Origin of the sequence: Kitasatospora sp. NPDC094019, from assembly GCF_044764505.1 — a bacterium.
In the GTDB taxonomy this organism is placed as follows: domain Bacteria; phylum Actinomycetota; class Actinomycetes; order Streptomycetales; family Streptomycetaceae; genus Kitasatospora.
Map to the genome: position 1 here is coordinate 281978 of NZ_JBIWIF010000007.1, position 113110 is coordinate 395087.

Sequence of the window (113110 nt, forward strand, 5' to 3'; positions counted from 1 at the left end):
CCTCGTCGAGGATCAGCACCGGCGGATTGCGCAGGATGGTGCGGGCGAGCGCCAGGCGCTGCTTCTCCCCGCCCGAGAAGCGGTAACCGCGCTCGCCGACCATGGTGTCGTACCCGTCCGGCAGGGCGGCGACGGTGTCGTGGATGCGCGCGGCCCGGGCGGCGACGACGAGTTCCTCGTCGGTGGCATCCGGTTTGGCGAAGCGCAGGTTGTCGGCGACCGAGGCGTGGAAGAGGTAGGTCTCCTGGGAGACCACGCCCACCGCGCGGGCCAGGGTGTCGAAGGACAGCTCGCGGACGTCGACGCCGTCGATGGTGACCCGGCCGCCGGTGACGTCGTAGAGCCGGGGCACCAGGTAGCTGAGCGTGGTCTTGCCGGAGCCGGTCCCGCCGACCACGGCGAGCGATCCGCCCGCCGGGATCCGCAGGCCGATCCCGCCGAGGGTGGGCCGCTCCTGCTCGGGGTCGTAGCGGAAGTCGACGTCCTCGAAGCGGACCTCGCCGCGGATCTCGCCGAGGGTGACGGGGCGCTCGGGCTCGTCGATCTCCACGGTCAGGTCGAGGTACTCGAAGATCCGCTGGAACAGCGCGAGCGAGGTCTGGACGGCGACGCCGGTGGCGAGCAGGCTGATGGTCGGGCGGAACAGGCCCTGCTGCAGCGAGACGAAGGCGACCAGGGTGCCGACCGAGACGATCGGCGCGCCGCCGGCGGCGGCCATGCCGGCCGCCCAGTAGATCACCGCGGGCATGGCGGCCATCACGATCTGGATGGTGTTCATCCGCCAGCGGCCGGCCATCGAGGCGCGGACCTCCAGGTCGGCCAGCCGGTCGGACTGGCCGGTGAACTCACGGGCGAGCGAGTCGGTGCGGCCCATGGTGCGGCCGAGCAGGATGCCACTGACCGACAGCGACTCCTGGACCGCCGAGCTCATCGCGGCGAGCTGCTTCTGGCGCTCCCCGGTGATCTTCTTGCGTTCGTTGCCGACCCGGCGGCTGATCCAGACGAACACCGGCAGGAGCACCAGCGACACCAGGGTGAGCCGCCAGTCCAGCGCCACCATGGCGACCACCGAGGCGACCACGGCGGTGAAGTTGGAGACCAGCGAGGTGGCGGTGGAGGTCACCGTGGACTGCATGCCGCCGATGTCGTTGGCGATCCGGGACTGCACCTCACCGGTACGGGTGCGGGTGAAGAAGGCCAGCGACATCCGCTGGAGGTGGCCGTAGACGGCGGTGCGCAGGTCGTGCATGACCCGCTGGCCGACGGTGGTGGAGATCAGGGTCTGGAGCACGCCGAAGACGCTGTTGACCACCGCGGTGGCGACCATGCCGAGCACCAGGACGGTCAGCAGTCCGGTGCGGCCCTGCGGGATCGCGGTGTCCAGCACGGCGCGGAGCAGGAACGGCGTGGTCACGGAGACCACGGCGGAGGCGGCCACCAGCAGGCCGACGAGGGCGAGGCGGCCCCGGTAGGGGCGGAACAGGGCGAGGATGCGCCGCCACTGGGTCGGCGGTCGCGGATCGTTCTCGGCGTGGGCGGGCGGGGTCCACTGAATGCCTTCTGGGCGCACGGTGGGGCAGCCTCCCTCGGACGGCGGCGCGGGCGCGGCGCCCGGGGGCGCGCGCCGGCGGCGGGTGGGCGGTCGGGCGATCGCCAGCATAACGAGAGAGGCTCATAGTTAGCAAAGCTAATAGTGAGATGGACTCCGCTGTGCTGGTCGAACCCCGACCGCGAGACCCGCCACGAGACCCGCCACGACACCCGCCGCCGCACCGGGGCGATCCCGGGCGGCCCGGGCGGCCCCGGGCTCAGGTGGTGCGGTACGTCCGGGCCGCCTTGGAGGAGACGCCGCCGAGCTTGCCGGACGGCAGCACCCGCGCGATCGCCACCGCCGCCTTGTAGCGCTTGCTCGGCACCGACACCGAACGCCCCCGGGCGAGGTCCCGCATGGCCTCCCCGACCACGCGCTCGGCCGACAGCCAGCCCCAGGACGGGATGTTCCCGGTCCCCATGCCGGCCCGCTCGTGGAACTCGGTGCGGGTGAAGCCCGGACAGAGCGCCATCAGCCGCACCCCGGTCCCGCCGAGGTCCCGCATCACACCCTGGGTGAAGCTCACCACCCACGCCTTGCTCGCGCCGTAGGTGCCGCGCGGCAGGAAGGCCGCCACCGAGGCGACGTTGACGACCGCGCCGCGCCCGCGCTCGCGCATCCCCGGCAGGGCGGCCGTGGTCAGCCGCAACACCGCCTCGATGTGCACCTTCAGCATGTCCAGCTCGTCCTGCAGCGGCACGGTGGCGAAGGCGCCGCGGTTGCCGAAGCCCGCGTTGTTCACCAGCAGGTCCACCGGGCGGGCGTCGTCGGCGAGGCGGGCCTCGACAGCGGCGATGCCCTGGTCCGTGGCCAGGTCGGCGGTGAGCACCTCCACCTCCACGCCGAACGTCCCGCGCAGTTCCGCGGCGGACTCCTCCAGCCGCCCGGTGTCCCGGGCCACCAGGACGAGTCCGTAGCCGCTCCGCGCGAGGCGGCGGGCGAAGGCGGCTCCGATGCCGGCGGTCGCGCCGGTGATCAAGGCAGTGGTCATGCAGCGACCGTACCTACTCCCGGGTACCGGCGACAGCACTGCGCGGTGGCGCGATGCCTCTTCGTGACGATCGTCACGGAGAGTGCCGCACTGGCGCCGGAAGGTTCGTGCTCGTATTGTCGTTCGAGGGGGCATCGCCGGGCCTGGCGATGGAACTTCGATGAGGAGGCACCCGATGCTTGCTCAGACCACCCGAACCATGCGCACGGCTCTCGCCACCCAGGCGGAGATCGACGCACTCGGCATGTTGATCACGGAGGACGAGGCGACCGTCAGCGACGCGCCCACGTACCGTCCGGAAGCCGCCAACCTGCTGCTGCTGGCAGGCGCGCTGCTGCTGTCGCCGAAGCCGCCGAAGGAGAAGACGCGGTAGTCGGAACGGACGCTGCCGGGCGACGCGCGGAGTCCCACCGCGCCACAGCCCTCCGGTCCCGCCGCGGCCACGAGCCCGGCGGCCGGGGCGGCAGGCCGGCGGCCCGGACCCCGGCGGGGCCACCCTGTGAACGCGCCGCGGCCCCGCAACACCGCGAAGCCCCCCTCCAAGGAGAAGCACGCAACCATGCCGACCGCCGATCTCGCACTCCGCGACGAATACGCCGCAGCGGTGGAGCGGCTGGCGGGCCGCACCCTCGACGCCCTCCGGGGCGCCGGGGGCGCGGTCGTGCCCGCGCCGCCCGCCTTCCCCGGCACCGGCCCCGTGCCGCGTCCGGTCCTCGCCGCCGCCCGGGTGCTCGGGCCGGACGTCCTCGCACCGCAGGCACTCGGTGCGAGCGGGCCGGACGAACAGGCCGTCCTGCTGCTGGCGGAGGCCCACCGGGCCTTCCCGCCGTCCGCCTTCCCGGCCCCCTCCCCCACCGCCTCGGCCTCCCCCGCCGGTGCCGCCGACGCCCCCGGCGCCGACACCGCCGCGGACGAGGACCGGGCCGCCGGCGCCGCCCTGGTCACCGCCTGGCGGGACTGGGGCAGCGCCGTCCTGCTCGCCCGCGCGCTCGGGCCGGCCGCCGACGCCCTGCTCCCCGGGGCGGCGGACGGGGGCACCGACCGGGGCACGCCGCGGCCGGCCCACGCCCCGCGTCCGGAGCCGTACGCCTGGCAGGGCTGGTCGGTGCGGATGGCCCAGCTGTCGGCGCTCGCCCTCCCCGGCCTCGACGGGCCCGTCCACGACGCCGCCCGCGAGCACAGCCTCGCCCTGGCCCGCGGCGCCGTCCGCTCCGTCCTGCGCTGCGACCAGCGCGTCGCCGCCCGTCTGACCCGCTGGCTCGCCTGGCTCGCCGCCGACGGGCGGGAACTGCCGCTGGAGGTCGAACCGATGCTGACCCGGATCCGCACCGTCGGCGACGGCAGCGCCCGCACCGCCCTCGAACTCGCCGTCGCGGAGTACCTGCTGACCGGAAGGGCGTCATGACCGAGCATCAGATCCTTTCCGCCGCACAGCAGTTGGGATCCCGGGCGTTGCGCTGGATGCACGGCTGCCACCAGCTCGGCTTCGGCCGGCTGCCCGCCGACGTCACCATCGACCTGGCCGACCCCAACAACGCCTACAAGCCGCTCGCGGAGGCCGCGCTCGCCGCCTCGCTCGTCCTGCGCGACGGCGTCACCGGCCCGCAGGACGCCCGGATCGCTCGGGAACTCCTGGACTTCGGCTGGTCGCAGCTGCGCGAGGGCAACCTCCTCTACGAGCGGCTGCTGCGCTACCCGGTGATGACCGACCCGCTGGAGAGCTACGTGCACTTCGCCCGGGCCGGCTACCGGCACGAGGCGCTGGAGGAGTTGCTGGAATCGCTCGCCCAGGTGCGCGGGATCCAGGCGATCGAGATGATGCCCAACCGGCGGCTCGCCCTCGCCAACGCGCGCCGGGTGATCGGGCTGCGCCACCAGCCCGACGACTGGCCCGCCCTCACCGCCGCGACCTGGCTGGGCGCCACCCCCGAGCCCTGGGCGATCGACTGGCTCACCGGCTACCACATCACCCACACCGTCTTCCACCTCACCGACTGGGGGGCGCGGCCCGAGAGCATGCCCGAGCCGCTGCGCGACTACGTCCGCACCTGGCTGCCGGTCTGGGTCGACACCTGGTTGGAGGTCGGCCAGTGGGATCTGGTCGGCGAACTGCTGGTCGCGGACTCCTGCATCGGGGAGCCGGTCACCGGCGCCCAGGGCTGGGAGGCGCTCGCCGCCGTCCAGCGCGAGGACGGGCTGATCCCCCGGGAGAGCGCGGAACCGGTGTCGGACGACCCCGAGCAGGCGTTCCAGGACCACCAGCACACCGCCGTGGTCGCGGTGGTCGCGGGCACCGTCACGCTCTCCCGCGCGCTCGGCGGCGCGGCGGTACCGGCTTGAGCCCCCGGTGAGCGGCGCGGAACGGGCGAGCGGCACCCGCCCGGCGCCCGGCACCTCCCGTGCGGGAAGCGCCCCGGCAAGCGCCCCGGGAAGCACTCCGGGGGGCAGCTCCGCAGCCGTCCCGGGACCGCCCGGCGACGGAGCCGGCCCCGGGGCGGACCAGCTCGCCGGACTCGTGCGCGCCGCCGGTCCGCACGCCACCGCCGTGACCCTCGCGGTGGCGCGCGGCGAGCGCTCCGCCGTCCACTGCCACGGGCGGACCGCCCGCGACGGCGGCCCGTGCACCCCCGAGACCGGATACGAACTCGGCTCCGTCACCAAGACCTTCACCGCCCTGCTGCTGGCCGAACTGGCCGCGCGCGGCGAGGTCGCCCTCGACGACCCCTTGCGACGGCACCTTCCGGCGGGGCGCCGGGCGCCGGTCGTCCGGCGCGGCGGACCGATCCGGCTGATCCATCTGGCCACCCACACCGCCGGCCTGCCGGGTCAGCCGCCGGGCCTGCTGGCCAGCGCCGTCCCGGCCTGGAACAGCAACCCCTACGCCGCCTACGACGAACAGCGGCTGTGGGCGGCACTGGCCCGAACCACCGTGCGCCGCCCGCCCGGCGAGGTGTACTGGTACTCCAACTACGGTGTGGGACTGCTCGGGTGGCTGCTCGCCGAGGCGGGCGGGGGACCCGACTACGCCGGGCTGCTCACCGAGCGGATCGGCCGCCCGCTCGGCCTGGGGAGCCTCAGCTGCTCCCCCGACGCGCCGCGACTCGCGACCGGCCACCACCTCGGGCGGCCGCTGCCGCCGTGGCGCATCCCCGCCCTCCCGGGCGCGGGTGCCGTGCGGGCCGGGGGCGCCGACCTGCTGCGCTTCCTCCGGGCCCATCTGGAGCCGGACGGCGGGCCGTTGGGCGAGGCCCTGCGGGAGGTACGGCGGCCCCGGCTGCGGCTGCCGCGCTCGGGCGACGGGATCTGCCTGGTCTGGAACCACCGCCGCACCCCGGACGACCGCGACCTGTTCTTCCACTCCGGCGCGACCCGCGGCTTCACGGCGTTCGTCGGCTTCTGCCCGCAGACCGCCACCGCCGTCGCCGCCCTCACCAACACCGGTCCCACCGTGCGGTCCTCGTTCAACCAGACCGCGTACGACAGCTTCAAACGCCTCGCCCGGCCGGACGGGGGCCCCTCGGGAAGCGGCTGACGCCCCCGTCCGGCGCGGGCGAGGCGGTCACTCCCGGTCGGACCGGGCCGCGGTCCCCGCCGCGGTGTCGGCCGCGCCGCCGGCGCCGACCGGGCGCAGGCGGGAGGCCGCGGTGGCGGCGAGCTGGGGCGCGAGCCTCGCCACGTCCCGCGAACCGACCACGGCGATCAGCGAGGGCAGCGCCCAGCGGACCGGCTGCATCCCGCGCAACCACGCCTGGGCGTAGACATGGGCGGAGCGCCGGGCGATCCCGGCGGCCAGGCGGTCCACCGCCGGCTCCAGCGGATAGGTCTTGTTGGCGGGCCACGGCAGCCGGGACCGCATCTGCTTGAGCACGGCGTCCTCGTCGGCCCCGCGCACCATGTCGGTGTCGGTCCAACTCAGGTACCCGACACCCACCTTGACGCCCTGGTGGGCCACCTCGGCCCGGATCGCGTGGGCGAACGCCTCGACGCCCGACTTGCTCGCGCAGTACGCGCTCATCAGCGGCGCCGGGGTCAGCGCCGCCAGCGAGGCGATCTGCAGGAGGTAGCCGCGGCTCTCGGCGAGGACGGGCAGGAAGGCCCGGGCGGTGGCAACGCTGCCGAGCAGGTTGACCTCGATCACCCGGCTGAACGCCCGGTGGTCGCTGTCCAGCAGCGGACCGCCGAGCGCGATCCCGGCGTTGGCGACAACGGTGTCGATCCGGCCGTAGTGCGCCTTGATCCGCTCGGCGAGCCCGGTGAGCGCCTCGACGTCGGTGACGTCGGCCTCCCAGGCGGTGGCGTCCGGGCCGCACTGCGCGGCGACGGCCTTCAGCTCCTCCGGTTCCAGGCCGACCAGCGCGACCTTGGCGCCGCGCCGGGCGAGGTTGCGGGCCAGGGCGGCGCCGACGCCGCGCGCGGCTCCGGTGACGACGGCGACCTGGGCGGAGAGCGGCGGGGTGGCGGTCATGCGACGGCGGTCCTCTCGGGGTCGGCGGTGGCGGCTTCGGGGACGGCGGGGGCGCCGTCGGCGGGAGTGACGGCTTCGGCGGGAGTGACGGCTTCGGCGGTGACGGCTTCGGGGACGGCGGAGGTGGTGGCGGCGGCGGGGGTGGTGACGGGCCTGGCCGGGAGGTGGGCGGTCGCCATCCGGTCGATCTCGGCGGCGACCTCGGCCGGCCGTTCGAGCGGCGCCATGTGACCGACCCCTGGCAGCAGGAGCAGCCCCTGCGGATCGGCGAGCGCCGCCACCATGCGGTGCGCGTGCACCGGCGGGGTGAGCCGGTCCTCGGCGCCGACCACGACGGCCGTCGGCGCGGCGAGGCGGGCCAGCCCGGGGCGGACGTCCAACCGGTCCAGCACCCGCGCCCAGTTGGCGCGGACGCCGGTCGGGCAGGCGTGCGCCATCCGGACGGCCACCTCGGTGCGCTCGGCGGGCGCGTCCGCGCCCATGATGGCGTACTTGAGCCCGGCCCGGCTGACCGGCCCGACCGGCCCGAGCGGCAGCCGGGACCGCAGTACCTGCCGGTGCAGGAAGCGGCGCAGCCCCGGCGGGCGCAGGGCGTCCGGGACGATCCGCACCTCGGTCAGGAGGTCGGACGGCCCGGTGGAGATCAGGACGGCGGCCGCCGTCCGTTCGGCGACCTCGGGGCGGGCGGCGGCCGCCATGATGGTCATGCCGCCCATGCTGTGGCCGGCCAGCACCGCCCGCTCGCCCTCCGGGACCACCCGGGTGAGGACGGCGGCGAGGTCCTCGGCCAGCGCGCGGGTGGAGTAGCGGGCGCGGCTCGACGGGATCTCGCTCCGGCCGTGACCCCGCTGGTCGTAGACCACCACCCGGTAGCGGTCGGCGAGCCGGTGGATCACCGGCGCCCAGAAGTGGGTCGTGCAGGTCCAGCCGTGCGCGAGGAGGACGGTGGGCGCTCCCGGCTGGCCGTGGACCTCGACGTGCAGCCGGGTGCCGTCGGCCGAGCGGACGGCCGACTCCTGGGTGGGAACCGGCTGGAGGCAGTCGGCGGGGATCGGACGGCGGCTCATGCCATGACCTCCTCGGTCGCGGTGCCGGCCACGGGCGGCCCCGACGGTGCGGACGGTGCGGACGACGGGGTCGGCCCGGACGACGAGGTCGGCTCGGACATCGAGGCCGCCCCGGGCGGCGCGGCCCGGTCGTCGCTGCGGAGGATCAGCTCGTACTCGGTGAGGTCCACCTTGCGGGTGGCGCGGCGGAACGAGGTGGTCGAACCGGGCCAGAGCACCGTGTTCTTGCCGCTCTTGTCCAGGTACCAGCTGCGGCAGCCGCCGGTGCTCCAGACGGTGCGGTCCATCCGGTGCTGGAGTTCGAGGTTCCACCGCCGCTGGGCCCGGGCGGTGGGCTGCATCGCGGTGGCGCCGATCTCGTCGAGCCTGGTCAGCGCGTCGATCATGTAGTTGAGCTGGGACTCGATCATCAGGATCATCGAACTGTTGCCGAGCCCGGTGTTGGGACCGATGACGAAGAAGAAGTTGGGGAAGCCGTGCACGGTGGAGCCGCGCAGGGCCTCCATGCCCTCCTTCCACTTCTCGGCGAAGCTCGTGCCGTCGGCTCCGAACACCCGGGAGCCCATCGGCATGTCGGTGACGTGGAAGCCGGTACCGAAGACGATCGCGTCCACCTCGTGCTCGCTGCCGTCGGCGGCGACCAGGGTCGAGCCGCGCACCTCGCGCAGTCCGGCGGGGACCACCTCGGTGTTGGCGGCGGCGAGCGCCGGGTAGTAGGTGTTGCTGAGCAGGATCCGCTTGCACCCGATCCGGTAGTCGGGGGTGAGCCTGGCCCGCAGGGCGGGGTCGGCGACGCCGTCGGCGAGGTGGCGTTCGGCGAGGCGCTGGACCAGCCGGAGCAGTCCGGGCCGCCGGACGAAGGCGTCCACCTGGAGCTCGCGCAGGGCGAACAGGGTGCCCCGGCGGGCCTTGGCGGTGATCGGGAAGCGGTCGTGCAGCCGCTTCTCCAGCCGGGTGATCGCGCGGTCCCGGCGCGGCAGGACCCAGGCCGGAGTGCGCTGGAACACCGTCAGCCTGCCCACCTGCGGCTGGATCGCCGGGATGATCTGGGCGGCGGAGGCCCCGGTGCCGACCATCGCCACGCGCTTGCCGTCGAGCGGGAAGTCGTGGTCCCAGCGGGAGGAGTGGAAGACCTTGCCGGGGAAGGAGTCCAGGCCCGGCAGGTCGGGGATCTGCGGGTCCGCGAGCGGTCCGGCGGCGGCCACGACGGCGTCGGCGGTCCACCGGCCGGCCGTGGTGGTGATCTGCCAGCGGGTCTGCTCGACGTCCCAACGGGCTTCGGTGACTTCGGTGTTGAAGCGCAGGTGGGGGCGGAGACCGAAGACGTCGGCGACCTTCTCCAGGTAGGCGCGGATGTCCGGCTGGCCCGAGAAGCTGCGCGGCCAGTCCGGATTGGGCGCGAAGGAGAAGGAGTAGAGGTGCGAGGGGACGTCGCAGGCGCAACCGGGGTAGCTGTTGTCGCGCCAGGTGCCGCCGACCGAGGCGGCGCGCTCCAGCACGACGAAGTCGGTGATCCCGGCCCGGCGGAGCCGGACGCCGGCGCCGAGGCCGCCGAAGCCGGAGCCGATGACGGCGACCCGGACGTGCGGGACCGCCTCCGGCTCGGCGGCTTCCGACTCGGCCGCTTCCGACTCCACGGCTTCCGACTCGACGGCTTCCGGTTCGACGGCTTCCGTTTCGACGGCTTCCGGCTCCACGGCCCCGGACGCGGTGCGCGACCGGTCCTGGGCGGTCGCGTCGGAGGCTCGGGGGCGGGGGCGCTTGGTGCTGGATGCCATGCGGCGTCCTCCTGAGGGTGGGGGACCGTGGGGCGCACGGCGCCGCTGCTCGGCGCGGCGCGGATCACGCCAACCGTGCCAGCAATCACTGGCACGGTTGGCAGGGTAGTCCTTGTTGACACTTGATGGAAGAAGCCCGACCGGTCCGACCCGGGAAGCACCCGTCCTATGCTGAGCGCCGTGGACAAGGTCGAAGCTGCCCCCGAGGACGGCCAACGCGAGTTCCGGGTGGAGGAACTGGCCGAAGCGGCCGGGATCACCACCCGTACCCTGCGCTTCTACCGCGAGCGGAAGCTGCTCCAGCCGCCCCGCAAGGAGGGACGGATCGCCTGGTACGGGGAATCGCACCTGTCCCGGTTGCGGATGATCGCCGAGCTGCTGGAACGCGGCCACACCCTCGGTGGCATCACCGAACTGATCGGCGCCGGCGAGAGCGGGCGGGACGTCGCCGAACTCATCGGTCTGGAGGCCGCGATCGTCGCGCCCTGGTCCGACGAGACGACGGTCCACCTCGACTGGGACGAGCTGAAGGCGGCCTTCGGCGACCAGCTCACCGACGAGAACACCGCCGAGTCCATCGACCAGGGCTTCATCACGGTCGAGGAGGACGGGATCACCCACGTCAGCCGCCGGCTGATGGACGCCACCACGGCGCTGGTGGCGGAGGGGGTACCGCTGGCGGTGGTACTGGCGGCCAGCCGACGGACCCAGGAACACGTGACGGCGATAGCCGAGATCTTCACCGCCCTGGTACGCGACCACGTGCTCGGCGCACTGTCCGCCGACACCCCGCTGCCGCCCGGCGAGGCCGCCCGGCTGACGGAGCAGATCCTGCGGATCCGCCCGCTCGCCCGTACGGTCACCGACGCCCAGTTCGCCCTGGCCATGGACCGCCGGGTGCACGCCGAGTACGACGCACTGCTGCGGCAGCGGCTGGAGCACCGGGAGGGCGACTGACGGTCGCGGAGGCGTAACGATCCGTGCCACCGGGCAGGGATCAGCCGCCTCGCCGCCTGCCGCCCGAACGGAGTCGCCCGATGCCCGACGCCCCCGCCCACCGCCGTTCGCTCCCCACCCCCGCCCGCCTCGCGCCGAGCCGGCGCGGGCTGTTCGCGCTGGCCGCCGGGCTGGCCGCCGGGGCGGCGCTCACCGCCTGCGGGTCCGACGGACCGGCCGCGGCCGGCGGATCGGACACGACCGGTACGACCGGAGCAGCCGGCACCACAGGGTCGGCCGGTACCGAGGGAACGCCCCGCGTGGTGCGGCACGCGCGCGGTGAGAGCACCGTCCCGCCCCGGGCCGCCCGGGTCGTCGTGCTGGACACCGACGCCCTCGACTCCGCCGTCACCCTGGGCCTCACCCCGGTCGGCGCCACCACCGTCGCCGCCGGCGCGCCGCTCTCCGCCTACCTGCCGGCCGAACGCCTCGCCGGCGTCAGGACCGTCGGGGTCATCGGCTCGCCCCAGCTGGAGGTGATCGCCGGGCTCCACCCCGACCTCGTCCTCGGCAACCAGGTCCGCGACGACAAACGCTACGACGAGCTGTCGAAGATCGCGCCGACGGTGCTGAGCAGGACCACCGGGCCGGCCTGGAAGGAGAACGTCCGGCTGCACGCCGAGGCGCTCGGCCGTCAGGCGGAGGCGGCGGCCGCCGAACAGGCTTACCGGGCGAAGGCCGCCGAGCTGGTGACGGCGCTCGGGGGGCCGGAGCGGGCGGCGGCGCTGAAGGTCGAGATGGCCCGCTTCCTCGCCGGGGCGCCCACCCGCCTGTACCTCAACGACACCTTCGTCGGCTCGATCCTCACCGACCTCGGCGTCGGCCGCCCAGCCAACCAGAACAAGTCCGGCTTCGCGCTGGAGATCAGCCCCGAGCAGGTCGACCAGGCCGCGGCCGACGTCATCTTCTACTCGGTCTACGGCGACCCGGCGAAGTCCGACCAGGACCGGATCCTCGGCGGCACACTGTGGAAGAGCCTCGACGCCGTGCGCAACGGCAAGGTCCACCAGGTCGACGACAATCTCTGGATGCTCGGCATCGGCTACACCGGCGCGGGCCTGATCCTCGACCAGATCCGGCGCGACCTCGTCGGCTGACCCGTGCCCGGCCGACCCGCACCCGGCCGACCCGGTCCCGGCGGGGCGACGGCGGGACGCGGCCCCCGCATCCCGAACTCCGGACCCCGAACCCCGAACCCCAAGAACGTGCCAAGGACGGACCGTCCGAAGCGGAGCCCCCGCGCGCTCCGCGTGAAGAATTCGCGGGACCGGGACGGGAGCCCGGACGCGCGCCGCACCCGGCCGACAGCAGGGGCTAGGCTCTCCGCTCGGCTGCCGCGCGGACCACCACGGCGCGGGGCCGACCGACCCGGGCCGGCGGACGGCCCGCAGCACGGGGGGAACGACCAATCATGAGCGACGGAACAGTGCCCGGCGCCGCCGGTGGCACCGTCAACGGCTCCGGGCCGGGCGGATCGGCCGGCCCGGACGGCTACCGCGTCAATGTCGCGGGTCTGAACAGCGTCGCCGAGCAGCTCGGCCGGACGGCCACCGACATCGCCGAGGCGAAGACGGCGTACGCGGGATCGGTCTGCTACGCGTCCACCGCCTTCGGCGAGTTCGGCGTGGACCGCGCCTGGTCCTCCTTCGACAGCGCCTGGTCGAAGGAGATCGGCGTGACCCAGCGCGCGCTGGAGGAGCTGTCCCAGAAGATGGCCACCACCACGGCGAACTACCGGGACACCGAGCACGCCGTCACCTCCGGCCTGGTTCCCGCCGGCGGCGGCCGGTGAGCAAGGTCAAGGACCTGGAGCACGCGCGGCACAGCATCGAGCAGTTCACGTTCATGCTGCCCAACCTGCACCTGGCGCAGGGCGTCGAGGAGGCACTCGCCGTCCCGGAACCGGTCGGCGACCCGGCGGCGGTCCGCGCTCGCGCACAGGACTACGCGAAGGCGGCGGCCTCCTTCGCCAAGGCCACCACCGACCTGTCCGGGGTCGCGGCCAACCAGCTGCCCGCGGTGTGGACGGGCTCGGTCGCCGAACACGCGACCCAGGCGGTGCACGCGATGTCGGCGGAGACCACGACCTCCAAGGACACCCTCACCCAGGCCGCCGAGGTGCTCGACGCCTGGGCCAACGACCTGGAGTGGGCGAAGTCCACCGACGCCCAGGGCCGCCAGCAGCTGCACGACGCCGGCGAACGCGCCCGGCACGACCCGACCGGCTTCGACCAGGGCGCCCGGGAGACGGCGCTGGCCGGCGTCGACGCCCGGCTGGCCGCCGCCCGCCGGGCCGAGAGCTGCGGCACCGGCACCGCAGGCAAGCTCAACCAGCTCGCCGCCAAGGCGCGCGCGGCGCGCGCCGGTGCCGGATCGATCGACCCGCTGGCGGCGGTGGTGCTGGCCACCGAGAAGAACCCCGGCGCGGGCGAGGACGGCGACTACATCCTCACTCCCAACCAGCTCGACCGGGCGAACCAGGTGCTCGGGGTGATGACCGGCTCCGACCAGGCGGCGTTCCGCGCGCTGCTCTCCGGCGCCAAGTCCCCCGAGGAGTCCGCCTACCTGTGGAAGGCGCTGGCGGCCGGGCACCCGGTGGCGGACATCCAGAGCTTCGACGCCCGGATCCACCCGTACGGCGACGACCCGGCCTGGCTGGCCCAGCACCTCGTACCGGCCACGTCCACCGACGACACCCGGCGCGAGTCCTCCGACAACCTCGACGTCACCTACCAGGGGCAGCCGGTCAGCCTCGACGGCTACGGCGTCTACTCGCAGCGCAACGTCAGCGACTGCGTCGCCGCCTCCACCGTCATCGCCCAGGCCGAGCTGGACCCGCTGCTGATGTTCCGGCTGACCACCGGCGGCACACCCGACACCCCCGGCGCCGACTCGCCGGAGAACTTCGGGCAGCGCCTCCAGGACGCCTACCTCGGCGAGTACCGGGACGGCCAGCGGGCCGACGGCAACAAGAAGGTCTACCCGCAGGTGGACGCCGGACTCGGCGCCACCGCCCAGACCTACCTCGCCGACAAGGACCTCGGCCGGGCGACCGGCGCCGACTACGAGCACGTGGAACTGAAGAGCGACGAGGACCGGCGCAACGCGGTCACCCGGATCGAGAAGTCCGTCGACGAGGGCCTGCCGGTGCCGATCACCGTGCGCAACGAGGACTCCGGCCACCAGATGATGATCATCGGCCGGGACGGCGACAAGCTCCAGATCTACAACCCGTGGGGCTTCACCTCCTGGGTGACGGAGGAGCAGTTCGTCGACAGCCAGCTCGGCGGGCTCACCCCCGGCGATCACCCGCTCGACCGGTCGACCGCCCTGGAGCTGCCGAAATGACCACCGTCCGGTCCGACGCCGAACTGGCGGACCTCGACGTGCCCGCCGCCGTCACCCGCGGCCTGCTGCTGGCCGGCGGGCCGCGCCGGGCCCTGTTCACCGAGGCCGCCATCGCCGCCGCGCACCGCGCCGAGGCGGCGGGCATCGGCCCGTACCCGCTGGGCTTCCTGGCCCAACACGTGCGGACGGGCGGCTTCGCGGCCGCGCTCGCACTGCCCGAGCCGGTGATCGGCGTGGCCGGTACGGCGCTCGTCCGCACCTGGCTGCGGGCCGCGGCCGCGACCGGGGCGGACGTGGGGCGCGAGCACCTGTTCGCACGCTGGCTGGCCGAGGTCGCCGCGCTGCTCGAACTGCGCCGGGACGCGCGGGCGGGAGGTGCGGCATGAGGTACGGCCCGAGGAAGCGCACGACCCGCACCCTCACCGCCGTCGCCCTCGCCCTCGGCGCGGGACTGGCGGGGCTGACCGGCTGCTCGTCGAGCGGCCCCGGCGACGTGGCCCCGGCCGCCCTGCTGGCCCTGCCGCCCGATCTCGACGCGGAGGCGGTGGGTGGTGGCAAGCAGCCCGCGTTCGAACCGAGCGAGGTCCACCTCGCCGTCGGCCGGACGGTCGGCGTGGACGTGCGGGTCGCGCCGCTGCCGCACGGCTGGCGCCTCGTCGACGGGGGCGACACCGCGCCGCTGCGCCGGGAGGCCGACAGCAAGCAGAGCACCTGCGCGCCGAAGAGCGCCGGCTGCGGCCACACCGTCCGCCAGAGCTGGACCGCCACCGGCGCCGGGAGCACCACCCTCACCTGGCGCTATGTCGACCTCGCGACCTGCAAGGAGGCGCAGAACCCGGCCTCCTGCCGGACCCTGGCCAGCAAGGAGGTCCGGGTCACCGTGGGCTGACGGCAGGGCGGCGTGCCCCCGCACGGCCCGGAACGCGGGTGCGGGGAGCGCGACGCGGGGCCTACCATCCGATCATGATCGAAGGTACGGCGGTACGGCTGCGCGCCCTGCGCGCGGAGGACGCGGAACACCAGCTCCGCTGGCGCAACGACCCGGAGGTGGTGCGGCTCGCGGCGGCCGGCGACCCACGCTTCGGCCCGACCACCGCCGAGGCGCTGGCGGACCGCTTCTCCCGGATCCTGCGCCTCGACCCGCGCGAGAGCGGCATCCTCACCGTGGAGGAGAAGGCCGGCGGCCGCCCGATCGGCATGGTCGACTACCGGGGCGTCGACCCGTACGAGGGCGTCGCCGAGCTCGGGATCTTCATCGGCGAGCGGGAGTTCTGGGACCACGGCTACGGCTCGGAGGCGCTCGGCCTGCTGGTGGACCACCTGTTCGGCATGTTCCCGCTGCACCGGCTGGAGCTGGACACCTGGAGCGGCAACACCCGGGCCGCCCGGGCGTTCACCCGGCTCGGCTTCCAGGAGGAGGGGCGCCGCAGGGACGCCGTCCTGCTCGCCGGGACCCGCTACGACCGCCTGCTGTTCGGCCTGCTCCGCCAGGAATGGGAGGCGCGCCGCCGTTCCTCGCCGGACGCCCCCGAAGCCGCCGACGCGACCGCCGCCGTCGGCTAGCCGTCCGCACGGGGTCGCGTCGCCTACCGGCTGGACGGGCCGGGGAGCGCGGGCGCAGAATTCCGCCGTGGTCGATCTGCGCATCCTCGCCCCCGACGACCCGGACGACTGGCCGCTGTGGCGGGACGCCCGGCTGGCCGCGCTCCGCGACGCGCCGCACGCGTTCAAGGTCCGGCTGTCGGACTGGCCGACCGGCGGCGAGCAGGAGTGGCGCACCCGGTTCGCGCGCCGGGACGCCGTGCACCTCGTCGCCGTGGCGGCGGACGGCTGGCCGGTCGGCCTGGCGGGCGGGCTGCCCTCGCCCGGACGGGACGGGGCCGGTGAGGTGCGCTCGCTCTGGGTCGGACCGGAGGCCCGGGGGCGGCGGACCGGGGACCGCCTCCTCGCCGCCGTGGAGGCGTGGGCCCGACGGACCGGCCGGACCTCGCTGCGGCTCGCCGTACTGATGGGCAACACACCCGCCGAGGCGTTGTACCGGCGCAACGGGTTCGTCGGCGTGGACGAGGCCCGGGACGAACGGGCCGCCGAGGAGCGGGTGATGGTCAAACAACTTGCCCCCGTGGCCCGTTGAGCGGCAACCCGCCGCCCGCCCGGCCCGGCCGTCAGCGGCCGTGCCCGGTGCGCGAACCCGGCGGCCCCCGGGGCGACATCTGAGCGGAAGCGTCCGTTTCGCGGTCAACCAGGGGTAAAGTCAGCGAGCATGGCCGAATCGACGGTACCGATCCTTCCCTGCCAGACCCTCGCACCGGTGCTCGACTTCTACACCGCACTGGGCTTCGAAGTGACTGACCATCAGCTCAGTCCCGACCCCTATGCGGTCGTCCAACGCGGCGGAATCCAGCTGCACTTCTTCGGCATGCAGCAGTACGACCCGGACGCCAGCCACAGCACCTGCCTGGTCCGCACCGACGACGTGGACGCGCTGCACGCGGCGTTCCAGGAGGGCCTGCGGTCCGCCTACGGGCGGGTGCCGAGCCAGGGCCTGCCCCGACTGGGGGCGATCGCCGACACCTCGTCCGGCATCCGGGAGTTCCTGATGACCGACCCCGGCGGCAACTGCCTGCGGATCGGCCAGCCGATCCGGGCCGGGCAGCACCACCGGCCCTCCCCCGAGGAGCCGTTCGCGAAGGCGCTGCACCACGCCGCGGTGTTCGCCGACTCCCAGGAGGACCCGGCCGCGGCCGCCCGGGTACTGGACCGGGCCCTGGAATCGCCGGACGGGCCGCCCGCCCCGGTACTGCTGTTCCGCATCCTGGCGCTGCGCGCCGACCTGGCACACCGGCTGGCGGACAGCGCCAGCGCCGAAGCCTTCACCCGGCGGGCGGACTCGACCGCCGAGGCGCTCACCGCGGAGGAGCGGGAGTCCGTCCGGGACGAGCTCAAGCACCTCGCGGATCTTCTGGCCTGAGGCGGACGACTCCGCGCGGAGAACGGCAACCGACCGACGAGCAAGGACGGATGACGGACCGTGATGTCCGCCATCCGTCGACCGGTCCCCGCGTCCCCGCACCGCCGCGCTGCCGCAGCGCCGCATTGCCGCGCGCCGTCGCTCGCCCCCCCCGGAGCGCTCAGGACACCCAGGAACGGGTGCACAGCACCAGCCGGTAGCCGTCCGGATCGGCCACCGTGACACCGTGTTCGTCCCAGTAGGGGTTGTGCGCGGGCACCCGTGTGCCGCCGACGGCCTCCAGGCGCCGGACCAGCGCCCCGTGCACCGGCGCCCCGAGGTAGACGACGAAGAGGTCGTCGACGGTGGGCGCCGGTTCGATCGGCCGCTCGGGGTCGTGGGTCAGCTCGAAGTGCCAACCGCCGCCCGGCGGACCGACCATGAGGAGGTCGTGCTCGCCCGGGACGTGTTCGGTGGTGCGCCACAGGACGGCCAGGCCGAGGCCGTCGACGTAGAAGCGCTCGGCCGCCGCGAGGTCCCGGGAGGGCCTCGCGACGCGGACGTGGACGGTGGAGTCGATCACGACGGGCGAGCCTACCGAGGCGGGTCCGACGGCCCCCGACGGACCCGTCAGAACCGCCGCAGCCTCTCCTCGTCGCCCGTCCGGGGACAGGTGACGCAGGCCCCGGCGGGCTCGATCGCGTAGTAGAGGCAGCAGCCGAGGCGGGTCCGGGTGTGGTGGGCGCGGCCGTCCTCGCCGTTCAGGACGCGGAAGTGCGCGGCACCGAGGAGTGGGTCGGTCTGGCCGGGGAGCACCGCCTCGGCGGCGGCGACGGCGGCGTCCTCCCCGGGCGAACCGGGGCCGCCGGCCGCCCCGGTGGACTCGTCGAGCCGCTTGCCCAGGTACCAGATGGCCGAGGCCAGGTCGTCGGTGACCATGCCCCACAGCGCCCGGGTGCCGCGCCGGGTGGGGGCGGCGAACGCGGCCAGCAGTGGTTCGACGTGGGTGACGACGGCGGCGCGCAGCTCGGCCCGGAGCTCGTCCTCGCCGGGAAGGGCGACCTGGGCGCGCGGGCGCAGCGCGAAGTCACCGGTGGGGGCGTGCATCCACAGGTCCGCGCCGTCGATGGAGGGGACGCGACCGCTCAGCCGCCAGGGTCCGGCGATCAGCACGCAGACCGACCAGAGGTAGTGGTGCAGCAGCCGGGAGGCGGCGACGTGCGGGCGCGGCGCGGTGCCGTGGCCGACGGCGACGGGGGCGATCCGCGCCGCCTCGCCGGCCAGGGCCGCGGCCAGCGCGTCCGGATCGGTCGCCAGGTCGGTCGCGGAGTACCAGCCGAGTTCGCGGTCCGGGGCGGGTTCGTCGTCCGTGAGCAGCCGCACCCGGAGCACCGGGCAGAGGTCGAACAGCAGCCGGTAGTCGGTGTCCAGCGGATTCGCGGGACGTGGCGCGACGGGTACCACGGCGGGCACCACGACGGGCAGGGCGGCAGGCACGACAGCAGGTACGGCGACGGGCACGGCGGCAGGCAGAGGCGGACCCGAGAAGATCATCGGCACTCCCGAGATCGCGTTAGGTGAGGCTCACCTTATAGGCACTCACCGGCCGGTTCGCGCCACCTCGGCCGGTCGCGGCGCCCGACTCGCCCGGTACGTACCAATCCCGGCGCGACTTGACTGGGTTAGGTATACCTAACCTAATATTTCGCCCCGTGCTGACCACCGATCCGCCGACTCCCACGACGCCGGCCCCGAGAGCCAGTCCAGCGGTCCGGCTCCCCCTGACGCTGGTCGCCGGTCTCGGCCTGCTGGCACTGTGCGCCGCGCTGAGCCTCGCGATCGGCTCCCGCACGATCCCGCTGGACACCGTCGTCGAGGCTCTGACGGGCGGTCAACACGGCGGCGACGCTGACGTGGTGACCGGACTACGGGTGCCGCGCACGCTCATCGGCCTCGCCGTCGGGGCCGCGCTCGGTGTCGCCGGGGCGGTGGCCCAGGGCGTCACCCGCAACCCGCTCGCCTCGCCCGTCACCCTCGGCATCAACGCCGGCGCGAGCTTCGCCGTGGTCGCCGCGATCCACACCTTCGAACTGACCCGCCCGGTCGAGTACGTGTGGTTCGCCTTCGCCGGTGCGGCGGTGGCGGCCGTGGCCGCGTACGCGATGTCGCGCAGCGGCGGGGACCTCGACCCGGTCCGGCTCGCGCTCGGCGGCACCGTGCTCACGGTGGTGCTCACCTCGTGGACGTCGGCGCTGATGCTGGCCAGTCACCGCACCCTGGACGAGGCGCGGTTCTGGCTGGCCGGGTCGGTCGCCGGGCGGCACCTTGACACCCTCGTACCGGTGCTGCCGTTCCTGCTGCTCGGCCTGGTCGCCTCCTTCGCCGTCGCGCCCTCGCTGAACGCGCTGGCGCTCGGCGACGAGAGCGCCCAGTCGCTGGGCGTGCCGGTGGCCCGCGTCCGGATGGTCGGCGGCCTGGCCGTCGTGCTGCTCGCCGGGTCCGCCGTGGCCGTGGCCGGCCCGGTCGCGTTCATCGGACTGGCCGCGCCGCACCTGGTCCGGCCGCTCCTCGGCAACGACCACCGGCTGCTGCTGCCCGGCTGCCTGATCGTCGGTCCGGTCCTGCTGCTCACCGCCGACGTGCTCGGCCGGATGGTGGCCCGCCCCTCCGAACTGGAGGTCGGCATCGTGACGGCGTTCCTGGGCGCGCCGCTGCTCGCCGTGCTGGCCCGCAGGGTGGCCCGATGAGCGCCCCGACGAACACCCCGGCGAGCGCCCCGACCTTCGACCGGACCTCCGGCGGAGCTGCCCACCGGGCTGCCGACGGCACCGCCGGGTCCGGTTCGCCCGCCCCGGGCCGGGGCACCTCCGCCGCCCGCCGCCGCACCCGGACCGCCGCCTGGTCGCTCGTCGCCGCCGTCCTGCTCGTCCTGCTCACCGGGGTCGCGCTCGGCACCGGGCAGGTCCGGATGACGGTCTGGGAGGCGCTGAGCGCGCTGGCCGGGTCCGGCGACCCCGGGAACGTGCTGGTGGTCCAGGAGTTCCGCGCCCCGCGAGTGGTCTCCGCGCTGATCGCGGGCGCCGGGCTGGCGGTGGCCGGCTCGATGCTCCAGCGGCTGTTCCGCAACCCGCTCGCCTCGCCCGACACCATCGGCGTCACCGGCGGCGCGTCCTTCGGCGCCGTCCTGATGCTCGCCACCGGAGCCTCGCAGGAGCTCATCCCGCTGGCCGCGCTGGGCGGCGGACTGCTGGCCGCGCTGCTGCTCGGCGGCTTCGCCTGGCGCTCCCGGTTGGCGGTCACCCGGTTGGTCCTGGTCGGACTCGCGGTGCAGCAGGGCCTGGCCGCCGCCGTCAATCTGATGATCGTTCGGTTCCCGGCCGAGCTGGCCTCCTCGGCGATGCAGTGGACCACCGGCTCCCTCTACGGCCGGAACTGGGACGAGGTCTGGATCGGCGGTTCCGCCGTCGCGCTGACCACCGTCGCCGTGGTGCTCGCCCAGCGCCGGGTGGCCGTCCTCGACCTCGGCGACGACTCGGCCGGCGGGCTGGGGCTCGACCCGCGGCGCGACCGGGTACTGCTGCTCCTGCTCACCATCGCCCTGGCCTCCCTCGCCGCGGCGCTCACCGGGCCGGTCGCGTTCGTCGCGCTCGCCGTGCCGCACCTGGTCCGGCTGCTCGCCGGACCGCCCACCCCGGGCACGCTCGGCCTCACCGCGCTCACCGGCTCCCTGCTGCTGCTCGCCTCCGACCTCCTCGTGCTCCATGTGATCCCCGTCCACGGCCTGCCGGTCGGTGCCGTCACCGCCACCCTCGGCGCGCCCTGGCTCCTGGTGCTGATGATCCGCCAGGGCCGGCTTCCCCGGAGGAGCAGCTGATGACCCTCGACATGACCACCACCGCCGACGCGGCGGGTGCCGCCGACGGCGCCGACGCCGCCGGAGCGGGCAACCGCCTCGCCGCCCACGGCCTCGACCTGCGCTACGGCAACCGGACCGTCGTGGACGGGCTGGACCTCGAACTGCCCGGCAACGCCGTCACCGCCATCGTCGGCCCCAACGCCTGCGGCAAGTCCACCCTGCTGCGCGGCCTGGTCCGGCTGCTGGACCCGGCCGCCGGTGGCGTCACCCTGGACGGCTCCGACATCCACCGGATGCCGGCCCGGTCGCTCGCCAAGCGGATGGGCCTGCTGCCCCAGCAGCCCGTCACCCCCGAGGCCGTCACCGTCGAGGCACTGGTCCGGCTGGGCCGGTTCCCGCACCAGCGGATGCTCACGCCGTGGTCCAAGGCCGACCAGGCCGCCGTCGAGGACGCGCTCGCCCGCACCGGCATGGCCGAGCTGCGCGACCAGCACGTGGACCGGCTCTCCGGTGGCCAGCGACAGCGGGCCTGGATCGCGCTGGCGCTGGCCCAGGACACCGACCTGCTGCTGCTCGACGAGCCGACCACCTTCCTCGACCTGCGCCACCAGCTCGACGTCCTCGACCTGGTCTCCGACCTGCACACGCAGGCCGGACGGACGGTGGTCATGGTGCTGCACGACCTCGGCCAGGCCGCCCGGTACGCCGACCACCTGGTCGTGCTCAAGGACGGCCGGCTCGCGGCCGCCGGGGCCCCGGGCGACGTCCTCACCGCCGAGCTGGTGGAGAGCGTCTTCCAGGTGGCCTGCCGGGTCGTGCCCGATCCGGAGACGGGTACGCCGCTGGTCGTGCCCCGGGCCCGGTCGAGACGCGCCGCCCCGGCCGCCCCCACCGCCCCGGCCGCCGCTGAGGACTGAGGCCCCGCCGCCGCACCCCTTCCCCGAGCTCCGGCCCCCCGGCCCGCTCCCCCCTGCCTCCGGCCGTGCCCGCCCACCGCGGGTCGTTCCGGCACCCCGCCCTGCCCCGAAACAGAGACAAGGAACCCCCGTGAACCGCTCCGTCCGCGCCCGTAGACTGCCCACCGCCGTCCTCGCCGTCGCGCTCGCCACCACCCTGCTCGCCGCCTGCGGCAGCAAGGGCGACAGCAAGGGCGACAGCAAGGCCGCCGCCACCGCCGAGTCGGCCGGCGACGCCTCGGCCGCCGCCGGTGCGGCCGCCGTCTTCCCGCGCACCGTCACCCACGCGGCCGGCACCGCCGAGATCAAGACCCGGCCCAAGCGCGTGGTGGTCCTGGACAGCGGCGAGCTGGACGACGTCACCCTGCTCGGCATCACCCCGGTCGGCGCGGTCTCCCCGCACATGAAGACCGAGGGCGGCTTCCCGAACTACCTCAAGGACAAGATCAAGGACGCCAAGGACGTCGGCCCGATGAACGAGCCGAACCTGGAGCTGATCGCCTCCCTGAAGCCCGACCTGATCCTCTCCTCGAAGGTCCGGCACGCCAAGGTCTACGACAAGCTGAACGCGATCGCCCCGACCGTGCTCGCCGAGACCACCGGCTTCCCCTGGAAGGCCAACCTCGCCCTCTACGCGCAGGCCCTCGGCAAGGAGGCGGAGGCCAAGAAGGCCCTCACCGACTACGAGGCCCGCGCCACCCGGCTGGGCGCGGCGATCAAGGCGAAGAACGGCGGCACCATGCCGACCGCCTCGGTGGTCCGCTTCGTGGCCGGCCCGACCCGGCTGTACGCCAAGGCGTCCTACAGCGGTGTGGTGCTGAAGGACGTCGGCCTGACCCGCCCGGCCGCCCAGGACGTGGACCAGAACATCCTGGAGGTCAGCGCCGAGCAGATCGACCAGGCCGACGCCGACCTGGTCTTCGTCACCGTCGCCGACGACCCGTCCAGGACCAAGCAGGGCGAGGTCCAGGACACGCCGGTCTGGAAGGGCCTGAACGCGGTCAAGAACAACCAGGTGTTCAACGTGCCGGACGAGACCTGGATGTCGGGCATCGGCGTCCAGGCCGCTGACGCCATGCTGGGCGACATCGCCAAGGCGGCGGGCGTCGACGCGCCCGAGTAGGCGCCGCAGCGCCCGGACGGAGCGGGCGGCGGGGCGGCGGGGGACGGCTGTGCGAAGCCGCCCCCGGGCCCGCCCCGGCCCGCACCGCTCCGCCCCCCGCGCGCACCCCGGCGCCCCCGGACGCCCACGCGCCGTCACACCCCACCCTCACCCGAGCCCGCAGACGCGCCCGCGCCTGCCCGCCACCCGCCGTACGGAGAGGACCCGCCCTGCCATGCGCCTCTACCTGCTCGCCCTCAACCCGACCGACTCGGTGACCGACGGATTCCTCCCGGCCGCCGCCCGCCTCGGCCTCCGCGTCACCGTCCTCACCGACCACGTCGAGGCCCACCGACGCGCCTACGCCGAACGGGAGTCCGCACCCGAGGTGATCGAGTGCGAGGTCCGGGACTTCCGCGAGGTGATCGGGCTGATCTCCCGGCTCCGGCTCGCCGACAGCACCGGCACGCCGTTCGCCGTCTTCAGCAACAGCGACCACCTGCAGACCCAGGCCGCGCTCGCCGCCGAGTACTTCGGCCTCCCGGCCAAGGACTGGAAGGCCACCCTGCGGGCCAAGAACAAGGGCGAACTCCGCCGCCACCTGACCGCCGCCGGCCTCGACGCCGTCCGCTCGGCCGAACTCGCCCCCGGGCAGGACCCGGCCGCGCTGCTCACGGCGGACCTCCCCTTCCCGGTCGTGCTCAAGCCGCGCGAGGGCGTCGCCAGCGAGGACGTCACGCTCGTCGCCGACGCCGGGGAACTCGTCCGGCGCGCCCGGGAGATCCAGGCCCGGCGCCCCGGCGCCGCCCTCGTCGCCGAGGAGTTCCTGGAAGGACAGCTGTGCACCCTGGAGACGCTGGGCGACGGCCACCGCCGGCACGTCCTCGGCGGGTTCCGGACCAGACTCTCCCCACCGCCGGACTTCATCGAGGAGGTGCTGGAGTTCGTCCCCGCGCACCCGCCGGCCGTGGTCGCGCAGGTGCTCGCCCAACTGGACGCGCTCGGGGTCGGACTCGGCGCCTGCCACACCGAGTTCGTCGTCCGGCCGGACGGCCGGGCCCGGCTCGTCGAGGTCAACTACCGTGCCATCGGCGACCAGTGCGACCTGATGCTCGCCGACATCCTCGACCTCCCGCTGTTCGAGCACATCCTCGCCGCCCACCTCGGCCTCGAACTCCCCGCCGACCTGGGCGAACGCTGCGCCGCGACCCGGCTGCGGGCCCGCAACGAGGTCGTCTGCGCCGACCGGGCCGGGACCCTCACCGCCGCCCCCGGACCGTACGACGAGGACCTCGACGGGGTCCGGCTCGCCTACCGGCCGCTGCGCCCGGTCGGCGAACGGCACGAGCACTACCGCACCAACCGCGACTACCTGGGCGTGATCCGGGCGGTCGGACCCGAGCAGGCCGCCGTCGACACCGCCGTGGCCCGGTTCGTGGCCGCCAACCGCTGGGAGATCACCCCGTGAGCGCCGCCGCCTCCCCCGCCGACCTGCTCACCCTCCGGGTCCTGTCCGCCCTGGTCCGCGAGGACGTCCTCGGCCTGCGCACCCGCGCCAAGGTCGAGCACCGGGCCGACGGCGCCTGGCTCGTCGTCGCCGAGGACGGGATCGCCGTCCCCGTCTCCGCCGAGGGCTTCCAGAGCGAGTACGCCGCCCGGCTGCCGCTCGTCGAGCTGGACGGCCGCCGGATGTCGGAGCTGGACGCGATCCTGACCGCGCTCTCCGCCCGCGCCGAGGACGAGGACCGGCCCGGCTGGTCGGCGTTCGCCGCGGAGTGCCGCCAGACCCGCGCCACCATGGAGCTGCACGAGCGGGTGCGCGACCAGGTGCACACCAAGCTCACCGACCTGTACGGCGCCGACCCGGCCCACTGGACCGGCCCCGCCGCCGCCCTCGGCCACGACACCCTGGCCGCCTTCCTCGACCACCCGGTCTACCCGACGGCCCGCGGCCGCTCCGGCCTCGGCGAGCCCGAACTCCGCTCCTACGCACCGGAGTTCCACCCCGCCTTCGAACTGCGCTGGCTCGCCCTGCCGACCGGCGCGCTCACCCGGCACGGCGACCGACCGCTGCCGCGCTGGTGGCCCACCGCGAGCTGGCTCGGACTCGACCTGCCCGGCGGCGACGCCGCCTGGGACACCCTGCCGGTCCACCCGCTGACCGTCGGCCCGGCCCTGGACGAGGCACTGCGCGCCACCGGTCTGACCGGCCGCGCCGTACTCGCCGAACGGCCCTACCTGACCGTCGTGCCGACCCTCTCGATGCGGACTGTCGCCGTCGCGGAGGACCCGGTCCACCACCTGAAGCTGCCGCTCGCCACCGCCACCCTCGGTCGGCTCAACCGCCGCACCGTCAAGCCCGGCACCCTGGTCGACGGCGCCGCCGGACAGCGACTGGTGGAGGCCGTGCTGGCACGCGAACCCCGGTTCGCCGGGAGGGTCCTGCACGCCGACGAGCAGACCTGGGCGCACGCCGGGCACGAACTGCTGGCGGTACTGCTGCGGCGCTACCCGGAGGGACTGGAGCGGTCCGTGACCGTCCCGCTCGCCGCACTGCTCGCCCCGGCCCCAGCCCCCGCCACGGCCCCGGATTCCGCTCCGCCCGCGCATCCGGACCCGGCCGCGCGGGCCACCGGCGAGCGCCTGGTCGTCGACCGGCTCGCCGACCGGTTCCACGACGGCGACCCGGTCGCCCTCTACGACGCCCTGCTGGAGCTGCTGCTCGACTGGCAGACCGCGCTGTTCGGCCACGGCGTCGCCCTGGAGTCCCACCAGCAGAACACCTCCCTGGTGCTCGACCAGGACGGCGGCCTGCGCCTGCTCTACAAGGACGACGACGGCCCGCGCGTCCACACCGCCCGGATGGCCGCCTCCCTCGGCGAACTCGCCCCCGCGCGGGAGGAGTTCGCCGACGACCGGATCTTCGGCGACGACGACCGGCGGCTGACCGACCTGTTCACCACCATCACCGGCCATCTGTGCACCGGATCGCTCGCCTTCGGCCTCGCCGCCCACGGCCGGGCCGGACTGGACGAACTACTGGCCCTGCTCCGCAAGCGGCTGACCGAGGCCGTCGAACGGACCGGACCGGCCGCCGAACCGCTGCGCGCCGCCCTGCTCGACGCCGAACGGCTCCCGGTCAAGGCGATGGTCACCGCCGGCACCCTGCTCAGCAAGCGGCGCTCGGGCGCCGCCGACATCAACAAGCACTACACCGACGGCCCGAACTACCTGCTGCCGCAACGGCGTCACACGACCGAGCCGGACCCCGCGCCGTGACCGTCGACGCGCTGCCCCGGCCGTCCGAACGCGAGACCCCCGCACCTGCCGGTCTCGACCGGCGCCAGGTGCGCGCCGTCGCCGCCTGCTACTTCGTCGCCTCCTTCGCCGCCCTCGGCCTGCCGCCGTACCTGACCGTGATCCTGCCCGGACTCGGCGACCAGGACGGGCGCTGGGCCGGCGTGCTGTACATCGTGCCGACCGTGTTCAGCGCCCTCGGCGCGCCGATGTGGGGGCGGCTGGCCGACCGGTTCGGCCGCAAGCGACTGCTGCTGCGCGCCCAACTCGGCCTCGCCGTCTCGTTCCTGCTGGCCGGCGCCGCCGAATCGCTGTCCCTGTTCACCCTCGCCCTGGTGCTCCAGGGCTTCCTCGGCGGCACCTTCGCCGCCACCAACGGCTACCTCGCCGCCGCCCTCGACGGCGCCCGGCTGTCCCGGGCCCTCACGCTGATGCAGGGCAGCGCGCGGGCCGCGCTGGTGGCGGCGCCGATCCTGGTCGGCACACTGTCACCGTGGATCGACCCGCACCGGCAGTACCTGCTGATGGCCGCACTGCCGCTCGCCGCGGCGGTGCTGCTCTCCCTGCTGCCGGAGCCGGGCCGGGCCGGGCCGGCGCCCGCGACCGACCCCGGCACCGGCTCCGCCCCCGGCACGCTCTCCGAGCCCGGCCCCGACCCCGCCGGCGCGGCCGCCCCGACGAGCACCTCCGCCGACGGACCGCCGGGCCGCGCCCCCCTGCGCGTCCTCTACGGCCTGGAGTTCGCCTTCGTCTTCGCCACGATCATCTCCTTCCCCTATCTGATAGCCCTGGCCGAGGAACGCCTCCCCGGGGTCTCCCGCACCACCACGGGCGTCCTGTTCGCCCTGCCCCACCTGTGCTACCTGGCGTTCGCGGCCCGCACCCACACCGCCTTCCTGCACCGCCCGCACACCGGCATCGCCCTTGGCTTCGCCCTGGTCGCGCTCGGCCTCGCCGGGCACGCCGCGGCGGACTCGCTCGCGACCTTCGCCGCCGTCCGGCTGCTGCTCGGCGCCGGACTCACCCTCGGACTGGTCTGCCTCTCGGTCCTGGCCGCCGAGGCGTGCCGGGGCCGGGCGCCCGGGCGGCTGTTCGGCTCGCTCGAATTCGTCTCCAAGAGCGGCGCCGTGGCCGCCGGCGCCGTCGCGGCACTGGTCAACAGCCGGTTCGGCGCCACCTCCCCCGTGCTGGTCGGCACCGCCGCCGCACTCCTGGCCGCCGTCGCGGCCACCGCACTCTCCTCCCGATCCCGCCAGCGTTGGAGTCGCTCATGACGCACCAACTGCCCACCGCCGACCATGCCGTGGTCCACACCCTGCTCAACTGCCTGCTCCGCGAGGTGTCCGCTCCCGAACACCAGACCGCCGTCACCGACGGACGACTGCTGATCCGCCTCCCCCGGCGCGGCACCCTGCTCCGGGTGGCCCTGCGCCGCACCTCGCTGCTCGGCGCGCACCGCTTCACCGGGCCGGTCGAGGAGGAACACCCGGGCGGATGGCGTGAGTTGGACTGGTACGAGCTCGCCCGGCAGGTCCAGGGCGAACTGGAGCTGCGCACCGGCACCGTCAACGAGGAGTTCCTCGGCCAGCTCGCCTCCAGCCACACTGCGGTCTCCACCGCCCTGGCCGACCGCCCCGAGCCCGGCCCCAACCGCTATCTGGAGTCCGAGCAGGCCCTGCTGTTCGGGCACCGGTTCCACCCCGCGCCCAAGTCCCGCTCCGCCGAACGCGGCGACTGGCGCGACTACGCTCCCGAGGCCCGCGCCGAATTCCCGCTGCGCCACCTCGCCGTGCGGCAGGAGCTGATCGCCGGATCCTCCACCGACCCGGACGCGACCGACCTCCTCGACGGGCTCGCCACCGTCCCGGACGGCTACCGGCTGCTGCCCGCCCACCCCTGGCAGTACGAACTCGTCGGCGACCACCCGCTGTTGCGCGGAGCGCTGGAGCGCGGCGACGTCGTCGACCTCGGCCCCGGCGGCACCCCGTTCGCGGCCACCGCCTCGGTGCGGACGCTGTACGGCGCGGGCGCGTTCCTCAAGTTCAGCCTCAATGTGCGGATCACCAACTGCCTGCGCAAGAACGCCGCCTACGAGCTGACCGGCGCGGTCACCCTCACCCGGCTGCTCGCCCCGGTGCTGGCCGACCTGGCCGCGCGGTTCCCCGACGCCGCCGTGCTGCGCGAGCCGGCCTTCCGCACCCTCGCCCTGCCCGGGGCCGACGGCCGGCCCGATCGCGCGCTGTACGAGGGCTTCGGCCTGATCGTCCGCGAGGGCCTCGGGGGCGCGCTGCGCCCCGGCGTCACCCCACTGCTGGCCGCCGCCGTCGCCGACGAGTACCCGACCAGTTCGGCGCACATCTCCCGGCTGCTGTCCGACCCGGCCGATCCGGCCCGCGCGCTCGACTGGTGGACGGCCTACCTGCGCCTGCTGCTCCCGCCGGTGCTGGCCGCGTTCTTCGACCACGGCGTGGTGCTCGAACCGCATCTGCAGAACGTCCTGATCGGCGTCGACGCGTCCGGCCGCCCGGCCCAGGTGCTCTTCCGCGACCTGGAGGGGACGAAGCTCGTCCCCGAGCGGCACGCCGAACTGCTCGCCGCGCTCCCGCCCGAGGTGGCCGGGCCGATGGCCTACGACGCCGAGCGGGGCTGGGACCGGGTGGTCTACTGCCTGCTGGTCAACCACGTGGCCGAACTGCTCGCCGCCGTCGCCGACCTCCACCCGGCGGCGGAGGGCGCGCTCTGGGAGGCGGTCCGCCGCGTCCTGGAGGAGTACGCGGCCGAGCACGGCTGCCCGCCCCGGCTGCGCGCGCTGCTCGCCGGCGTGCCGCTGCCCGGCAAGGCGAACCTGCTGACCCGCTGGGAGCGCAAGGCCGACCGCGCGGCCGGGTACGTCCGGCTGGCCTCGCCGCTGGCCCGCTCCGTGCTGGCCGAGGCCGCCCACTCCGGCGCCACCGCACCGCCACCGCCCGCCCCGCACGCGCCGTCCACGCCGTCCACGCCGTCCACGCCGTCCGCGCCGTCCGCGCGGTCCTTCGCCCGGATGCCGAACCCCGTCCAGGCCCCGCCCGTCGCCGCCGGAAGGACCCGATGACCGCCACCGACGCCGTCCGACGCCGGGCTGCGAGCCTGCACGCGGAACAACTCCCGTCCTACATCTACGACCTGGCCTCCCTGCGGACGCACGCCGCCGCCGTCCGGGCCGCCCTGCCGGAGCGGGTCGAGCTGTACTACGCCGCCAAGGCCAACCCCGAGGCCCCGGTGCTGGCCGCGCTGAGCGCGGCCGTGGACGGCTACGAGGTCTCCAGCGGCGGTGAGTTGGCGCATGTCCGGGCCGCCGTCCCGGACGCCCCGCTGGCCTTCGGCGGGCCGGGGAAGACACCCGCCGAGATCGCCGCCGCCGTGGACGCCGGGGTGCACCGCTGGCACGTCGAGAGCGAACAGGAGCTGTACCGGCTCGCCGCCGTGCTGGCCGACCGGCCGGACGCGGCCGTGGACGTGCTGCTGCGGGTGAACCTGCCGGTCGGGGCGGGGGCGCTGGACTCCGTCGCGCTGGCCATGGGCGGGCGCCCGACCCCGTTCGGGCTGGACCCGGACCGGGCCGAGGCGGCGGTCCGCCTGCTCACCGAACCGGTCGGCCCACTGGCCCCGGTCCGACGACGGCTGCGGCTGCGCGGTGTGCACGCCCATCTGGCGAGCGGTCTGGCGGCGTCCGAGCAACTGGCGCTGGCGGAGCGGATCGTCGGCTGGTCCGCCCGGCTGGCCGAGCGGCACGCCTTCGCACTGGACGAGGTCAACGTGGGCGGCGGCATGGCCGTCGACTACGCCGACCCGGACGCCCGGTTCGACTGGGGCGCGTTCGGCGAGGGCCTCGGCAAGCTGCTGGACCGCCACCCCGGCCCGGTCCTGCGGATCGAGCCGGGCCGGGCGCTCACCGCGTACTGCGGCTGGTACGCGACCGAGGTCCTGGACGTGAAGCGCAGCCACGGCGAGGACTTCGCCGTCGTCCGCGGCGGCACGCACCATCTGCGGACCCCGGCCACCCGGGGCCACAGCCAGCCGTTCGACACCCTGCCGGTCGAGGACTGGCCCCATCCGTGGGAGCGGCCCGCCGTGACCACCGGCCGGGCCACCCTGAGCGGCCAGCTCTGTACACCGAAGGACGTACTCGCCCACGCCGCCCCCGCCGCCGGCCGCCTCCGCGCGGGGGACCGGGTGCTCTTCGAGCTGGCCGGGGCGTACGCCTGGAACATCTCGCACCACGAGTTCCTGATGCACCCCCGCCCGGGCTTCCACTATCTGGACGGCCCGGCGCAGGACCGCTGACGGTCGGCGGCCGGCCGGTGACCGGCCGGCCGCCGACCCCCGTCGTCCCGGCCGCGCACGCCGGCTTCGCACGCCGGAACCATACAGACGTGCGAAGGTGGTAGCAGCGAAGGGAGCGCGCACGTGCTGATGGAGAAGGTGGCGGAGATCATCGCCGAGGCGTCGGCCGAGGCGGTGGAACCCCGGTTCCGGGCCCTGGCCTCCGGCGAGGTGATGGAGAAGGCCCCGGGCGAGGTGGTCACCGTCGCCGACCGCGAGGCGGAGAAGATCATCGCGCGGCGGCTGCGCGAACTGCTGCCCGTCCCGGTGGTCGGCGAGGAGGCGGTGGCCGCCGACCCCGAGCTCGCCCGGGCCCTGCACGCCGAACCCGCCGCCTGGCTGGTCGACCCCGTCGACGGCACCGCCAACTTCGTCGCCGGGCACCCCGACTACGCCGTGATGGTCTCCCTGGTGCGCGACGGCCGGACCGTCGCCGCCTGGATCCGGCAGCCGGCCACCGGCACCACCTACACCGCCGAACTCGGCTCCGGCGCCTGGCGCGACGGCCACCGGCTGACCCGCACGCCTGCCGGCACCGATCCGGCCGCCTGGCGCGGCTCGGTGAAGCACCGGTTCCTGGACCAGTCCCGCCGCCGGCTGATCGAGGCCAACGCCCGCGCCTTCGGCGAACTGGTCCCCGGCCGCCACGCCGCCGGCATCGAGTACCCCGAGCTCGCCGAGGGCGACACCGACTTCATCCTCTACTGGCGCACCCTCCCCTGGGACCACGCCCCCGGCTCCCTCCTGGTGACCGAGTCCGGCGGCCGCGCCGCCCGCCTCGACGGCACCCCGTACCGCCCCGAGGCCCCGGGCGGCGAGGACGGCCTGCTCGTCGCCGCCGACCCGGCCACCTGGGAACGGTGCCGGGAGATCCTGTTCGCGCCCTAGAACCACCCCTTGGCCGCCCCCGGGGGAAATCCGGGAGCGCGGCAGGCGGCCCGGCTCCTACACTCGGCGATCATGACTTCACGGCGATCGGCCACGCTGCTCCTCGGCGCCCTCCTCCTGGCCACGGCCTGCACCTCCGCCCCGGACCCCGGCGCCCCGGCCTCCGCGCCGACGGCGGCCGTAACCCCGGCCGACACCCCGGACGAGACGCCGCCCCCGCCGCTCGCGGTGCACACGCTGACGTCGGCGGAGGTGCAGTACGGCTGGTGGAACTGGGCGGCGGGCAGCGAGGCGAACCGCAGCCCGGTGCTCGACCGGGACGGCCGACGGTGCGGCGAGCGCCAGCACGAGGACATCTGGTACCTGGCCGGGACGACCGGCGGCGGCGCGGTCGAGCGGACCTGCGCCGTCCCGGTCGGCCTGCCGGTCCTGTTCCCACTGGTGACCAGGGTCGGCGAGGCCGCCGACTGCGAGGTGTTCATGGACCGGGCCCAGGGCTCCGCCACGCTGGACGGCGTCCCGCTGGCGGCCGAACCGCTGGGCGCGACCCGAATCAAGCTGTACTCCGTCGCCGGAAACGCCTTCGGGCGGACCGTCACCGAATCCGAGAACATCTGGTCGTGCGGCCTGTGGGTGCGGCTGGACCCGCTGGCACCCGGCAGCCACGAGCTCACGCTCCGCGGCAGCGCCGAGAAGCCGGTTATCTCGGTGGAGGTGGACTACCACCTGCGGGCGGCCGTGCCCACCCCCACCGGAGCGGTCTGACCCGGCGGCCGGTCAGCGTGCCGTGCCCCACGCCTCCCGGCCGGCCCGGACCACCTCGCGGAGCAGTCCGGCGACCTCCTCCGCGGTGGTGTGCGGGTTGAGCAGGGTCAGTTTGAGCCGGACCCGGCCGGGGCCCTCACCGGGCAGTTCGGTCCGGCCGACCACGGCCCGGCCGCCGCGCAGCAGTTCGCGCCGCAGTTCGGCGTTGACCCGGTCGAGCGCGGCCGGGTCCGGGCCGGGCTGCTCCGCCGCGGCCGGGCGGTAGCGGAACAGCAGGGCGGTCAGAACGGGTTCGGCGTGCAGCTCCAGCTCCGGTTCGGCCCGGACGGCGGCGGCGGCGGACCTCGCGAGGTCGTGGCAGGCGTCGACGAGCCGGCCGAGCCCGGACCGGCCGAGGGTGCGCAGGGTGACGGCGAGCTTGAAGGCGTCGGACCGCCGGGTGGTGCGCAGCGAGAGGCCCAACAGGCTGGGGTAGCCCGCCTGTTCGTCGTCGGCCGGGTTGAGGTAGGCGGCCCGGCGGGCGAGTGACACATAGGTCTCGGCGTGGCGGACCAGGAAGACGCCGGCGGCGGCGGGCTGCCAGCCGAGCTTGTGCCAGTCCAGGGAGACGGAGTCGGCGCGTTCGATGCCGTCGAGCAGCGGGGCGAGCCGGTCGGAGAGCAGGGCGCCGCCGCCGTACGCGGCGTCGACGTGCAGCCAGGCGTCGTAGCGGGCGGCGAGTTCGGCGACGGCGGGCAGCGGGTCGACGGCGCCGGTGTCGGTGGTGCCGGCGGTGGCGACCACCGCGACCGGGGTGTGTCCGGCCCAACTCGCCTCGGCCAGGGCGCGTTCGAGCGCCGTCGGGTCCATCCTCAGATCGTGGTCGACGTCGATCGGGACGACGGCGCGTTCGCCGAGGCCGAGCAGGGCGGCCGAGCGCTGGACCGAGAAGTGCGCGGCCCGGGAGGCGAAGATCCGGGGCCGGACGCCGACGGAAAGGCCGAGGAGTCCGTCGAGTTCGACGATGCCGTCGAGTTTCTGGTCGCGGGCGAGCATGAGGCCCATGAGGTTGGACTCGGTGCCGCCGGAGGTGACGACACCGGCGGCCCGGGCGGGGTCGAAGCCGACCAGGGCGGCGAGTTCGGCGAGCAGCGCGGTCTCCAGCGCCGTCGCCGCGGGGGCCTGGTCCCAGGAGTCCTGGGACGGGTTGAGGGCACTGACGGCCAGGTCGGCGGCGGCGGCCACGGCGAGCGGCGGGCAGTGCAGATGGGCGGCGCAGTACGGATCGGCGGGGTCGGCGGCACCGTGGGCCAGCAGTTCGGTGAGACGGGCGAGGGCGTCGGGGCCCTCGGGGGCGGCGAGCGCCTCGTCGACCCGGGCGGCGAGGTCGGCTGGGCGGCCGGTCGGCAGCGGGCCGCCGCGCCGGGTGGCGCCGGCCGCCAGCGCGCCGAGGACGGTGGCGAGCAGCGGGCCGAGCGCGGCGGGGCCGCCGACGCCGCCGGAGAGCGCGTCGAGGGATGCGCCGTCGCCCTCGGCCCCGGGCCCCTCCCCCGGGCCGCCGCGGCCTTCACCGCTCGGGCCGACGGGGCGCGGGCCGACACCGCCGGGGCCGACACCGCCGGAGCCGACGCGGCGCGGGCCCGTACCGCCGGAGCCGACGCCGCTCACGCCGACGCCGCCGCGATGGCGTCGGCGAGCCGGTCCAGCACCGCGGACGCCTGCTCGTCCGTGATGGTGAGCGGGGGCAGCAGCCGCAGGACGGCGTCGTGCCGGCCGCCGAGTTCGACGATCAGCCCGCGTGCCAGGCAGGCTTCGCGGACCCGGACGGCGAGCTCGGGCGCGGCCGGCCGGGCCCCGCAGGCGTCCGGCCCGGCGTCCGGGTCGACGAGCTCGACGCCGATCATCAGCCCGCGCCCGCGCACGTCGCCGATCGCGGGGAGCTCGCCGGCCAGCGCGCGCAGCCGGTCGACCATCCGCCCGCCGACCAGCGCCGCCCGTTCGGCAAGCCCGTTCGCGGCGACGTAGCGCAGGGTGGCGGCACCGGCCGCCATGGCCAGCGTGTTGCCGCGGAAGGTGCCGGTGTGGGCGCCGGGCCGCCAGCCGTCGTACTCCTCCCGGTAGACGACGACGGCGAGCGGGAGGCTGCCGCCGATCGCCTTGGAGAGGACCATCGCGTCCGGCAGGATCCCGCTGTGCTCGACCGCCCACATCGCGCCGGTGCGGCCGACGCCGGTCTGCACCTCGTCGACGATCAGCGGGATCCGGCGCTCGGCGGTGATCCGGCGCATGGCGCGCAGCCAGTCGTCCGGCGCGGGGACGACGCCGCCCTCGCCCTGGACGGCCTCCAGGACCATCGCGGCGGGCGGGACGACGCCGCCGGCCGGGTCGTCGAGCAGTCGTTCGACGTACGTGGCGGAGAGTTCGGCCCCCGCCTCCCCGCCGACCCCGAACGGGCAGCGGTAGCCGTAGGGGTAGGGCAGCCGGACGACCTCGCCGCCACCGGGCAGCGGCTCCTTGACGGCGACGTTGCCGGTGAGCGCGAGGGAGCCGGCGGTCATCCCGTGGTAGGCGCCGGTGAAGGCGAGGGCGCCGGAGCGGCCGGTGGCGGTCTGCATCAGCTTGAGCGCGGCCTCGACGGCGTCGGTCCCGGCGGGTCCGCAGAAGTGCACACGCGCCCCGTCGGCGAAGGCGGGCGGCAGGCTCTCGAACAGCGCGGTGGTGAAGTCGTCCTTCTCGGCGGTCGCGAGGTCGAGCAGGTGGAGCGGGGCGCCGCTGTCGAGGGTGCGGCGGATCGCGGCCAGGACCACGGGGTGGTTGTGGCCGAGGGCGAGGGTACCGGCGCCGGAGAGGCAGTCCAGGTAGCGGCGGCCGTCGGCGCCTTCGACGGTCATGCCGCTGGCGCGCACGGGGACGATCGGGAACGAGCGCGCGTAGGTGCGGGCGCCGGACTCGCGCAGACGCTGGCGGCGCAGGACGGCACCGGCCGAGGACACCGTCCCGGCGGCGGGCGCGGGCCCCGGGCCGGGCGCGGGAACGGCGGCGGCACGGGGGACGGTCGGACCGGTGGCGGGCTCAGCGGCGAGCGTCAAGGCGTACTCCCAGAAAATTAGGTGAGCCTAACCTTACTTGTCCGACCTGCCCTGATCCGTCCGGGGGCACCGGAACCACCCTTGCGAGTGACAGCCCGTCCATTCCTCAACGACCGGACCGGCCGGAGGTCACGGCCTCCGACCGAGGCCGGCGCGCTACCCTCGCCGCATGCCACCCTCGCCCCGGAGCGGCTCCACCGCCCCCGCCGACGACGACACCCCGACCGGCCGCGCCGCCGGACTCGCCCGCACCCGGGAGTTCTTCGGCGCCCGCGCCGCCGGCTGGGACGCCAAGTTCCCGGACGACGGCCCGCGCTACGCCGCCGCGATCGCCGAACTCGCGCTGCGCCCCGGCGACTCGGTGCTCGACGCGGGCTGCGGCACCGGCCGCGCGCTGCCGCCGCTGCGCGCCGCGGTCGGCCCCACCGGGCGGGTGCTCGGCGCCGACGTCACGCCCGAGATGCTGGCCGAGGCAGCCGCCCGGCACCCCGGCACAGCCGCCCTGCTGCTGGCGGACTGCGCCCGGCTCCCGCTGCCCGACGCCGCACTGGACGCCGTGTTCGCGGCCGGACTGGTGTCCCACCTGGCCGACCCGGCCCACGCCCTGCGGGAGTTCGCCCGGGTCGGCCGGCCCGGCGCCCGGCTGGCGCTGTTCCACCCCGTGGGCCGCGCCGCGCTCGCCGCCCGCCACGGCCGCCCCCTCACCCCGGACGACCTCCGGGCCGAACCCAACCTCCGCCCCCTGCTCGGTGCCACCGGCTGGCGCCTCGTCGCGTACACGGACACCGACGACCGCTACCTCGCCCTCGCCGAGCGCGCGGAGCACTGACCGGGGCGGGCCGGACCCACCCCGGGCGGGGGCGGGGGTGACCCACGGCCATGATCACCGACGTGCCAGACTCGGGCTCCGTACGCACCCGCACCGGGTGCCCGAGCGAAGGAATCCCGCATGGCACTCTTCGGCAACGCGCACCGGATCGACAACGCCGAGGCCCAGAAGGAGTTCGCCCGGCTGTTCGGCCAGGGCGAGCAGGTCCACGCGGCCTACCAGCTGGTCCGCGACGCCTTCCTGTTCACCGACCGCCGCCTGATCCTGGTCGACAAGCAGGGCATCACCGGCAAGAAGACCGAGTACCACTCGATCCCCTACCGTTCGATCACCCACTTCGCCGTGGAGACCGCGGGCAGCTTCGACCTGGACGCCGAGCTGAAGATCTGGGTCTCGGGCGCCGCGCTGCCGATATCCAAGAACTTCACCAAGGGCGTCGACATCTACGAGGTGCAGGCCCTGCTCACCCAGTTCGTGGCCCGCTGACCCCAGCACCGGAGCCGCCGGAGCCGCCCGTCCAGCGGTAGCACAGCTCGGGCCGGCCGACCGTGCCGTACCGGGGCTCGCGGGCGGCGAGGCCGGTCTCCACCAGGTGCTCCAGGTAGCGGCGGGCGGTGATCCGCGAGACCCCGGCCGCCGCACCGGCGGCGGCCGCCGACAGGCCGTCGCGGTCCGCGCGCAGCACCCCGGCCACGGTGTCCAGCGTCGGAGCGCTCAACCCCTTCGGCAGGGCGGTGCGTTCGGGCACCCGCAGCAGCGCGAGCGCCTGGTCGACCTCGTCCTGCCCGGTGGCCGGCCCGGTCCGGGCGAGGGTGTCCCGGTAGCGGGCGTAGCGCTCCAGGCGGTCGTGCAGCGCGGCGGCCGCGAACGGCTTCAGCAGGTACTGGACGACGCCGGCGGAGACGGCCCGGCGGACCATCGCGAGGTCCCGGGCCGAGGTGACCGCGATGACGTCGGTGGCGTGCCCGGCCGCCCGCAGGGTGCCGCAGAGCTGCAGGCCGTGCCCGTCGGGCAGGTAGAGGTCGAGCAGCAGCAGGTCGACCGGACGCCCGGCGGCCCGGGCCCGCTCCAGGAACCGCAGCGCCTCCGCGCAGCCGTGCACGGTGCCGACGGCCCGGAAGCCCGGCTCGCGCCCCACGTAGAGGGTGTGGGCGGCGGCGGCCACCGGGTCGTCCTCGACCACCAGGACGGAGATCTCCGCCGGTTCGGCGCTCCCGGCCCGTTCGGCGCCCCGGTCCCGGCCGGACCCGCGGCTCACGGGGCCACCGCCAGACGCCCGTGCTCCCCGGCGCCGTCACGCGCCGGGAGGTCGAGCGGCAGCCGGACGGTGAGCACCGCGCCGCGGTCCCGGCCGACCTCGACGGTGCCGCCGTTGCGCCGGGCGGCCTGGGCGACCAGGGCGAGCCCGAGTCCGCGCCCGTGGCCGCGCCCGCTCCCCGCCCCGGCGCCGGCCGCCCCGAAGTCCGTCGCCCCGACCTCGGCCGACCCGCCGCCGTGGCCGCCCGCGTGGGCGTCGCGCTTGGTGCTCCACCCTCGCCGGAACACGTCCTCCACCGCGCCCGGGTCGATCCCGGCCCCGGTGTCGGCGACCCGCAGCAGCAGGTGGTCCCCGTCGATCCGGGCGGTGACACCGACCTCCGGGGGCCCGGGGTGCGTGGCCGCGCCGGTGATCGCGGCGTCCACGGCGTTGTCGATCAGGTTGCCGAGCACGGTGATGAGGTCCCGGGCGCTCAGTCGCGCCGGCAGCACGCCGTCGTCGATCGAACTGTCCGGTGTGAGCGTCAACTCCACCCCCCGCTCGGCGGCCTGGGCGGCCTTGCCCAGCAGCAGGGCGGCCAGCACCGGTTCGCCGACGGCGGCCACCACCCGGTCGGTGAGCCGCTGGGCGAGGGCGAGTTCGGCGGTCGCGAACTCCACCGCCTCGCGGTGACGGCCGAGTTCGATCAGCGAGACGACGGCGTGCAGCCGGTTGGCGGCCTCGTGCGCCTGCGCGCCGAGCGCCTCGGTGAAACCGCGCACGGAGTCCAGTTCACCGCTCAGCGCCTGGAGTTCGGTGTGGTCGCGGAGGGTGAGGACGCGGCCGAGCCCGGTGCCGATGGTGGAGGTGTTGAGCACCACCACCCGCTCGGCGGTCAGATGGACCTCGTCCCGGACCGGCGTGTCCCCGGCGACGGCCGCCAGCAGCGCGTCCGGCAGCCCCAGCCCGTCGACCGGACGGCCCTCCACCGGGCCCGCCAGACCCAGGAGTTCGCGCGCCGCGTCGTTGCAGAGCACCACCCGGTGCTCGCGGTCGAGCAGGACCAGCCCCTCCCGGACGGCGTGCAGGGTGGCCTGGTGGTACTCGTAGAGATGACTGAGCTCGGCCGGCCCCATGCCGTGGGTGTGCCGCCGCAGCCGGGAGTTGGCGAGATAGGTGCCGATCCCGCCGACGGCCAGCGCGGCCCCGGCGACCCCGACCAGCGCGAGCAGCGGACCGCGCAGCTGTGCCGAGATGGACTGCACCGTGATGCCGGCGCTGACCAGGGCCACCACCCGGTGCCGCTCGTCCAGCACCGGGGTGACCACCCGCACCGACGGGCCGAGCGTGCCGGTGTAGGTCTCGCTGCGGGTCTCCCCGGCGAGCGCCCAGTCGATGTGCCCGAGGAAGGGCCGCCCTATCTGCTCGGGCAGCGGGTGGGTCCAGCGGACGCCGGCGGTGTCCATCACGGTGACGAAGGAGACGCCGGTGTCGACCCGCACCCGCTCGGCGTAGGGCTGGAGCACGGCCGTCGGATCGGGCGCGCCGGCCGCCTCGCGGACCGTCGGCGAGTCGGCGACGGCGCGGGCGACGGCGGTGACCTGGCGACGGGCCGCGTCGTCGGCCCGGCCGGCGGTGAACAGGTAGGCGAGCAGCGCCCCGCCCGCGACCACGGCGGCGACGATGACCACCTGGACGACGAAGAGCTGTCCGGCCAGGCTGCGCACCAGTCGGCGCGGCGGGAGAGGGGTACGCACGGACATGCCTGTCAGTGTGCACCACGACCGCGCCGGAGCGGACCGGGGTACGAGCCCGCGGTGACGTGAACTCTATGAACGCAAACGTGACCCGCGTCACGCCCGGACGCCATAGTCGGAGCGGCCCACCACCCGGGCCCCCGGGACCGCGGGCCGGCGCACCCCCCATGGGCGAACCCCTCCACGAGGGCAGGCCCATGAGCGCACGCCCACGAGCACGCACCCGTCGCGGACCCCCCTTGACGGGCGCCTGTTCGTGGGCGCACCCCCACGGCGCACGCGGCGCCGGGCACAGCAGGGCGAAGGAGCCACAGATGTCGATCACCGGAGCAGCGGCGGGCACGGGCGCCAGACCGAAGGACCGCACCCACGTCCTCTATCTCGCCGTGATCGCGGCGGTCGTCGCGGGTGTCGTGGTGGGACTGGCCGCACCGGACTTCGCGGTGGAGCTCAAGCCCGTCGGCACGGGGTTCGTCAACCTCATCAAGATGATGATCAGCCCGGTCATCTTCTGCACCATCGTGCTCGGCATCGGCTCGGTCACCAAGGCCGCCAAGGTCGGCAAGGTCGGCGGCCTCGCGCTCGGCTACTTCCTCGCCATGTCGACCGTAGCCCTCGGCATCGGCCTGCTGGTCGGCAACCTGCTGGAGCCCGGCGGCGGCCTCCACCTCACCGCGGCGCTCGCCAAGTCCGGCCACGCCCAGGCCGCCGCCGGCGGCGCGCAGTCCACCGCCGACTTCCTGCTCGGGATGATCCCGACCACCATGCTCTCCGCCCTCACCGAGGGCAAGGTGCTGCAGACCCTGCTGATCGCCCTGCTGGCCGGCTTCGCCCTGCAGGCGATGGGCCCGGCCGGCGCCCCCGTGCTGCGCGGCGTCGAGCACGTGCAGCGGCTGGTCTTCCGGGTCATGGCGATGATCATGTGGGTGGCACCGATCGGCGCCTTCGGGGCGATGGCCGCCGTGGTCGGCGCCACCGGCACCGCCGCACTGAAGAGCCTCGCTGTCATCATGGTCGGCTTCTACCTGACCTGCGCGCTGTTCGTGGTCGTGGTGCTCGGCACCCTGCTGCGCCTGGTCGCCGGCGTCAACATCTTCACCCTGCTCCGCTACCTCGGCCGCGAGTTCCTGCTGATCCTCTCCACCTCCTCCTCGGAGAGTGCCCTCCCCCGGCTGATCGCCAAGATGGAGCACCTCGGCGTCAGCCGCCCGGTGGTCGGCATCACCGTCCCGACCGGCTACAGCTTCAACCTGGACGGCACCGCGATCTACCTGACCATGGCCTCGATCTTCATCTCGGAGGCGATGGACAAGCCGATGTCGGTGGGCGAGCAGCTGTCGCTACTGGTCTTCATGGTGATCGCCAGCAAGGGCGCGGCCGGCGTCACCGGCGCCGGACTGGCCACCCTCGCGGGCGGGCTCCAGTCGCACAAGCCGGCCCTGGTGGACGGCGTCGGGCTGATCGTCGGCATCGACCGGTTCATGTCCGAGGCCCGGGCGCTGACCAACTTCGCCGGGAACGCCGTCGCCACCGTGCTGATCGGGCAGTGGACCGGGGAGCTCGACCGCGAGCGGGCCCGGCAGGTGCTGGCGGGCGAGGTGCCGTTCGACGAGCGGACGCTGCTGGACGCGGACCCGCACGGCGGGACCCCGGCGGCGGACCCCGCCGCCCCGGTCGGACCGCCCTCGGCCGTCCCCGCCCCGGCTGCGGCCACCCCGGTCCCGGCCGCGGCCGCGGCCACCACCACGACGGCCGCCTGACCGGCGGCCCGTCCCTCCCGCTCCCCTGGTCCGGCGCCCCGCCCAACCCCCCGGAAATGGCGACGGACCAGGGGTCCCACGTGTTCCGGGACCGGCGCACCCGTACGACGACAGGCGCGGAGCACACGTCGCGATCACCGCGCCCGGAGCAGCGCGGCGGGCGAGCGCGAGCACGCCCGCCGGAATCACCTGCCTGGCGCATCCTCCCCGGTCGACAGACGCCCCGCTCGCGCCCGCCCTGCGCCGGTCGACGGTGCGCGCCGGCCGGCGATGGGACGATCCCGCGGGTGACGGACCGGCCCGGACGGACCGGCCCGCGCCCGCTCAGACCTCTTCCGAGCCGCTGAGCGCCCAGCTCAGCCCGGTCGCCGGATCCTCCAGCGCGAGGTGCAGGTGCCGCAGCCGGTCGGCCGGATCGTCCCAGGTGAAGCAGCGCATCCGCGCGACCAGGGCGCGGACCTCCGCCCGGTCCGCCGACTCCGGTCGCTGTGCGCCGGTCATCGCCGTCAGCACCCGCCACAGCGCCAGCCGACCGTGGGCCGCGCCGTGCGCGCGGTCCGCGACGCCCGCCTGCACCAGAGCCGGCCAGGCGAGGGCGAACGGCAGATACCCGCCGACGACCCGCGGCCCGGGCGCGAGCTGCGCGGCGGCCCCCGCCGCCGACCCGCGCACGCAGACCGTCCGGGCCCAGCCGGCCAGCTCCGCCAGCGCCCGGGTGGCCGACTGCCCCGGCAGCCGGACACCGGGTTCGGGGAGTTCCACCCGGGCCAGCCCCTCCCGGCTGGCGGGCAGCGTCAGCAGGGCGCTGCGCGAACCACCGTGGCGCAGGTACTCCCGGACCGGCATGCCGTCGGCCCGCCCCACCGACTCCCAGGGCTCCAGCACCAGCGGCACCCCCTCGGGGTCCGGTTCGGCGCCCCAGGAGAGGTCCTCGCCGAGCAGTACCCGGGTCTGCGCGACCAGCCGCCGCACCGGGGACGGCCCGATCAGCGGGGCCAGCCGCCGCCAGGTGTGCCGGGTGGCCAGCACTTCCCAGAGCGGTCCGGCGTCGTGGTCGGCCACTCCGGCCGCGGTACCGGGGCCACCGTCCGCGTCGAACAGCCGTGCTGCCACCTCGGGCGGCGCGGCGTACGCGATCAGGTGGCCGAGCGCGGCGGTGGCGATGCCGGCCCGGCTCCGGGCGGCCGCGACCGCCCCGCCTCCGTCCGCCAGGTCGAGCGCGACGGCGGCGGCACGGGCCTGCCGGTAGGCGCCCAGCAGTTCGATCCAACGGCCCGCGTCCGCAAGGGAGCGGAGCCGATGCTCCTCGTACGTGATCACGATTTGCAGCGTACGGGGCGAGGCCGGGGCTCAGCTGACTTGCCGTCAGACCGGTGCGTCGGACCCCGCGCGCGCCCCTGGCACATGCCCGGACGCGCGTCCGGCCGGAGGGTCGGACACGCGTCCCGTCGGCGGCTCGGACACGCGTCCGGACGGGGAGCCGGGTGCGCGGCGGCCGCCGGGGCCGGCCTCGGCGGGCGACTCGCGCTCCCGCTCAAGGACACCCCGCAGGCGATCCAGCGCCCGGCGCCGGGTGACCGCCAGGGTGGATCGGTGCACGCCGAGGAGCGTGGCGGCCTCCTCCAGGCTGTACCCGTCGAGGTCGACCAGCAGCACCACCCTCGCCTGCTTCACCGTCAGCCGGCGCAGCAGCCGCACCACCTCCCAGTGCGCCTGCAGCTCGGCCACCCCACCGCCCGAGGGATCGTCACGCCCACCGCTCCCCCCGCCGACCGCCGCGGCACCACCGATCGGGCCGACCTCCTCCGGCAGCCCGTACGGGAGCAGCCGACGACGGTCGCGACGCCACTCGTCGCGCACGACATTGGCCATCGCGGTGAACGCGTAGGCGTAGGGCCGGGGATGGCCGAGGAAGCGGGTGGGATTCCGGGCGATCCGCAGATACACCTCGTGGACCACGTCGCCCGCGCCGGACGGGTCCCCGAGCATGCGCACGGCGGCTCGCTGGAGCCGGGGCAGCAATTCCGTGAACACCCGGTCGAATTCCGCGGCCTCGACCGACGGGCGCGAATGCGGGCCGGGACCCGGGCCCGGATCCGCCCCGCCCCGGCAACCGGCAGTGACTTCCATCCCGCCCCCTCGGAAATTCGGCACCCCGAAGGCCCGGCCGATCGATGTCGGACCGCCGGCCGCACGCCCCTGTGACGCACATCACATCATAGTTCGTCACCACACCGTTCCGCAGCCGTTCGCGTACGGGACGGGAGTGGAGCCGGGTGACACCTGGGCGGTTCTGCAAAGCCCGGGGGGTGACTTTGCAAAACCGCGCCAGCACTTTGCAGAGTCGCCCCCGGGGTGACCTCCGGCCGCCGTCCCGGAGGTCACCCGCTGAAGATGACGTGCCAACGGCGGCCGGGCGCGGAGGCGTTCGGATCCCCACCGGCCGGGGTGGAGCCGCCGCCTCCGCCCCGGCCGCCACCCCGGGCAGCTCGCACCGGGGTCGGCGGCCGGGGCGGCTCGGACCTGGCGGGTGCCCCGGGCCGGGCGGACTCCGCGCGGAGGCCGGGGTGGTCGAGCAAGGGTGCTTCTTGTGCCGTCCGTGCGTGCGCTTCCGACCCGGGGTGCACGGGACGCTATCGGCGCGGCCGCCCGGCGGCGGCGAGGATCCGCGAATCCGCCCGCGGCACCGGGGCGCTGTGTTCGAATGTCCCGGTCGTATGCCCCGACCGGACAGGCCACCCTGGCTACGGAGCCCCCGGGCCGGGGCACTCCCCTTCCGACTCTCCCTTGCCGTGGGCCACTTGCCGTCGTCCGCATGCCATCGGCCACCTCCGTCGGCCACGCGGCACCAACCGCGAACCGCCTGCCGTCAGCCGTCAGCCGTCAGCCGTCAGCCGTCAGCCGTCAGCCGTCGACCCTCGGCCCTCAGCCGCGCGGCGTCAACCGGACCCGCATCGGACTCCGCACCTGGAGCGTGATGCCCTGGCCCAGCCGGACACCGCGGTCCACGGCCTCGAAGTCGAAGTCCCGCAGCAGCGCGCCCAGCGCCAGCACCGACTCCAGCATCGAGAAGTGCTGCCCGATGCAGGCCCGCGGCCCGCCCCCGAACGGGTACCAGGCGTACCGGTGCCGCTCCTTCTCCCGCTCCGGCAGGAAGCGGTCCGGGTCGAAGCGGTCCGGCTGCTCCCAGTGGTCCGGGTGCCGGTGGGTGACCCACGGCGCGAGGATGACCTGGGCACCGGCGGGCACCACGTACCCGTCGATCACCGACTCGTCCACCGAGCGGCGCCCCATCTGCGAGGCGGCCGGGTAGAGCCGCATCGCCTCCTTCAACACCTGGGTGAGGTAGGGCAGCGCCTCCAGATCGGCCGCCACCGGCGTCCGTCCGGCCAGGACGGCGTCCGCCTCCTCGCGCGCCCGGCGCCGCTGCTCCGGGTGCTTGGCCAGCAGGAAGAGCGCGAAGGCGAGCGAGGTCGCCGTGGTCTCGTGCCCGGCGAGCAGGAAGATCAGGACCTGGTCGCGCAGTTCGGCCGGGTCGAGCCGCTCCCCGCCCTCGCCCCGGGCCCGGGTCAGCAGCTCCAGCAGGTCGTCCGGGCCGGCGTCGTCGACGACTCCGGCCGCCCGCCGCACCGCCCGCTCGGCGATGATCCGGTCGCACACCGCGTAGAGATCGCGCTGCGCGCCGGTGGCCCGCCGGTTGGCCGGCGTCGGCCAGCCGCGGGGCACCCGGACCGGCGCGAAGCCGCGTTCGAGCACGAACTCGCCGAGCACCGGGAAGCTGTGGTGCACCACCCGCACCGCCGCCTCCACGTCCGCCCCGAACAGGATCCGGGCCACCGTGCGCAGCGCGAACCGGGACATCTCCTCCGCGACGTCCACCACGCCGCCGGGCACCGCCCGCCAGCGGTCCGCGAGCACCGCGCTCTCCTGCCCGATCGCCTCCGCGTAGCCGTCCACCCGGCGCCGGGTGAACAGCGGCTGGATCAATCGGCGCTGGCGCTGGTAGTCGCCGTCCTGGCTGGTCAGCAGGCCATTGCCGAGGCTGGTCCGCAGTTCGTCGTAGAAGCTGTTGTCCTTGCGGAAGTTGGCGGCCTCGCTGCCGAGCACCTGGTGTGCTCCCTCGGGTGAGAACACCGCGTAGAACTCGGCCCGCAGTCCGGGCGGCCCGGCGGTGAAGCGGACCACGTCGCCGTAGTCGCGGCGGGCGTCGAGGTACGTCCGCAGCGGACGCCGGGTCAGGTCGAGCAGTGAGCCCACCAGCGGGAGTCCGGGCGGCCCGGGTATCCGGGTGATGGTGGCGGCGGTGCCGGTGGTGCTGGTGGTCGCGGCGGTCAGCGACATGTCCCCTCCTCGGTCGTACGCCCCGCCGGTCCCGCGCCCGGTCGGACGCCCCCGTCGCCGACCGCGCGACCGGTCGGTCGTGCCCTCGTTCCGTCCCCAACGTAACTGCCGGGTAATCGGCACAGAAGGGGCGCACGGGGCGCGGCCGACGCGCACCTCCCCGCGCTCGCCGGCCGCCCCGCGCCCCCTCGAACACGGCACGGACCCCGGACGGCACCCCGGGACGGCTCGCCTCCTCCGGTGGCGGCTTGCGTCTTCCGACAGACCTGTCACCCGCTTCGTCACTCCTGGCCTGTGCGATGAGACAGACGAAAATCAGCCCGCATATGCGGCACTATGATCGGCGTAATGGCCGCATCTGCGGCCTTGACCCCGCGCCCCTCCCGGCGCGCCCAGGAGGGGAAGCCCAGGAATGACCATCCGCAGAATCACCGCCACCGCGGCGGCGGCCCTCGTTCTGGCCCTCGGCGCCACCGCCTGCGGCAGCGACGGCGACACCGACGCCAAGGGCACCAGCAGCTCCCCCGCCGCCCCCGGCACGGGCGCGGCGACCGGCACCGCCACGGGTGCGACCAGCGCCCCGAAGGCCACCGGAGCGATCACGGTGTTCGCCGCCGCCTCGCTCAAGGAGACCTTCACCGACCTCGGCAAGAAGTTCGAGGCCGCCAACCCCGGCGCCAAGGTCACCTTCAACTTCGGCGGCAGCTCCGCCCTCGCCACCAGCATCAACTCCGGCGCCCCGGCCGATGTGTTCGCCGCCGCCAGCCCCGCCACCATGAAGACCGTCACCGACGCGGGCGGCGCCACCGGCGAGCCGAAGACCTTCGTGCGCAACACCCTCGCCATCGCCGTGCCCAAGGGCAACCCCAAGCACTTCGCCGGCCTCGCCGACCTGACCGCGCCGGGCGTGAAGGTCGCGCTCTGCGCCAAGGAGGTGCCCTGCGGCGCCGCCGCGCTGACCGCGCTCAAGGCCGCCAATGTCGACCTCACCCCGGTCACCCTGGAGCAGGACGTCAAGGGCGCGCTGACCAAGGTCGAACTGGGCGAGGTCGACGCCTCGCTCGTGTACCGCACCGATGTCAAGGCCGATGCTGCGAAGATCGACGGCGTGGAATTCCCCGAGGCCGCCAAGGCCGTGAACGACTACCCGATCGCCGCCCTCGCCAAGGCGCCGAACAAGGACGGCGCCGCCGCCTTCGTCGCCTACATCCAGTCGTCCGAGGCGCAGCAGGTGCTGACCGCGGCGGGCTTCCAGGCGCCGTGATCCGTCGCACGGACCGCACGGCCCCCGGGGGCTCCAAGGGCCTCGGGGGCGGCGCCGCCGACCGGGCGGGCGGCACGCGCCGGCCGCGCGGGCGGCGGCGGGCGCACCGGGTCCCGGCCGCCCTGCTGCTGCCCGCCCTGCTCGGCCTGGCGTTCCTCGTGCTCCCCCTGGTCGGGCTGCTGGTCCGGGCCCCCTGGAGCACCCTGTCGGACCAGCTCACCAGCCCCCAGGTGTGGGAGGCGCTGCGCCTCTCGCTCGTCTGCGCGACGGCCGCCACGGCGGTGTCCCTGGTCCTGGGTGTGCCGCTGGCCTGGCTGCTGGCCCGGACCGAACTGCCGGGCCGGCGGCTGGTCCGGGCCCTGGTCACCCTGCCGCTGGTGCTGCCGCCGGTGGTCGGCGGCGTCGCGCTGCTGCTGGTGCTCGGCCGGCGCGGCATCGTCGGCTCCTGGCTGGACTCCGCCTTCGGCATCACCCTGCCCTTCACCACCACCGGTGTGGTGATCGCGGAGGCGTTCGTCGCGATGCCGTTCCTGGTGATCAGCGTCGAGGGCGCGCTGCGCGCCGCCGACCCGCGCTACGAGGAGGCCGCCGCGACCCTGGGCGCCTCCCGGCTGACCGCGTTCCGGCGGGTCACGCTGCCGCTGATCGCCCCGGGCATCGGGGCCGGCGCCGTTCTGGCCTGGGCGCGGGCGCTCGGCGAGTTCGGCGCGACGATCACCTTCGCGGGGAATTTCCCGGGCCGCACGCAGACCATGCCGCTGGCCGTCTACCTCGCGATGGAGTCGGACCCGGAGGCGGCGATCGCGCTGTCCCTGGTGCTGCTGGTGGTGTCGGTCGCGGTCCTGGCGGGGCTGCGCGAGCGCTGGATGTCCACGCCGTGAGGCGGGCCGCCGGGACCGCGCCCTCCCGCCCGCCCGGTCCACCGCCCTTCCCCGCTCCCGCCCCTGTCCCCTTCCCCGCCCCCGGAGCGCCACGCCGATGACCTCCCACCCCGGCGCAGCCGGTCTGGACGCCCGGCTGCGGGTCGACCGCGCCGCCTTCACCCTGGACCTCGCCCTCACCGCCGCCCCCGGCGAGGTGGTCGCGCTGCTCGGCCCGAACGGCGCCGGCAAGTCCACCGCCCTGCGCGCGCTGGCCGGCCTGTTGCCGCTCGGCGCCGGTCACCTCCGCCTGGACGGCGAGGTCCTGGAGGACCCGGCCCTGCGGCTGTACACCCCCGCCGAGGAACGCCCGGTCGGCGTGGTCTTCCAGGACTACCTGCTCTTCCCCCATCTGAGCGCCCTCGACAACGTCGCCTTCGGCCCGCGCTGCCGGGGCCGCTCCAAGCGCGAGGCCCGCGCCGAGGCCGCGGGCTGGCTGGAGCGGATGGGCCTGGCCGGGCACGCCGGCGCCCGCCCGGCCCGGCTCTCCGGCGGGCAGGCCCAACGGGTGGCTCTGGCGCGGGCGTTGGCCGTCCGGCCGCGACTGCTGCTGCTGGACGAGCCGCTGGCCGCCCTGGACGCCCGCACCCGGCTCGACGTCCGGTCCCAACTGCGTCGCCACCTGGACGAGTTCGAGGCGGTCGCGGTCCTGGTGACGCACGATCCGCTGGACGCGATGGTGCTGGCCGACCGGCTGGTGGTGATCGAGGACGGGCACGAGGTTCAGTCCGGCCCGCCGGCGGAGATCGCGCGCCGGCCGCGCACCGACTACATCGCCCGGCTGGTCGGACTGAACCTCTACCGGGGCACCGCGGACGGTCACCGGGTGACCCTGCCGGACGGCGCCGTGCTGACCACCGACGAGGACCGGTCCGGTCCGGTGTTCGTCGCCTTCCCGCCGTCCGCCGTCGTCCTGCACCGCTCGCGGCCGGAGGGGAGCGCGCGCAACGTCTGGGAACTGACGGTCAACGGGCTCGACCTCCACGGCGACCAGGTGCGGGCCGACCTGGCGGGGGCCGTCCCGATGGCCGCCGACCTCACCCCGGCGGCGGCCGCCGAACTCGGCCTGGCGCGCGGCACGACGGTGTGGGCCGCGGTCAAGGCCGCCCAGACCCACGCCTATCCGGCCTGACCGCACTCGCCCCCTACCGGCCCCCCACCGGCTCGGGTGGTCACTCGGCGGGCGTCACGAAGCCCGACTCGTAGGCGAGGACGACCGCCTGAGTCCGGTCCCGCGCGCCGAGCTTCGCCAGCACGCTGCTGACGTGGGTCTTCACCGTCTGCACCCCGAGGAAGAGGTGTTCGGCGATCTCGCCGTTGGTGAGCCCGCGTGCCACCAGACCCAGCACCTCGGTCTCGCGTTCGGTCAGGGCGGCGCGGGCCATCGTGCCGCGCGCCGCCGCGTTGCCCCGGGCGGTGGCGAGCCGACGGATCTGGGCGGGGAAGAGCAGCGACTCACCGGCCGCCACCAGCCGTACCGCCTGGGCGATCTCGCTCGGCCGGGTGCGCTTGAGCAGGAAGCCGTCCGCGCCCGCCCGCAGTGCCTGGTAGACGTAGTCGTCGATCTCGAACGTGGTGACGACCAGGATCTTCGGCGCGTACCCGCCGGGCGCGGCCGCGTCACGGACCAGTTCCCGAGTTGCGGCGAGACCGTCCAGACCGGGCATCCGAACGTCCATCAGGACCACCTGCGGGCGCAGTCGGCGGGCGAGCGCGATCGCCTCCGCGCCATCCGCCGCCTCCCCGACCACCCGCAGGTCGCCCTGCGCCTCCAGTACCACCCGCAGGCCGGCCCGGACGAGTTCCTCGTCGTCGGCCAGCAGATTGTCGATCGTCACCCGTCCAAGCGTAGGGGTACCCGAACGGCCAGCACCCACTCGCCGGACTCGGCGCCCGCCGTGGCCTCGCCGCCCAGCAGCACGGCCCGTTCACGGATGCCCCGAAGTCCCTTGCCGCCCCGGCGCGGTGAACCGTCCGTCCGGCCCCGCTCGGCACCGGACGGACGGGCGGGGTGCGAGTGCGCCGGGTGCGGGCGCAGGGTGTTGGCGCAGCGCAGTTCCAGGTTGCCGTCCCGGAGCGCGATCCGGATGCTGATCGGCTCCCCCGGCGCGTACTTGAGGGCGTTGGTGAGGCCCTCCTGCACGATCCGGTAGCCCTCGCGGGAGAGCACCCCGGGGAGGGCGCCCGAGCGGACGTCGACCGATGCCTCGACGGGGCTGCCGGCCGCCCTGGTGGTCTCGAACAGGGCGGGGAGCCGGTCGATCCCGGGCCGCTCCCGCGCGTCCTCGCCGCTGCCGGGGTCGCCCGACGCGCCCCGGCCTCCCGGCTCTCCCGGCTCTCCCGGCTCTCCCGGGTCGCGCAGCAGGGCGAGCGTGCGCTCGAGGTCGTCCATCGCCCGGCGGCCGGTCTCCTCGATGATCTCCAGCGCCTCGGCCGCGAACGCCGGGTCGCCGACCTCGCGCGCCGCCCCGGCCTGGAGGACCGTCACCGTCAACGCGTGGCCGATCGAGTCGTGCAGCTCGCGCGCCAGCAGGTTGCGCTCCAGCAGGCGTTCGGCCCGGAGTTCGGCGGTGGCCAGGCGCTCCGCCGGGGACGGCCCCAACAGCCGCACCGCCATGGCGAGCTGGAGCCGCCCGGCCCCGACGACCAGCCAGCCGAGCGCGAACAGCGGCACCGGCGCCAGCAACGGCGCCCAGACCGACCCGCCCGGACCGTCCGCCAGCGGCCCGAACACCGTCCGCTCCGGCCGCGCCACCAGGTCGAAGGCGGCGCCGGCCAGGAGGACCGAGGCCGCGCCGACCAGCCCGCCGAGGAGCACCCGCCCGACCAGCCAGGCCGCCGTCCGCCGCCGGTCGGCCCAGCCGCGGGCGGGCTCGACGGCGATGTCCCGCTCCCGGTCGGGCACCAGCAGCAGGCGCGCCTGCACGCCCTCCGCCCGCCGCATCGCGGGCACAAGCGCGGCCAGCCCCAGCAGTGCCGCGTCCACGGGCACCGCCCGCGCCAGCACCTCGCCCGGGCTCCACCCCTCGACGCCCGGATAGACCATCAGCACCACGCCGACGAAGACCGGACCGATCATCAGGTGCAGCCAGCGCGAATAGGTGGAGGCGCTCAGCAGGGGCGCGAGTATTCGGGGCATCGCGCCATCCTGCCAGCTCAGGGCCCTGCGGAAACTCCCGCTCGGGAGGGAGGCGGATCCCCTCCCGAGCGGGATCCGCCGGACCCCCGGGGCGCGGTCCCATGGAGTCACCGAAGCACGGAGGAACGGAGGACGGTTGTGATCAAGGTGGAGGGCCTCACCAAGGAGTACGGCGGGGTGCGGGTGGTGGACGGGCTCGACTTCGAGGTCGCCCCGGGGGTGGTCACCGGCTTCCTCGGGCCCAACGGCGCCGGGAAGAGCACCACCATGCGGCTGGTCCTCGGCCTCGACCGCCCCACCGCCGGCCGGGCCCTGGTCGACGGCCGCCCGTACGCCGAACTCGACCGTCCGCTGCTGCGGGTGGGAGCACTGCTCGACGCGCAGGCCCTGCACGGCGGCCGCACGGCTCGGGGCCACCTCCGCTGGCTGGCCGCGAGCAACGCCCTGCCGGACCGCCGGGTCGACGAGGTGCTCGACCGGGTCGGCCTGACCGGGGCGGCCGGGCGGCGGATCCGCGGCTTCTCGCTCGGCATGCGCCAGCGCCTCGGGGTGGCCGCGGCACTGCTCGGCGATCCACCGGTCCTGATGCTCGACGAGCCGGTCAACGGCCTGGACCCGGAAGGCATCCGCTGGATCCGCACCCTGCTGCGCGGACTGGCCGCCGAGGGCCGGGCGGTGCTGGTCTCCTCGCACCTGATGACGGAGATGGCCCTGACCGCCGACCACCTGGTGGTGATCGGCCGGGGCCGGCTGCTGGCGGATTCGGCGACCTCGGACTTCATCGACCGCCACGGCCGGACCAGGATCCGGGTGCGGGCCGTCGACCCGGTCCGGCTGGCCACGCTGATGCTCCGCTCCGGCCTGGACGCGCAGCCGTCCACCGACGGCGCCTGGGAGGTCACCGGCACGGCGGCCGAGGAGATCGCCGCCCTGGCCGCCGCCGACGGCGTGGTGCTGTTCGAGATCGCCGTCCAACAGGACTCCCTGGAGGAAGCGTTCATGCGGATGACCGCCGACAGCGTCGAGTACCGGGCGGTGGCCGCGTGACCGCCACGACCGGCTCGACCGGCTCGACCGGCTCGACCGGCTCGACGATCCCGGCCGCCCTGCGCGCCGAACGGATCAAGTTCACCACCCTGCGCTCGCTCTGGCTCACCCCGCTGGTCGGCCTGCTGCTCACGGTCGGGTTCACCACCGCCGTCGCCGCCACCCTCGGCGACAAGGACGGGAGCATCACCGCCGACCCGGGTGTCGGCATCCACTACGGCCTCAACTTCGGCCAGGCGGCACTGGTCTGCTTCGCCGTCCTGCTGTTCGGCCAGGAGTTCAACACCCGCATGCTCGGCCTGTCGCTGACCGCCGTCCCGCGCCGCGGCCGCCTCTACGGCGCGAAACTCGCCCTCGCCGCGGCGGTCGCCCTCGCCGTCGGAGTGCTCGGGACGGCCGGGGCGTTCGCCGGCTACGCCGCCTTCGTACCGGAGGTCCGGGGTGGCCCCGCCCTCGTGCGCAGTGCCGCGGCGGGTGCGCTCTACCCGGTCCTGCTGGTGGTGTTCTGCCTCGGGCTGACCGCCGTCCTGCGCAATCCCACCGCGGCCATGGGTCTGCTGCTGCCGGTCGTCTTCCTGCTCTCGCCGCTGCTGTCCGGGGTCCCGGTCGTACGCCACGTCGTGCAGTTCCTGCCCGACCGGGCCGGCCAGTACGCGCTGCGCTGGAGCGACGACCCGCAGGTGGCGTACGGGCACTGGACCGGCCTGTTGATCATGGCCCTGTGGGCCGTCGCCGCCACCTGCGGCGGCATCCGCAGCCTGCGCCGCCAGGAGGTCTGAGACGTGCCACCGAGGTGGAGCACCCGCCGCCCCGGGGCCGCGGGTGTCCTTCCGGGCGGACGGGCCGCGTCCGCCTCCGTCTCCGTCTCCGTCTCCGCGTCAGTCGGTCCGGAGACCCACCGCCAGGGTCAGTTCGAGGATCCGGTGCGGCGACGCGAGATCCGGGAACAGCTCCCGCAGCTGCGACATCCGGTACCGGACGGTCTGCGGATGGACGAACAGCGCCGCCGCCACCTCGTCCCGCCTGCCCTGGTGCAGCAGCCACGCCCGCAGCGTCTCCTCCAGCCGCCGCGCGGTCGCGACGGGCAGGGTCCGCAGCGGTGCGAGGGCGCGGGCACGCAGGTCGGCGAGCGCGTCCGCGTCGGCGCTCAGCACCAGCTCGGGCAGGTGCTCCTCGGTGTCACGAATATCGGCGGAGAGGGCCCGCGCGCGTACGGCCCGCGCGTACGAGGCGGACGCGCGGGTCCACGGCCGGGCCGGGCCGACCACCGCGCTGCGGCCGGTCAGCTGCCGCAGGAGGTGCGACCGTTCGGCGTCGGGGACGAGCAGCACCCCGGTGGCGTCCGGCAGATCGTCGAGGACGAGCGTGCTCGGGTCGAGCGCGCGGTAGGCGGGCCGGGCCTGCGCGGCGGGCAGCAGGACGGCGGTCAGCGACAGCGGGGGCTGCCACCCGGCCCGTTGCCCGGAGGCCAGCAGCACGTCCGGGCTCGCTCCGGCGAGGAGGTCGCGGGCCAGGTGCTCCAGGTGGCGCTCCTGGGCCCTGCCTCGGGCGGCCAGTTCGTCGGCGTGACCCGCGGCGCTCGCGGCGGAGAGCTCGTCGATGTAGGCGAAGGTCAGCTCGGCGAACTTGGCGACCTCGGCCGCGGGCAGCCCCGCGGGCACGGCACCCGCCGCCAGGCATCGCCAGGCCACGCGGGCGCCGACGCGGTAGGCGCTGAGCAGGGCGTCCATCGAACGGCCGTCGCGCACCTCACCGCGGCCCAGCTCGTAGGCCGCGCCCCCGGCGTCGCCACCCGTGGCGTTCCCGCTCGCCAGGTCCAGGTAGTGCCCCAGGGCGGTGCGCACGGCCCGGCGGATGGTGCCGCCCATGCGGCCCGAAAGAGCGTTGGCATAGGGAGGGACCTCGTCGATGATCGCCTCGACGACCTCGTCGGCGGTGGCCGCCAGCGCGGCCCGAAGCGCCGCGACCGTCGTCGCGTCCAGCACCAGCTCGCTGGCCCTCCGGATGGCATGGCTCATGTTTTTGTTCCCTACGAACAATTCAGCCGACCAGATTTACGTCCTACGGTCAGGACTTTACGCCTTGGGCGCAGCAAGCTGGAGGCATGACGAGTGCAACCCTCCGCGGCAGAGCATGGAAACTGCTGGAGATGGTCACGACGCCGCTGCTGCCGTCGGACTACCTCGACCTGGTCAGCCCGCTGCGCGCGGGCGCCGATCTGCGGGGGCGCATCGAGGCCGTGCGCCCCGAGACGGGTGACGCCGCGACCGTCGTGATCAGACCGGGGCGGGGCTGGCGCGGCCACACGGCCGGCCAGTACGTGCGGATCGGGGTCGATGTCGACGGGAGGCGCCTGTGGCGCGCCTACTCCATCACCTCACCGACGAACCGCCGGGACGGCCGCATCACGATCACCGTGAAGGCGATCCCGGACGGCAAGGTCAGCAACCACCTCGTCCGCAGGGCGGCCCCGGGCACGCTGATCCAGCTCGACCAGCCGACCGGTGACTTCGTACTGCCGCGCGCCAGGCCCGCCAAGGTGCTCTACCTGACGGCCGGCAGCGGCATCACGCCCGTGATGGGCATGCTGCGCGACACCGGGTTCGACGACGTCGTCATGGTCCACTGCGCGCCGCGGCCGCAGGACGTGATCTTCCGCGGCGAACTGCACGACCTGGTCGCGGACGGGAAGCTGCGCCTCACCGAGGTGCACACCGACACCGACGGCAAGCTCGACCTCGCCCGGCTCGGCGAACTCGTGCCCGACTGGGCCGAGCGCGAGACCTGGGCCTGCGGGCCCGCGGGCCTGCTCGACGCCGCGGAGGAGCACTGGACCGGGCACGGCGTCCGGGAGCGCCTGCACACCGAGCGCTTCCGCCCCAGCGTCGTCGTCACCGACGGCGGAGACGGCAACGGCGGCGGCGAGGTCACGTTCAGCGCCTCCGGCCGGACCGTCGACGCGGACGGCACCACGCCGTTGCTGGACGTCGGCGAGGAGGCCGGCGTGCTCATGCCCTCCGGGTGCCGTATGGGCATCTGCTTCGGCTGCGTCACGCCGCTCAAGGCGGGCGCCGTCCGCGACCTGCGCACCGGCGAGATCACCGAGGCCGAGCCGGGCGTCCTCATCCAAACCTGTGTGTCCGCCGCCGCGGGCCCCTGCGACATCGAACGGTAGAGGCACCTTGACCGCCATCGACCCCACCGCCCACCTGACCGCGGAGCAGATCGAGCAGCTCGGCCGCGAGCTGGACGCGATCCGCGACGAAGTGATCGCCGATCGCGGCGAGAAGGACGCCGCCTACATCCGCCGGGTCATCTCGGCGCAGCGCAAGCTGGAGCTGGCCAGCAGGGGTGTGCTGCTGTTCTCGATCTTCCCGCCCGCGTGGCTGATCGGCACCGCCGGCCTGTCCGTGGCGAAGATCATGGACAACATGGAGATCGGCCACAACGTCCTGCACGGCCAGTGGGACTGGATGCGGGACCCGAAGATCCACTCCACCACCTGGGAGTGGGACCACGTCTCGCCGTCCGACCAGTGGAAGCACTCGCACAACGAGCTGCACCACACGTACACCAACGTGATCGGCAAGGACAACGACCTCGGATACGGCATCATGCGCGTCGACGAGGACCAGAAGTGGCACCCGTTCCACCTCGGCCAGCCGCTGTGGAACTTCCTCAACGCCTGCTTCTTCGAGTACGGCATCGCGGCGTACGACCTGGAGCTCGGCAAGAACCTGCACAAGCGCCGCCGCAAGAACCCGGAGTTCCGCGCCCGGGCAGCCGCCGTCGGCCGCAAGATCCGCAAGCAGGTGCTCAAGGACTACGTGATCCACCCGCTGCTGTCGGGCCCCTCGTTCCTCACCACGCTCGGCGCCACGTTCACGGCGAACCTGGTCCGCAACATCTGGTCCCACTCGGTGATCATGTGCGGGCACTTCCCCGAGGGCGTGCAGGTCTTCGAGCGCCGGTCGATCCAGGGCGAGACGCGCGGCCAGTGGTACCTGCGCCAGATGATGGGCTCGGCGAACATCAGCGGCAGCAAGGCCATGCACTTCATGACCGGCAACCTGTCGCACCAGATCGAGCACCACCTCTTCCCGGACCTGCCGAGCAACCGGTACGCCGAGGTCGCGGTGAAGGTGCGCGCGCTGTTCGAGAAGTACGAGCTGGAGTACGTCACCGGCCCGCTTCCCAAGCAGGTGTTCTCCGCGTGGCACCGGGTCTTCCGGCTCTCGCTGCCGAACCGGAAGCCCAAGGTCACGACCCCGGAGCAGGAGCGGGAGCTCGTCCCGGCCTGACGCCCGGCGGCGCGCGCCACTGCCGCGCCGACCCGCCGCCCCGTTACCGCGCCGTCCCACTGCCCCGCCGTCCCACCTACCGCGCCGACCCGCTGCCGCGCCGACCCGCTACGTCGCCGCGGCGGGCCGGCGCGGCGCGTTCACGGGCGCCTGAGACGCGGGGTGGGGCAGTAGCGCGTGCCGCCTTCGACGACGACGGTCGGCCCCGGGGCGATCTCCGTGAAGCCCGCGTCCCGGACCACCGGGAGATCGCTCACCACGAGTTCCGCCCACGCCTCCGGCGTCGCCGTGCGGACGGCGAGCGCGAAGCCGCCCTCCGCCCACTCCTTGCGCCGGACCTCGTCCAGCCGCCACCAGGCGAGCTGCGCGGCATGGCCGGTCTGCGCCATCGTCTTGCCCGCGCTCATCTCCAGCTCCGGGTTCAGCCACAGCACCGGCACACCCGGCGCCGGCGGGCCGACCGGGCCGGTCTCCTCCAGGTCCGTGCCCGACACCTGGAGCTTCGCCAGCTCCTTGGGCCAGCCGTCCAGCGGCACCGGCGGGAACACCCGCACCTCCGCCTCCGACCCCGTCACCGTGATCCCGGGCAGCTCCCCGGCCCGGCGCCACTCGCCGCCCCGCGCCCGCCGCACCACCTTGCGGATCCGGGCGTCCTCCCAGGCCGCCACCCGCTCCGCCCACTCGCCCTCCGGCTCGACCGTCCGCGGGTCGTTCAGCAGGGTCAGCACCGCCCGCGCCGAGGTCTCCAGCGCGTCGGTCCGCCCGGGCGGCGTCGCGCGCTCCATCCGGACCAGCAGCGGCAGCACGAACTGCTCCCGGCTGTCACGCTCCTCCGGTGTCGGGGCGGAGGCCGGCGCGGCGGTCGTCCCCGGGGCCGGATCGGAAATCCGGTCGGAGGCCGGGTCGGGAACGGGGGCGTCGAACGGAGAAGTCACCCGACCAGCATGCCAGCCCCCGCCCCGCGGCGATCACCGCGGGGCGCCGGACGCGAGGTCAGCGGCGGAAGCCGCGCTGCGCGTCCCGCTCCTCCGCGTCGTCGTAGTTCAGGAACCAGCCCTCCGGATGGGTGGCGGTGAGCAGCAGTTCGGCGCGCTGCTCCGCGGTCAGCTCCGGATCGCCGTCGTCCGGCCCGTAGACGCCGAACAGCTCGTCGTGGCAGCCGTCCCAGTCGTAGTCGTACAGGTCCGCGGGCAGGTCGCCCATCATGTCGGCGACCGACTCGGGCTGCGCGCCGAGCAGTGTCCGGGCGTCCACCAGCGCCATCCGCAGCGCGATCTCCTCGGCCAGGCAACGCGGCAACGGCCATTCGCCGAGCGCGAGGTCGTCGGCGAGGTCGTCGAAGGTGCGCGCCATCGCGCGGCGCCAACTGCGGTGAAGGCGCCAGGTGCGCTGCGGCAGCCTCCCGAACACCGTCCAGTCCGCCTCCTCGCCGTCGGTGACCGGCTCGTCCTCGTGCTCGTCGAGGTCGTCGTAGGCGGCGTCGGCCAGGCCGAGCAGTTGGGCGTGGAGCAGGCACGCGGTGCGCGGGGTGAGCGTCCAGTCGCCCGCCGAGGCGCCGCCGTCCTCCTCCTCGCCGTCGAGCGGGAACAGCTCCGCGAAGTCCGGCGCGAAGTCCTCGGTGACGCTGATCTCCAGCGTTCCGCCGACCGCCTCGACCCCGGGGATCGCCGCCACCAGCCGGTCCGGGTGCAGCAGTGCGCCGAGTGCCGCGTTGGCGTCCTCGGCCACCTCGCGCAGCAGTTCACGGCGCTGTCCGGCCGGATCGATGCCGTCGAAGTCCAGTTCCTCCACGGCCGCGATGGCCGCGGCGCGCAGCGCCGGCCAGTTCGTGATCCGCAGTCCCAGGACCACCGTCGCCTCGATCTCCTGCGCGCCCGAGTCCTCCGCCGCGCCCGGCCCCTGTGGATGATCGCTTCGCTCGCCCATGGGGCTACGGTACGGCCTTTCGGCCGTCCGATCACCGGTCTGTTCCGGCTACCCTTCGCGTTCTCGCCGTCACCGCGCCGCCGTCTCCCGGCCGCGCCCCCGCGCGCCTCTGTTCGACGGCGCCGAACCGCCCGCAGGATGGGCGCCATGGCAAACATCGACGAGTACGGCGGCGGGCAGCGCCCGGACGCGCAGGTGCTGGTGGTCACCACCAACGACATCCCCGGCTACCGGGTGGACCATGTGATCGGCGAGGTCTTCGGCCTGACCGTGCGCAGCCGGCACATCGGCAGCCAGATCGGCGCCTCGCTGAAGTCGCTGGTCGGCGGCGAGCTGCGCGGCCTGACCAAGACCCTGGTGGAGAGCCGGAACGAGGCGATGGAGCGGCTGGTCGAGCAGACCAAGGCGCGCGGCGGGAACGCGGTGCTGATGTTCCGGTTCGACGTCACGGAGGCGGCGGACGTCGGCACCGAGGTCTGCGCGTACGGCACGGCGGTGGTGATCGCCCCGGCCACGGCCTGAGGCCGGCGGTTCCTGGGCCGGCCCGACCCGGCCCCGCGGCCGCGGACGGGCCGTGGGCTGCGGACAGACCGTGGGCTACGGACAGGCCGTGGGCTACGGACGGCCGACGGTGCTGATGTTCGGATTCGACGTCACAGCGGTGGCGGACGTCGGCACGGAGCTGCGCGGGCCCGCGCGTGCCTGCGGACGGGCGCGCGCACGGCTGTGTTCCCGGCCGGGTGGCGGCCGGGAACACCAGCCGCGCAGCGGATGTTTCACCGGCGTGACTGTTTACGGTGCAACCAACTCCGGCCCGATCCACCGGGTCGACGTCGTGGTGATCGGCGCGGGTCAGGCGGGCCTGTCCGCCGCCTACCACCTGCGCCGACGCGGCTTCGCCCCGCACCACGAGGCGGGCGGGGACGGTGGGCCGGGCGGGGACGGTGACACCGGCGGGGGCTTCGTCGTCCTCGACGCCGACGACGCCCCCGGCGGCGCCTGGGCCCACCGCTCCCCCTCACTGCGGATGGCCACCGTGCACGGCTTCCACGACCTGCCCGACGTGGAACTGCCCGAACCCGACCCGAACGCACCGGCGCGCGAGGTGGTCCCGGGGTACTTCGCGGCGTACGAGGCGCAGCACGCGCTCCCGGTGGTACGCCCGGTCAAGGTCCTGGCGGTGCGGTCGGAGTCGGCGCGGCCCGACGCCCGGTTGCTGGTCGAGACCGACAGCGGCACCTGGTCGGCCCGGGCGCTGATCAACGCCACCGGTACCTGGACCCGGCCGTTCCTACCCCACTACCCCGGCCGGTTCGCGGGGCGGCAGCTGCACTACGCCGCGTACCGGGGGCCGGAGGAGTTCGCCGGCAAGCGGGTCCTGGTGGTGGGCGGGGGCGCCTCCGCGATCCAGGTGCTGTCGGAGGTCGCGGCGGTCGGCGAGACCGTCTGGGTCACCCGCACCCCGCCGGTGTTCCACGCCGGGCCGTTCACCCCCGAGTACGGGCGCGCCGTGGTCGCCAAGGTCGAGGAGCGGGTCCGCCGGGGACTGCCGGTGCGCAGCGTGGTGAGCGTGACCGGGCTCGGCCCGTCGGTGGCCTACCGCCGGGCCGAGGAACTGGGCGCGCTGCACCGCCGCCCGATGTTCGACCGCCTCACCGAGCACGGGGTCGCCTGGGGATCCGAGGAACTCGGCGTCGACGCGATCGTCTGGGCGACGGGCTTCCGCCCCGAGGTCGGCCACCTCGGCCCGCTCGGCCTGCGCTCCCCCGACGGCGGCATCGCCCTGACCGGCACCCGGGCCACCGCCGACCCCCGGGTCCACCTGGTCGGCTACGGGCCGTCCGCCAGCACCGTCGGCGCCAACCGCGCGGGCCGGGCGGCGGTCAACGAGATCGTCGGGCTGCTCGGCGCCCCGGCCGGCGTCGAGGTGGTGGCGGAGACGGCGGCCGGGTAGGGCCGAGCCGTGGAACCGGGCGGGCAGCCGTCCGGGGCGGGCCTCCGTCCGGGGCAACGGTCCGGGACGAGCGCTCCGGGCGAGCGGTCCGGGGGCAACGGTCCGGGACGAGCGCTCCGGGCGCTCGTCAGCGGTCGAAGTCGACCGTCACCCGGTCCGTCACCGGGCGGGCCTGGCAGGTGAGGACGTAGCCGGCCGCCAGCTCCTTCTCCTCCAGGGCGAAGTTCCGCCGCATCACCACCTCCCCCTCGGTGACCAGGGCGCGGCACGTCCCGCACACCCCGCCCTTGCAGGCGAACGGCAGGTCCGGCCGGGAACGCTGGGCGCCGTCCAGCACCGACCGGTCGCGCGGCAGACTGAGCGTGCTGCCCCGGCCGTCCAGGACGACGGTGACCTCGCTGCGTTCGACGCCCTCGGCGCCGGCCGCCGTGCCGGGTGTGTCGTCGGCGCGTTCACTGACCGGCTCGTCCTCGGCGTGGAACAGCTCCTGGTGCACCCGCTCCGTCGGCACGCCCAGTCCGCCGAGCAGTTCCTTGGCCCCGGTGACCATGCCGAACGGCCCGCAGAGCCACCAGTGGCCGACCGCCGTCACGTCCACCAGCGCCCGCAGCAGCGCCTCGACCCGCTCCGGGTCGAGGCGGCCGCTGAGCAGTTCGGCGTCCCGGGTCTCCCGGGAGAGCACGTGGACCAGCTGGAACCGGCCCAGGTAGCGGTCCTTCAGGTCGGCCAGCTCGTCCGCGAACATCACGGTGTCGCTGCGCCGGTTCCCGTAGAGCAGGGTCACGGTGGAGGTGCGGTCGGCGGCCAGCACGGAAGCGGCGATGGACAGCATCGGCGTGATGCCGGAACCGGCGGCCAGCAGCACGTGGTCGGCGGGCTCGCCGAGGTCCGGGGTGAACAGACCGGACGGCGTCAGCACCTCCACCTCCTCCCCCGGCCCGGCGTCCCGCACCAGCCAGCGGGAGAACAGGCCGCCCGACACCTCGCGCACGGCGATCCGCAGCGGGCCGCCGACGGGGGCGCAGATCGAGTACGAGCGGCGCTCGTCGACCCCGTCCACCACCCGGCGCAGCGTCAGCGTCTGCCCCGGACGGAACGCGAACTCCGCCGTGAGCCCGTCCGGCACCGCGAAGGTCACGGCGACGGCGTCGTCGCAGAGCCGCTCCACCGCGGCGACCCGCAGCGTGTGGAAGGCCGGACGGCGGGCCGGGCGGACGGGCGGCGGCGTGGCCGTCGCCGCCGACGGCGGGACGGCCGACGCGGCGGCCGGGGCAGCGGCGGGGGTGGCGGGTGGGACGGCGGCCATTCAGATCTCCTTGACGCGTTCGAAAGGCTCGCGGCACTCGCGGCAGCGCCACAGCGCCTTGCACGCGGTGGAGCCGAAGCGGGACAGCTCCTCGGTATCGGTGCCGCCGCAGAGCGGGCAGGCGACGGGCGCGGCGGCCACCGTCCGGGTCGGGCCGAGGCTCAGCAGGGTGGCGCCGCCGGCCGCCGCCCCGCCCCCGGGCCGGGGCGGGGCGATGCCGGCCTCGGCGAGCTTGCGCCGACCCTCGGCGGTGATCAGATCGGTCGACCACGGCGGGTCGAGCCGCAGCCGGACCCGGACGTCCGCGAACCCGGCCGCGCGCAGCCGCCGGTCCACATCGGCGGCCATCTCGGCGACGGCGGGGCAGCCCGAGTACGTCGGGGTGAGCCAGGCGGTCACCACCTTGTCACCCGGGCCGCCGCCCGCCTCGACACCGCCCGCCTCAACACCGCCCACCTCGACGTCGGCCACCTCGACTTCGGCCAGCACGCCCAGGTCGGCCAGGGTCAGCATCGGCAGCTCGGGGTCCGGCACGGCGGCCGCCACCGCCCAGGCCGACCCGCTCCTCGCACGCTCACCGCTCGACGAGTGCTCAGCGGCCGACGTACGCTCCCCGGCCGACTCACGCTCCCCGGCCACGGCCGTCACCACGTCGCGCCCGGATGCGCACGGGCCAGCACCTGCAGCTCGGCGAGCAGCGGGCCCAGGGCCTCACTGTGCACGCCGTCCCGGCCCGCCCGGCCGCCGACGGTCGCCAGCCCCGGCACGTCCGGCACGGCCAGACCGGCTTCCGCCAGCACCGCCGCCAGCGAGCGCAGCACCGGTTCGCGCAGCGTCGCCGGGTCCACCCCGACCCGCGGCTCCACCGGGTGCGCGGTGAAGAGCTCCTCCAGCAGCGGCCAGACCGCGTCCAGACCGGCCTGCATCCGCGCGGCCGAGGACGGCGTGCCGTCGCCGAGCCGCAGCGTCCACGCGGTGGCGTACTCGCGGTGGTAGGCCAGCTCCTTCACCCCGCGCGCCGCGACCGCCGCCAGCACCGGGTCGGCGTGCCCGGCCAGCGCCTCGTACAGCGCGCCGCGGACGGTGGAGAACAGCAGCAGGCGGGCGATCGAGTACGCGAAGTCCCCGTTCGGCGCCTCGACCAGGCGGACGTTGCGGAAGTCCCGCTCCTCGCGCCAGTACGCCAGGTCGTCCTCGGTCCGCCCGGAACCGTCCGCCTGCCCGGCCCGGGTGAGCAGTTGGCGGGCCTGGCCGAGGAGGTCGAGGCCGAGGTTCGCGAGCGCGACCTCCTCCTCCAGTTCGGGCGCGCGGGTGCACCACTCGATCAGGCGCTGGGAGAGGATGAGCGCGTCGTCCCCCAGCATCAGGCAGTAGGCGGCGAGGTCGGTCCCGTCCAGCCCGGGCGGGACGGCGGTGTCGACCCCGAGCAGCGGGTCGGCGAAGCCCGTCCCGTACGCCCAGCGGCCCTCGCCCTCGGGCTCGGGGGACGCCTCGGCGAGGCTCAGGTACACGTGGTCGTCGGTCATGGTTCGGCTGCTCCCGGTCAGATGTGCGGGACATCCTCGGGGATGTCGTAGAAGGTCGGGTGGCGGTAGACCTTGTCGCCGCTGGGCGCGAAGAAGGGGTCGCGCTCGTCCGGGGTGGACGCGGTGATGGCGTCGGAGCGGACCACCCAGAGGCTGACGCCCTCGTTGCGGCGGGTGTAGAGGTCGCGGGCGGCGAGCAGCGCCATCCGGTCGTCGGCCGCGTGCAGGGAACCGACGTGCACGTGGTTCAGGCCCCGCCGGGGGCGCACGAACACCTCGTAGAGCGGCCAGCCGGCCTTGGACTCGGTCACTTTCCGTTCTCCTGTTCCGTACCCGTACCCGTACCCGTGCCTGCTCTCGTACCCGAAGCCGTGCTCGCAGCCGTAGCCGTAGCCGTGTCGGCGGACGTGCTCGGGCCCGCACCCGTCCCGGCCTCGGCGCGGCGCTTCTCCGCGTACGCGGTGGCCGCCTCGCGCACCCACGCGCCGTCCTCGTGGGCGGCCCGCCGCCGTTCGACCCGCTCGGTGTTGCACGGGCCCTGGCCCTGGATGACCCGGGTCAGCTCCGACCAGTCCGGCTCGCCGAAGTCCCAGCTGCCGCGCTCCTCGTTCCAGCTCATCCCCGGGTCGGGGAGGGTGACTCCGAGGTGCTCGGCCTGCGGCACGGTCATGTCGACGAAGCGCTGCCGCAGCTCGTCGTTGGTGTGCCGCTTGATCCGCCAGGCCATCGAACGGGCGGTGTTCGGCGAGGCGGCGTCCGACGGGCCGAACATCATCAGCGACGGCCACCACCAGCGGTCCACCGCGTCCTGGACCATCTGCCGCTGGGCCTCGGTGCCGCGCATCAGCGTCATCAGCAGCTCGTAGCCCTGGCGCTGGTGGAAGGACTCCTCTTTGCAAATACGGACCATGGCGCGCGCGTACGGGCCGTAGCTGCAACGGCAGAGCGGCACCTGGTTGCAGATCGCGGCGCCGTCGACCAGCCAGCCGATCACACCGACGTCGGCGAAGGTGAGGGTCGGGTAGTTGAAGATCGAGGAGTACTTCTGCCGGCCGGAGATCAGCTTCTCGGTGAGCTCGGCGCGGTCCACGCCGAGGGTCTCGGCGGCGGCGTAGAGGTACAGACCGTGACCGGCCTCGTCCTGGGCCTTCGCGAGCAGGATCGCCTTGCGCCGCAGGGAGGGGGCGCGGGTGAGCCAGTTGCCCTCGGGCTGCATGCCGATGATCTCGGAGTGGGCGTGCTGGGCGATCTGGCGGACGAGAGTCGCCCGGTAGGCGTCGGGCATCCAGTCGCGGGGCTCGATGCGCTGCTCCGCGGCGATGACGGCCTCGAACGCCTCCTCGGGCGACGCCCCGGGCCGCTCGGCCACCTCTGCTGTCACCACGGTCCCCTTTCGCTGCCTTTGTCGCCGCCCGTCGACGGGCCGCCCCGGCCGGCGCGGTCGCCCGCCGAGGGCAACCGACTGACCGTTCGGTCGGTACCATTGTGCGCGGTGAGGCGGGCGACTGACAAGGGAGCACCGCCGATGACGGGGCGGCGAACCCGGGGACGGGCCCGACGGCGTGGGCCGGGAGCGGGGAAGGACGGGGGATGGGGAAGGGCTGGGAACGGGAACGGCCGGGCCCGGGCCCCTGGGGGCTCGGGCCCGGCCGAGTAACGTGCCGCCGTCGGCCGGTCACTCGCCGAGGGCGCGGAAGTCCCGGGTCAGGCCGACGTCCGGCGCAGGGCGGCCAGTTCCTCCGCCCGAACGGCCCGCCCGGCGAACACCTCCGCCTTGCGCTCCTCCATGCGCCGCAGCACCGCGCGCCGCTCCCGGGCGGCGAGGCGGTCGATGTAGAGACCGCCGTCCAGATGGTCGGCCTCGTGCTGGAGGCAGCGCGCGAAGTAACCGCGCCCCTCGACGACCAGCGGCCGGCCGTCCAGGTCCCGGCCCCGGACCACCGCCCGGTCCGGGCGGGCCAGGGCGGCGCGCGGACCGGGGACGGAGAGACAGCCCTCCTCGTCCTCGACCAGCCGACGCGCCCCGGCGGGCAGCTCGTCCAGCACCGGGTCGAAGATGTGGCCCACGTGCCGGACACCGTCATCGTCGAAGCAGTCCCAGACGAAGAGCCGGAGGTCGACGCCGATCTGGTTCGCGGCCAGACCGGCCCCCTCGGCGACCCGCATGGTGGCGAACATGTCGTCGACCAGCCGCGCCAACGCGGGTGTACCGAACTCGTCCTCCGCCACGTCCCGGCACCGACGGTGCAGCACGTCCTCCCCGACGACGGTGATCCGCCGCACCTCTCCCCGCAGTGCCTCCGGCGGCACCTCCGGGTACGCCGCCACCGGTTCGCCCTGCAACCTCACCTGCCCCCGGACCGGCTCCACCCGCTGGACCGTCGACTCGCGTCGCGCCATGACCTGCTCCCCCTCCGTCCTGCCCGATTCCTCTGCGCCGCCGCATCGCCGCGGTCGCGCGGCCCCGTGGGGCCTCGGCGCCGCAGGGCCGCGTCACTGTCCTCCGCGCGCCCGCGTTGCCGCAATCCCGCGGTCTCGCATTCGCGCGTTCTCGCCTTCGCGCGCCGCTGCTCGCCGAGTTGCTCCGTTGCCGCGTTGCCACACCGCACTGCCGCGGTCCCGGTGCCACGGCGCCGGACGCGGCGGGTGGCACTCGGCCCTTGGCGAGTGAAGAGTGGCGGGCAGGAGCCGACACGGGCGTTCCGCCATCGACTCCACTGCTCGCCACTCTTCCACACTTTGCAAAGTGCGCACTTTGCAAAGTGTGGAACTGACGGCCACCAGGTCGCCTCTCGCGGCCCGTCAATGGCCGTACATCGGATGAAAACACTGCTTTTCCACAGCCTCGCGCGACCCGCACTTGCCAAGGAACTTTGCAAAGCAGAGTCTTTGCAAAGTGACCACCCACAACAATCCCGCCGAACCGGCCGCCCTCCAGAGCGGGGCGCCCTCCCGGCCGCTGCCGCAGCACGCGGTCCGCGCCGCGCTGCTCGACCTGATCGCCGAGTGGGGCAGCATCACCTCGAACCAGGCGGCACAGATGATCCGCCAGAGTTCCGGTACGTGCTCCTTCCACCTCCGACAGCTGGCCCGGTACGGGCTGATCGAGGAGGCGCCGACCGGGGACGGCCGCTCCCGCCCGTGGCGACTGCGGTGGGAGGGGTCGCTGATGCCGCCCGAGCCGGGCGCACCGGCGGCCGGCCGGCCCGGCGACGATCCCATGTCCGACCTGACCCCCGAACTGGCGACCGACCTGGAGGACGGCAGCTACCGGCACTGGCTCGCCAACCGGTCCGCCGCGCCCGCCGAATGGCAGCGGGACCAGACCTCCAGCGACGTCCTCCACCTCACCAGCGACGAACTCGCCGACCTCGGCGCCGCCGTCCGAGCCCTGCTCGCGCCCTACCGCGGGCGCGAACCGCGCGCCGGAACGCACCCCGTGGCGGCGGTCGCCCGGTTGTTCCCCCTGCTCGCGGACACCGGCGGCGACACGAAGGCACGCTGAAACTGCTGACGGCTGACGGCTGACGGCTGACAGATTTCATCATCTGCCAGCCGTCAGCCGCCATCAGCCACCGTTCGCCGACTACCGACGGGCAGTCGTCAGCCGTCGCCGGCCGCCGCCGATCCGGCGCTCGGGCCCGTCACCCCTCCGAACGGTCGCGCAACCGCGGGAGCGGAACGGCGAGGAGCGCCGCAAGCAGTGCGATCCTCGGTGCCAGCTGGTCGATCCGGATGTGTTCGTGCCGGGCGTGCGCGCCCCCGCCGACGGCGCCGAAGCCGTCGAGCGTGGGGAGTCCGCGCGAGCCCGGCAGATTGGTGTCACCCGCACCGCCCGCCGGACCGCCGTCCAACTGCTGCCCGAGCACGGCCGCGAGCGAGCGGACGTGGCGCAGCAGCGGGTTCGCGGAGCGTTCGGGCCAGGCCGGACGGCTGGACAGCACCTCGGTCCGCACCCGCGCGCCCGGCCGCAGGGCCGTCAGCCGGGCGAGGTTGTCGAGGGTCCGGCGCTGGGCCTCGGTGGTGGAGAAGCGCAGCCCGAGTTCCGCCTCGGCCCGGCCCGCCACGACATTGGCCCGGCTGCCGCCGCTGATCCGGCCCGCGTTCAGCTCGGTGCCGGGGAAGCTGACCAGGCCGCGGACGGCGACGAGCTGGTCGACCAGTTCGTCGACCGCCGAGACGCCGTCGGCGGCGTCGTTGCCGGCGTGCGCCTCGCGCCCGGTGACCGTGAGCCGCACCCGGGTGGAGCCGCGGCGGGCGGTCTTGAGCCGGCCGTCCGGGTGGGGCGGTTCGAGGCCCAGTACGGCAGCGGCGTCCCGCAGTTGGCGTTCGACCAGGCGCTTGCCGTCCGGGCTGCCGACCTCCTCGTCGGAGACCACGACCAGCCGGACCGTGCGGTGGGGGCGTTGGCCGAGGTCGGCGAGCAGGGCGAAGGCGCCTTCCAGGATGGCGAGTCCGCCCTTCATGTCCACCACGCCGGGCCCGCTCAGGGTGCCGTCCTGCTCCGTGACCGGCCAGTCGGTGAGGATGCCGGCCGGCCAGACGGTGTCGTGGTGACCGACGACGAGGAGGTGCGGCAGGCTTTCGTCCCGCCCCTCCCACTGGAGCACGAGATGGTCGCCGGCCGGGCCCGGTTCGCGCTGGACCGTCGCGCCGGTGGCCCGGAATCCGGCGGCCAACTCCTCGGCAAGGGCGTCGAGTCGGGGCGCGTCGCCGCTGGGGGACTCGATCCGGGCCAGGTCCGCGCAGCGTCGCCGAACGGCTCCGGCGAGGGTGCGGGCACGGGTGGTGAGCGCCTGGGGCAGACCGGGGAGAGCGGCGGTGGGGCCGAACTGGCCCTCGCTGTCGGTGACGGCCGGAGTGTGGGGGGCCGCTGCGGTGGGTGGCGCGGCGGCGGGTGTGGGGGTGGCCGGGGCGAGGGTGGTTCGAGCGGTGCCGGTTCTCGCGGTCGTGCCGGGGGCGTCGGTGCCGTGAGCGGCGCCGGCGGTCCTGGTCGGCTCGACGGGGGCGAAGGCAGTGGGGGCTGCTGTCGTGGTGACGGCGGCAAGGGTGGCGCCGGCCGTCATCGTGGGAGCCGGGACGGTGTTCACGCCGGTGGCGGTGGCACTGGTGGCGACGGATACGGTGACGGCCGGCACGGCCGGAGCGACCGTCGTCACCGGAGCAGTGATCGCGGCCGGAGCGGTGATCGCGGCCTGGGCCGTGCTCGCGCCGACGGCGACGGCCACCGGGGCAGCGGCGGGGACAGAGGTCGCGGCGGCCGTGGGGCTCGCCGCGGGAGTGGCGGGGCGGACGGCTTGAGGACTCAACGCTTGCCTCCGCGGCCGCCGCCGGTATACAGCGGCCGCGCGGGTCGGCCGGGGCGACCGGTCCGCCCCGACCAGGTCACCGGGCCGACGGGCCCGGCCGTGACGGCGGGACACCAAGAACGTCCGTCCGTTCCAAGTACGCTGGAACGACTGGGCGGCGTGTGTGGCATGTGCGTCCTCCTCGCTCGATCCGGTGGCCCCGATCGTCCCGGGCCTCCGTGGACGGCGGCTTCCCTTGCGGCGGGCGCAGAACGACGCACCACCACAGGGAAGCCGATATGTGAGCCTAGAAGAACCGTTCGGTTTCCTGCGAGGTGGCCCTGCTCCCAGCGTGCCGGGGCCGGATTGCGCCCCGTCGCCCGGCCGCTGGACGGCGGTCGGCGCACGACATGCGAACCCGGCTCGGCGCGCGGGCGCGGTCGCCGGATCGCGCCCACCTCCACCATGGACCCGGGGCCGGGGTTCGGCAGCACAGGACGCCAAGCCGCGCCTTTTCCAAGCCAGATGGGTGACGGCGGATCGGCGTCGAGTACCGCGCGGCGCTGATCCGGGGGCGGTCGGTTCGGGGCAAATCACGGTGTTCCCACGCGATCAGGCGGAAATGACGGCGGAACGGCGCAGAACGGCAGGGCGGTCGGGTCAGCCGCCGTCGCCGACCGGTCCGGCGTCCCGGGCGAGCAACGCCGCCTGGACGCGGTTGCCGACACCCAGTCCGGTGAGGATCCGGCTGACATGGGCCTTGACCGTGCTCTCGCGCATCCCTAGGACGGCCGCGATCTCGGCGTTGGAACGGCCGACGGCGAGTTCGCGCAGTACCTCGCCCTCGCGCGGCGTCAGCCCCGCCAGCCGGTCCCGGGCCGCGACCGCGCGGGGCTCACCGGTGCGGTGGTAACGGTCGATGAGGCGGCGGGCGGCGGCCGGGTGGAGCATGCCCTGCCCGGCGGCGACCACGTGGACGGCGCGGGCGATCTCGGCGGGCGGGGTGTCCTTGAGCAGGAAGCCGTCGGCCCCGGCCGCGAGCGCGCGGTAGACGTACTCGTCGAGGTCGAAGGTGGTGAGCGCGATGACGCGCGGGCCGTCCGGCAGCGCGCGGAGGCGCCGGGTCGCGGCGATGCCGTCGAGCCTGGGCATCCGGATGTCCATCAGGGCGACGTCGACGCGCTGGCGGGCGGCGAGTTCGACGGCCTCCAGGCCGTCGGCGGCCTCGGCGACCACGGTCAGCTCCGGGTCCTGGGCGAGCAGGTCGACGAGTCCGAGCCGGACCAGCGCGTCGTCGTCGACCACCATGGTGCGGATCACGTCGCCTCGCTCGGTGGGTTCGGGCCGGTCTGCGGGCCGGCGGCCGGTGGGACGGGTGGAACGCCGTCGGGTGGTGCGCCGCGGCGGGCGGGTACGACGGCTGCGGCGGGTACGGCCGGTACGGCCGGTACGGCAGGTGTGATTGGTGCGGTGGGTGCCATGGGTGCGATCCCCGGGTTCCGAGCGCGGGTCGGATCCGACGTGCGGGCGGCCGCCGCCCGGCCGACCGTCCGGCCCGGTGCGCGGACGGCCGAGCCGGACGGTGACCGGACCGGTGCCGGCAGGCGGGCCGCGAGCCGGAACCCGCCCCGGCCGTCGGGGCCCGCGTCGAAGCGCCCGCCGAGCGCGCCGATCCGCTCACCGAGCCCGACCAGGCCGTAACCGCCCCCGGTACAGGCACCGGCCGGAGCCGGGGCGCCCGCGCCGTTGCGCACCTCGACGGTCGTCGCGGGCGCGCCGTACCGGACGCGGACGGTGACCGGGGCGGTGTGCGCGTACTTGCGGGCGTTGGTCAACGCCTCCTGGACGACCCGGTGCACGGCCAGCCGGTGGGTGGTCGGGATGTCCTCCGGGTCACCGGCGAGGGCGAGTTCCACCCGCTGGCCCGCACCGGTGGCCTCGGCGACCAGTTCGGCGAGGTCACGCAGGGCGGGCGCGGGAACGGGCGGACGGGAGTCCGGTTCGACGCGCGGGCCCGTGGTCGCACCTGTGCCCGCACTCCCCCACCCGGTGGCGGTGCGGACGCCGTCGAGCGCCCCGGTGGCACCGTCGGCACCGGCCCCAGCGCCACCACCGGTCGGTCCGCCGGGACCGGACCGACCCCCGTGACCGAAAGGACCTGCGGGGCCGGACGGACCGCGCGGCTCCGGCGGCCCGTCCGGCGGGGACGCCCCCAGGAGTTCGGCCGGGTCGGCCCGGAGCGCTCCGAGGACGTCGCGCAGGTCGTCGAGCGAGCGGGCCGCCGTGGCGCGGAGCAGTTCGAGGCGATGGGCGAGGCGTTCCGGGTCGTCCGCCGCCGTGCCGGCCCGGGCCCGGTCGCGCAGCACACCGGCGTGCAGGACGAGGAGGCTGAGCCGGTGGGCCAGGACGTCGTGCATCTCGCGTGCGATCCGGGCACGTTCGGCGGAACGGGCCTGGTCGGACCGGAGTTCGCGCTCCCGGTCCAGCGCTTCGACCTTGGCGTTCAGGGTCCGGATCAGCACACGGCGGCTGTGCAGCCACAGACCGAAGGAGAGGACGGCCGCCTCGATCAGGAGTTGGGACCCGGTGGTGCCGGCCCAGTCGGCGAGCGAGTCGACACGGACCGCTCCGAGCCCCGCGAGCACGACGGCGGCAGCGAGCGCCGGACCGGAGCGGCCCGTCGAGGCCAGGTGGAAGACGCTGAACAGGCCCGGGAAAGCGCGGTTCAGCAGTCCGCTGAGGAGAACCGGCAGGACGGCGGCGGCGACCGGGTGGCGGCGGGCGAGCAGCAGGGACAGCGCGGCGAACACGGCCCCGGCCACGCGCACCGGGCGCCAGGGGAGATCGTGGACGCGCCACTGGGCGAGGGTCTCCTCGACGGCGAGCACGAGAACGGTCAGCAGGAGCAGCGTCTCGGTCGGGCGGTGTCGTCCGGGGGCGTACCAGCCGAGCCGCGCGGCGCGCGGACGGCGCGGTGTGCCCGGCGGTTCGATCCGACGGAACGGCCCGGCCCAACGGGTCAGGGGGAGTTGACGGGCCGGGCGAGGCGGTCGGGTCCGGTCGTTCATTTCGTTCGTCGCCTCCTTCCGTCCCTCGTCCGGGGCCCGATGCTACGACGGACCGACCGTGCGCCACCCCTGCCGATCGGCCATCGGCACCCTCGACTTTCGTCGGGGGTGCCGAGCGTCTTTCGGCCGTTCCACGCAGGACGAACCATCTCTAGCGTCGCTGTCATGACGCCACCTCAGCTCTGCCACGGCCCCACTTCCCCCGCTTCCCCCGCCTCCGCCCCCTCCCGCGCCGCCACCCCGGAGCCCGCGAACGCCGTGACCGCTCGCGCCGCACGGCAGGGGCGGAGCGGCGGCGACGGGTGGCTCTTCCTGTCCGAGGCACTGCGCGCCTTCCGGCTGACGGGCGCGGTGGCGCCGAGCGGGGTGGAGCTGGTGAACGCGCTCGCGGTCCCGGCGACGAGCCGCCCGGACCGGCCGCTCTCCGTGCTGGAGGTGGGGGCCGGGACGGGTGCGGTGACGCGGCGGCTGGTCCGGGTGCTGCGGGCGGGAGACCGGTTGCACGTGGTGGAACCCAATCCCAGGTTCGCACAACGGCTGCGGACGGACGAGGAGTTGTCGCGACGCGGGGCGGAGCTGGGCCTGCGGCTGTCGACGTGCCGGGTGCAGGACCTCCCGGGGTGCGGCCCGCCCGCCACCGGCGACGACGGCAGGGACGGAAACGAGGACAAGGACGGGGACGGCGGCCGCGAGGGCGGCGGGCCGCGGGCGGTCGCCGAACGGTACGACGTGATCGTGTCGGGGCTGCCGTTCACGAACTTCGAGCCGGCGGAGGTCCGGCGCGTCCTCGACCTCTATCTGCGACTGCTGGTACCGGGAGGCGAGCTGACGTACTTCGGATACCTGGGGACATCGGCGGCACGGCTGCTGACGTCCGGCCCCCGACAGGGCTCGCGGCACCGGGCGGTGCTGCGGTTGCTGCGCCGGTTCGAGGAGGACTACGGCCTGGGGAGCCGGGTGGTCTGGCGGAACGTCCCCCCGGCACGGGCCCACCTGTTGCGCGCCCCGGGCGGGGGCCGGACGGCGACGGACGCGGCACCCGAGGACGCGGGGGCCGTGGGTGCCGGCCCGTGAGCGCAGGCCCCGCGAGCACGGAGCCCGCGAGCACGGGCGCCGACGCGAGCGCCGACGGCCCGACGGGCGGGGTCGCCGCGTCCGCCCGATGATGGACCGGGCGGCCCCCGGCCCGGCCGGCTCGGCGAGCAACGGACCCGGGCGGCAGGCCGCGCAGCGCTTCGAGCAACGAGGAGTCCGCGATGACACTCACGATCCGTGACGCCGAGGGCGGCGGCCGCTTCGAGGCGTGGACCGACGACACCCTGGCCGGGTTCGCCGAGTACCTGCGCGGCGACGAGCTGGTGGTGTATCCGCACACGGTGGTCGAGCCCGCGTACGAGGGACAGGGCGTCGGCGGGGCACTGGCCCGGGCCGCCCTGGACGACGCGCGGGAGCGGGGGCTGCCGGTCCTGGCGACGTGCCCGTTCATCAAGGGGTGGATGCTCCGGCATCCCGACTACATCGACCTGGCGTACGAGAACCGGAGCCGGGTGAGCGACTGATGACCACCGCCGGCGGCACAGGCGCCGAGGGCGCACGCGACCGCGGTGCCCGGGCGTACCGGGGGGCCGGGATCACGGTGTCCTTCGACGCCCGGCTGTGCCGACACGCCGCCGAGTGCGTCCGCGGCCTGCCGGCGGTGTTCGACACGGCGCGGCGGCCGTGGATCATGCCGGACGCCGCCGAGCCCGGCATCGTCGCCGAGGTGGTGCGCCGCTGCCCGACGGGCGCGCTGGCCTACCGGTCGGCGGACGGCGGGACCGAGGACCCGGACCGGCCGACCACGGTGCGGCGGACGGCCGACGGTCGGCTGCTGGTCCGGGGCGAGCTGCGGGTGACGGAGGCGTCGGGGGAGGTCCGGGAGACGCCGCGGGCGATGCTGTGCGGCTGCGGCCGGAGCGCGGAGCCGCCGTACTGCGACCGGAGCGGGGCGTGCGGCGGGCACGAGGACTGACCGGCTCCGGAGACCGTCGCACCCGGCCGGCCCCTCGCTCGCCCACCCTCCGAAGCCCCCGGACTCCAGGATCGACAAATGACAGCTGACAGATTTCAGATGACAGATTTTGAAATCTGTCAGTCGCTGTGTCATCGTTGACCCATGTCCACCACCCAGAACCCCCGCCAGCTCCCCCCGCGCACGCTCGGCGCCACCGGCCCGAAGGTCTCCCCCCTCGGCCTCGGCTGCATGGGCATGTCGGACCTCTACGGCCCCGCCGACGAGGCCGAGAGCATCGCGACCATCCACGCCGCCCTCGACGCCGGCCTCACCCTGCTCGACACCGGCGACTTCTACGGCATGGGCCACAACGAACTGCTGATCCACGAGGCGCTGCGCGGCCGCGACCGCGAGGACGTCCGGATCAGCGTGAAGTTCGGCGCCCAGCGCAGCCCGGACGGCCAGTGGCTCGGCTACGACGCCCGCCCGGCAGCGGTCAAGACCGCCCTCGCCTACACCCTGCGCCGCCTGCGCACCGACCACATCGACATCTACCGCCCGGCCCGGCTGGACCCGGTCGTCCCGGTCGAGGAGACCGTCGGCGCGATCGCCGAGCTGGTCCAGGCCGGCTACGTCCGCCACATCGGGCTCTCCGAGGTCGGCGCCGACACCCTGCGCCGCGCGGCCGCCGTCCACCCGATCAGTGACCTCCAGATCGAGTACTCGCTCATCTCCCGCTCCGTCGAGGCGGGGATCCTGCCCGTCGCCCGCGAGCTCGGCATCGGCGTGACCGCCTACGGCGTACTCTCTCGCGGCCTGCTCAGCGGCCACTGGCAGACCGGCCGGGAGCTGGCCGGCACCGACTTCCGCGGCCACAGCCCCCGCTTCCAGGGCGACAACCTCACCCACAACCTCCGGCTCGTCGACGCCCTGCGCGCGGTCGCCGCCGAACGGAACGCCACCGTCGCGCAGATCGCGATCGCCTGGGTCGCCTCCCGCGGCGAGGACATCGTCCCGCTGGTCGGCGCCCGCCGCCGCGACCGCCTCACCGAGGCCCTCGGCTCGCTCGACGTGGCCCTCACCGAGGCCGACCTCGCGGCCATCGAGGCGGCGGTCCCCGCCGGGTCCGCGGCCGGCGACAGGTACGCTGCCGCCCAGATGGCCCATCTCGACAGCGAGCACTGAGGCGCGGTCCCGGCCGTGCCGGAAGCCCGCTCCGGGCGGGGCCGTCGGCACCCGTACCAACCGCCGGACGCCCGGTGGCCCCACTCCCGGACGGCCGCCCACCGACCGGCCGTCCGCCCGCCGCACCCCGGCGGGCGGACGCCTCACCCGTAAGGACGTACCTCCCCGTGAGCACGGACAGCGCACTCACCGCCGAGCAGATCCTGAGCGCGACGGAGGACGTCCTCAGGCGCTTCGGCCCGGCGAAGGCCACCGTCGTCGACGTCGCCCGCACGCTCGGCGTCAGCCACGGCAGCGTCTACCGCTTCTTCCCGAGCAAGGCGGCGCTGCGCGAGGCCGTCACCGAACGCTGGCTCGCCCAGGCCCACGACGACCTGCGCCTCATCGCCACCGGTACCGGACCGGCCGCGGAGCGCCTGCACCGCTGGCTGAGCACCCTCTTCGCCGCCAAGCGCCGCAAGGCCCTCGACGACCCCCAGCTGTTCGCGACCTACATGACGCTGGTCGGCGAGAACAGCCACACGGTCGAGACCCACGTCGAAACGCTGATCGCCCAGATCGCCGGGATCGTCCGGGACGGCGCCGAGAGCGAGGAGTTCCACTCCGCCCCCGTGGAGTCGACCGCTCGTGCCGTGTTCGAGGCGACCGCCCACTTCCACAACCCCGCCCACGCGGGAAGTTGGTCCGACCCGGCCGCCGACGAGCGGTTCGAGGCCCTCTGGCGGCTCATCCTCGGCGGCCTGGCCGCCAGGGCCTGATGCGCTCAGGGCCCGGCTTCCCCGCGGCCCGACCTTCCTGCCCGGGGCACGGATCGGGGCGGGGCGGGGCTCCTCGCCCCGCCCCGCCCCGATCGCCGTCAGTTGCGGGAGTTGCCGAAGACGAGCCGGTAGAGGATCAGCAGCACCAGGGCGCCGCCGATCGCGGACGCCCAGGTCGCCAGGTCGAAGAAATGCGCCGCCACCGGCCGGTCCAGGAACTTCGCGGAGATCCATCCGCCGACGAAGGAACCGGCGACACCGATCAGAGTGGTCACCACCAGACCCCCCGGGTCCCGCCCCGGCAGCAGCAGCTTGGCCAGCGCCCCGGCCACCAGGCCCAGCACGATCCATGCGACGAAGCCCATGCGCCTACCGCCCTTCGAGCCGTACGACTGCCCCGTGCACGCCGTACTCCTTGGCAAGGACGCCGCGCCACCGCCGGGCGGTTCCGCGCCCGGCCCGTCCGCGCGCGAAGGCCCGCGGCCCGCGGTTCCCCGCTGGCGTGGCACCCTTCTCGGGACCCGACTGCCCCGGAATACTGCGGCCATGCGCATCCTGATCGCCACCGCCGGCTCACGGGGCGACGTCGCCCCCTTCACCGGACTCGGCGCCCGCCTCCGGGCGGCCGGCCATCAGGTGGCCCTCGCCACCCACACCACCTTCGCCGACTCCGTCCGCGCCTGCGGACTGGAGTTCCGCCCGCTGCCCGTCGACCCGCGCGCCGAACTCGCCTCCGCCCACGGCCAGCAACTCCTGCGAGCCGGTTCCGGACCGCTCGCCGTCCTCCGACTGGTCCGCCTCGCCCGCGCGTTCACGCCCGCCCTCGGCGCGGGGATCGCCGCCGCGGCCGAACCCGGCGCCGACCTCCTCCTCACCACCAGCACCACCGCCGACCTCGGCCAGGCCGTCGCCGAGGCTGCCGGCATCCCCAACATCGCCCTCCACCTCCAACCCCTTTCCCCCACCAGGGAGTTCGCCCCGGCCGTCACCGGCACCCGCTCCCTCGGCGGACCGGGCAACCTGCTCGCCGGCCACGCCGTCCAAGCCGCCGTCGACCGGCTCTTCGCTCCTGCCGTCCACGGACTCCGCCGCCAACTCGGCCTGCCCGCGAGCTCTGTGGCACGCGGCCGACGCAACCGCACCGTGCTGCACGGCTTCTCCCCACGAGTCGTCCCCCGCCCCGCCGACTGGCACCCGTCCCTCGGCGTCACCGGCTACTGGTGGCCCCGCACCGACCCGGACTGGCAACCCCCGCCCCGCCTCCTGGACTTCCTCGCCGCCGGACCGCCACCCGTGTACATCGGCTTCGGCAGCCTCGTCGTCCCAGACCCCGAACGGCTCACCGCCACCGTTCTCGCCGCCGCCCGCGCCGCCCGCGTCCGCGTCGTCGTCCAGTCCGGCTGGAGCGGCCTCACCACCCCCGACGACAACGACGACGCCCTCACCATCGGCGACACCCCGCACGACTGGCTCTTCCCCCGCATGGCCGCCACCGTCCACCACGCCGGCGCCGGCACCACCGCCGCCACCCTCCGCGCCGGCACCCCCACCATCCCCGTCCCCGCCCAACTCGACGCGCCCTTCTGGTCCGCCCGCCTCACCCATCTGGGCACGTCCCCAGGCCCCATCCCCCTCCCCCGTCTCACCGCCCCCCGCCTCGCCACCGCCATCCGCCAGACCCTCGACAACCCCCACCACCGCACCCACGCCCACACCCTCGCCACCGCCCTCGCCACCGAGGACGGCCCCGCCCACGTCCTCGCCGTTATCGACCGCTTGTCCCTGTGACACCGGGCGCACCCCGTTCGTTGTCGAAGCACTCCCGTCGCTCGGTGCGGTGAATCCGGCGATACGTTCGGACGAGGCCCCGCACGTGCGGGGCCTCCCGCGAGCACGGCATCAACAGGAGGCAGCATGGGATACCGACCTGGTCGGCGACAGGTTCTCGGTGGAGTCGCGGCAGCCGCGGCGGTGACCGTCCTCTCCGGCGGAGGGCGGGCCTTCGCACAGGAGCCACGCTCACGGGGAGGCGAACTCGCCGATCGCTTGCGCGAGCTGGAGCGGGCGCACGCCGCCCGGCTGGGAGTCTTCGCCCAAGATGTCGTCACCGGACGGACGGTGGCGTACCGCGCGGACGAACTGTTCCCCATGTGCTCCACGTTCAAGACGCTCGCCGTGGGCGCGGTCCTGAGGGACCTCGACCGGGACGGCTCGTTCCTCGCCGAACGACGGCACTACACGGCAAAGGACGTGACGGAATCGAGCTACGCGCCGATCACGGGCCTGCCCGGGAACCTCGAAGCCGGCATGACGGTCGAGGAACTCTGTGCCGCCGCGATCCAGTACAGCGACAACGCCGCCGCCAACCTCCTCCTCCGCGAACTCGGCGGCCCCGAGGCGATCACCCGGTTCTGCCGCTCCGCCGGTGACCGCGTGACCCGGCTCGACCGCTGGGAACCCGCGCTGAACTCCGCGGAACCAGGCCGGTCCACGGACACGTCGAGCCCTCGCGCCATCGGCCTCACCGTCGCCCGGCTCACCGTCGGCAGGGCCCTCGACCCCTCCGACAGGCACCGCCTCACCGGATGGCTGCTCGGCAACACCACCGGCACCAACCGCCTGCGCGCCGGCCTGCCGACGACCTGGGCGATCGCCGAGAAGACCGGCACCGGCAGCTACGGCACCACCAACGACGTCGGAGTCACCTGGCCACCCGACGGAGGCCCGATCGCGGTGGCGGTCCTCTCCACCAAGACCACCCCCGACGCCCCGGCCGACGAACCCCTCCTCGCCGCGACCGCCAGGCTGATCGCCACCGCGCTGGCCTAGCCACCAGCACTCTCGCCTCGACCGTCACGGCCGGAAGAGAACCGTCATCGCGCGCACGCTTGGTCACTTGTCCCGATAGCCTGACACCGAGCCACACTCCCACCGGATTGCGAAGAATGCCCGAATCAAAAGAAGTTGCAAAAACCGCCACCCCCGCGTGACAACATCCCAGCTCAAGAACTCTGCTCCCCGCGCGTGCGGGGTTGGTCCCTCGACAGTCCAGTCGTAGGAGCCGACGGTCTCCTGCTCCCCGCGCGTGCGGGGTTGGTCCCCGCGGCGGCCGCGGCTCCAAAATCGAGATTCACTGCTCCCCGCGCGTGCGGGGTTGGTCCCGGGGCGGTCTTCTCCTGGATCACGAAGACGAACTGCTCCCCGCGCGTGCGGGGTTGGTCCCAGCAGGCCCAGCAGCGCGAAGCCGATCTTCTGCTGCTCCCCGCGCGTGCGGGGTTGGTCCCCGTGCCACGTCGTCCCGGTCGCCATGGGCGGCCAGCTCCCCGCGCATGCGGGGTTGGTCTTTCCTGGCAAATGGGTCCAATCCAGACACCATGCTTCGCCCCGCCCGCGCGAGGCTGATCTCCGCTGTTGCGTGCCTGCCACGCTGAACCGGTCGCGAGTGGCAGCGGTACAGCGGTTGGCGCTGAGGAATGATCTTCGCTCCCGGGGTGGCCCGGCCAGAACGGGCGCACGCTGGAGGTGTGGCTGAGGACCGGAACGCCGAGCTTGCCGCTCTCGCCCGCCAGGCCGTGGCAGCCGCGGGCGGGCCTGCGGCTGCTGGTCGAGCGGATGGGCGATCTCGGCTGGCGGATGCAGGACCACCACGACGAGGACCTGCTGAACATCGCCTCCGCCCTGCGCGGCACCGCGATCCTGATCGCCCTCGACACCGAGGACCTGGACCTGCACGAGGAAGTCACCGGGCGCCGGGTGCACGAGGTGCACGATGTCGCCGAGTGGCTCCGAGAGCACGGCGAAGGCGACGGCCGGCCGTTACCCTGCCGACCCGGGCCGGTTGCCCCGGCCGCCGGGGACGACCCGCAGGACGGGGCCGGCGGGAGCGAACTCGCCGAGGTCGAGAGCGGCGTCGCGCCAGTTGGCGATCAGTTGCAGCAGGCGGGCGGTGTCGTCGGGGAACGGCGGCGGCTCGGCGCCGGGGACGACGGGCTGCAGGATGGCCGCGGCGAGCCGGACGGCGTGCAGGACAGTGGTCCCGCGCGGGTCGATGCCGCCGGCGTGGCCGACGTGCCGCAGGGCGTCGAGGCGCTTCTCCAGCTCCAGCAGCATGTCGTAGACGGTGACCGAGCCGTGGGAGGACTGACACCCGGAGCCGGCCAGGGCGGAGACCACTTCGCCGCAGCCCCACCGCCCCCACCGGCCAGGCCGGGCATCCCGGAGGACTGAACCCCCGGACGGCCAGACTCGCCGGCTCGCCTCCCGGGAGAGGACCGGCCCGCGTTCCGTGACGACGGGCGGCCGGTCGGAGCCCGAGCCCGCTTCCGCTCCGCCCGCGCGGGACTCCGGGCCCCGCCCCCACCCCGGGCGGCAGCGGCGCGAGGTCCTGGGACGCCCTTCCGTCCCAGCTGTGATTCACGTCACTGCCGGCAGCTCGGTGCAGCACCCGGCCCCGTTCCGCCGTCATAGGGGCAGTGATCGGGACGGAACGAGGAGAGGAGGTCGGCGGGTGAGGTTTCGCAGGAGCGGTCCGGGCAACGGATTCACGGAGTTCGTCGCACAGCGGTCGGGAGCGTTGTTCCGCACCGCGTATGCGCTGACCGGTGACGTGCACGTGGCCGAGGATCTGGTGCAGGAGGCGCTGGAGCGGGCGTGCCGACACTGGCGGAAGGTCGCGGTGGCGGACTCGCCGGAGGCGTACGTGCGCAAAGTGCTGGTCAACCTGGCCAACGACCGCTGGCGGCGGCTGTCGCGCCTGGGCGAGCGCCCCGGGCTGTCGGGGGTGCCCGAGACGGCCGACCTCCGGGACCGGTTCGGGCAGGTGGATCTGCGCGCGGAACTGATCGAGGCACTGCTCGGGCTGCCGATGGGCATGCGCAGCGTGGTGGTCCTGTACTACCTGCACGATCTGGACGCCCGGCAGGTCGCCGACATCCTGGACATCTCTTCGAGTGCGGTGAGGTCCCAGCTCGCCCGCGGCCTGGCCAAGCTGCGCGATTCCGTATCGGGCGCCCGGGCGCCGCACACCCCGTCGGCCGCTTTCGGAGGTACGAAGTGAGGAACACGTCGTCCGGACCCGCCCCGTTCGAGCCGGGCCTCGAAGCCGAGCTGCGTGCCGCGGTGGCCTCCTTCGCCGACGGGCCGACGGCGCCGGTCGTCGACGCGGCCGCGATCGAGCGAGTCGTCAGCCGCAGCCGCACCCGCCGGGCGCTCTTCGGCACCGCCGCGGCGTGCTGCGCACTGGCGTGCGCCACGGTGGGGTTCTTCGCGCTGAAGCCCGTGCCGCTCGCGCCCGGCGCCTCCCCGTCCCTGTCCGCGCCCGGCGCTTCCCCGTCCCTGTCCGCGCCCGGCGCCTCCCCGTCCCTGTCCGCGCCGGCGAACGGGGCGTGCACCCCGCTCGCCACCGGCACCCCCAGGAGCGGAAGTGCCGATGCGACTCCGACACACGAGCGGGAGCAGACCGCGGGAGCGGGCATCGCGCTGCCGGACCTGGCCGGCATGCCGGTCGAACAGGCCGGAAGCCTGCTGCGCGGACTCGGACTGAGCTGCACGATCATGCGGCACACGGACTGGAACGCTCCCGCCGGGCAGGTGATCAGCAGTGCCCCCCGGGGCGGCGCAGAACCGGTGGCACCGGGCTCGTCCGTCCTCCTGCTGGTCTCGACGGGCAAACCCGGCGGATCCTGAGCGACCGGGTCCTTCGGCCCGCGCACCGGCGGACGGCGCCCCGTCCTGCCGGGCAGGGAAGCCACCCGCAGCGGGGGAACGGCTGCGGGTGGCGGGCTCCGATGCCGTCAGCCGCGCAGCTCGCTCGGCATCGTCTTCGGGTTGCGGAGGTCCTGCCCGAGGCGGCGGCCCCGACCGGCGCGGACGCGGGCCCGGCGCGCCGCGTCCGCGCAGGTCGTACCGGACGCCGGCGACCGGCGTCCGGTGGTGCTGACGCCCTATAGAGTTGAGTGGGCCCGGAGCGCGGTGCCGGGATTGCTCCCGGTCCGTTTCTGCGGACCCCTCGCCGAACCCGCCGTGCGTGTCTCCACGCAACGGGCTCTCCACGGAGACATCCGTCAGGCTGCGCCCTCTGTCCATCGGTTGGGGATTCGGGTCGCTCGCCATCGGTAGCGGGTCACGGGGACCTTGCCCATGTCGAACAGCTCGATTCCGCCCGCCGTGATCGGTAGCCACCGCCCGCTGAGGGCGGTGTGCTCCCGGCGGACATCCGTCCAGTTCCAGCGGTGCCGGGTGGAGAGCGTCCGGATCAGCCGCCACCACAAGAAGTGAGCGAGCGTCCCGAACCGGCTCTTCGCCACGGCATGCCGGAAGTAGGCGGTCCACCCTCGCGTGATCTGGTTGTGCCTGATCAGCAGGGACCGGAGATCGTGTTGCGATGTTCTGTGCGTCAGGGCACGGATCTTCGCCTTGAGGTCCTGAATGGGACGCTTGGCGATGAACGTGTAGAAATCGTCCGCGTAGCGGACGATCCTCCAGGTCGGCTTCCCAGGACGCGCTTGTCCTTCACCCGGGCGCGCACGCGGTCCATCAGGGCCACGTGGTCGATCCGGTCGGAGCACCCCTCGATGTCCGCATCCAGCACCCAGCGGTATCCGTGGGTGCCGAAGTGGTGGATCTCGGCGATCGCGTCCTGGGACCGCCTGCCCGGTCTACGAGTGCTGCCGCAATCGCGGATTCGGCCTTCGATCCGACCATGGAGTAATCACATGATGCCCAGCTCCCTGCCCTTCGGCCGCGGCCGTCACGGCGCGATGACCCTGCTCAGCCTGCTCGCCGTCTGCGTGACGGCCGGGGCGGGATCGAGTGCCCCGGCCGATGTCGGCGTCCGGCTCGTTGTCGTGGTGCTGGTTGCCGTGGTGGTTGTCGCGGCCGGTGCCGGGCGCGCACGTCGTCACCGGTCCCACCGGGCGCAGTGACGCCCTTGGTCCCACGGCGCCGGTAGTCGCCACTGCCCGCTCAGGGATCAGTGGACGAAGACGATCCGAAGCACCCCTCCACCGAATCAACGACCGTCGAAACGGCGGCGCTTGGAGGCTTTGCTCCAGCCGCTCGTGACCCCCTCCGGTGGCGGCCCGGCGCGGGGCGACGGCAACGGGCGGTCTGCCGGACGGTGGATCAGTGTGAGGCCCTCGTGGTCCACCGGTTGCCACCGGTGTTCGTGGGTCGCGAAGGCGAAGCCCTGCTCGGTGTCCGTGCTGTACGTGAGGACGGCCCGGCCCCGGCCTGATGACGATGCCGGTCAGGAGCACCTGTACCGGCTGGGGCAGCTTGACGTCCTTCACGGCGGAGAGCAGGGTGTCGGCCCCGAGCACCTCGGTGGACGCGTCGAGCAGCTCGAACTGCACGTCACGCCAGAGCTTTTCGCTTGTTCCGGGAGTGCGGATCAGGTCCTCGCGCAGTTCGAGGTCGTGCAACTGCCCGTGCCCCGGCGGCACCCCGTGGTGCCCGCCGGCCACCACCGCCCACTGCCCGGCGGCCCGGTGCTTCCATCCGCGCCGTTCCACCAGCCATTCCTGGATGATCAGTTGGCCGGCGGGACCGTGCGGGGCCAGCCGCCGGTCGTCGCCGTACTGCTTCGGGTCGCGCATCGCCAGCCCGGCCTGCCGCATCCTGGCGGCGAGTCCGTCGACCTGGCACGCGAACGCGGGTGTCGCCTTGCCCGTGTCGTGCGTGGTCGCCAGCCGCACCGCGAGCTCCCGGGCCGATCGCCGGCCGCCCCCGAGCGCCCCGGCGATCGACTCCCGCACGTTCCTCGGATGCCACCGGTCCCACAGCAGCCCGGCGACGGCCCCGCTGTCCGCCATGTGGCTCCACAGCGGCATCCATCCGGAGGTGCCTTCCTCGGACTTGGCCCAGACGGTGCGAGCGGCAGCGGACAGCCGCGCGTGCAGCTCTGGACCGACAGGCGTTCCAGTCACGCCGCCATTCAACAGGGCCTGCGGGTGCACACCGAGCGAACGACCGGGAGTGATCACATCTGATTGATATTGAATCGCTTCGGAGTTCGCTCGGGGCTCGCCCGGGGATTCACGTCGAGGGTCGCTCCGGGGAAGGCACCGGGGATCAGGGGGCCGCGGGTGCGGCCAGGGCGGGGACGATGTGGGTGCCGTAGGCGTCGATGGTGGGTTCGACGGCGTCGTGCATGGCGTAGACGGCGAACTGGTCGACGCCGAGGCCGCGGAGGTGTTCGAGGCGGGCGAGGTGGGTCTCGATCGGGCCGATGACGCAGAAGCGGTCGACGATCTCGTCGGGGACGAAGGCGGTGTCGGGGTTTCCGGCGCGGCCGTGGTGGCTGTAGTCGTAGCCCTGGCGGTCCTTGATGTAGGCGGTGAGGGCCTCGGGGACGAGGCCGGAGTGCTCGCCGTAGTGGCGGACCAGGTCGGCGACGTGGTTGCCGACCATGCCGCCGAACCAGCGGCACTGTTCGCGGGCGTGGGCGAGGGCGGCCGGGGAGTCGTCGGCGGTCACGTAGGCGGGGGCGGCGACGCAGACGGTGAGCGCGTCGGGGTCGCGGCCGGCCTCGGCGGCGGACCGGCGGACGGCCTTGACCATGTACTCGGCGAGGAAGGGGTCGGCGAGTTGGAGGATGAAGCCGTCCGCCTGACGGCCGGTCAGGTCCAGGGCCCTGGGTCCGTAGGCGCCCATCCAGATCGGCAACCGGGCGCCCTCGCCGACCCAGGGCAGGTGCATCTCGGTGCCGTCGACCTCGGCGGTCCGCCCTTCGGCCAGCTCCTTGACGGCGTACATGGCCTGGGAGAGCCGGTCGAGGGTGGCGGGCTTGCGACCGGCCACCCGCATCGCGGAGTCGCCGCGGCCGATCCCGCAGACGGTCCGGTTGCCGAACATGTCGTTGAGCGTGGCGAACAGGGAGGCGGTCACCTCCCAGGTGCGGGTGGAGGGATTGGTGACCATGGGACCCACGGTGAGGGTGCTGGTCTCGGCGAGGATCCGGCTGTAGACGACGAAGGGTTCCTGCCACAGCACGCAGGAGTCGAAGGTCCAGCCGTGGCTGAAGCCGGCCCGCTCGGCGCGGATCATGCGATCGATGAGCAGGCGGGCGGGCGGGTCGGTCTGCAGGACGAGGCCGATGTCCAAGGCGGGCTCCGGGAGTTGTGCGGATGTGCGGGCGGGAGGGGCGACCGGTGGCGGGCCCGGCCGGGCCGGTGGTTCAGCCGAGGTACTGGCAGGTGTCCCGGCGCAGGAAGGTGCCGTGCCCGGCCCGGCCCAGCCAGGTGCCCCGGTCGAGCACCACGGTGCCCCGCGAGAGCACGGTGCGGGCCCGACCGGTGAGGGTGCGCCCCTCGTACGCCGAGTAGTCGACGTTCATGTGGTGGGTCGCGGCGGAGACGGTCTGGACGGCGTTCGGGTCGTAGACGACGACGTCGGCGTCGGCCCCGGGGGCGAGGGTGCCCTTGCGCGGGTGCAGGCCGAACATCCGGGCCGGGGTGGTGCAGGCGATCTCGATCCAGCGGCGGCGGCTGATCCGTCCGTCGACCACGGCCTGGTGCAGGAGGTCCATCCGGTTCTCCACGCCGGGCAGGCCGTTGGGGATCTTCGAGAAGTCGCCGCGGCCGAGCTCCTTCTGGCCCGTGAAGCAGAACGGGCAGTGGTCGGTGGAGACCACCTGGAGGTCGTTGGTGCGCAGCCCGCGCCAGAGCGCCTCCTGGTGTTCACGGGGCCGCAGCGGCGTGCTGCACACGTACTTGGCGCCCTCGAAGCCGTCCGCGCCCTCCTCGGCGAGGTTGTCGGTGGAGAGGAAGAGGTACTGCGGACAGGTCTCGCCGAAGACCGGGAGGCCCTCGTCGCGGGCCCGGGCGAGTTCGGCGAGCGCGGAGGCGGCGGAGACGTGGACCACGTAGAGGGGGCTGCCGGCGACCTGCGCGAGCTTGATCGCCCGGTGGGTGGCCTCGGCCTCCAGCAGTTCGCGGCGGACTTCGCCGTGGTAGCGGGGCGCGGTGCGTCCGGCGGCGAGGGCCTGCTCGACGAGGACGTCGATGGCGATGCCGTTCTCGGCGTGCATCATGGTCAACCCGCCGTTGGCGGCCCCGCGTTGCATGGCGCGCAGGATGCGTCCGTCGTCGCTGTAGAAGACGCCCGGGTAGGCCATGAACAGCTTGAAGGAGGTGGACTCGCCGGAGTCGACGAGGGCGTCCATCTCCTTGAGGACGGCGTCGGTGACGTCGGAGACGATGGTGTGGAAGGCGTAGTCGATCGCGCAGTTGCCCTCGGCCTTGGCGTGCCAGGCGTCGAGACCCTCGCGCAGACTGCCGCCGACCGGCTGGACGGCGAAGTCGACGATGGTGGTGGTGCCGCCCCAGGCGGCGGCGCGGGTGCCGGTCTCGAAGGTGTCGGAGGCGTGGGTGCCGCCGAAGGGGAGTTCCATGTGGGTGTGGGCGTCGACGCCGCCGGGGACGACGTAGTGGCCGTCGGCGTCGATCACGGTGTCCGCGGTCCAGGAGAGGGCGGCCCCGCTGCCGGTGGCGGCGAGGGCGGCGATCCGTTCCCCCTCGATCAGGACGTCGGCGCGCAGTTCCTCGGTGGCGGTGACGACGAGGCCGCCGCGGATGGCGGTGCGCCCGGTCCGGGCGGTGGCCGAGCCGGTGACGGCCGAGCCGGTGGCGGACTCCGCGGCGGCCCGGCCGGCGGCGGGGGTGCTGCTCGGGGTGCTGGTCATGGTGTGCTGGTGCCCCTCTCCGTCACGCCTCGGTCAGTGGTCCGTACGCCTCCGGGCGGCGGTCGCGGTAGAACGCCCACTGCTGGCGGACTTCCTCGATGAGGTCGAGGTCGAGGTCGCGCACGACCAGCTCCTCCTCCTTGTCGGAGGCCACCTCGCCGACGAACCGGCCGCGCGGGTCGACGAAGTAGGAGGTGCCGTAGAAGTCGTTGTCGCCGTACTCCTCGGTGCCGACGCGGTTGATGGCGGCGACGTAGTAGGCGTTGGCGACGGCGGCGGCGGGCTGTTCGAGCTGCCACAGGTAGGCCGACAGGCTGCGGCTGGTGGCGGAGGGGTTGTAGACGATCTGCGCGCCGCCGAGGCCCAGGGCACGCCAGCCCTCGGGGAAGTGCCGGTCGTAGCAGATGTACACGCCGACCTTGCCGACGGCGGTGTCGAACACCGGCCAGCCGAGGTTGCCGGGCTTGAAGTAGTACTTCTCCCAGAAGCCCTTGACCTGCGGGATGTGGTGCTTGCGGTACTTGCCGAGGTAGCTGCCGTCGGCGTCGATCACGGCGGCGGTGTTGTAGTAGACCCCGGGCTGCTCCTCCTCGTAGACGGGGACGACCAGGACGAGGCCGAGCTCGCGGGCGAGTTCGCGCATCCGCCGGACGGTGGGGCCGTCGGGGACGGGCTCGGCCCAGCGGTAGTGCTCCTGGTCCTGCACCTGGCAGAAGTACGGGGCGTTGAAGACCTCCTGGAAGCCGAGGATCTTCGCGCCCTGGGCGGCCGCCTCGCGGGCGTAGCGCTCGTGGAGGGCGATCATGCTCTCCTGGTCGCCGGTCCAGCGGGTCTGGACGAGGGCGGCACGGACGATCTGCGACATGGGTACCTCCGCAACTCCGCGGCCCGTCCGGGGGCGGGCCCGCGGTCCGAGGGTCGGCGGGCGGTGCTGCCTGCGGTGGATGTCTACGTGCGTAGAAAGTTGGTGCGTCGACCGTAGGCCCGGCTTCGGTCGCCTGACAATACGTCCGACACAACGCGGCCCGGGCGATCTTGCCCGGCGGACACGCGGGGTCTCGTAGGTGGGATGAAACGGTCATCTACCCCGGGAGCGCACTCCTTACTCATTCGGGTGAATCCATGCTCGGGGTGGGGCGCAGCGGGGCAGGAAGGTGGTGACGCCCCTCCGGCCGCCGGTCCGCCGGTCCGCCGGATCGAGGTACCGGGGCGGGCGCGGGGCGCGGGGTGCGTCCCCGGGGTCGGGTGGTGGTGCGGTGGTGGAGAGGGGTGGGTCGTCGTGGCGGCCGAGGACGGGTCGGTGGGCGGGGTGCCCGCCGGGGTGGGGGTGGCCTCCGGGAGCGGGGCGCTCACCGGGAGCAGGGGGCTTTTCAGGGGCAGGGTGCCCGCCTGGGGCGGGGTGCTGCTCGGGCTCGCGGTGCCGGTGCCGGCCGTGCTCGGGTGGCTGCTGTACGCACGGCGGACGGCGGCCGACCAGGGCGCCAGGGACGTCCGGCTGCAACTCGCCGGCTCCCGGTCCGCCGCCGAGGCGGTGATCGCCGGGCAGGCACCGGAGTTCCGGGCCGCGCTGGACGCCGACCTCTGGCTGATCGGTGGTTACACCGTCACCCTCGCGGCGGCCGGGCTGCTCGGGGCCCATGTGTTCACCCGGGCCCACTGGCGGTCGGCGGCACTGGCCGCGGGCCTGGCGGGCGTGCTGGCCGGCGTCTGCGACGTGGCCGAGGACGTCCTGCTGGAGGCCGGGCTGGGCCGGGACGGTCCCGGGCCGACGGGTGGGGACGCGCCGTTCGCCGCGGCGGCCGCGTTCGCCACGGTCAAGTGGCTGCTGCTCCTCCCCTCGGGGGCGGTCGCGGTCGTGGTGTGCGGAGCCACCGTGCACCGGGCGGTGCGCGGCTTGCTGCAGCGACGGTCGGAGGACGGCGAGGGCGGCGAGGACGGGGGCGGGGGCGAAGCGGCAGACCGGGCGGAGCACAGGAACGAGCGACAGAACGGGGGCGGGGACAGGAACGGGAGTGGGAACGGAAGTACGCACCGGCACGAACGCGGGGAGGTCCATGGGGACGGGGACGGGGACGGGGACGGACACGGGCAGCAGGGACGCGAGGCCGACGGGCGGGCCGCGCCGGGGCAGGGCGAGGCCGGGCCGGCCCCGGGACCGGATCCGCCCACCGCCGCCGGACCACCGCTGATCCCGCCGTGGCCGGTGCTGACCGCGCGGGGCGGGCGGTGGCCGCCCGGGCCCCGGGTCCACGGACCGCTCACCCGACAGACCCGCTGGCACAACGCCGCCCGGGTGCCGCCCGGCCGCGAACACGCTCCGCTCGGCTTCTGCGTCTCCGGCGGCGGCATCCGCTCGGCCTGTGTCACCCTCGGCGCGCTCCAGGCACTGCGGCCCTGGCTGAAGCGGGCCCGGTACCTGGTCGCGGTCTCCGGGGGCGGGTACACGGTCGGCGCGATGCAGTTGGCACTGAGCGACTCCGCGCCCGACAGTCCGGTCCGGGTACGGTCCGGACTGACCGCCGACACCGTGCTCGAACCCGGCTCGCCCGAGGAGGACCACCTCCGCCGCCACTCCAAGTACCTCGCGGACGGCGCGGGCGAGTGGCTGGTCGCGCTCGGCACGCTGCTGCGCGGCCTGGTCGCGGCGCTCTCGCTGCTGCTCGCCACCGTCCTGGTGCTCGGCCTCGGCCTGAGCCGGTTCTACCACCTGGTACCGCTCGCCGACCTGGACGGCCTCGCCGGCGCCGTCGGCCCGCGGGCCATCGGGTCCGGGGGTGCGGGAGGCTTCGGCAGTACGGGCGGATCGCCGACCGTCCGGGTACCGGTCCTGCTCACCCTCGTCGGGCTGCTCTCGGCCGCCGCCACCGGGTGGCTGCTCTGGCTGCTCGCCTTCTCCTGGCTCGGCTGGAACACGCCGCTGCCACGCCTCCTGCGCCGCTTCTCGCACGGCGCGCTGGCGCTGGCCGTGCTGCTCGCGCTCGGTGTGCTGGCCGTCCCCGGTCTGGCCTGGGGCGCGGTGGCTCTGCGGCGGGCGCTCGCGGTCGGCGCCCGCCAGGCCGGGGCCGGAATCAGCCTCACCGTCCTGCTCAGTTACCTGGCGCTGCTGCTGGGCATCCTCTGGCACGGTCGCCACGTCATCGAGCAGGGGGCGGCGGCGCTCGGCGGCGCCCTGCGCGGAGCCCGCCGCAGCCGTCTCACCGTCCGGATCACCGAGTACCTCGTGCTCTGGTCGGCCCTGACCGCGCTCACCGTCGGCGCGCTGCTCGCCTTCGGGTGGGCGGTGGCCACCGGACACTCCTGGCCGACCGCCGTCCAGGTGCTGCTGCCGCTGGTCCTGGGCACGGTCGGCCTCAACCTCGACCAGACCTGGATGGGTCTGCACCCCTTCTACCGGCACCGTCTCGCCTCGGCCTTCGCCGTCAGGCGGGCGGTCGGGGACGGAACGGAGGACGGGGCGGAGGACGGGGCGGGCGGCGAGGAGGCGGGCGGCGAGGTCCTGGCCCGGCCGTACCACTTCTTCCGCGAGCAGACCCGGCTCAGCCACTACGGCGCCCGGCACCCGGACTTCCCCCAGGTGATCTTCGCGGCGGCCGCCAACCTCTCCGGGAGCGCGCGGACGCCGCCGGGTCGGCGGGCGGTGTCGTTCACCTTCTCCTCCGACTACGTGGGCGGTCCGGACGTCGGGTACGCGCGCACCGACCTGCTGGAACGGCGCACCCGGCGGCACATCGCCCGGGACCTCACGGTGCAGTCCGCGATGGCCGTCTCCGGCGCCGCCTTCTCCTCCGCGATGGGCCGCCGGTCCAGGGCGTTCCAGGGGTTGTTCGCGATCACCAATGCCAGGCTGGGCACCTGGCTGCCCAACCCGGCCGCCCTCGCCCCGCTCTGGGCCGCCGAGCGGGACTGGCGGTACGCGCCGCAGCCCGCCGTGCGTCGGCTGTCGTACCAACTGCGGGAGGCGTTCGGGCGCTACCCGATGGACGCCCGGTTCCTGCTCACCACCGACGGCGGGCACTACGAGAACCTCGGCCTGGTCGAGTTGCTGCGGCACGGCGTGCGGACGGCGGTCTGCGTCGACGCGAGCGGCGACTCCGCCTTCGCGGGATCGCTCGCCGCGGCGATCACCCTCGCCCGGGAGGAGTTGGGCATCACCATCACCCTCCGCGAGCCGGACCTCCTGGTCCCGGGCAGCGCCGGGGCCGGGAGCGGAGCCGACGGCGGGGACGGGAGCGGGAGCGGGCGGGCTCCGTTGCGCGGTCTGGCGGCGCGCCTGGCCGACCGGCTGTCCGCGCGGGCGGTCGTGGTCGGCGACATCGTGTACCCGTGGCCGCTGGAACTCGGGGCCTCCGGCGGCGGCGCGTCGGCCCGAAAGGGCACCCTGATCGTCGCGCAGGCCGTACTGACCCCCGACATGCCGTACGAGCTGCACGCCTACGCGGTGGGCGATCCGGCCTTCCCGTACGACGGCGCCGGTGACCAGTGGTTCGACCACCGGCAGTTCGACGCCTACCAGACCCTGGGCCGGTACCTGGGCGAACAGGCGGGCCCCGCCGTCGAAGCGGCGCTGGTCGGGGCGGGAGCGGACCAGGCGCCGGCGACGGGGGCGGCCAAGGCCAAGGTCGGAGGCGCCGACGGCGTGCCCCCGGACCGGCCGGGCCGGGGTCCGCGCCGGGCCGGGACCGTCCCCGGCCCCGGCCCGGCGCCCGACGCCGAACGGGTTCCGACCGCGTCCGACCAGGGAGGCGACGGGCAGCCGTGACGGTGCTCGCTTGACTCGTGCCGTCCCGTCGGGAAGGATCCGGCGCATGGACACCGGCACCACTCTGGTCTGCCGCCTGCACGTCGACCTCCGACGCCAGGCGAGTTCCATGTGTGCCTGTTGACCTTGTCCTTCCCCGCCGGTTCCGCTCTGTGACCTCTGCCAGGGCCCGCGCCGCGCACTCGCTCTCCTGACGCCACGCCGCCCCGCACGACCGCGCCTGCCCGCCGGTCCGACCGGGGTGGCACCGCACGGCGACGCAGCAGTCCGCCCCGTCCCGCCCCGCCGCACCATGTCCCACGGCGGCGTGCGGGCCGCACGGCGGACGGCTCCACGACCACCGCCCGCCCGTCCCGAGGACACCCACATGAACCTGGACCTCGCACCCGCCCCGCACACCGCCGTCACGACCTCGCCGGCCTCGGGGGTGGCACTCACGCCGGCACCCGCACCGGCCCAGGCACCCGCACCAGCCCCCGCCCCCGAGGGAAGAGCTCCGCTCACCCCGGCCGTGCTGCGGGAGCTCGTCCGCGAGCTGGCCGAGCAGCCCGAGCAGTGGATCCACCACGTCCGCCTCTCCACCGAGGAACGCTGGTACCGACGGCTGGCGGCCGACGAGGACCACGAGGTGTGGCTGATCAGTTGGCTGCCCGGCCAGTCCACGGGCTTCCACGACCACGGCGGCTCGCGCGGGGCGTTCACCGTCGCGCTGGGCGAGCTGGAGGAGCTGTCGCTGGGCGGTCCCGAGCAGGGGCTGCTGATCAGGCGGATCGGTTCCGGCACCACCCGGGCGTTCGGCCCCGAGTACGTGCACGACGTCCGCAACACCGCGCCCGGCCCGGCCGTGACCCTGCACGCCTACTCCCCGCCGCTCAGCTCCATGGCGCACTACGAACTGCGGGCAGGTGGCCTGGTCCGCACCTCCGAGGAAGGACCCGACCAGTGGTGACCACGATCGACGACCTGGTGGACCGCGCCCGTGCGGGAGTGCACCGCCCCGGCCCGGACGAGGCGCTCCGGGCGCAGCGCGCGGGCGCGCTGCTGGTGGACATCCGCCCGGCGGCGCAGCGCGCGGCCGAGGGGGAGATCCCCGACACGCTGATCATCGAACGCAATGTGCTGGAGTGGCGGCTCGACCCGACGGGCAGTCACCGGATCCCGCAGGCCACCGGCTACGACCTGGAGGTGGTCGTGGTGTGCTCGGAGGGGTACGCGTCGAGCCTGGCCGCCGCGTCCTTGCGCGAGCTGGGGCTGCACCGGGCGACCGATCTGGACGGCGGGTTCGTCGCCTGGGCGGCCGCCGGACTGCCGACCCGCCAGGGAGGCTGACGGGTCGAAGGATTCGAGCACGCGCCTCGCGCTCCCCGCGCACGTCCCGTGCCGCCGGTGCTACCGGCGCACCCGGTGGTCCCGGCGCACCCGGTGCTCCGGGGCGCTCCCGGAGGGCGTGGTCACCGTGTCGGCCGGTCCCGGTGAATCCGACCACGCCCGGTAAATCAGGGACACCGGGTTCACCAGGTCATAGGCTGATCAGAGTTTCCGCCGGTCCGAAGGCGGGCAACCACGCGACCGACGGGCACACCACAGAGACACACGACAGCGACAGGCCGACAGACCGGCACAGCGACAGACACCACCATCGGCGCCGCCACCGGGGGCCGCCGAGACGAGGAAATTCCCCGTGATCAGATTCGACGGCGCGGGCAAGCGCCACCCCGACGGCACGGTCGCCGTCGAGGGCCTCGACCTCGACGTCCCCACCGGTCGGACGACCGTGCTGGTCGGCCCGTCCGGCTGCGGGAAGACCACCCTGCTGCGGATGGTCAACCGGATGGTCGAGCCGACCTCGGGGCGGGTCCTGCTGGACGGCACCGATGTGGCGGCACTGGACCCGGCCAAGCTGCGGCGCGGCATCGGCTACGTGATCCAGCAGGCCGGGCTGTTCCCGCACCGGCGGGTGATCGACAACATCGCGACCGTTCCCTACCTGCTCGGCTGGGACCGGAAGAAGGCCCGCGCCCGGGCGGCGGAACTGCTCGACCTGGTGGGGCTGGCTCCCGAGACCGCCAAGCGGTACCCGTTCCAGCTCTCCGGCGGGCAGCAGCAGCGCGTCGGTGTCGCGCGGGCGCTGGCGGCCGACCCGCCGGTGCTGCTGATGGACGAACCGTTCAGCGCCGTCGACCCGGTGGTCCGCGCCGGGCTGCAGGAGGAGTTGCTCCGCCTCCAGTCCGAGTTGCACAAGACGGTGCTGTTCGTCACCCACGACATCGAGGAGGCGGTCCGGCTCGGCGACCAGGTGGTGGTGCTGCGCGAGCGCGGGCGGATCGCCCAGCTCGCCGATCCGCACACGCTGCTGACGGCGCCGGCGGACCTGGACGTCGCGGCCTTCCTCGGCCGTGACCGGGGCCTGCGCGGGCTCGGGCTGCGGCCCGCCGCCTCGGTCGCCGTCCGGCCGATACCCGGGGGTCCGGGCGGAGACGCCGCCGGGCGGCCTCCGCGGGGGGTCCGGTTCGGGGGCTGGGAGCTGATGCTGGACGACGGGCGGCGGCCCATCGGCTGGATCGACCGGGACGCGGCGGGTGCGGCCCTGGAGCCCGCGCCCGGGTTCCGGCCGGACGCCGACACCCTGCGGGCCGCCCTGGACGCGGCGGTGCTGTCCCCCTCCGGGATCGCCGTCGCCCTGGATGCCGAGGGCCGCGCGACGGGTACGGCCGACCGTGAGACGGTGCTCGCCGCGCTCTCGGCCCGCCCGCCCGCCACCACCACAGCCGCCACGGCCGCCCCGACCGCCGGGACCGCCGACACCGGGACCACCGGGACCACCGGGACCGCCGACACCGGGACGGAAGGGGCCGACCGGGCCGAGACGGACGGAGCCGGCGGTGGACGATGAACCGCTCGTCCGCTGGTACTGGATCGGCGACCACCTCGGCTACCTCGGCGACCTGCTCGCCGACCACGCCGTCATCGCCCTCGTCCCGGTGCTGATCGGCCTACTGCTGGCGGTCCCGCTCGGCCTGGCCTGCACCCGGTTCCCGCGCCTCTACCAGCCACTCGCCGCCGTGTTCAACATCGTCTACGCCCTGCCCTCGCTGGCCGTCTTCGTGGTGCTCATCCCGTACACCGGGCTGGCCACCCAGGCCACCGTGATGATCCCGCTCACCTTCTACGCCGTCGCCGTGCTGCTGCCGACCACGGTGGACGGGCTGCGCGCCGTCCCCGACCCGGTGCGACAGGCCGCGACCGCGATGGGCTACGGGCCGTGGCACCGGCTGGCCGCCGTCGAACTGCCCGCCGCCGTGCCCTACCTGGTGGCCGGTCTGCGGGTGGCCGCCGTCTCCAGCATCTCGCTGGCCTCGGTCGGCGCGCTGGTCGGCCGGGGCGGGCTCGGCTACCTGTTCGTCGACGGTTTCCAGCGCACCTTCCCGACCCCGATCGTGGCCGGGATCGTCCTGATCGCGGTGCTCGCCCTGGCCGTGGACCTGCTGCTGGTCGGCGCCCGCCGGCTGCTCGCGCCCTGGGCCGTCCGGGAGAAGGGGGCCGGGCAGTGAACTGGTTGACCTGGCTGGGGGACTTCTTCTCCGACCCGGACCGCCGCAGCGGTTCGAACGCGATCGTCCACCGGATCGCCGAGCACCTGCTGCTCTCCGGCGAGGCCCTGCTCTACGCCGCGGTGCTGGCCGTCCCGCTCGGGCTGCTGATCGGCTACACCGGGCGCGGCGTCACCGTGGTGACCGCGATGGCCGGCGCCGCCCGCGCGCTGCCGACGCTCGGACTGGTGACGCTGGCGGTCCTGCTCGCCGGGGTCGGTGACACCGCCGTCCTGGTGCCGCTGGTCGCGCTGGCGGCGCCGCCGCTGCTGGTCGCCGCCGTCGAGGGGGTCCGGGGCACCGACCCGGACGTGCGGGACGCGGCCCGCGGGGTCGGGCTGACGCACCCGCAGGTGCTGTGGCAGGTCTGCCTGCCGTCGGCGCTGCCGACCCTGCTGGCCGGCTTCCGGACCGCGACCGTCCAGGTCATCGCGACCGCGACGGTGGCCGCGTACGTCGGGCTCGGCGGCCTCGGCCGGTACGTCGTCGACGGGCTGGCCACCCGGGACTACGCGGCGACGATCGGCGGCGCGCTGCTGGTCGTGCTGCTGGCCGTCGCGGCCCAGGCGTTCTTCGCCCTGCTGGCCCGGTACGCGCTCCCGCCCGGGCTGCGGGCGCAGCGGCGGGCCGCGGAGCGCCGCTCGTCGTGACCGCGCGGGCCGCCGGCAGCCCGGCCGCGCCCGCCGCGCCCGTTGCGCCCGCCGCACCTCCGATCGTTTCGTTCTTCACCGTTGACCATCCCGAGAGGACACCTGTCACCATGTCGACATTCACCCCAGCGAGCGGTTCCACGGCCCCGAAGCCGAGCGGCGCTCCGGCGGTGCGCCGGACCGCCGGCGTGGCCGCACTCGCCGCACTCGCCCTCGCCGCGACCGCCTGCTCCTCCTCCGGCGGCGACCCGCTGGGCGGCGGCGCGTCGACCTCGGCGGCCGCCGGCGGCAGCACCTCCGCGGGTGCCGCCCCCGGCGGGACGGTCGTGGTCGGCTCGGCGAACTTCCCCGAGAACGTGCTGCTCGGCTCGATCTACTCGCAGGCGCTCCGGGCCAAGGGCGTGAAGGTCGAGGAGAAGTTCAACATCGGCAGCCGCGAGGTGCTCTACGGGCAGCTGCAGAGCGGCAGCCTCTCCGTCCTGCCGGAGTACAACGGAGCGCTGCTCTCCTACCTGGGCGGAAAGTCGGCCGACCCGACCACGGCGGCGGTCAACGCCGAGCTGACGAAGACGCTGCCCGCCTCCCTCGGGCTGCTGGAGTCCTCCCCCGCCGAGGACAAGGACACCCTGAGCGTCAGCCAGGAGAGCGCCGACAAGTTCGGGCTCAGGACCATCGCGGACCTGGCCGCCCAGGCGGGTGAGTTCACCATCGGCGGCCCGCCGGAGTTCAAGTCGCGGCAGGAGCAGCCGCTGAAGGACGTCTACGGTCTGACCTTCAAGGAGTGGAAGTCGACCGGCGAGACCACGGCCAACGCCGTCAAGGACGGCTCGATCCAGGTCGGCAACGTCTTCTCCACCGATCCGAAGCTCGCCCAGTTCAAGCTGGTCCCGCTCGGTGACCCGAAGAACCTCTTCGGCGCCCAGAACATCACGCCGCTGGTCAACAAGGCCAAGGTGGACGCGACCACGACCGGTGCGCTCAACGCGGTGTCGGCCAAGCTGGACACGGCGGGGCTGCTGGCGCTGATGAAGAAGGTCGCGGTGGACAAGGAGGACCCGTCCGCGGTGGCCAAGGACTGGCTGAAGACCAACGGGCTGTCCTGACCCTCGGGTGGGCGGGAGGCCGTGGTGGGGCGGGACCGGTCGGGAGGACGGCCCCGCCCCACCACGGCCTCCCCTCCCCCCTCCGGGGCCGGGTCGGCGACGGCCGGGGAGCGGGTGTCGATCCCGGTTCGACAGATCTTCCCTTGAGCGGCGCGAACATGACAGTGTGACGGCATGCGCACTCGTCTTCTCGCCGCCACCCTCACGGCATTCGCCGCGGTGAGCCTGGCCGCGTGCTCCAGCTCCGGCTCGGGCTCCGGCACCACCGCGGCCGGCACCACGGCCCCCGACTCCCCCGGCGTTTCGGCCGCCGCGACCGATCCCGGCCCCGCCCCGGGAGCCACCGACCCGTCCGGCGCGACCGGCGGCACCGCGGGGTCCGCCCCCGGCGGGACGGCCACCGGTTCGACCGGAACAACCGCCGGGACCGGCACCGGAACCACGGCCGGAACAACCGCCGGAACGACCGGGTCCGCCACCGCGAACCCGCCCGCCCCGGCGGCCACCGTCCCCGCACCGGCCACCGGCGCCCCCGCCGACTCCCCGGCCCCGGCCGACCCCGGCAAGCCTCCGGCCGAGCCCCCGGCCTCGCCGAAGCCGGCGCCGCCCAGCGACGCGGGACTGCCCGGCAAGCCCGCGGCCGATGTCACCGCGCAACTGGTCGCCGCCCTGGACGCGATCGATCCCGCGATCGTCGGCGGCAAGCCCGAACAGGCCGTCGACCGGGCCCGCAACCAGTGCCAGGCGATGTACCAGTTCCCGAAGGACCGGGCCAAGTTGATCGACCTGGCCAACCAGCGCTTCACGGATCCCGCCCACCCGCAGGGTTTCGGGGCCGAGAAGACGGAAAAAATTCTCGACGCGCTGCGCACCGTCCTCTGCCCGTCGGTCTGAGACCGGCCCGACGGACCTCGATCGGCCCGGTGTCCTGAGCGCCGGGCCGCCGTGGCCGCGCGCGACGACCAACCGCGCGGCCACGGCACACCTTCCACCGGCTCAGGCGGCACTCCAGGCGGTGTCCTTGTCGTCGGACGAGACGAAGAAGTTCATGGTTCCTCCTTTCCAGGGGTTGACGGGCGGACGGATCTGAGCGTCGGCACGGGGCGCCGGCTGGCCGGCACACCACGGACGGGCTCGTACAGGTGGAACGGCCAACGGGGCGGCGGACGCACCGCGCGGGCCGACCTGTGCCCCGACGGACCGGAACGGGACCGACCGGGGCACGCCGACGGCGTTCCGGCAGGCCGATCGGCACAGGGAACGGACACCCGACGGGCGGGGACCCGGCAGACGGACACCCCGGGACCAGGACCCGACGGGCGGGAACCCGGCGCGGGCGGGCACCGGCCAGCAGCCATCACGACGCGAAGTCACCACGACGCGAAGTCACCACGGAGCGAGAGGTTTTCGGGCCCGCCGACAGGCCGGTCACGGACCGGTTTGCGGACAGGCGGCGGACGAGCGGCGAGGCGAACGGACACGGCCCGGCCGTCGTCCGCCGGAGGCGGCGCGCGGGGGCCGGAGAGCCGGGGGCTCACCCGTGCGGGCGGCAGGCGCCCTCTCTGTCGAACTTCCAGTCGAGGTCTCGCATGACTCCGATGATGTCCGAGCGTCCGCGCCGGTCACAACCGGATTGTTCGACGGTTGACCGATCCTCGGCCAACCTCAGCCCTTCGCCAACGAACTGTTAGGACTCTTGACAGACGAGTGGTCTAGTCCAACCATAGGCATGTCGATCCGACCGGGATGCACTGTGGGGGTGTGACCACCGGCGGCTGAGGCGATGTCCTGCCCTGCTCCGCTCCGCCCCCAGGCCCCGTCACGGCCCCTGCCCGCGTCCGCGCGCGCCGCTCGTCCGTGCCCTGCGTCCTTGGGGTTTGCACACCCCCGAGCACCGCCCCGCCGTACGGCCGAAAAGCTCCTCTCCCGGCCCGGCACGTCCACCCCGCGGCATCCGCCGAGGACGCCGCGGCACAGTTCCGCACGCTTCACCAACGTCCTGCCCCACCACGTCTGTTGGAGAAACCATGCGTCTACCCAGATCACTTCGGGCCGCCCTGACGGCCTGTGTCACGCTCGTCGCGTCCGCCGGCCTGGTCGCCGGCGCGACGACGGCGGGCGCGGCGCCGACGGCCCCGGCCACCACCGAGGCCGCGGCCGCGGCGACCCCGCTCCCCACCCGGGTGTTCGCCCCCTACTTCGAAGCCTGGACCGGCGAGAGCCCGGCCACGCTGGCCGCGCAGTCCGGTGCCAAGTACCTGACGATGGCGTTCCTGCAGACCGCCACCAAGGGCTCCTGCACGCCGTACTGGAACGGCGACACCTCGCTGCCCGTCGCGCAGTCCTCGTTCGGCGCCGACTTCGCCAGGATCCGGGCCAACGGCGGCGACGTCATCCCGTCCTTCGGCGGCTACACCGCCGACACCACCGGCACCGAACTGGCCGACAGCTGCACCGACGTCAACCAGATCGCCGCCGCCTACGAGAACCTGATCACCACGTACGACATCAGCCGGATCGACCTCGACATCGAGGTCGACTCGCTGGACAACTCGGCCGGTGTCGACCGCCGCAACAAGGCGATCAAGCTGGTCCAGGACTGGGCCGCCGCCAACGGCCGGCAGGTCCAGTTCTCCTACACGCTGCCGACCACCACCAGCGGCCTCGCCGCCAGCGGGCTCGCGGTGCTGAGGAACGCCGTCACCAACAACGCGAAGATCGACGTCGTCAACATGATGACGTTCGACTACTACGACAACGCCGCGCACGACATGGCGGCCGACACCCAGACCTCCGCCACCGGTCTGTACAACCAGCTGGCGCGGCTCTACCCGACCAAGACCCCGGCTCAGCTGTGGGGTTCGATCGGCATCACCGAGATGATCGGCGTCGACGACTTCGGCCCGGCGGAGACCTTCACCCTCGCCAACGCCACCACCGTCTACAACTGGGCGGTCTCGAAGGGCATCAACACGCTGTCCTTCTGGGCGCTGCAGCGCGACAACGGCAGCTGCGCCGGCGCCGCCGCCCGTGACGACTGCTCCGGGATCGCCCAGAACACCTGGGACTTCAGCAAGATCTTCGCGCAGTTCACCAGCAACACCCAGCCGGTGAACGACTTCTCGGTCGGCGTGAACCCCAACGCGGGCACCGTGGTGGCCGGTTCCTCGGCAACGGCGACGATCAACACCGCGGTGGTCTCGGGTTCGGCGCAGAGTGTCGCGCTCACCGTGACCGGCGCCCCGGCCGGCGTCACCGCCACCGTCAACCCCGGTAGCGTGACCGCCGGTTCCCCGGCGACGCTCAGTGTCGCCACCACCGCCTCCGCGGCCCCGGGCACCTACCCGCTCACCGTCACCGGCACCGCCGCCTCCGGCAGCCACACCAGCACCTACACGCTGAAGGTGACGAACACCCAGCCCGGCAACGACTTCTCGGTCGGCGTGACCCCCGCCACCGGTTCGGTGACCGCCGGCTCCTCGGCGACCGCGACCGTCGGCACGGCCGTCGTCTCCGGCTCGGCGCAGAGCGTCGCGCTCACCGTGACCGGCGCCCCGGCCGGCGTCACCGCCACCGTCAACCCGGGCACCGTGACCGCCGGCTCCTCGGCGACGCTGAACGTCGCCACCACGGCCGCCACCACCCCGGGCACCTACCCGCTCACCGTCACCGGCACCGCCGCCTCCGGCAGCCACACCAGCACCTACACGCTGACCGTCACCGGCGTCACCCCGCCCGGCGGCCTCGCGAACGGCGGTCTGGAGACCGGCAGCCTCGGCCCGTGGACCTGCCAGGCCGGCGGCAGCGTGGTGGGCACCCCGGTCCACTCCGGCTCGTACGCGCTCCAGGCCGCGGCCAACGCGTCCCAGACCGGCCAGTGCTCCCAGACCGTCACTCTGGCGCCCAACAAGTCCTACACCCTGAGCGGCTGGGTCCAGGGCAGCTACGCCTACGTCGGCGTGAGCGGTGGCGCCACCGGCTCCACCTGGACCAGCGCCTCCGGCTGGACCAAGCTCAGCGTCCCGTTCACCACCGGCGCCTCCGGGACCGTCACCGTCTACCTGCACGGCTGGTACGGCCAGGGCAGCGTCTACGGCGACGACTTCTCGATCGCCTGACGGTCGGACCGTCCGCGCGGGCGCGGAGCCGCCGGAGGGCGACAGAAGGACGAATGACGGCGACCGGCTGAGCGACTGCGCGACTGAGCGCCTGAGCGCCACCGTCGGTCCTCGTCCACCGGCCGCCCCGCCCCACTCCCCCGCCGGGGTGCCACGACCACCTGTCGTGGCACCCCGGCGGACTCCGTTCGGCGGCCTCCGGTGCCGGGAACGGCAGGGGACGGCCGGGAACGGCAGGGCGGTGGACCTAGGCGGCGGCCGGCTCCACCGCGTCGGCCGGGACGGGCCGCGCGGGCCGGAGCAACAGCAGGTAGGACGCCGCCGAGAGCAGCGCGCAGCTGAGCACCACGACCGCGAGCAGCACCGCCGACGGGCTGCCGCCCAGGCTGCTGAGCGGGGCGACCAGGGCACCGCAGAGGAAGGTGCCGGTACCGAGGAGCGCGGAGGCGGAACCGGCGGACTGCGGGGCGACCAGGCTCAGCGCCCGGGCGGCCGAGTTCGGCAGGACCATGCCGAGGCTGGCCATCATCACGAACAGCGAGGCGCAGACCGCGACCAGCCCGAGGTCCCAGACCGCCGTGACCAGGACCAGGGACACCCCGGCGGCGATCATCACCGCGAGGCCCGTGCGCATCAGCGCGTCGGCGGTGAACCGGGGCGCGAGGACCCGCCCGTTGAGCTGGGTGGCGCCGACGATCGCCACCGAGTTGAGCCCGAACAGCAGGCTGTAGGTCTGCGGCGACACGTGGTAGACGTGCTGGAGCACCACCGAGGAGCCGCTGATGTAGCCGAACAGCGCACCGAAGGCGAACGTGCTGGTCAGCAGCAGCCCCAGGAACGGCAGGTCGCGCAGCAGCCCGCCCATGGTGCGCAGGGTGGCGCTCAGGCCGCCGCCGCGCCGGGCGGAGGCCGGGAGGGTCTCGCGCAGGGCGGCGAAGGCCACCAGGGTGAGCAGGAGGCCGAGGGCGGCCAGGGCGCCGAAGGTGCCGCGCCAGGAGGTGAAGCGCAGCATCTGCGCGCCGAAGAGCGGCGCGAGGATCGGGGCGAGGCCGGATATCAGGGTGATCGAGGCGAGGAAACGGATCATCGCGACGCCCTCGAAGCGGTCGCGGGCGACGGCCCGGCCGATGACCAGCCCGGCGGCGCCCGCGGCGCCCTGGACGAAGCGGGCGGCGATCAGGACGGTCAGGTCGGGCGCGATCACGCAGACGACGCTGGCGAGGGTGTAGACGACGAGTCCGACGAGCAGCGGCGGCCGGCGCCCGAAGCGGTCGCTGAGCGGCCCGAAGATCAGCTGCCCGGCGGCGACGCCGAACATCGAGAAGGTGAGGGTGAGCTGGACGGCGGCCGGTTGGGCGACGAGGTCGTCGGCGATCGCGGGCAGGCCGGGCAGGTAGAGGTCGGTGGTGAGGGGGCCGAGGGCGACCAGGCCCCCGAGGACGACGATGGCGGCGCGGCCGGTCGCGCCGCCGGAGGCCGCGGCAGCGTCGGTGGCAGCGGCGTCGCCGGTGGTCGCGGCGTCCTTGGCGGGGGTGGCGGGGGCGGTCGACGTGTCACCGGCAGAGCCGGCGGTCGGACCAGGCATGGGGCTCCTCTCGGAACGGGCACGGCGATCGTGCTCGCTCCGTCCTACCCCAGCGCTCCCGGCCACCGACAGCCGGGGGCCGCCGCCCGGACCATTTCACCGCCGCGCGGCCCCGGCCCGGCCGCCCCGGCGCGGCCCGGGGGGGTGCCCCGGGACGACCGGGTCCGCCGACGCGGGAGCCCCGGCGGAGGGACGTCAGGTCAGCGCGGAAGCTTCTCGGCCCGGAGGGCGGCCTGCACGGCGGCGCCGTCCTGCCACGCGTAGAGCTGGTTACCGGTCAGGGTGACCTTGTAGTGGCCGCAGGAGCCGGTGACCTTCGAGGTGATCCCCTCCGGGAACCAGCCCGCCTTCAGCGTGACCGGCGCCAGGTGGTTGCCCTTCTCGGTCGCGGTGGTCGTGCAGCCGGCCGGCAGCCGCCCCTCGGGGACCGTGGCCCGCAGCAGGCGGTCGTCGCCCGTGGTGGACATCAGGTAGCGGACCGACGAGGCGTTGTCGGGCAGCCAGGTCGGCATCGAGCGGCGGTCGGCCTTGGCCTCGCTGCCGCTGGCATAGGTGCCCTGCTCCTGGTGCCGGCCGTCGTACCACTCGGCGACCCTCGGCCCGACCGCCACGGCGGCGACGGCGGCGGCCATGCCCGTACCGACCACTCCGATGGCGATCTTGCCCGCGATGCCGTTCATGCCCGTGTGTCCTCTCCCGCGCCCTGCTGCTCAGCGTCCGCTCCCCGAGACCCGTCGGGGCCGGGAGCGGCTCCCCGTTGTCTTCCATCCTGGCGGGCCCCGGGGGGCCGGTCGTCACCAGGAGGTCTTGATCCACCGCCGTCCTTGGGGGGTACGGCCTCCACCTTGAGAGGTACACGCGTCCGACCGGTCTCGGGGTTCACCCCGGACGAGCCTGGCCCGGGACCGGTCGGCGCGCAGCCCGGCCGGGGCCGCCCGGGTGCCGCGACGGCGTGTCGGGTCACCCGGGCGCCGGACGCCGCCGGAGGGTGTGCGGGCCGGGCCGGCGGGCGGGTCAGGCCGCCGCGGCGGCGGGCAGGGCCACCGGGAAGGGTCGGCCGTCCAGGGTCCAGTGCGGGTCGATCGGCCGGCCGAGGGCGGCGTAGACCTGGGCCGCGACATCGGGGTGGCGGATCTCCCCGGTCGGCGGGGCGGCGGGGATGCCCGGACCGGCGCAGGCCACCCAGGCGGTGCGCTCCTCGACGGTCCGCCCGCCGTGGCCGCCCACGTCGACGTGGCCGTGGTCGGTGACGACGATGACGGTCCACGCCTCCTCGGCGTGGCCGGGCCGGGCGCGGACCGCGTCCAGGAGTCGGCCGAGCCGCTCGTCGGCGGCGCGCATCGAGGCGCGGTACTCCTCGCCGCAGCCGAGGAAGTGCGCGGTCTCGTCGACGGCGCCCAGGTAGACGAAGGAGGCTTCCGGGTCCGCGTCGCGCAGCACGTCCACGGCCTCCCGGGTGACCTCCTCGTCGACGGCCTCCCACGCCTCGGGGGTGTCCTCGGCGGGGGCGACGTAGCAGAGGCGGCCGGGCGCGCGGAACAGCGGTCCGCCGGACTCGCCGATCACCAGCGGGTCCCAGCCGGCCGCGACGAAGGTGCGGCGGCGGTCGCCCCGGGCCAGCCGGGTGGTGAAGTCGGGGAAGACGTCGAGCCGGTTGCCGCCGAGGTGGTTGCCCCAGACGCCGTGCTTCGCGGGCTCGACGCCGGTCACGATGGTGGCCCAGCACGGTCCGGACATGGTGGGCGTGGACTCCGCCACCGTCACGGGCACCAGGAAGCCGGCCTCGGCGACCTCCGCGAGCCTCGGCATCGGGACCTGCTCCAGCAGGTCGTACCGGACGCCGTCGATCCCGACGACGAGGACCCGGGGGCGCGGCAGCGGAGGTATGGACATGAGCGGGGCGGTTCCTTTCACGGTGCGGGTGCCGACCGTGCCCGCGCCGGGGCGGGCGACGGCGACCCGGCCATGCTTCACGGCCCGCCGGACCGCGAGGTTGCCTCCCGGACAACACCGGATGTCCTGGCCGTGTCCGTCCGGCGCCGGCCGCGGTCGGCGCCGGACGGGAGTAACCCGCCGGAGGTCACCGCGGCGGGGTCACCGCGGCGGGCGGAACTCGTGCACCGCCTCGATGCGCCCGACGATGTGCCGGTTGAACTCCGCCAGCTCCTCGGCCGGTACCCAGAGTTCGAGGATGGTCCGGCCGCCGGCCTGCCGGACGGGGTACCGGCTCAGGAAGGCGGTCTCCACCTCGAAGCGGGTGACGTGGCCGACCCCGGACGCGGGCACGTTCCAGTCCCGCGCGATGCGGATCGCGTAGTCCTCGTTCAGCACCGGGTAGAAGATCGGCTGGTCGGGCAGGCGCGGTGGCCAGGCCCGCCAGTCGGAGGCCGCGACCAGGGCCAGCTCCTCGGGGCCGGTCGGGCGCCAGAGCGTCGTGGTGGCCACGGCTGGCGTGGTGGGCGCGGTGCTGGGCTGGGTCGTCGGGCCGTTCATGGACACGAAATTAACCATGAACGGCCCGGACCGGAACCGGTTTTCACGGGCACCGGGCACCGGACGCCTGGCACCGGGCACCCGTGGGCCGGTCACTGGTACGCGGCCTCGCCGGTGATCGCCTCGCCGAGGATCAGGGTGTGGATCTCGCCGGTGCCCTCGTAGGTGAGCACCGACTCCAGGTTGTTGGCGTGCCGCAGCACCGGGTACTCGGTGGTGATGCCGTTGGCGCCGAGCACGGTGCGGGCGCTGCGGGCGATCTCCAGCGCGGCCCGGACGTTGTTGAGCTTGCCGAAGCTGACGTGGGCCGGTCGCGCCGCGCCCTCGTCCTTGAGCCGGCCGATCCGCAGGGCGACCAGGTACGCCTTCTCGACCTCCAGCATCATCTCGACCAGCTTCTGCTGGGTCAGCTGGAACCCGGCGATCGGGCGGCCGAACTGGACCCGGCTCTTCGCGTAGTCGAGAGCGGCGGTGTAGCAGTCGCGGGCGGCGCCGACGGTGCCCCAGAGGATGCCGTAGCGGGCCTCGTTGAGCGAGGAGAGCGGTCCGCGCAGCCCGGTGACGCCGGGCAGTACGGCGTCGGCCGGCAGCACCACCTCGTCGAAGGCGAGCTCGCTGGTCACCGAGGCGCGGAGCGACAGCTTGCCGTGCACGTCGGTGACGGTGAAGCCGGGCATACCGGGCTCGACCAGGAAGCCCCGGACGCCGTCCTCGGTCTGCGCCCAGACCACCGCGACGTCGGAGAGGGAGCCGTTGGTGATCCACATCTTGGAGCCGGAGAGCACCCAGTCGGCGCCCTCGCCGGCACCCTTGCGCCGGGCGCGGGTGCGCATGTTGGCGGGGTCGGAGCCGAAGTCCGGTTCGGTGAGGGCGAAGCAGCCGATCAGTTCCCCGGCGGCGAGGCCGGGCAGCCAGCGCTGCTTCTGCTCCTCCGAGCCGAACGCGTGGATGGAACGCATCGCCAGCGAGCCCTGGACCGAGACGAAGCTGCGCAGGCCGGAGTCGGCGGCCTCCAGTTCCATGCAGGCGACCCCGTAGGCGACGGCGGTCGAGCCGGCGCAGCCGTAGCCGTCGAGGTGCATGCCGAGCACGCCGAGGGCGCCGAGTTCGGGGGCGAGTTCGCGGGCGGGGAAGACCCCGCGCTCGAACCAGTCGCCGATGTGCGGACGGATCCGGTCCTCGGTGAACTTCCGCACGGTGTCGCGGACGAGCCGCTCCTCGTCGGTGAGCAGGTCACCGACGGCGAGCAGGTCGGCGGGGTCGATCCTGGTCGGCTTCGCCATGGAAGCTCCTTGTAGTCTCGGCGGCGCGAACCGGGTCGCGGCGTTGGGTACCGGCGAGTATCGCGCACCGGACGCCTCCCGGGACGGTCCGGAACGAGGGAGTGAGCATGTACACAGTCGAGCCGTTGACGGCGGAGGAACTGCTCGGCTCGGCGGAGCGGCTGGGCGAGTTGCTGGCGGACACCGTCGACGGCGGCGCCTCCCTCGGCTTCCTCGCCCCGCTCGACCCCGGCGCGGCGGCCGACTGGTGGCGGGCGCTGGCCCCGGACATCGGGGCGGGGCGGCTGCTGCTCTGGGTCGCGCGCCCGGCGGCGGGAGCCGTCTCCGGTTCGGACGCGGACTCGGGATCGGGCTCCGGCGCCGGCGCCGGCTCGGACGCGGGCCGGCGGATCGCGGGCACGGTGCAGCTGCGTCCGGCGTCGACCGCCAACGGCCGGCACCGGGCGGAGGTGGCCAAGTTGATGGTCCACCGGGCCGACCGGGGCCGCGGTCTGGCCGGCCGGCTGCTGGCGGCCCTGGAGACGGCGGCCGCCGGGCGCGGGATCCGGACGCTGGTGCTCGACACGGAGACGGACAGTCCGGCCGAACGGCTGTACGCGGCGGCGGGCTGGACCCGGGTCGGCACGGTGCCGGACTTCGCGACCGACCCGACGGGAGCGCCGCACGCGACGACCATCTACTTCAAGGCGGTCAAGGCGGTCAAGGAGATCAAGGCGCTGCCGGTGACCGCCGGCACCACCGACACCACCGGGCCCGCCTCGGCGGGCCGGACGGCCGCGTCGCTACGATGACCGCTTTCGCACACGGACGAGCGAGGGGTGGACCGTGGGACGTTGGGCTGTCGTGGTCGAGGAGACCGAGGGCGTCGGGGACCACCGGATCTGGGGCAGCAAGGTGCTCGCCGAGGTGGCGGGCACCCGGGAGGACGCCGTCGCCGAACTGCGGCGGCTCGTCCCGGCCTACACCCCGCAGCACCCGTTCAACGCCCGGCGGCGCCGACTGCTGCGGGACGGCGACAGCTATCTGCTGATCCTTCAGGGGAGCATGCGGGACTACCACTGCGTGTTCCGGGTGTGGGAGCTGCTGTGGGACAGCAAGCACCCCGAGGTGCAGCAGGAGCGGCTCGCGGAGGCCCAGGCCCGGGAGGAGGAGGCCGGCTGACGGCCGCCTCCCCGCCGCGGTCTCAGGCGACCCCGCAGAGGCGGAGCACCGCCGTGGTGGCGGCGGCCGCGACCACCACCAGCGGGAACGGCGCGCGCCGCAGCGCCAGGACGCCCGCGACCAGGACACCGGCCGGCCGGGCCCAGCCCGCGAAGTGGGATCCGTCGGTGAGCGCGCCGGTCGCGACCAGGGCGACGAGCAGCACGGCGGCGGCGACGGCGAGCAGGTGGCGCAGCCGGTCCGAGACGGTGAGCCGGCCGCCGAGCAGGGGGCCGGCCAGCCGGAACGCGTAGGTGCCGGCGGCGAGCAGGAGGATGGCGAGCAGGGACATCAGTGGACCTCCTCGGCGAGCGGTCGGCGTTCGCCCCCGGCCACGGCGGCGGGGTCGCCCCCGGCCGGGGGCTGCGGGCGACCCGCGAACAGCAGTCCCGCCAGCGCGAGCAGCACCGGCAGGCCGGCCGGGACGAACGGGGTGGCGGCCACCGCGACGGCGGCGCCGGTCAGGGCGGCGGTGCGGGTGCGGCGGTCGGTGAGCGAGGGCAGGACGAGCGCGAGCAGGACGGCGGGGAAGGCCGCGTCCAGCCCGAGCGCGTCGGTGTCGCCGATCAGTCCGCCGGCCAGCGCACCGGCCAGGACGGAGGCGTTCCAGATCAGGAACAGGGCCAGGCCGCAGACCCAGTACGCCGCCCGGCGCCGGCGCGGGTCCGGCTGGAGCAGGGTGAAGGCGACCGACTCGTCGGTGAGCAGCTGCGCGCCGAGCAGCCGCCGCCACACCGGGCCGTCGAGGGTGTCGGCGACGGTGAAACCGAAGGGCAGCAGCCGGGCGTTGAGGACGAGGCCGGTGACCACGGCGGCGAGCGCGCCGCCGCCGGAGAGCACGATGCCGACGGCGGCGAACTGCGAGCCCCCGGCGAAGACGAGGACGGACATGGCGACCGGCACCCAGAGGGGGAGGCCGCCGGAGACGGAGATCGCCCCGAACGAGGCGCCGACCAGGGCGTCCGCGAGGCACACCAGGGCGATGTCGCGGAGGGTGGCCCGTTCGAGGGTTCGGAGGAGCGAACGCATGTCCAGTAGAGTGAACCCGATCGGTGTCGTTCGTCAAGGCGAACGCCTGGACCTGTGGAGCGAACGCGAATGAGTGGAAGCAGCAGCGGATCCGACCGCGGCACCGAAGGCAGCGGCGCCCCGGGGGGCGAACTGATCGAGCTGATCTCGGTGTCGGTCCGGCGCGAGCGCGAACGCGCCGGACTGTCGATGGCCGAGCTGGCCCGCCGCGCGGGAATCGCCAAGTCGACGCTCTCCCAACTGGAGTCGGGCGTCGGCAATCCGAGCGTCGAGACACTGTGGGCGCTCGGCGTCGCGCTGGACGTGCCGTTCAGCCGACTGGTCGACCCGCCGCGCCCGGTGGTCCGGGTGGTGCGGGCCGGCGAGGGTCCGGTCACCCACTCCGAGCGGGCCGACTACGCCGCGACCCTGCTGGCCTCCTGCCCGCCCAACGCCCGGCGCGACATCTACCGGATCGAGGCCGAGCCGGGCGAGACCCGGGCCTCCGACCCGCACATGCCGGGCACCGTCGAGCATGTGCTGCTGGGCGCCGGACGGGCCCTGGCCGGGCCGACCGGGGCGCCCGTCGAGCTGGGCCCGGGCGACTACGTGAGCTACCCGGGCGACGCCCCGCACGTGTTCCGGGCCCTGGCGCCGGGCACCCTCGCGGTGATCGTGATGGAGCACGTCTGAGGGCGGCGGGCGGGCGGGCCCACCCGGCTCGCCCGCCCGTTCGCCCCCGGCCCCACTCCGACCCCGGCTCCGGCTCCGGCCCCGGTCCCGGTCCCGGCTAGAGCTTCAACAGCCGGTCCAGGAAGGGATTGCCGAACACCCGGTGCGGGTCGTGGCGGTCCAGCACGGTGACCGCCTCGTCCCAGCCGGCGCCGCCGCCGGCACGGTGGCTGGCGGGGATGACCCGGTCCAGCATGTCCGCGTCGGCCCAGGCGGCGTCCTCGGTGTAGGCCCAGCCCTTGGACCACTCGACCCGCAGACCGGCCCGGGTGCCGTCGAAGGAGCGCAGCAGGGCCTGTTCGAGGTCCCGGGCGAAGCGGTGCAGCCCGGGCGTGCCGGGGAAGCCGAGCACGTCGAGCCAGACCGCGGTGTCCCACTCGGGCCGGTCCGGGCGCGGGCGCAGCGCGGAGAGCAGCGGCGGCCGGGCGCCGGGCACCCCGGAAGCCGCCGGGTCGTCCGTGCCGGTGACCCGGATCTCCACCGCGCCGTTCACCGGGAACTCGCCGCGGGTCCGGTAGTCGTCGAGCAACCGCCGGTACTGGTCGGCGAATTCGGCCACCACCCACTGGAGGTCGGCGCGCCGGGCGAGGACCGCGTAGCCGTTCGCCGTGACCCGCAGGGTGGTCGGGCGGACGTACTGGAGCAGGGTGCGGGAGGGGCCCCAGAGGTCGGAACGCAGGCCGCCGGCGAGCAGGTGGGTGAGCACCTCGCCGGTGAGCAGGTCGCGGAGCAGGCCGCCGGACAGCAGCACGTCGGTGAGGTCGCCGGTGAGTCCCACCGCGGCGATCAGGTACTGGAGCTGGCCGAACAGCGGGGCGGATCCCCAGGCTCCGGCGAGGAGGTCGCCGGCCAGCCGGGCGACCGGCTCCGGAATCGAGTCCGAGAAGGGGTAGTTGTAGGGCTCGTCGACGGCGCGGGAGCCGAGCGGGCGGTTCGGGGCGATGCTCCAGGTCTTCAGCCACGGCCGGTCGGTGTAGGCGAACCAGATCGCCTCGGCCCGGCCGTCGCGGTCGACGAAGTCGGCGAAGGTGCGCGGGCGGAAGAGGCCGCCGAGGCCGGTCGTGGTGCCGGGGCGGGCGAACAGTTCGGCGGCCGGGATGTCCAGCCGGCTGACGCAGCGCAGCGGGCGGTCGGCGCCGGCCCGGAGCACCACCTCGGTGACGAAGGCCCGGCCGAGGTGGACCAGGAAGGCGGCGCTGTCCGCCTCGGACCGGTCGAAGGTCCGCAGGGTGTAGCGGTCGGTGGCCGGGTCGAGGACGACGGCGGTCAGCCGGGTCACCTGGTTGCTGACCGAGCCGTAGCCGTGTCCGTCGGCGCGTGTCTCGCCCGCGGCGGGGACGGCGGTGCCGTGGCCGCCGATCGCGAGCACGCCGCCGACGGTGAGTTCGCCGGGGGCGGGGACGGCGGTGAGGCCGAGGCCGCGGTCGGCCAGGTGGGCGAGCAGGGCCTCCATGGTGGCGCCGGTCTGGGCGCGGACGGTGGTGGGCGAGTCGGCGGTGACGGCGGTGAGGTGGCGGGTGGTGTCGAGCAGCAGCACCCGGGCCGCTCCGGGGGTGCCGGCGGCGACGGTGAGCGGCGCCCAGGTGTGCCGGTGGCCCTGGGCGCGCAGGCGCCAGCCGTGGGCGCGGGCCCAGTCGGCGAGCGCCGGGACCTCCTCGGGGGTACGCGGGGCGCAGGTCCAGAGCTGGTCGGTGGCGATCTCGCCGGACCAGTTCCGGTAGACCCGCTGGAACAGTTCGGTGCCGACGGGCAGGTCGGGCGGGACGGGGGTGGCGGCCCGGGCGCTGTCCGGTCCGACGGTGCCGGTCACCAGCCAGCCGGTGGTGCCGAGCGCGGCGGAGATGCCGAGGAGTCGGCGGCGGCTGAGGCTGCCGTCCCCCGCCCGGTCGGGCTCCGGGCGGTCGTCCCGGCCCCGTCCGCGGTGGTGCCGGTGGTGCTGGTGGTCCGCTGCTTCCGTCATGCCCGCCCCTGTGTCCCGTGTCGGTGGACCGTGTCCGGTGGACCCGCGTCCGATTTCTCCCCCGATTCCGGGTGAGCGTACGAAGCAGTGGCCGGAGCCCCCCGCCCCGGCTCATGATCTTCACTCGAAGTAATGAACCTTGCCGGATTTCCCGGTGCACTCGTAGGTTGATCGTGATCGACGTTCCCGATCTTCTCCGGAGGCCCCGCCGTGCCCGCGTCCGCACCCCTGACCGTCGCCGTCGCGCAGCCCGCCTGCGCCGAACCGGGCCGGCCCGACACCGTCGCGGTCAACGTCGGGCGCCACGCCGCCGCAGTCCGCGCGGCCGGGACCGCCCGGCTGGTGGTCTTCCCCGAGCTCTCCCTCACCGGCTACGACCTCGCCGCGCCCTCGGTCGACCCGTCCGACGAGCGCCTCGCGCCGCTGGTCGCCGCCTGCGCCGAGACCGGCGCCACCGCCCTGGTCGGCGCGCCGGTGACCGACCCGGACGGCCGTGACTTCATCGCCACCCTCGCCGTCACCGGTACGGGCGCCTCGATCGCCTGCCGCAAGATGAACCTCTACGGGAACGAGCCCGAGCGTTTCGCCGCCGGCGATCGGCCCGCCCTGCTGGAACTGGACGGTCGGCGCCTCGGCCTGGCGATCTGCGCCGACGCCGCGAACCCCGGGCACGCCGAGCTGCTGTCCGGGCTCGGCGCCGAGGCGTACGTCGCCTCCACCCTGTACGGGACGAATCCGGAGGCGCTGGCCACCAAGGCGGCCCGCTACCCGGCGCGGGCGGCGGACAACGGCGTCTGGGTGGTGCTGGCGACCGCCGCCGGGGCGAGCGGCGAGTTCGCCGACAGCTCCGGCGGCTCGGGCGTCTGGGCCCCGGACGGCAGCGAGGTCGCCAAGGCGGGCACCGGGACGGGCGAGGTGGTGACCGCCGTCCTGGGGTAGTCACGAGTGTCGGGCCCGGGTATGTGCTCCGTCCGGGCGCGTACCGTCCGGGCCCGAGGGCACCGCGTCCGGCCCGGAAATACCCCGGGCCCGCGCGCGGCTGTGGTCAGCGGAAGCCGAACCCGGCCGGAGCGGGGACCCTGGATCCGCAGGGGTCCCCGGCCCCCGGTCCGACCGGGACCGTTCAGGAGGTGCAGCGCACGATGGGTGACGAGCAGTACCGGATCGAGCACGACTCGATGGGCGAGGTGCGGGTGCCGGCCGCGGCGAAGTGGCAGGCGCAGACGCAGCGCGCGGTGGAGAACTTCCCGGTCTCCGGCCAGCGCCTGGAGCGGGCCCACATCGCCGCGCTGGCGCGGATCAAGGCCGCCGCCGCGCGGGTCAACGCCAGGCTGGGCGTCCTGGACGAGGAGACCGCCGGGGCGATCGTGTCGGCCGCCGAGGAGGTCGCGGCGGGCCGGTGGGACGACGAGTTCCCGGTCGACGTGTTCCAGACCGGCTCGGGCACCTCGTCCAACATGAACGCCAACGAGGTGATCGCCACCCTGGCCGGCGAACGCCTCGGCCGGCCGGTGCACCCCAACGACCACGTCAACGCCAGCCAGTCGTCCAACGACGTGTTCCCGTCCTCGATCCACATCGCCGCCACCGCCGCCGTCAGCCACGACCTGATCCCCGCGCTGGAGCACCTGGCCGAGGCCCTGGAGCGCAAGGCGGCCGAGTTCGCGGGCGTGGTCAAGGCCGGCCGGACGCATCTGATGGACGCCACCCCGGTCACCCTGGGGCAGGAGTTCGGCGGCTACGCGGCGCAGGTCCGGCACGGGCGGGAGCGGCTGCTGGCCACCCTCCCCCGGGTCGCCGAACTGCCGCTCGGCGGCACCGCGGTGGGCACCGGCATCAACACCCCGCCCGGCTTCGCGGCGGCGGTGATCGAGGAGGTCGCGCGCACCACCGACCTGCCGCTGACCGAGGCCCGCGACCACTTCGAGGCGCAGGGCGCGCGGGACGGCCTGGTCGAACTGAGCGGCCAGCTGCGCACCGTGGCGGTCGGCTTCACGAAGATCGCGAACGATCTGCGGTGGATGGGCTCGGGCCCGCGCACCGGCCTGGGCGAGCTGAACCTGCCCGACCTCCAGCCCGGCTCCTCGATCATGCCGGGCAAGGTGAACCCGGTCCTGCCCGAGGTGGTGCTGATGGTCTCCGCCCAGGTGATCGGCAACGACGCCACCGTGACCGTGGCCGGGGCGAGCGGGAACTTCGAGCTCAACGTGATGCTGCCGGTGATCGCCCGCAACGTCCTGGAATCGGTCCGGCTGCTCGCCAACAGCGCCCGGCTGCTGGCCGACCGGACCGTGGACGGCCTCACCGCCAACGTCGAGCGGGCCCGGGAGTACGCGGAGTCCTCGCCCTCGGTGGTCACGCCGCTGAACCGGTACATCGGCTACGAGGAGGCGGCCAAGGTCGCCAAGCAGGCGCTGGCCGAGCGGAGGACGATCCGCCAGGTGGTCCTGGAGCGCGGGTACGTCGAGCAGGGGCTGCTCACGGTCGGGCAGCTGGACGAGGCGCTGGACGTCCTGCGGATGACCCGGCCCTGAGATCCGGGACGGCGCGCGCCCGGGGCGCGGACGGCGGCCTCGCCGTTCCGCGCCCCGGGTTCCGGGCTTCCGTCGGACGTCAGCCCTTGGCTCGGCCGGCCCGGCCGAGCCGCATCGCGGCTCCGTTCGACGTCATGGTGGCCATCGAGATGGCGGCGAGCCCCAGCAGGAACATCACGCCACCCGCGATCATGCAGGTCACGATGTTCTTGCCCCGGTTCACCTCACCCGAGACGACCCACGGGGACACGAACGTCCACGCGCCGAGCAGGGTAGCGGCCCAGGCCCGTGCGTGCGTGCGCTCGTACGCCGAGCCGTAGCCGGCCATCAGCACG

At 74.6% G+C, this 113110-nt stretch carries 103 protein-coding genes, 2 pseudogenes and 1 CRISPR repeat array (2 of these 106 cut by a window edge); of the genes and pseudogenes, 61 read left to right on the forward strand and 44 right to left on the reverse strand.

All coding sequences use genetic code 11. The annotated features are described in order from the left end of the window. Both ACIQ9P_RS18440 and ACIQ9P_RS18445 read right to left on the reverse strand, forming a co-directional pair. Positions 1-1570, reverse strand: partial view of an ABC transporter ATP-binding protein gene (locus tag ACIQ9P_RS18440; RefSeq protein ID WP_402356514.1) — the 5' portion only. 245 nt of this gene lie to the left of the window's left edge; 1570 of the gene's 1815 nt are visible here — the first part of the coding sequence; the start codon lies at positions 1568-1570; the stop codon falls past the left edge of the window. Between the two features lie 238 nt (positions 1571-1808). Continuing rightward, positions 1809-2582: an SDR family NAD(P)-dependent oxidoreductase gene (locus tag ACIQ9P_RS18445; RefSeq protein WP_402356517.1), complete on the reverse strand. Its 774-nt coding sequence runs from the start codon at positions 2580-2582 to the stop codon at positions 1809-1811. A gap of 175 nt (positions 2583-2757) precedes the next feature. Here ACIQ9P_RS18445 and ACIQ9P_RS18450 point away from each other — a divergent pair, with 175 nt between their 5' ends. The 4 genes from ACIQ9P_RS18450 (at position 2758) to ACIQ9P_RS18465 (ending at position 6114) form a co-directional block, all read left to right on the forward strand. After that, a complete protein-coding gene (locus ACIQ9P_RS18450; RefSeq protein ID WP_402356520.1) occupies positions 2758-2955 on the forward strand; it encodes a hypothetical protein in 198 nt (65 codons plus the stop codon). Positions 2956-3141: 186 nt separating this feature from the next. Continuing rightward, a complete protein-coding gene (locus ACIQ9P_RS18455; protein WP_402356522.1) occupies positions 3142-3987 on the forward strand; it encodes a hypothetical protein in 846 nt (281 codons plus the stop codon). Further along, on the forward strand, positions 3984-4922 hold the full coding sequence (locus ACIQ9P_RS18460) for a DUF6895 family protein (protein WP_402356525.1): 939 nt from the start codon (positions 3984-3986) through the stop codon (positions 4920-4922). Before ACIQ9P_RS18455 ends, ACIQ9P_RS18460 begins: the two co-directional genes overlap by 4 nt. 175 nt (positions 4923-5097) lie before the next feature. Further along, positions 5098-6114, forward strand: a complete 1017-nt coding sequence (locus tag ACIQ9P_RS18465) for a serine hydrolase domain-containing protein (RefSeq protein WP_402356528.1) — start codon at positions 5098-5100, stop codon at positions 6112-6114. Between the two features lie 27 nt (positions 6115-6141). Here ACIQ9P_RS18465 and ACIQ9P_RS18470 read toward each other — a convergent pair whose 3' ends face one another. From ACIQ9P_RS18470 to ACIQ9P_RS18480, 3 genes are read right to left on the reverse strand one after another with little or no spacing between them, the layout of a single operon-like run. Then, positions 6142-7047, reverse strand: coding sequence for an SDR family oxidoreductase (locus ACIQ9P_RS18470; protein WP_402356531.1), 906 nt, complete (start codon positions 7045-7047; stop codon positions 6142-6144). Further along, a complete protein-coding gene (locus ACIQ9P_RS18475) occupies positions 7044-8114 on the reverse strand; it encodes an alpha/beta fold hydrolase (protein WP_402356534.1) in 1071 nt (356 codons plus the stop codon). The genes ACIQ9P_RS18470 and ACIQ9P_RS18475 overlap by 4 nt, the downstream gene beginning before the upstream one ends. Continuing rightward, complete coding sequence (locus ACIQ9P_RS18480; protein ID WP_402356537.1) at positions 8111-9892, reverse strand: flavin-containing monooxygenase; 1782 nt, start codon at positions 9890-9892, stop codon at positions 8111-8113. The genes ACIQ9P_RS18475 and ACIQ9P_RS18480 overlap by 4 nt, the downstream gene beginning before the upstream one ends. Positions 9893-10060: 168 nt before the next feature. On the opposite strand from ACIQ9P_RS18480, the gene ACIQ9P_RS18485 reads away from it, so the two are divergent. From ACIQ9P_RS18485 to ACIQ9P_RS18525, 9 genes are all read left to right on the forward strand, one after another. Further along, positions 10061-10849, forward strand: coding sequence for a MerR family transcriptional regulator (locus tag ACIQ9P_RS18485; protein ID WP_402356540.1), 789 nt, complete (start codon positions 10061-10063; stop codon positions 10847-10849). Positions 10850-10929: 80 nt separating this feature from the next. Beyond that, the gene (locus tag ACIQ9P_RS18490) at positions 10930-11985 is read left to right on the forward strand and encodes an ABC transporter substrate-binding protein (protein WP_402356543.1); all 1056 of its coding nucleotides are present in this window, start codon (positions 10930-10932) and stop codon (positions 11983-11985) included. A gap of 314 nt (positions 11986-12299) precedes the next feature. Next, positions 12300-12680: a type VII secretion target gene (locus ACIQ9P_RS18495; RefSeq protein ID WP_402356546.1), complete on the forward strand. Its 381-nt coding sequence runs from the start codon at positions 12300-12302 to the stop codon at positions 12678-12680. Beyond that, a complete protein-coding gene (locus ACIQ9P_RS18500) occupies positions 12677-14236 on the forward strand; it encodes a hypothetical protein (protein ID WP_402356549.1) in 1560 nt (519 codons plus the stop codon). The genes ACIQ9P_RS18495 and ACIQ9P_RS18500 overlap by 4 nt, the downstream gene beginning before the upstream one ends. Continuing rightward, the gene (locus ACIQ9P_RS18505) at positions 14233-14622 is read left to right on the forward strand and encodes a hypothetical protein (RefSeq protein ID WP_402356552.1); all 390 of its coding nucleotides are present in this window, start codon (positions 14233-14235) and stop codon (positions 14620-14622) included. The genes ACIQ9P_RS18500 and ACIQ9P_RS18505 overlap by 4 nt, the downstream gene beginning before the upstream one ends. Beyond that, positions 14619-15125, forward strand: a complete 507-nt coding sequence (locus ACIQ9P_RS18510; RefSeq protein ID WP_402356555.1) for a hypothetical protein — start codon at positions 14619-14621, stop codon at positions 15123-15125. Before ACIQ9P_RS18505 ends, ACIQ9P_RS18510 begins: the two co-directional genes overlap by 4 nt. A 74-nt stretch (positions 15126-15199) precedes the next feature. Then, positions 15200-15799 (forward strand): GNAT family N-acetyltransferase, encoded by a 600-nt coding sequence (locus ACIQ9P_RS18515; protein ID WP_402356558.1) that lies wholly within the window; start codon positions 15200-15202, stop codon positions 15797-15799. 67 nt (positions 15800-15866) lie between these two features. Then, positions 15867-16370, forward strand: a complete 504-nt coding sequence (locus tag ACIQ9P_RS18520; protein ID WP_402356561.1) for a GNAT family N-acetyltransferase — start codon at positions 15867-15869, stop codon at positions 16368-16370. A 129-nt stretch (positions 16371-16499) separates the two neighbouring features. Next, on the forward strand, positions 16500-17207 hold the full coding sequence (locus ACIQ9P_RS18525) for a bleomycin resistance protein (protein ID WP_402356564.1): 708 nt from the start codon (positions 16500-16502) through the stop codon (positions 17205-17207). 160 nt (positions 17208-17367) lie between these two features. On the opposite strand, the gene ACIQ9P_RS18530 is transcribed toward ACIQ9P_RS18525, so the two are convergent. Both ACIQ9P_RS18530 and ACIQ9P_RS18535 read right to left on the reverse strand, forming a co-directional pair. Next, positions 17368-17769 carry a VOC family protein gene (locus ACIQ9P_RS18530; protein WP_402356567.1) on the reverse strand — a complete coding sequence of 134 codons (402 nt, stop codon included), beginning with the start codon at positions 17767-17769 and terminating at the stop codon, positions 17368-17370. A gap of 47 nt (positions 17770-17816) precedes the next feature. Beyond that, positions 17817-18683 (reverse strand): (2Fe-2S)-binding protein, encoded by an 867-nt coding sequence (locus ACIQ9P_RS18535; RefSeq protein ID WP_402356570.1) that lies wholly within the window; start codon positions 18681-18683, stop codon positions 17817-17819. A gap of 218 nt (positions 18684-18901) precedes the next feature. Between ACIQ9P_RS18535 and ACIQ9P_RS18540 the strand changes: the two genes are divergently transcribed. The 11 genes from ACIQ9P_RS18540 to ACIQ9P_RS18590 all read left to right on the forward strand — a co-directional run bounded on the left by ACIQ9P_RS18540 (position 18902) and on the right by ACIQ9P_RS18590 (position 32412). Continuing rightward, entirely contained in the window at positions 18902-19933 is a 1032-nt protein-coding gene (locus ACIQ9P_RS18540; RefSeq protein WP_402357026.1) for a FecCD family ABC transporter permease, read from the forward strand. Continuing rightward, positions 19930-21060, forward strand: coding sequence for a FecCD family ABC transporter permease (locus ACIQ9P_RS18545; protein ID WP_402356573.1), 1131 nt, complete (start codon positions 19930-19932; stop codon positions 21058-21060). Before ACIQ9P_RS18540 ends, ACIQ9P_RS18545 begins: the two co-directional genes overlap by 4 nt. Before the next feature lie 11 nt (positions 21061-21071). Continuing rightward, positions 21072-21959 (forward strand): ABC transporter ATP-binding protein, encoded by an 888-nt coding sequence (locus tag ACIQ9P_RS18550; RefSeq protein WP_402357029.1) that lies wholly within the window; start codon positions 21072-21074, stop codon positions 21957-21959. Between the two features lie 130 nt (positions 21960-22089). After that, positions 22090-23121: an ABC transporter substrate-binding protein gene (locus tag ACIQ9P_RS18555; RefSeq protein WP_402356576.1), complete on the forward strand. Its 1032-nt coding sequence runs from the start codon at positions 22090-22092 to the stop codon at positions 23119-23121. Positions 23122-23335: 214 nt separating this feature from the next. Beyond that, positions 23336-24568, forward strand: coding sequence for an acetyl-CoA carboxylase biotin carboxylase subunit family protein (locus ACIQ9P_RS18560; protein ID WP_402356579.1), 1233 nt, complete (start codon positions 23336-23338; stop codon positions 24566-24568). Beyond that, positions 24565-26379 (forward strand): IucA/IucC family protein, encoded by a 1815-nt coding sequence (locus ACIQ9P_RS18565; RefSeq protein ID WP_402356582.1) that lies wholly within the window; start codon positions 24565-24567, stop codon positions 26377-26379. The genes ACIQ9P_RS18560 and ACIQ9P_RS18565 overlap by 4 nt, the downstream gene beginning before the upstream one ends. Further along, positions 26376-27671 carry an MFS transporter gene (locus ACIQ9P_RS18570; RefSeq protein ID WP_402356585.1) on the forward strand — a complete coding sequence of 432 codons (1296 nt, stop codon included), beginning with the start codon at positions 26376-26378 and terminating at the stop codon, positions 27669-27671. The genes ACIQ9P_RS18565 and ACIQ9P_RS18570 overlap by 4 nt, the downstream gene beginning before the upstream one ends. Then, positions 27668-29488, forward strand: coding sequence for an IucA/IucC family protein (locus ACIQ9P_RS18575; protein ID WP_402356588.1), 1821 nt, complete (start codon positions 27668-27670; stop codon positions 29486-29488). Before ACIQ9P_RS18570 ends, ACIQ9P_RS18575 begins: the two co-directional genes overlap by 4 nt. Next, positions 29485-30720 carry a type III PLP-dependent enzyme gene (locus ACIQ9P_RS18580; RefSeq protein ID WP_402356591.1) on the forward strand — a complete coding sequence of 412 codons (1236 nt, stop codon included), beginning with the start codon at positions 29485-29487 and terminating at the stop codon, positions 30718-30720. Before ACIQ9P_RS18575 ends, ACIQ9P_RS18580 begins: the two co-directional genes overlap by 4 nt. Before the next feature lie 129 nt (positions 30721-30849). Next, positions 30850-31647, forward strand: a complete 798-nt coding sequence (locus tag ACIQ9P_RS18585; RefSeq protein ID WP_402357032.1) for an inositol monophosphatase family protein — start codon at positions 30850-30852, stop codon at positions 31645-31647. Positions 31648-31719: 72 nt separating this feature from the next. Continuing rightward, positions 31720-32412: a signal protein gene (locus ACIQ9P_RS18590; RefSeq protein ID WP_402356594.1), complete on the forward strand. Its 693-nt coding sequence runs from the start codon at positions 31720-31722 to the stop codon at positions 32410-32412. 12 nt (positions 32413-32424) lie between these two features. On the opposite strand, the gene ACIQ9P_RS18595 is transcribed toward ACIQ9P_RS18590, so the two are convergent. Then, positions 32425-34059: a pyridoxal phosphate-dependent decarboxylase family protein gene (locus tag ACIQ9P_RS18595; protein ID WP_402356596.1), complete on the reverse strand. Its 1635-nt coding sequence runs from the start codon at positions 34057-34059 to the stop codon at positions 32425-32427. Continuing rightward, on the reverse strand, positions 34056-35384 hold the full coding sequence (locus ACIQ9P_RS18600) for a diaminobutyrate--2-oxoglutarate transaminase family protein (protein ID WP_402357035.1): 1329 nt from the start codon (positions 35382-35384) through the stop codon (positions 34056-34058). Before ACIQ9P_RS18600 ends, ACIQ9P_RS18595 begins: the two co-directional genes overlap by 4 nt. Before the next feature lie 265 nt (positions 35385-35649). Between ACIQ9P_RS18600 and ACIQ9P_RS18605 the strand changes: the two genes are divergently transcribed. Then, a complete protein-coding gene (locus ACIQ9P_RS18605) occupies positions 35650-36309 on the forward strand; it encodes a class I SAM-dependent methyltransferase (protein WP_402356599.1) in 660 nt (219 codons plus the stop codon). Between the two features lie 120 nt (positions 36310-36429). Further along, complete coding sequence (locus ACIQ9P_RS18610) at positions 36430-36795, forward strand: PH domain-containing protein (RefSeq protein ID WP_093859648.1); 366 nt, start codon at positions 36430-36432, stop codon at positions 36793-36795. Here the strand turns inward: ACIQ9P_RS18610 and ACIQ9P_RS18615 are convergent. Beyond that, complete coding sequence (locus tag ACIQ9P_RS18615; RefSeq protein WP_402357038.1) at positions 36773-37504, reverse strand: response regulator; 732 nt, start codon at positions 37502-37504, stop codon at positions 36773-36775. The genes ACIQ9P_RS18610 and ACIQ9P_RS18615 overlap by 23 nt on opposite strands. 59 nt (positions 37505-37563) lie before the next feature. Then, entirely contained in the window at positions 37564-39309 is a 1746-nt protein-coding gene (locus ACIQ9P_RS18620) for an ATP-binding protein (protein WP_402356602.1), read from the reverse strand. A 308-nt stretch (positions 39310-39617) separates the two neighbouring features. Between ACIQ9P_RS18620 and ACIQ9P_RS18625 the strand changes: the two genes are divergently transcribed. Further along, positions 39618-41063: a cation:dicarboxylate symporter family transporter gene (locus ACIQ9P_RS18625; RefSeq protein WP_402356605.1), complete on the forward strand. Its 1446-nt coding sequence runs from the start codon at positions 39618-39620 to the stop codon at positions 41061-41063. 324 nt (positions 41064-41387) lie between these two features. Here the strand turns inward: ACIQ9P_RS18625 and ACIQ9P_RS18630 are convergent, their stop codons facing one another. The 3 genes from ACIQ9P_RS18630 to ACIQ9P_RS18640 all read right to left on the reverse strand — a co-directional run bounded on the left by ACIQ9P_RS18630 (position 41388) and on the right by ACIQ9P_RS18640 (position 45404). Continuing rightward, on the reverse strand, positions 41388-42383 hold the full coding sequence (locus ACIQ9P_RS18630; RefSeq protein ID WP_402356608.1) for a hypothetical protein: 996 nt from the start codon (positions 42381-42383) through the stop codon (positions 41388-41390). 45 nt (positions 42384-42428) lie between these two features. Then, positions 42429-43097 (reverse strand): RNA polymerase sigma factor, encoded by a 669-nt coding sequence (locus ACIQ9P_RS18635; protein WP_402356611.1) that lies wholly within the window; start codon positions 43095-43097, stop codon positions 42429-42431. Positions 43098-43988: 891 nt separating this feature from the next. After that, the gene (locus ACIQ9P_RS18640; protein WP_402356614.1) at positions 43989-45404 is read right to left on the reverse strand and encodes a cytochrome P450; all 1416 of its coding nucleotides are present in this window, start codon (positions 45402-45404) and stop codon (positions 43989-43991) included. 412 nt (positions 45405-45816) lie between these two features. Here ACIQ9P_RS18640 and modA point away from each other — a divergent pair, with 412 nt between their 5' ends. The 3 genes from modA (at position 45817) to ACIQ9P_RS18655 (ending at position 48720) form a co-directional block, all read left to right on the forward strand. Continuing rightward, positions 45817-46668, forward strand: a complete 852-nt coding sequence (gene modA / locus ACIQ9P_RS18645; RefSeq protein WP_402356617.1) for a molybdate ABC transporter substrate-binding protein — start codon at positions 45817-45819, stop codon at positions 46666-46668. Next, positions 46665-47549 (forward strand): ABC transporter permease, encoded by an 885-nt coding sequence (locus ACIQ9P_RS18650; protein WP_402356620.1) that lies wholly within the window; start codon positions 46665-46667, stop codon positions 47547-47549. Before modA ends, ACIQ9P_RS18650 begins: the two co-directional genes overlap by 4 nt. A gap of 97 nt (positions 47550-47646) precedes the next feature. Next, a complete protein-coding gene (locus ACIQ9P_RS18655) occupies positions 47647-48720 on the forward strand; it encodes an ABC transporter ATP-binding protein (RefSeq protein WP_402356623.1) in 1074 nt (357 codons plus the stop codon). Between the two features lie 40 nt (positions 48721-48760). Here ACIQ9P_RS18655 and ACIQ9P_RS18660 read toward each other — a convergent pair whose 3' ends face one another. After that, the gene (locus tag ACIQ9P_RS18660) at positions 48761-49426 is read right to left on the reverse strand and encodes a response regulator (protein WP_402356626.1); all 666 of its coding nucleotides are present in this window, start codon (positions 49424-49426) and stop codon (positions 48761-48763) included. Further along, positions 49423-50727 (reverse strand): sensor histidine kinase, encoded by a 1305-nt coding sequence (locus ACIQ9P_RS18665; protein WP_402356629.1) that lies wholly within the window; start codon positions 50725-50727, stop codon positions 49423-49425. The genes ACIQ9P_RS18660 and ACIQ9P_RS18665 overlap by 4 nt, the downstream gene beginning before the upstream one ends. A gap of 138 nt (positions 50728-50865) precedes the next feature. On the opposite strand from ACIQ9P_RS18665, the gene ACIQ9P_RS18670 reads away from it, so the two are divergent. Both ACIQ9P_RS18670 and ACIQ9P_RS18675 read left to right on the forward strand, forming a co-directional pair. After that, positions 50866-51774 (forward strand): ATP-binding cassette domain-containing protein, encoded by a 909-nt coding sequence (locus tag ACIQ9P_RS18670; RefSeq protein ID WP_402356632.1) that lies wholly within the window; start codon positions 50866-50868, stop codon positions 51772-51774. Beyond that, positions 51771-52553: a hypothetical protein gene (locus tag ACIQ9P_RS18675; RefSeq protein ID WP_402356635.1), complete on the forward strand. Its 783-nt coding sequence runs from the start codon at positions 51771-51773 to the stop codon at positions 52551-52553. Before ACIQ9P_RS18670 ends, ACIQ9P_RS18675 begins: the two co-directional genes overlap by 4 nt. A 99-nt stretch (positions 52554-52652) precedes the next feature. On the opposite strand, the gene ACIQ9P_RS18680 is transcribed toward ACIQ9P_RS18675, so the two are convergent. Then, on the reverse strand, positions 52653-53792 hold the full coding sequence (locus ACIQ9P_RS18680; protein ID WP_402356638.1) for a PucR family transcriptional regulator: 1140 nt from the start codon (positions 53790-53792) through the stop codon (positions 52653-52655). An 86-nt stretch (positions 53793-53878) separates the two neighbouring features. Between ACIQ9P_RS18680 and ACIQ9P_RS18685 the strand changes: the two genes are divergently transcribed. Next, positions 53879-54949, forward strand: a complete 1071-nt coding sequence (locus tag ACIQ9P_RS18685; protein WP_402356641.1) for a ferredoxin reductase — start codon at positions 53879-53881, stop codon at positions 54947-54949. Between the two features lie 7 nt (positions 54950-54956). Then, the gene (locus ACIQ9P_RS18690) at positions 54957-56075 is read left to right on the forward strand and encodes a fatty acid desaturase family protein (RefSeq protein WP_402356644.1); all 1119 of its coding nucleotides are present in this window, start codon (positions 54957-54959) and stop codon (positions 56073-56075) included. Positions 56076-56215: 140 nt separating this feature from the next. Here ACIQ9P_RS18690 and ACIQ9P_RS18695 read toward each other — a convergent pair whose 3' ends face one another. Then, complete coding sequence (locus ACIQ9P_RS18695) at positions 56216-57010, reverse strand: peptidyl-tRNA hydrolase (RefSeq protein ID WP_402356647.1); 795 nt, start codon at positions 57008-57010, stop codon at positions 56216-56218. A 58-nt stretch (positions 57011-57068) separates the two neighbouring features. Further along, positions 57069-58001, reverse strand: a complete 933-nt coding sequence (locus ACIQ9P_RS18700) for a hypothetical protein (RefSeq protein ID WP_402356650.1) — start codon at positions 57999-58001, stop codon at positions 57069-57071. Positions 58002-58148: 147 nt separating this feature from the next. Between ACIQ9P_RS18700 and ACIQ9P_RS18705 the strand changes: the two genes are divergently transcribed. Together ACIQ9P_RS18705 and ACIQ9P_RS18710 are read left to right on the forward strand one after the other, a co-directional pair. Next, positions 58149-58523 (forward strand): YbjQ family protein, encoded by a 375-nt coding sequence (locus ACIQ9P_RS18705; protein WP_402356653.1) that lies wholly within the window; start codon positions 58149-58151, stop codon positions 58521-58523. Positions 58524-58785: 262 nt separating this feature from the next. After that, positions 58786-59955 carry an NAD(P)-binding domain-containing protein gene (locus tag ACIQ9P_RS18710; RefSeq protein WP_402356656.1) on the forward strand — a complete coding sequence of 390 codons (1170 nt, stop codon included), beginning with the start codon at positions 58786-58788 and terminating at the stop codon, positions 59953-59955. A gap of 127 nt (positions 59956-60082) precedes the next feature. Here ACIQ9P_RS18710 and paaE read toward each other — a convergent pair whose 3' ends face one another. From paaE to def, 6 genes are all read right to left on the reverse strand, one after another. After that, the gene (paaE, locus tag ACIQ9P_RS18715) at positions 60083-61261 is read right to left on the reverse strand and encodes a 1,2-phenylacetyl-CoA epoxidase subunit PaaE (protein ID WP_402356659.1); all 1179 of its coding nucleotides are present in this window, start codon (positions 61259-61261) and stop codon (positions 60083-60085) included. Beyond that, positions 61262-61774, reverse strand: coding sequence for a 1,2-phenylacetyl-CoA epoxidase subunit PaaD (paaD, locus tag ACIQ9P_RS18720; protein ID WP_402357041.1), 513 nt, complete (start codon positions 61772-61774; stop codon positions 61262-61264). 131 nt (positions 61775-61905) lie between these two features. Beyond that, entirely contained in the window at positions 61906-62787 is an 882-nt protein-coding gene (paaC, locus tag ACIQ9P_RS18725; RefSeq protein WP_402356662.1) for a 1,2-phenylacetyl-CoA epoxidase subunit PaaC, read from the reverse strand. Positions 62788-62804: 17 nt separating this feature from the next. Next, positions 62805-63098 (reverse strand): 1,2-phenylacetyl-CoA epoxidase subunit PaaB, encoded by a 294-nt coding sequence (paaB, locus tag ACIQ9P_RS18730; RefSeq protein WP_030391930.1) that lies wholly within the window; start codon positions 63096-63098, stop codon positions 62805-62807. Further along, the gene (gene paaA / locus ACIQ9P_RS18735) at positions 63095-64168 is read right to left on the reverse strand and encodes a 1,2-phenylacetyl-CoA epoxidase subunit PaaA (RefSeq protein WP_402356665.1); all 1074 of its coding nucleotides are present in this window, start codon (positions 64166-64168) and stop codon (positions 63095-63097) included. The genes paaB and paaA overlap by 4 nt, the downstream gene beginning before the upstream one ends. A gap of 323 nt (positions 64169-64491) precedes the next feature. Beyond that, entirely contained in the window at positions 64492-65187 is a 696-nt protein-coding gene (gene def / locus ACIQ9P_RS18740; protein WP_402356668.1) for a peptide deformylase, read from the reverse strand. A 496-nt stretch (positions 65188-65683) separates the two neighbouring features. On the opposite strand from def, the gene ACIQ9P_RS18745 reads away from it, so the two are divergent. After that, a complete protein-coding gene (locus ACIQ9P_RS18745) occupies positions 65684-66292 on the forward strand; it encodes a winged helix-turn-helix domain-containing protein (RefSeq protein ID WP_402356671.1) in 609 nt (202 codons plus the stop codon). Between the two features lie 139 nt (positions 66293-66431). On the opposite strand, the gene ACIQ9P_RS18750 is transcribed toward ACIQ9P_RS18745, so the two are convergent. From ACIQ9P_RS18750 to ACIQ9P_RS18760, 3 genes are all read right to left on the reverse strand, one after another. Continuing rightward, the gene (locus ACIQ9P_RS18750; protein ID WP_402356674.1) at positions 66432-68096 is read right to left on the reverse strand and encodes a M20/M25/M40 family metallo-hydrolase; all 1665 of its coding nucleotides are present in this window, start codon (positions 68094-68096) and stop codon (positions 66432-66434) included. Between the two features lie 639 nt (positions 68097-68735). Further along, positions 68736-69395 carry a response regulator gene (locus ACIQ9P_RS18755; protein WP_402356677.1) on the reverse strand — a complete coding sequence of 220 codons (660 nt, stop codon included), beginning with the start codon at positions 69393-69395 and terminating at the stop codon, positions 68736-68738. Beyond that, a complete protein-coding gene (locus tag ACIQ9P_RS18760; RefSeq protein ID WP_402356680.1) occupies positions 69392-71143 on the reverse strand; it encodes a sensor histidine kinase in 1752 nt (583 codons plus the stop codon). The genes ACIQ9P_RS18755 and ACIQ9P_RS18760 overlap by 4 nt, the downstream gene beginning before the upstream one ends. A 165-nt stretch (positions 71144-71308) precedes the next feature. Here ACIQ9P_RS18760 and ACIQ9P_RS18765 point away from each other — a divergent pair, with 165 nt between their 5' ends. From ACIQ9P_RS18765 to ACIQ9P_RS18785, 5 genes are all read left to right on the forward strand, one after another. Further along, entirely contained in the window at positions 71309-72217 is a 909-nt protein-coding gene (locus ACIQ9P_RS18765) for a class I SAM-dependent methyltransferase (protein ID WP_402356683.1), read from the forward strand. A gap of 182 nt (positions 72218-72399) precedes the next feature. Further along, on the forward strand, positions 72400-72702 hold the full coding sequence (locus ACIQ9P_RS18770; protein WP_402356686.1) for a GNAT family N-acetyltransferase: 303 nt from the start codon (positions 72400-72402) through the stop codon (positions 72700-72702). Further along, positions 72702-73154, forward strand: coding sequence for a (4Fe-4S)-binding protein (locus ACIQ9P_RS18775; RefSeq protein ID WP_402356689.1), 453 nt, complete (start codon positions 72702-72704; stop codon positions 73152-73154). Before ACIQ9P_RS18770 ends, ACIQ9P_RS18775 begins: the two co-directional genes overlap by 1 nt. A 144-nt stretch (positions 73155-73298) precedes the next feature. Beyond that, a complete protein-coding gene (locus ACIQ9P_RS18780; RefSeq protein ID WP_402356692.1) occupies positions 73299-74321 on the forward strand; it encodes an aldo/keto reductase in 1023 nt (340 codons plus the stop codon). A 167-nt stretch (positions 74322-74488) separates the two neighbouring features. Continuing rightward, entirely contained in the window at positions 74489-75079 is a 591-nt protein-coding gene (locus tag ACIQ9P_RS18785; RefSeq protein ID WP_402356695.1) for a TetR family transcriptional regulator, read from the forward strand. Positions 75080-75177: 98 nt separating this feature from the next. Here ACIQ9P_RS18785 and ACIQ9P_RS18790 read toward each other — a convergent pair whose 3' ends face one another. Beyond that, positions 75178-75444: a GlsB/YeaQ/YmgE family stress response membrane protein gene (locus ACIQ9P_RS18790; protein WP_402356698.1), complete on the reverse strand. Its 267-nt coding sequence runs from the start codon at positions 75442-75444 to the stop codon at positions 75178-75180. A gap of 181 nt (positions 75445-75625) precedes the next feature. Between ACIQ9P_RS18790 and ACIQ9P_RS18795 the strand changes: the two genes are divergently transcribed. The 5 genes from ACIQ9P_RS18795 (at position 75626) to ACIQ9P_RS18815 (ending at position 80764) form a co-directional block, all read left to right on the forward strand. Beyond that, positions 75626-76867: a glycosyltransferase gene (locus tag ACIQ9P_RS18795; protein WP_402356700.1), complete on the forward strand. Its 1242-nt coding sequence runs from the start codon at positions 75626-75628 to the stop codon at positions 76865-76867. A gap of 126 nt (positions 76868-76993) precedes the next feature. Continuing rightward, positions 76994-77908: a class A beta-lactamase gene (gene bla, locus ACIQ9P_RS18800; protein WP_402356703.1), complete on the forward strand. Its 915-nt coding sequence runs from the start codon at positions 76994-76996 to the stop codon at positions 77906-77908. 182 nt (positions 77909-78090) lie between these two features. Next, a CRISPR array of direct repeats spans positions 78091-78424; the repeat unit is 29 nt; unit sequence CTGCTCCCCGCGCGTGCGGGGTTGGTCCC. 204 nt (positions 78425-78628) lie between these two features. Beyond that, positions 78629-79306, forward strand: coding sequence for a hypothetical protein (locus ACIQ9P_RS18805; RefSeq protein WP_402356706.1), 678 nt, complete (start codon positions 78629-78631; stop codon positions 79304-79306). A gap of 280 nt (positions 79307-79586) precedes the next feature. Further along, entirely contained in the window at positions 79587-80135 is a 549-nt protein-coding gene (locus ACIQ9P_RS18810; protein ID WP_402356709.1) for a SigE family RNA polymerase sigma factor, read from the forward strand. Further along, complete coding sequence (locus ACIQ9P_RS18815) at positions 80132-80764, forward strand: PASTA domain-containing protein (RefSeq protein ID WP_402356712.1); 633 nt, start codon at positions 80132-80134, stop codon at positions 80762-80764. Before ACIQ9P_RS18810 ends, ACIQ9P_RS18815 begins: the two co-directional genes overlap by 4 nt. A 377-nt stretch (positions 80765-81141) precedes the next feature. Here the strand turns inward: ACIQ9P_RS18815 and ACIQ9P_RS18820 are convergent, their stop codons facing one another. The 6 genes and pseudogenes from ACIQ9P_RS18820 to ACIQ9P_RS18845 all read right to left on the reverse strand — a co-directional run bounded on the left by ACIQ9P_RS18820 (position 81142) and on the right by ACIQ9P_RS18845 (position 86625). Further along, entirely contained in the window at positions 81142-81645 is a 504-nt protein-coding gene (locus ACIQ9P_RS18820) for a group II intron maturase-specific domain-containing protein (protein WP_402356715.1), read from the reverse strand. 443 nt (positions 81646-82088) lie between these two features. Then, positions 82089-82262 (reverse strand): annotated as a pseudogene (locus ACIQ9P_RS18825) (type I-E CRISPR-associated endoribonuclease Cas2); the annotation flags it as partial. 109 nt (positions 82263-82371) lie between these two features. After that, positions 82372-82908, reverse strand: a pseudogene (locus ACIQ9P_RS18830) (CRISPR-associated endonuclease Cas3''); the annotation flags it as partial. A 241-nt stretch (positions 82909-83149) separates the two neighbouring features. Beyond that, positions 83150-84181 (reverse strand): TIGR03842 family LLM class F420-dependent oxidoreductase, encoded by a 1032-nt coding sequence (locus tag ACIQ9P_RS18835; RefSeq protein WP_402356717.1) that lies wholly within the window; start codon positions 84179-84181, stop codon positions 83150-83152. Between the two features lie 73 nt (positions 84182-84254). Further along, positions 84255-85760 (reverse strand): dihydropyrimidinase, encoded by a 1506-nt coding sequence (hydA, locus tag ACIQ9P_RS18840; RefSeq protein ID WP_402356720.1) that lies wholly within the window; start codon positions 85758-85760, stop codon positions 84255-84257. Between the two features lie 22 nt (positions 85761-85782). Continuing rightward, positions 85783-86625 (reverse strand): nitrilase-related carbon-nitrogen hydrolase, encoded by an 843-nt coding sequence (locus ACIQ9P_RS18845; protein ID WP_402356723.1) that lies wholly within the window; start codon positions 86623-86625, stop codon positions 85783-85785. 516 nt (positions 86626-87141) lie between these two features. Between ACIQ9P_RS18845 and ACIQ9P_RS18850 the strand changes: the two genes are divergently transcribed. The 9 genes from ACIQ9P_RS18850 to ACIQ9P_RS18890 all read left to right on the forward strand — a co-directional run bounded on the left by ACIQ9P_RS18850 (position 87142) and on the right by ACIQ9P_RS18890 (position 99980). After that, positions 87142-90519 carry a hypothetical protein gene (locus ACIQ9P_RS18850; RefSeq protein WP_402356726.1) on the forward strand — a complete coding sequence of 1126 codons (3378 nt, stop codon included), beginning with the start codon at positions 87142-87144 and terminating at the stop codon, positions 90517-90519. A gap of 367 nt (positions 90520-90886) precedes the next feature. Next, complete coding sequence (locus ACIQ9P_RS18855) at positions 90887-91468, forward strand: cysteine dioxygenase (RefSeq protein WP_402356729.1); 582 nt, start codon at positions 90887-90889, stop codon at positions 91466-91468. Then, the gene (locus ACIQ9P_RS18860) at positions 91462-91848 is read left to right on the forward strand and encodes a rhodanese-like domain-containing protein (protein ID WP_402356732.1); all 387 of its coding nucleotides are present in this window, start codon (positions 91462-91464) and stop codon (positions 91846-91848) included. The genes ACIQ9P_RS18855 and ACIQ9P_RS18860 overlap by 7 nt, the downstream gene beginning before the upstream one ends. 352 nt (positions 91849-92200) lie before the next feature. Next, positions 92201-93412 carry an ABC transporter ATP-binding protein gene (locus tag ACIQ9P_RS18865; protein ID WP_402356735.1) on the forward strand — a complete coding sequence of 404 codons (1212 nt, stop codon included), beginning with the start codon at positions 92201-92203 and terminating at the stop codon, positions 93410-93412. Then, a complete protein-coding gene (locus ACIQ9P_RS18870; RefSeq protein ID WP_030391900.1) occupies positions 93402-94070 on the forward strand; it encodes an ABC transporter permease in 669 nt (222 codons plus the stop codon). Before ACIQ9P_RS18865 ends, ACIQ9P_RS18870 begins: the two co-directional genes overlap by 11 nt. Continuing rightward, positions 94067-94759, forward strand: coding sequence for an ABC transporter permease (locus tag ACIQ9P_RS18875; protein ID WP_402356739.1), 693 nt, complete (start codon positions 94067-94069; stop codon positions 94757-94759). Before ACIQ9P_RS18870 ends, ACIQ9P_RS18875 begins: the two co-directional genes overlap by 4 nt. 110 nt (positions 94760-94869) lie before the next feature. Beyond that, complete coding sequence (locus tag ACIQ9P_RS18880; protein WP_402356742.1) at positions 94870-95862, forward strand: ABC transporter substrate-binding protein; 993 nt, start codon at positions 94870-94872, stop codon at positions 95860-95862. A gap of 174 nt (positions 95863-96036) precedes the next feature. Continuing rightward, positions 96037-96756: a hypothetical protein gene (locus ACIQ9P_RS18885; protein WP_402356745.1), complete on the forward strand. Its 720-nt coding sequence runs from the start codon at positions 96037-96039 to the stop codon at positions 96754-96756. Between the two features lie 1133 nt (positions 96757-97889). Beyond that, positions 97890-99980 carry a glycosyl hydrolase family 18 protein gene (locus ACIQ9P_RS18890; protein ID WP_402356748.1) on the forward strand — a complete coding sequence of 697 codons (2091 nt, stop codon included), beginning with the start codon at positions 97890-97892 and terminating at the stop codon, positions 99978-99980. Between the two features lie 247 nt (positions 99981-100227). Here ACIQ9P_RS18890 and ACIQ9P_RS18895 read toward each other — a convergent pair whose 3' ends face one another. From ACIQ9P_RS18895 to ACIQ9P_RS18915, 5 genes are all read right to left on the reverse strand, one after another. Next, positions 100228-101565, reverse strand: coding sequence for a multidrug effflux MFS transporter (locus ACIQ9P_RS18895; protein WP_402356751.1), 1338 nt, complete (start codon positions 101563-101565; stop codon positions 100228-100230). A gap of 200 nt (positions 101566-101765) precedes the next feature. Next, entirely contained in the window at positions 101766-102245 is a 480-nt protein-coding gene (locus tag ACIQ9P_RS18900) for a hypothetical protein (RefSeq protein WP_402356754.1), read from the reverse strand. Between the two features lie 334 nt (positions 102246-102579). Then, the gene (locus ACIQ9P_RS18905) at positions 102580-103458 is read right to left on the reverse strand and encodes an alkaline phosphatase family protein (RefSeq protein WP_402356756.1); all 879 of its coding nucleotides are present in this window, start codon (positions 103456-103458) and stop codon (positions 102580-102582) included. A gap of 201 nt (positions 103459-103659) precedes the next feature. After that, positions 103660-104058, reverse strand: coding sequence for an ADP-ribosylation/crystallin J1 (locus tag ACIQ9P_RS18910; RefSeq protein ID WP_402356759.1), 399 nt, complete (start codon positions 104056-104058; stop codon positions 103660-103662). A gap of 92 nt (positions 104059-104150) precedes the next feature. Continuing rightward, a complete protein-coding gene (locus ACIQ9P_RS18915; RefSeq protein ID WP_402356762.1) occupies positions 104151-105341 on the reverse strand; it encodes an acyl-CoA dehydrogenase family protein in 1191 nt (396 codons plus the stop codon). A 107-nt stretch (positions 105342-105448) separates the two neighbouring features. Here ACIQ9P_RS18915 and ACIQ9P_RS18920 point away from each other — a divergent pair, with 107 nt between their 5' ends. Both ACIQ9P_RS18920 and ACIQ9P_RS18925 read left to right on the forward strand, forming a co-directional pair. Continuing rightward, entirely contained in the window at positions 105449-106132 is a 684-nt protein-coding gene (locus ACIQ9P_RS18920) for a GNAT family N-acetyltransferase (RefSeq protein ID WP_402356765.1), read from the forward strand. 34 nt (positions 106133-106166) lie between these two features. Then, positions 106167-106502, forward strand: a complete 336-nt coding sequence (locus ACIQ9P_RS18925) for a hypothetical protein (protein ID WP_402356768.1) — start codon at positions 106167-106169, stop codon at positions 106500-106502. A gap of 22 nt (positions 106503-106524) precedes the next feature. Here ACIQ9P_RS18925 and ACIQ9P_RS18930 read toward each other — a convergent pair whose 3' ends face one another. Then, the gene (locus tag ACIQ9P_RS18930; protein WP_402356771.1) at positions 106525-106833 is read right to left on the reverse strand and encodes an AzlD domain-containing protein; all 309 of its coding nucleotides are present in this window, start codon (positions 106831-106833) and stop codon (positions 106525-106527) included. After that, on the reverse strand, positions 106833-107570 hold the full coding sequence (locus ACIQ9P_RS18935; protein WP_402356774.1) for an AzlC family ABC transporter permease: 738 nt from the start codon (positions 107568-107570) through the stop codon (positions 106833-106835). Before ACIQ9P_RS18935 ends, ACIQ9P_RS18930 begins: the two co-directional genes overlap by 1 nt. Positions 107571-107639: 69 nt before the next feature. On the opposite strand from ACIQ9P_RS18935, the gene ACIQ9P_RS18940 reads away from it, so the two are divergent. After that, positions 107640-108242: a helix-turn-helix domain-containing protein gene (locus ACIQ9P_RS18940; RefSeq protein ID WP_402356777.1), complete on the forward strand. Its 603-nt coding sequence runs from the start codon at positions 107640-107642 to the stop codon at positions 108240-108242. A 97-nt stretch (positions 108243-108339) separates the two neighbouring features. On the opposite strand, the gene ACIQ9P_RS18945 is transcribed toward ACIQ9P_RS18940, so the two are convergent. Continuing rightward, a complete protein-coding gene (locus ACIQ9P_RS18945) occupies positions 108340-110241 on the reverse strand; it encodes a cholesterol oxidase substrate-binding domain-containing protein (protein WP_402356780.1) in 1902 nt (633 codons plus the stop codon). 210 nt (positions 110242-110451) lie between these two features. Between ACIQ9P_RS18945 and ACIQ9P_RS18950 the strand changes: the two genes are divergently transcribed. Together ACIQ9P_RS18950 and ACIQ9P_RS18955 are read left to right on the forward strand one after the other, a co-directional pair. Continuing rightward, on the forward strand, positions 110452-111180 hold the full coding sequence (locus ACIQ9P_RS18950; protein ID WP_402356783.1) for a carbon-nitrogen hydrolase family protein: 729 nt from the start codon (positions 110452-110454) through the stop codon (positions 111178-111180). 203 nt (positions 111181-111383) lie between these two features. Then, positions 111384-112775: a class II fumarate hydratase gene (locus tag ACIQ9P_RS18955; protein WP_402357044.1), complete on the forward strand. Its 1392-nt coding sequence runs from the start codon at positions 111384-111386 to the stop codon at positions 112773-112775. Positions 112776-112854: 79 nt separating this feature from the next. Here the strand turns inward: ACIQ9P_RS18955 and ACIQ9P_RS18960 are convergent, their stop codons facing one another. Further along, positions 112855-113110: the 3' portion of an SPW repeat protein gene (locus tag ACIQ9P_RS18960; RefSeq protein ID WP_037778888.1), read on the reverse strand. 215 nt of this gene lie beyond the right edge of the window; 256 of the gene's 471 nt are visible here — the last part of the coding sequence; its start codon lies off the right edge, out of view; it ends in the stop codon at positions 112855-112857.

Coding starts and splice junctions, on each gene's coding strand:
- def (WP_402356668.1), bottom strand. CDS start 65,187: ATGGCGCGACGCGAGTCGACGGTCCAGCGGGTGGAGCCGGTCCGGGGG.
- ACIQ9P_RS18515 (WP_402356558.1), top strand. CDS start 15,200: ATGATCGAAGGTACGGCGGTACGGCTGCGCGCCCTGCGCGCGGAGGAC.
- ACIQ9P_RS18470 (WP_402356531.1), bottom strand. CDS start 7,047: ATGACCGCCACCCCGCCGCTCTCCGCCCAGGTCGCCGTCGTCACCGGA.
- ACIQ9P_RS18510 (WP_402356555.1), top strand. CDS start 14,619: ATGAGGTACGGCCCGAGGAAGCGCACGACCCGCACCCTCACCGCCGTC.
- ACIQ9P_RS18640 (WP_402356614.1), bottom strand. CDS start 45,404: ATGTCGCTGACCGCCGCGACCACCAGCACCACCGGCACCGCCGCCACC.
- ACIQ9P_RS18770 (WP_402356686.1), top strand. CDS start 72,400: ATGACACTCACGATCCGTGACGCCGAGGGCGGCGGCCGCTTCGAGGCG.
- ACIQ9P_RS18475 (WP_402356534.1), bottom strand. CDS start 8,114: ATGAGCCGCCGTCCGATCCCCGCCGACTGCCTCCAGCCGGTTCCCACC.
- ACIQ9P_RS18525 (WP_402356564.1), top strand. CDS start 16,500: ATGGCCGAATCGACGGTACCGATCCTTCCCTGCCAGACCCTCGCACCG.
- ACIQ9P_RS18900 (WP_402356754.1), bottom strand. CDS start 102,245: ATGAACGGCATCGCGGGCAAGATCGCCATCGGAGTGGTCGGTACGGGC.
- ACIQ9P_RS18560 (WP_402356579.1), top strand. CDS start 23,336: ATGCGCCTCTACCTGCTCGCCCTCAACCCGACCGACTCGGTGACCGAC.
- ACIQ9P_RS18775 (WP_402356689.1), top strand. CDS start 72,702: ATGACCACCGCCGGCGGCACAGGCGCCGAGGGCGCACGCGACCGCGGT.
- ACIQ9P_RS18910 (WP_402356759.1), bottom strand. CDS start 104,058: ATGAACGGCCCGACGACCCAGCCCAGCACCGCGCCCACCACGCCAGCC.
- ACIQ9P_RS18955 (WP_402357044.1), top strand. CDS start 111,384: ATGGGTGACGAGCAGTACCGGATCGAGCACGACTCGATGGGCGAGGTG.
- ACIQ9P_RS18665 (WP_402356629.1), bottom strand. CDS start 50,727: ATGCCCCGAATACTCGCGCCCCTGCTGAGCGCCTCCACCTATTCGCGC.
- ACIQ9P_RS18445 (WP_402356517.1), bottom strand. CDS start 2,582: ATGACCACTGCCTTGATCACCGGCGCGACCGCCGGCATCGGAGCCGCC.
- ACIQ9P_RS18505 (WP_402356552.1), top strand. CDS start 14,233: ATGACCACCGTCCGGTCCGACGCCGAACTGGCGGACCTCGACGTGCCC.
- ACIQ9P_RS18705 (WP_402356653.1), top strand. CDS start 58,149: ATGGCAAACATCGACGAGTACGGCGGCGGGCAGCGCCCGGACGCGCAG.
- ACIQ9P_RS18855 (WP_402356729.1), top strand. CDS start 90,887: ATGAACCTGGACCTCGCACCCGCCCCGCACACCGCCGTCACGACCTCG.
- ACIQ9P_RS18495 (WP_402356546.1), top strand. CDS start 12,300: ATGAGCGACGGAACAGTGCCCGGCGCCGCCGGTGGCACCGTCAACGGC.
- ACIQ9P_RS18580 (WP_402356591.1), top strand. CDS start 29,485: ATGACCGCCACCGACGCCGTCCGACGCCGGGCTGCGAGCCTGCACGCG.
- ACIQ9P_RS18550 (WP_402357029.1), top strand. CDS start 21,072: ATGACCACCACCGCCGACGCGGCGGGTGCCGCCGACGGCGCCGACGCC.
- ACIQ9P_RS18700 (WP_402356650.1), bottom strand. CDS start 58,001: ATGGGCGAGCGAAGCGATCATCCACAGGGGCCGGGCGCGGCGGAGGAC.
- ACIQ9P_RS18455 (WP_402356522.1), top strand. CDS start 3,142: ATGCCGACCGCCGATCTCGCACTCCGCGACGAATACGCCGCAGCGGTG.
- ACIQ9P_RS18605 (WP_402356599.1), top strand. CDS start 35,650: ATGCCACCCTCGCCCCGGAGCGGCTCCACCGCCCCCGCCGACGACGAC.
- ACIQ9P_RS18780 (WP_402356692.1), top strand. CDS start 73,299: ATGTCCACCACCCAGAACCCCCGCCAGCTCCCCCCGCGCACGCTCGGC.
- ACIQ9P_RS18795 (WP_402356700.1), top strand. CDS start 75,626: ATGCGCATCCTGATCGCCACCGCCGGCTCACGGGGCGACGTCGCCCCC.
- ACIQ9P_RS18585 (WP_402357032.1), top strand. CDS start 30,850: ATGGAGAAGGTGGCGGAGATCATCGCCGAGGCGTCGGCCGAGGCGGTG.
- ACIQ9P_RS18935 (WP_402356774.1), bottom strand. CDS start 107,570: ATGCGTTCGCTCCTCCGAACCCTCGAACGGGCCACCCTCCGCGACATC.
- ACIQ9P_RS18575 (WP_402356588.1), top strand. CDS start 27,668: ATGACGCACCAACTGCCCACCGCCGACCATGCCGTGGTCCACACCCTG.
- paaE (WP_402356659.1), bottom strand. CDS start 61,261: ATGGCCGCCGTCCCACCCGCCACCCCCGCCGCTGCCCCGGCCGCCGCG.
- ACIQ9P_RS18460 (WP_402356525.1), top strand. CDS start 3,984: ATGACCGAGCATCAGATCCTTTCCGCCGCACAGCAGTTGGGATCCCGG.
- ACIQ9P_RS18920 (WP_402356765.1), top strand. CDS start 105,449: ATGTACACAGTCGAGCCGTTGACGGCGGAGGAACTGCTCGGCTCGGCG.
- ACIQ9P_RS18625 (WP_402356605.1), top strand. CDS start 39,618: ATGTCGATCACCGGAGCAGCGGCGGGCACGGGCGCCAGACCGAAGGAC.
- ACIQ9P_RS18930 (WP_402356771.1), bottom strand. CDS start 106,833: ATGTCCCTGCTCGCCATCCTCCTGCTCGCCGCCGGCACCTACGCGTTC.
- ACIQ9P_RS18685 (WP_402356641.1), top strand. CDS start 53,879: ATGACGAGTGCAACCCTCCGCGGCAGAGCATGGAAACTGCTGGAGATG.
- ACIQ9P_RS18490 (WP_402356543.1), top strand. CDS start 10,930: ATGCCCGACGCCCCCGCCCACCGCCGTTCGCTCCCCACCCCCGCCCGC.
- ACIQ9P_RS18590 (WP_402356594.1), top strand. CDS start 31,720: ATGACTTCACGGCGATCGGCCACGCTGCTCCTCGGCGCCCTCCTCCTG.
- ACIQ9P_RS18765 (WP_402356683.1), top strand. CDS start 71,309: ATGACGCCACCTCAGCTCTGCCACGGCCCCACTTCCCCCGCTTCCCCC.
- ACIQ9P_RS18655 (WP_402356623.1), top strand. CDS start 47,647: ATGACCTCCCACCCCGGCGCAGCCGGTCTGGACGCCCGGCTGCGGGTC.
- ACIQ9P_RS18680 (WP_402356638.1), bottom strand. CDS start 53,792: ATGAGCCATGCCATCCGGAGGGCCAGCGAGCTGGTGCTGGACGCGACG.
- ACIQ9P_RS18890 (WP_402356748.1), top strand. CDS start 97,890: ATGCGTCTACCCAGATCACTTCGGGCCGCCCTGACGGCCTGTGTCACG.
- bla (WP_402356703.1), top strand. CDS start 76,994: ATGGGATACCGACCTGGTCGGCGACAGGTTCTCGGTGGAGTCGCGGCA.
- paaD (WP_402357041.1), bottom strand. CDS start 61,774: ATGCTGACCCTGGCCGACCTGGGCGTGCTGGCCGAAGTCGAGGTGGCC.
- ACIQ9P_RS18945 (WP_402356780.1), bottom strand. CDS start 110,241: ATGACGGAAGCAGCGGACCACCAGCACCACCGGCACCACCGCGGACGG.
- ACIQ9P_RS18450 (WP_402356520.1), top strand. CDS start 2,758: ATGCTTGCTCAGACCACCCGAACCATGCGCACGGCTCTCGCCACCCAG.
- ACIQ9P_RS18880 (WP_402356742.1), top strand. CDS start 94,870: ATGTCGACATTCACCCCAGCGAGCGGTTCCACGGCCCCGAAGCCGAGC.
- ACIQ9P_RS18485 (WP_402356540.1), top strand. CDS start 10,061: ATGCTGAGCGCCGTGGACAAGGTCGAAGCTGCCCCCGAGGACGGCCAA.
- ACIQ9P_RS18845 (WP_402356723.1), bottom strand. CDS start 86,625: ATGTCGCAGATCGTCCGTGCCGCCCTCGTCCAGACCCGCTGGACCGGC.
- ACIQ9P_RS18610 (WP_093859648.1), top strand. CDS start 36,430: ATGGCACTCTTCGGCAACGCGCACCGGATCGACAACGCCGAGGCCCAG.
- ACIQ9P_RS18545 (WP_402356573.1), top strand. CDS start 19,930: ATGAGCGCCCCGACGAACACCCCGGCGAGCGCCCCGACCTTCGACCGG.
- ACIQ9P_RS18790 (WP_402356698.1), bottom strand. CDS start 75,444: ATGGGCTTCGTCGCATGGATCGTGCTGGGCCTGGTGGCCGGGGCGCTG.
- ACIQ9P_RS18620 (WP_402356602.1), bottom strand. CDS start 39,309: ATGTCCGTGCGTACCCCTCTCCCGCCGCGCCGACTGGTGCGCAGCCTG.
- ACIQ9P_RS18885 (WP_402356745.1), top strand. CDS start 96,037: ATGCGCACTCGTCTTCTCGCCGCCACCCTCACGGCATTCGCCGCGGTG.
- ACIQ9P_RS18915 (WP_402356762.1), bottom strand. CDS start 105,341: ATGGCGAAGCCGACCAGGATCGACCCCGCCGACCTGCTCGCCGTCGGT.
- hydA (WP_402356720.1), bottom strand. CDS start 85,760: ATGACCAGCACCCCGAGCAGCACCCCCGCCGCCGGCCGGGCCGCCGCG.
- ACIQ9P_RS18905 (WP_402356756.1), bottom strand. CDS start 103,458: ATGTCCATACCTCCGCTGCCGCGCCCCCGGGTCCTCGTCGTCGGGATC.
- ACIQ9P_RS18480 (WP_402356537.1), bottom strand. CDS start 9,892: ATGGCATCCAGCACCAAGCGCCCCCGCCCCCGAGCCTCCGACGCGACC.
- ACIQ9P_RS18895 (WP_402356751.1), bottom strand. CDS start 101,565: ATGCCTGGTCCGACCGCCGGCTCTGCCGGTGACACGTCGACCGCCCCC.
- ACIQ9P_RS18940 (WP_402356777.1), top strand. CDS start 107,640: ATGAGTGGAAGCAGCAGCGGATCCGACCGCGGCACCGAAGGCAGCGGC.
- ACIQ9P_RS18760 (WP_402356680.1), bottom strand. CDS start 71,143: ATGAACGACCGGACCCGACCGCCTCGCCCGGCCCGTCAACTCCCCCTG.
- modA (WP_402356617.1), top strand. CDS start 45,817: ATGACCATCCGCAGAATCACCGCCACCGCGGCGGCGGCCCTCGTTCTG.
- paaC (WP_402356662.1), bottom strand. CDS start 62,787: ATGACCGACGACCACGTGTACCTGAGCCTCGCCGAGGCGTCCCCCGAG.